The 115,343-nt window shown below is 25.3% G+C and carries 55 protein-coding genes, 4 tRNA genes, 1 rRNA gene and 1 pseudogene (1 of these 61 running past the window's edge); 27 read left to right on the top strand and 34 right to left on the bottom strand.

Going from position 1 to position 115,343, the window contains the following annotated elements; translation table 11 throughout:
* From rlmB to lolC, 16 genes are all read right to left on the bottom strand, one after another.
* Positions 1-174, bottom strand: partial view of a 23S rRNA (guanosine(2251)-2'-O)-methyltransferase RlmB gene (rlmB, locus tag K0T98_RS00805; protein WP_225639521.1) — the start only. It extends 567 nt beyond the left edge of the window; 174 of the gene's 741 nt are visible here — the first part of the coding sequence; the start codon lies at positions 172-174; its stop codon lies off the left edge, out of view.
* Positions 175-1,438: 1,264 nt separating this feature from the next.
* Positions 1,439-2,854: a pyruvate kinase PykF gene (gene pykF / locus K0T98_RS00800; RefSeq protein ID WP_225639520.1), complete on the bottom strand. Its 1,416-nt coding sequence runs from the start codon at positions 2,852-2,854 to the stop codon at positions 1,439-1,441.
* Positions 2,855-3,649: 795 nt separating this feature from the next.
* Positions 3,650-3,726: transfer RNA gene (locus tag K0T98_RS00795), tRNA-Val, on the bottom strand.
* 198 nt (positions 3,727-3,924) lie between these two features.
* On the bottom strand, positions 3,925-5,295 hold the full coding sequence (locus K0T98_RS00790) for an MATE family efflux transporter (protein ID WP_225639519.1): 1,371 nt from the start codon (positions 5,293-5,295) through the stop codon (positions 3,925-3,927).
* 2,505 nt (positions 5,296-7,800) lie between these two features.
* A complete protein-coding gene (tkt, locus tag K0T98_RS00785; RefSeq protein WP_225639518.1) occupies positions 7,801-9,795 on the bottom strand; it encodes a transketolase in 1,995 nt (664 codons plus the stop codon).
* Positions 9,796-11,775: 1,980 nt separating this feature from the next.
* On the bottom strand, positions 11,776-13,395 hold the full coding sequence (locus K0T98_RS00780) for a peptide ABC transporter substrate-binding protein (protein ID WP_225639517.1): 1,620 nt from the start codon (positions 13,393-13,395) through the stop codon (positions 11,776-11,778).
* Between the two features lie 389 nt (positions 13,396-13,784).
* A tRNA-Ala gene (locus K0T98_RS00775) sits at positions 13,785-13,857 on the bottom strand.
* Positions 13,858-13,898: 41 nt separating this feature from the next.
* Positions 13,899-13,972, bottom strand: a tRNA-Ile gene (locus tag K0T98_RS00770).
* Positions 13,973-14,043: 71 nt separating this feature from the next.
* Positions 14,044-15,589: ribosomal RNA gene (locus K0T98_RS00765) — 16S ribosomal RNA — on the bottom strand.
* A gap of 1,640 nt (positions 15,590-17,229) precedes the next feature.
* The gene (gene dolP, locus K0T98_RS00760) at positions 17,230-17,835 is read right to left on the bottom strand and encodes a division/outer membrane stress-associated lipid-binding lipoprotein (RefSeq protein ID WP_225639516.1); all 606 of its coding nucleotides are present in this window, start codon (positions 17,833-17,835) and stop codon (positions 17,230-17,232) included.
* A 2,560-nt stretch (positions 17,836-20,395) separates the two neighbouring features.
* Positions 20,396-22,465, bottom strand: coding sequence for a glycine--tRNA ligase subunit beta (glyS, locus tag K0T98_RS00755; protein WP_225639515.1), 2,070 nt, complete (start codon positions 22,463-22,465; stop codon positions 20,396-20,398).
* Between the two features lie 29 nt (positions 22,466-22,494).
* Positions 22,495-23,403: a glycine--tRNA ligase subunit alpha gene (gene glyQ / locus K0T98_RS00750; protein WP_225639514.1), complete on the bottom strand. Its 909-nt coding sequence runs from the start codon at positions 23,401-23,403 to the stop codon at positions 22,495-22,497.
* A 1,634-nt stretch (positions 23,404-25,037) separates the two neighbouring features.
* The gene (queF, locus tag K0T98_RS00745) at positions 25,038-25,883 is read right to left on the bottom strand and encodes an NADPH-dependent 7-cyano-7-deazaguanine reductase QueF (RefSeq protein WP_225639513.1); all 846 of its coding nucleotides are present in this window, start codon (positions 25,881-25,883) and stop codon (positions 25,038-25,040) included.
* 1,823 nt (positions 25,884-27,706) lie between these two features.
* Entirely contained in the window at positions 27,707-28,954 is a 1,248-nt protein-coding gene (gene lolE, locus K0T98_RS00740; protein WP_225639512.1) for a lipoprotein-releasing ABC transporter permease subunit LolE, read from the bottom strand.
* A gap of 26 nt (positions 28,955-28,980) precedes the next feature.
* Entirely contained in the window at positions 28,981-29,673 is a 693-nt protein-coding gene (gene lolD / locus K0T98_RS00735) for a lipoprotein-releasing ABC transporter ATP-binding protein LolD (RefSeq protein ID WP_225639511.1), read from the bottom strand.
* Positions 29,666-30,868 carry a lipoprotein-releasing ABC transporter permease subunit LolC gene (gene lolC, locus K0T98_RS00730; RefSeq protein ID WP_225639510.1) on the bottom strand — a complete coding sequence of 401 codons (1,203 nt, stop codon included), beginning with the start codon at positions 30,866-30,868 and terminating at the stop codon, positions 29,666-29,668. The genes lolD and lolC overlap by 8 nt, the downstream gene beginning before the upstream one ends.
* 2,652 nt (positions 30,869-33,520) lie before the next feature.
* On the opposite strand from lolC, the gene hfq reads away from it, so the two are divergent.
* The 15 genes from hfq (at position 33,521) to cyoE (ending at position 57,667) form a co-directional block, all read left to right on the top strand.
* Positions 33,521-33,799 carry an RNA chaperone Hfq gene (gene hfq / locus K0T98_RS00725; protein ID WP_225639509.1) on the top strand — a complete coding sequence of 93 codons (279 nt, stop codon included), beginning with the start codon at positions 33,521-33,523 and terminating at the stop codon, positions 33,797-33,799.
* Positions 33,800-34,660: 861 nt separating this feature from the next.
* Positions 34,661-35,905, top strand: coding sequence for an FtsH protease activity modulator HflK (hflK, locus tag K0T98_RS00720; RefSeq protein ID WP_225639508.1), 1,245 nt, complete (start codon positions 34,661-34,663; stop codon positions 35,903-35,905).
* Positions 35,905-36,900, top strand: a complete 996-nt coding sequence (gene hflC / locus K0T98_RS00715) for a protease modulator HflC (protein WP_225639507.1) — start codon at positions 35,905-35,907, stop codon at positions 36,898-36,900. Before hflK ends, hflC begins: the two co-directional genes overlap by 1 nt.
* Before the next feature lie 458 nt (positions 36,901-37,358).
* A complete protein-coding gene (gene gap, locus K0T98_RS00710) occupies positions 37,359-38,354 on the top strand; it encodes a type I glyceraldehyde-3-phosphate dehydrogenase (protein WP_225639506.1) in 996 nt (331 codons plus the stop codon).
* A gap of 417 nt (positions 38,355-38,771) precedes the next feature.
* Complete coding sequence (locus K0T98_RS00705; RefSeq protein WP_225639505.1) at positions 38,772-39,443, top strand: Bax inhibitor-1 family protein; 672 nt, start codon at positions 38,772-38,774, stop codon at positions 39,441-39,443.
* Between the two features lie 344 nt (positions 39,444-39,787).
* On the top strand, positions 39,788-41,179 hold the full coding sequence (locus K0T98_RS00700) for an MFS transporter (RefSeq protein WP_225639504.1): 1,392 nt from the start codon (positions 39,788-39,790) through the stop codon (positions 41,177-41,179).
* A gap of 1,383 nt (positions 41,180-42,562) precedes the next feature.
* Positions 42,563-43,468: a (2E,6E)-farnesyl diphosphate synthase gene (ispA, locus tag K0T98_RS00695; protein WP_225639503.1), complete on the top strand. Its 906-nt coding sequence runs from the start codon at positions 42,563-42,565 to the stop codon at positions 43,466-43,468.
* A 213-nt stretch (positions 43,469-43,681) separates the two neighbouring features.
* Positions 43,682-45,541, top strand: a complete 1,860-nt coding sequence (dxs, locus tag K0T98_RS00690; protein ID WP_225639502.1) for a 1-deoxy-D-xylulose-5-phosphate synthase — start codon at positions 43,682-43,684, stop codon at positions 45,539-45,541.
* Positions 45,542-46,595: 1,054 nt separating this feature from the next.
* Positions 46,596-47,066, top strand: coding sequence for a phosphohistidine phosphatase SixA (sixA, locus tag K0T98_RS00685; RefSeq protein ID WP_225639501.1), 471 nt, complete (start codon positions 46,596-46,598; stop codon positions 47,064-47,066).
* A gap of 2,216 nt (positions 47,067-49,282) precedes the next feature.
* The gene (gene clpB, locus K0T98_RS00680; protein WP_225639500.1) at positions 49,283-51,853 is read left to right on the top strand and encodes an ATP-dependent chaperone ClpB; all 2,571 of its coding nucleotides are present in this window, start codon (positions 49,283-49,285) and stop codon (positions 51,851-51,853) included.
* A 1,013-nt stretch (positions 51,854-52,866) separates the two neighbouring features.
* Positions 52,867-53,796 carry a ubiquinol oxidase subunit II gene (cyoA, locus tag K0T98_RS00675; RefSeq protein ID WP_225639499.1) on the top strand — a complete coding sequence of 310 codons (930 nt, stop codon included), beginning with the start codon at positions 52,867-52,869 and terminating at the stop codon, positions 53,794-53,796.
* 3 nt (positions 53,797-53,799) lie between these two features.
* On the top strand, positions 53,800-55,782 hold the full coding sequence (cyoB, locus tag K0T98_RS00670; protein ID WP_225639498.1) for a cytochrome o ubiquinol oxidase subunit I: 1,983 nt from the start codon (positions 53,800-53,802) through the stop codon (positions 55,780-55,782).
* Complete coding sequence (cyoC, locus tag K0T98_RS00665; protein ID WP_225639497.1) at positions 55,782-56,393, top strand: cytochrome o ubiquinol oxidase subunit III; 612 nt, start codon at positions 55,782-55,784, stop codon at positions 56,391-56,393. Before cyoB ends, cyoC begins: the two co-directional genes overlap by 1 nt.
* Positions 56,393-56,749: a cytochrome o ubiquinol oxidase subunit IV gene (gene cyoD, locus K0T98_RS00660; protein WP_225639496.1), complete on the top strand. Its 357-nt coding sequence runs from the start codon at positions 56,393-56,395 to the stop codon at positions 56,747-56,749. Before cyoC ends, cyoD begins: the two co-directional genes overlap by 1 nt.
* A gap of 12 nt (positions 56,750-56,761) precedes the next feature.
* Entirely contained in the window at positions 56,762-57,667 is a 906-nt protein-coding gene (cyoE, locus tag K0T98_RS00655) for a heme o synthase (RefSeq protein WP_225639495.1), read from the top strand.
* Between the two features lie 309 nt (positions 57,668-57,976).
* Here cyoE and proY read toward each other — a convergent pair whose 3' ends face one another.
* Positions 57,977-59,338, bottom strand: coding sequence for a proline-specific permease ProY (gene proY, locus K0T98_RS00650; RefSeq protein WP_225639494.1), 1,362 nt, complete (start codon positions 59,336-59,338; stop codon positions 57,977-57,979).
* A gap of 146 nt (positions 59,339-59,484) precedes the next feature.
* Positions 59,485-60,798: a branched-chain amino acid transport system II carrier protein gene (gene brnQ / locus K0T98_RS00645; protein WP_225639493.1), complete on the bottom strand. Its 1,314-nt coding sequence runs from the start codon at positions 60,796-60,798 to the stop codon at positions 59,485-59,487.
* 3,168 nt (positions 60,799-63,966) lie between these two features.
* Between brnQ and accD the strand changes: the two genes are divergently transcribed.
* From accD to nusB, 8 genes are all read left to right on the top strand, one after another.
* Positions 63,967-64,869, top strand: a complete 903-nt coding sequence (gene accD, locus K0T98_RS00640) for an acetyl-CoA carboxylase, carboxyltransferase subunit beta (protein WP_225639492.1) — start codon at positions 63,967-63,969, stop codon at positions 64,867-64,869.
* A gap of 177 nt (positions 64,870-65,046) precedes the next feature.
* The gene (gene folC, locus K0T98_RS00635) at positions 65,047-66,336 is read left to right on the top strand and encodes a bifunctional tetrahydrofolate synthase/dihydrofolate synthase (protein WP_225639491.1); all 1,290 of its coding nucleotides are present in this window, start codon (positions 65,047-65,049) and stop codon (positions 66,334-66,336) included.
* A complete protein-coding gene (dedD, locus tag K0T98_RS00630) occupies positions 66,326-67,000 on the top strand; it encodes a cell division protein DedD (protein ID WP_225639490.1) in 675 nt (224 codons plus the stop codon). The genes folC and dedD overlap by 11 nt, the downstream gene beginning before the upstream one ends.
* 914 nt (positions 67,001-67,914) lie before the next feature.
* On the top strand, positions 67,915-68,439 hold the full coding sequence (locus K0T98_RS00625) for a CvpA family protein (RefSeq protein WP_225639489.1): 525 nt from the start codon (positions 67,915-67,917) through the stop codon (positions 68,437-68,439).
* 3,008 nt (positions 68,440-71,447) lie between these two features.
* Entirely contained in the window at positions 71,448-73,478 is a 2,031-nt protein-coding gene (gene rep / locus K0T98_RS00620; protein ID WP_225639488.1) for a DNA helicase Rep, read from the top strand.
* A 3,851-nt stretch (positions 73,479-77,329) separates the two neighbouring features.
* Entirely contained in the window at positions 77,330-77,656 is a 327-nt protein-coding gene (gene trxA, locus K0T98_RS00615) for a thioredoxin TrxA (protein WP_225639487.1), read from the top strand.
* Positions 77,657-78,117: 461 nt separating this feature from the next.
* On the top strand, positions 78,118-79,377 hold the full coding sequence (gene rho / locus K0T98_RS00610; RefSeq protein WP_225639486.1) for a transcription termination factor Rho: 1,260 nt from the start codon (positions 78,118-78,120) through the stop codon (positions 79,375-79,377).
* Between the two features lie 691 nt (positions 79,378-80,068).
* Positions 80,069-80,479, top strand: a complete 411-nt coding sequence (nusB, locus tag K0T98_RS00605) for a transcription antitermination factor NusB (protein ID WP_225639485.1) — start codon at positions 80,069-80,071, stop codon at positions 80,477-80,479.
* 3,257 nt (positions 80,480-83,736) lie between these two features.
* On the opposite strand, the gene der is transcribed toward nusB, so the two are convergent.
* The 5 genes from der to ispG form a co-directional block, all read right to left on the bottom strand.
* Positions 83,737-85,221, bottom strand: a complete 1,485-nt coding sequence (gene der, locus K0T98_RS00600) for a ribosome biogenesis GTPase Der (protein WP_225639484.1) — start codon at positions 85,219-85,221, stop codon at positions 83,737-83,739.
* A 278-nt stretch (positions 85,222-85,499) separates the two neighbouring features.
* Positions 85,500-86,678, bottom strand: coding sequence for an outer membrane protein assembly factor BamB (bamB, locus tag K0T98_RS00595; RefSeq protein WP_225639655.1), 1,179 nt, complete (start codon positions 86,676-86,678; stop codon positions 85,500-85,502).
* Between the two features lie 10 nt (positions 86,679-86,688).
* Positions 86,689-87,261 carry a YfgM family protein gene (locus tag K0T98_RS00590; protein WP_225639483.1) on the bottom strand — a complete coding sequence of 191 codons (573 nt, stop codon included), beginning with the start codon at positions 87,259-87,261 and terminating at the stop codon, positions 86,689-86,691.
* Positions 87,262-87,309: 48 nt separating this feature from the next.
* Entirely contained in the window at positions 87,310-88,587 is a 1,278-nt protein-coding gene (gene hisS / locus K0T98_RS00585) for a histidine--tRNA ligase (RefSeq protein WP_225639482.1), read from the bottom strand.
* Positions 88,588-88,743: 156 nt separating this feature from the next.
* Positions 88,744-89,862, bottom strand: coding sequence for a flavodoxin-dependent (E)-4-hydroxy-3-methylbut-2-enyl-diphosphate synthase (ispG, locus tag K0T98_RS00580; RefSeq protein WP_225639481.1), 1,119 nt, complete (start codon positions 89,860-89,862; stop codon positions 88,744-88,746).
* 55 nt (positions 89,863-89,917) lie between these two features.
* Here ispG and K0T98_RS00575 point away from each other — a divergent pair, with 55 nt between their 5' ends.
* Positions 89,918-90,055, top strand: coding sequence for a hypothetical protein (locus K0T98_RS00575; protein ID WP_225639480.1), 138 nt, complete (start codon positions 89,918-89,920; stop codon positions 90,053-90,055).
* Positions 90,056-90,371: 316 nt separating this feature from the next.
* Here K0T98_RS00575 and rodZ read toward each other — a convergent pair whose 3' ends face one another.
* The 4 genes and pseudogenes from rodZ to rnr all read right to left on the bottom strand — a co-directional run.
* A complete protein-coding gene (gene rodZ, locus K0T98_RS00570; RefSeq protein ID WP_225639479.1) occupies positions 90,372-91,031 on the bottom strand; it encodes a cytoskeleton protein RodZ in 660 nt (219 codons plus the stop codon).
* Positions 91,032-91,782: 751 nt separating this feature from the next.
* Positions 91,783-92,931 (bottom strand): bifunctional tRNA (adenosine(37)-C2)-methyltransferase TrmG/ribosomal RNA large subunit methyltransferase RlmN, encoded by a 1,149-nt coding sequence (locus tag K0T98_RS00565; RefSeq protein ID WP_225639478.1) that lies wholly within the window; start codon positions 92,929-92,931, stop codon positions 91,783-91,785.
* 1,084 nt (positions 92,932-94,015) lie between these two features.
* Entirely contained in the window at positions 94,016-94,432 is a 417-nt protein-coding gene (gene ndk, locus K0T98_RS00560) for a nucleoside-diphosphate kinase (protein ID WP_225639477.1), read from the bottom strand.
* Positions 94,433-95,637: 1,205 nt separating this feature from the next.
* A pseudogene (rnr, locus tag K0T98_RS00555) lies at positions 95,638-97,884 on the bottom strand (ribonuclease R); the annotation flags it as partial.
* Between the two features lie 1,332 nt (positions 97,885-99,216).
* Here rnr and mnmA point away from each other — a divergent pair.
* Positions 99,217-100,347, top strand: a complete 1,131-nt coding sequence (gene mnmA / locus K0T98_RS00550) for a tRNA 2-thiouridine(34) synthase MnmA (protein WP_225639476.1) — start codon at positions 99,217-99,219, stop codon at positions 100,345-100,347.
* A gap of 780 nt (positions 100,348-101,127) precedes the next feature.
* Here the strand turns inward: mnmA and rpmA are convergent.
* From rpmA to K0T98_RS00530, 4 genes are all read right to left on the bottom strand, one after another.
* The gene (gene rpmA, locus K0T98_RS00545; RefSeq protein WP_225639475.1) at positions 101,128-101,385 is read right to left on the bottom strand and encodes a 50S ribosomal protein L27; all 258 of its coding nucleotides are present in this window, start codon (positions 101,383-101,385) and stop codon (positions 101,128-101,130) included.
* An 18-nt stretch (positions 101,386-101,403) separates the two neighbouring features.
* Positions 101,404-101,715, bottom strand: a complete 312-nt coding sequence (rplU, locus tag K0T98_RS00540) for a 50S ribosomal protein L21 (protein WP_225639474.1) — start codon at positions 101,713-101,715, stop codon at positions 101,404-101,406.
* 1,199 nt (positions 101,716-102,914) lie between these two features.
* Positions 102,915-103,496 (bottom strand): 16S rRNA (guanine(966)-N(2))-methyltransferase RsmD, encoded by a 582-nt coding sequence (gene rsmD, locus K0T98_RS00535; RefSeq protein ID WP_225639473.1) that lies wholly within the window; start codon positions 103,494-103,496, stop codon positions 102,915-102,917.
* A 1,155-nt stretch (positions 103,497-104,651) separates the two neighbouring features.
* Positions 104,652-104,727, bottom strand: a tRNA-Phe gene (locus tag K0T98_RS00530).
* 624 nt (positions 104,728-105,351) lie between these two features.
* Between K0T98_RS00530 and yihA the strand changes: the two genes are divergently transcribed.
* Together yihA and prfC are read left to right on the top strand one after the other, a co-directional pair.
* On the top strand, positions 105,352-105,990 hold the full coding sequence (yihA, locus tag K0T98_RS00525; RefSeq protein WP_225639472.1) for a ribosome biogenesis GTP-binding protein YihA/YsxC: 639 nt from the start codon (positions 105,352-105,354) through the stop codon (positions 105,988-105,990).
* A 1,447-nt stretch (positions 105,991-107,437) separates the two neighbouring features.
* Complete coding sequence (gene prfC / locus K0T98_RS00520) at positions 107,438-109,030, top strand: peptide chain release factor 3 (RefSeq protein ID WP_225639471.1); 1,593 nt, start codon at positions 107,438-107,440, stop codon at positions 109,028-109,030.
* A 1,554-nt stretch (positions 109,031-110,584) separates the two neighbouring features.
* Here prfC and ispH read toward each other — a convergent pair.
* From ispH to ileS, 3 genes are all read right to left on the bottom strand, one after another.
* Positions 110,585-111,538, bottom strand: coding sequence for a 4-hydroxy-3-methylbut-2-enyl diphosphate reductase (gene ispH / locus K0T98_RS00515; RefSeq protein ID WP_225639470.1), 954 nt, complete (start codon positions 111,536-111,538; stop codon positions 110,585-110,587).
* A gap of 417 nt (positions 111,539-111,955) precedes the next feature.
* Positions 111,956-112,438: a signal peptidase II gene (gene lspA, locus K0T98_RS00510; RefSeq protein WP_225639469.1), complete on the bottom strand. Its 483-nt coding sequence runs from the start codon at positions 112,436-112,438 to the stop codon at positions 111,956-111,958.
* Between the two features lie 11 nt (positions 112,439-112,449).
* Entirely contained in the window at positions 112,450-115,308 is a 2,859-nt protein-coding gene (gene ileS, locus K0T98_RS00505; RefSeq protein WP_225639468.1) for an isoleucine--tRNA ligase, read from the bottom strand.
* Positions 115,309-115,343: the final 35 nt, after the last annotated feature.

Raw genomic sequence — 115,343 nt, 5'->3', positions numbered from 1 at the left:
CAGCTCATACCTACGTACAAAATGAATTAGAATACCTATTCTCTCTATTTCTGCTATTATCAACATTAAGCTGCAATCTTTGTGACCACTAGTCACAAATACTTCAATAAAACTCTTTGGATCACGTTTAAGTAGTACCTTAATAGCGTGAATGCCATAGATTATTTCGCTCATAATTATAAACGCTATAAAGTTAATCTATTAAGCCCAAATAATAATTGATAAAAAGAAAAACCTAATTATTTATTTGAAATAAAATAACATATTAATTACCTAATTATTTTTAATAACTACTTATTTTTCTATTATACTAATAATATAATTAGGATTTTAATAATATAATAAAATAATTATTAAATTATTTTAAATAATATAATAATTTTACATATATTAATACATAAATATTTTTATTTAATAATTTAATGAGTTTAATATAGATTAAATATTACTTATGTAACACTTGAATTAGTTAATATATCGTTGATAATTTATTAGATATCAATATCTAGATTATTTAGTATCACATTTTTTATTTATAAGGACTATTTTTTATTTTATTTATAATAATTATAACAATAATTAACACAAAATATTTTCAATAATAGTGTTTTTATGGTAAAAAATAAGTTAATATGCTTTTGATATATTTATTTATATGATAAATATCAAATAGAGTAAATAAAAACTATAATTTAGAACATAACAATACTTTTATATAAAATTATAAAAATTAAATAATATATAAATTTAACAACACAATAATTCTATAATACTTTATATAATATTTATCAAAGATAATTAAATTAAAGTAAATTTTATAAGTTATGATATATTACTATAATAGTTACTATATCTATCTGTAATTTATAATCAACCGTTAATAACGATATATTCTTAATAAGATATATCTATTTAAAATATAATTATTAATATTTTTTAAATACTATTGGGTATGATATACTATATAGTCCATTCACTAAATTTTAACTTAGTTATTATCATTTTTAATGAGAAATATAATTATCTTAATTTATCTATGTTATAAATAATATTATTACCATTTAAGGTATTTTAATTGCAATTTTGATTCAAAAAGTTATTTGACTTAAGTATAGGTTGTTGTTAATGCTTATATATTCCAGTAGACTATACTATTAAAATAATATAAATGTAAAATACATATTACTACCGTATAAAATATATTGAAAATTCATACAGCTTAAATAAGCAATTTTATTATATTATATTATACAATATCAAGTATAAAAGACTTTTAGTGTATAGAAATTTTGATTACCTTATTCCATATATTTTATTTGGATAACGTATAAGTAATTATTTTAATATTAACATGTATTATTAAAAATTATTATAATAGAGAATAAATTTCTTCCTAAGATAGAATAGTGTAAACAAACTAACATTTAAATTTTTTATATTATAAAATATGTACAGAAGAGGTATTAGTAGTACCATTTGGCATTAGTGCACCAGAAACCATCACTACTACATCTCCTTGATGAGCTAAACCGCTTGTAATAGCTACTTCTTTTCCGATAAGATAAAAATTATCAATAGAAATAATATCCTTTATCAAGATGGGAACTACCCCTTTGCTTAAAATTAACTGGCGAGAAGTAACTGGATTATTAGTTAAAGCTAAGATCATAGCATCTGGAAAGTATTTACGTATAGCTTTAGCAGATTTACCTTTAGAAGTAGCAATAATAATTAAATGTGCATTTAATTTTTCTGCAATTTCTACTGCTCCACAACAAACAGCTTCGGTAATATGCAATTTAAAGCTGTTATGAATGGTTTTAATCCGTTTGTGCATAACACGATCTGTACGTTCACAGATAGATGCCATAATATTCACTGCTTCTATAGGATATTTACCATTAGCGCTTTCACCAGATAGCATAACAGCATCAGTACCATCTAAAATAGCATTTGCAACATCACCTGCTTCTGCGCGAGTTGGACGTGGCTTTTTGATCATAGAATCAAGCATCTGAGTAGCAGTAATCACTACTTTACTTGCCCAGTTACATTTTTCAATAATCATTTTTTGAGCAAAAATTACTTCTTCGACCGGAATTTCAACACCTAAATCACCACGAGCTACCATTATACCGTCAGAAGCATCTAAAATCTCTTCAAAATTATTTAGACCTTCTTGATTTTCTATTTTAGAAATAATCTGAATACTTTCGCCGTCATGTGCTTTAAGATGTTCGCGTATTTTTATTACATCAGAACCTTTACGTATAAATGAAGCTGCAACAAAATCAACTTTTTGCTCACATCCAAATATTAAATCACACCTATCTTTTTCATCTAAAGCTGGTAGTTGAATTGAAACGCCTGGAAGATTAATGCCTTTATTTTCTCCTAAATGACCTGCATTAAGCACCTTACACACCACCTCATTTTCTAAAACTGCTATTACTTCCATACCAATTAAGCCGTCATCAACTAATACAATGTTACCAATTTTTAAGTCAGTAGCAAAACCTGGATAAGTTACTGCTACACGACTTGTATTACCAACTATACTATTATGATCTGTAGTAAAAGTAAAAGTTTGACCAACAATTAATTCTGCTTCTTTACCACTTTCTAATTTCATAGTACGAATTTCTGGACCCTTAGTATCTAATAATATAGCTGCTTTCTTACCAGTTTTCTGCATGACAGCACGGATATTTTTAATGCGCCTTCCATGCTCTTTATAATCACCGTGAGAAAAATTTAGACGCATGACATCCATACCGGCGGTCAACATATTATTAAGCATTTCTTCAGATTCGGTCTTAGGACCTATGGTGCATACTATTTTAGTCTTTTTCATGAAGTTTATTTTTTCTGCAAGTCATGATGGATTTTAAAAGTAATAGTCGCGCTCAAATAAAGTATGAGATAATATATACTAAAAGTATATAACTTAAAAATTAAATACTCTTTAATTATAAATATAAGTAATTCAAATTACTTGATACAAATTAAAATAAATTATCATTAAATTATATAGGTTATTTTAAATAAAATAATCTTGTTGAAATAAGAACCTCTTAGCTAAGAGTATTGTATATTTTTAATATAAAATTTTCATATTAACAACATGTAATAAAATTACAATCGTTTAATAATTATTATTACATTAATATCATCCACAATTCATATAATATCAGATTTAAATAAATTATTTAGGAAAAATCAAACTCTATTCTTACTATAACAGATTATTAATACTAATTAATAAGAATTAATGTATTTTATATACTTCTTTGTTCTCTACTTAAAATATTTTTATCGTAAGATGTCTTATAATATTATTATTTTGTCTCATTAATATATTTAAATAATTTATATTACTAATATAATTTATCTAAGATCTTAATGGTATATTATTTTAATAATAAATATAGTCTATGACTATTAATCTGTTTTAAAATAAAAACTATATAGTAAGGGATAAATATAAATTATTCTTCATCTCATTTCATTTTAATATCTATAATACTATTATAGATAATTTTATAGGTTATAAACTTAAACATTGATCTAAATACAAAATACTTATACTTATCTTTAATAAAAAAATAATATTCTAACAATAGAAAAAATACCTTAAAATTAGTATTTATGGTGCGTCCGAGTGAATTCGAATCACTGACATCCACCATGTCGAGGTGGTGCTCTAACCTACTGAGCTACGGACGCATATTTATTATTGTTTATATATAGATTTTAATCAATATTAAAGATATATAATAATACTTACAATACTCATTATAAAAAATTTTATTTACTTTAATATTGTACTAAATAATAAATGTATCTTTAATTCAACAAGATAATTTTAATTATTTAAGATAATTTACTGAAATAAATATGTAATATTTATACAAATTTAAACTATTAACGAGTTGCTCTCTGTAATATCCATATAGAAGGATGATTTTGTAACCAACGTATACGCATAGCTATCATTACAGCAGCAGAAGTTAAACCAATAATAAATCCAGTCCAAAAACCACTTGGCCCCATTGCTGGGATCACGTAATTGGTTAGAGCAAGTATATATCCTACTGGCAATCCTAATAGCCAGTAAGCTGTAAAGGTAATAAAAAAAATAGAACGAGTATCTTTATAACCACGCAAGACACCACTACCAATAACTTGTACAGAATCAGAAATTTGATAAATTGCTGCTAATAGCATTAAATGAGATGCCATAGTAATTACTTCATCGTTATCATTATAGATCATAGCTATCGATTCACGAAATATAACCGTAAAAATTGCTGTACATGCTGCCATAGTTATTCCGACAGCGAGACTAGTATGTGCCGCAATTTTTGCATTATCAGCTGAACCTTCGCCAAGAAGATGTCCAACACGAATAGTAGCCGCTACACCTAATGACATAGGTAGTACAAACATCATTGAACTAAAATTCAAAGCAATTTGATGTCCAGCTACTGAAACAATACCAAGAGGTGAAACTAATAGAGCAACTACTGCAAATAATGTTACTTCAAAAAATAGTGCTAAAGCAACTGGCATGCCAATATTAATTAAACTATAAATTGTTATCCATTGTGGTGTTGCTATATGTTTCGGTTTTAAATCCTTCAAGCTAGGAGAGTGACGTACATACCAATGCATAATAAAGTACATAACCCAATATACTGTTCCTGTTGCTATACCGCAACCAACACCACCAAGAGCTGGTGCTCCAAGTTTACCATAAATAAAGATATAATTTACAGGTATATTAACAAGTAATCCAATAAAACCTATTACCATCCCTGGTTTAGTTTTTGATAAACCCTCACACTGGTTACGCAATACCTGAAATAATAGGTAGCCAGGAACTCCCCACATAATAGCATGTAAATAACCAATAGCTTTTTCAGTTAAATCCTGATCTACATTATGCATCATATATATGATATATTTTGCATTATAAAGTACAGTAATAATTATACTAGAAATACCTACAACTAACCAAAATCCTTGTTGCACTTGATGAATAATCTTATCGCGTCGACCAGCACCATTTAATTGTGCGATAATAGGTATTAGTGCGAGTAATAATCCATGTCCAAAAAGAATAACTGGTAACCAAATAGAAGTTCCAATTGCAACTGCTGCCATATCTGTAGCACTGACTCCACCCGCCATAATAGTATCAAGAAAACCCATGGCGGTTTGTGAAACTTGCGCAATAATCACAGGAATAGCTAGAGTTAATAAACTGCACGCCTCTATCCAATATTTCTGCACATATACACCTTTTATTTGTATAATAAAAAAATAAACAGATCTTTATAGAAACATTAAAAATATAACTAAATAATTTAAAACTTATTAAAATAATAAAATTTAGTCTTATAAAATACACTAAGAATGTAAATATATAATTTAATTAGATATATTATATATTCTTTATAATTAGTAAACAAACCCAAATTCTATAAATAGATATAATTATTGTACTATTTATCTAGATTACAATAATAATTTTTTAAATATAAAAATTAAACTTAATAAATTTTTTACTACTTTAGTATAAACAAATCATTATATTTATAAAAAGCAATAAAAATAAAAAAGTATATTTTAATTTTTAATATAACTTTAAGCAAATTACTATTTAATTTCATGTAGAATATTATTCTAAATTATTTATTTATATTCACCGGCATCGTGTAATATACAGCTATGGTAGTATCTATATATGATAAAAAATTTTCAGCTAAGTTATAAAATTTTCGTAGGAGTTATTATAAAATTTATAACTAGGTGTATCAGTAGTTAATAACGTATATCATTTTATATTACAAAAGTGAAAGATAAAAGCGTTAGGTTTTATTTAATAAAAATAAATAATTATACATCACTCTTTTAAGTTAAGTATAAATAAGTTCTATAGTAAATATAGATTAGGTATTTTAATATTTTAAATATTATAAGTTCAGACATAATTATTAATTTTAGTGTAAATTATTAAGTAATAACCTTATAAAATACTTGATATATAAATATTTTAGGTGATAAAAGTAAATATAGAAATAGACTAGAAAACACAAGAGGTCATTGATACTATGAATCGTATGCTTACTAACAATCATTTATTTATTACATAAAGTATCTGAGCTATATTCAAACTAAGATGGTATTATTTAATCTTACTAATTAAATTAATATTAATTATATTATATACTAAGAATATTTATTTATTTATTTATTTATTTAATAATACTTATTTTATCTTCTATCTATCTTGAATAGATATATGAGAATAAAAAATGTGTTATTAACACCCTTATATATCTTAGTTATTTTAATCAGTCTAGTTAGTATTATATTATTAATCTATAAATTACTATTTATATTAAGATCTAGTTTTAACTATCCTAAAAGATTATAGAAAAAATATTATTAATATTTTTATTCTACAATATTTCTTTGAAATAATAAGCGCTTTATTTTTAGATCGATACCTATATAGTGATCTAAATATTTTATAATATCTTCTGTATTTTTTATCTTACTATTGTTAGTAAGATTTTAAAATATTATTTAAGAATTTAATGATATATTAATATAAAGATATATATTTGGTTATGTAAATTAAAAAAATTTATTACAGTAATAATGCATTTAATAATTTTTATGAAAAATTAAATAATTTTATTTTATTTACAAGAAAAATATTAATAATTTTATTTTATTTACAAGAAAAATATTAATAATTTTATTTGAAATAACTTAAGTTATTAATAATAAAGAATAAATAAAAATTACTGGGATCTTAATTAACTAAAAATATTTTTATAATGTTATATTATAAACTTAAAGCATATTTTAAAAACTTGTAGTCTTTACTTTTATCAAAATATTATATTAAATAAAATTTAATTAATATCATTATATATCTAATAAAAATATATATTTAAACAAATAATATAAGTAATATATAATTATTATATTTAATAATATTAATTATATTATTATATTTCTTTTAAAGATATAGAGATATTCTGTTATTAAATAGATATTTAAATTATTTTCAGAAAATTATACAATATATCATTATATAAATAAAAGATATCATCAGCTAACATTAATCAAGGACAGTAATAAAAAGTAAGTATTTTTTATCTATTCAGTAATAATTAATTAAAATCAATAAGAGCATTAACTAATTTACTATCTGTCTTTATTTTTAATTTCTCAAATACTAATATATACCCCGAAAGTATATTATCTATAAATATATTAATGCAGTAATAGGTACTTATTAATACCTAGATTATATCTATTTATACACTAAAAATTTACTTTTAGAATTGATAGTCTACTTTTAAAAGATATTACATTATATATACTAGTATTATTTACTGAGTAATATATAGATTATATAAATAATGAAGTGCTTATCTTATTTTTATCTATAACAATAAAGATATAAAATTTACAGACACTATAAGTATTAATTGACTAGTACTATATTATAAAATAATTTTAAACTAGTATTTATAAGTTTTATTACAATTAATATAGTGTATTTATTTATATCGGCTTTAATATTTTATGTTGTTTATTTTATGCTGATAATTAAACAAGGTAAGTAAATTAACTACATACCATAAAGTATATAATAATATAGATTATCAACGCTAATCAATAAAGATTATCACATACTTTATAAGTATATATGGGGAATAATTATTCCATATAATTTAATATTATTATTTGTATTCTACAATACATATAAATAGTAGATTATTTTAGTAGTGCTTTTGCTTTTTCAATAATATTATCTACAGTAAAACCGAATTTTTTAAGCAGTATTTCAGCAGGAGCAGATGCACCAAAGGTAGTCATACCAATAATATCGCCTTTAAGGCCGATATATTTATACCAAAAGTCAGCAATACCAGCCTCTATTGCAACTCGAGCAGTAACTTCTAATGGTAATACCGACTCACGGTATGTATCTTCTTGTTTATCAAAAACTTCAGTTGAAGGCATAGAGACTACTCGTATTTTAAGTCCTTCATCAGTCATTTTATTTGCAGCATGCATTGCTAACTCGACTTCAGAACCAGTTGCAATTAATATTAGTTCTGGATGTCCTATACAATCTCTTAAAATATAACCACCACGAGAAATATTATCAACTTGATCAGAAGTACGAATCATTTGAGTAAGAGTCTGACGAGATAAGATAATAGCTGATGGACCATCATTGCGCTGAATAGCACACTTCCAAGCAACAGCTGATTCAACTTGATCACAGGGACGCCATGTGTAAATATTTGGTGTTAGGCGTAAACTAGATATTTGTTCAACTGGTTGGTGAGTTGGACCGTCTTCACCCAATCCAATAGAGTCGTGGGTATAAATAAAAATATTACGAATTTTCATTAATGATGCCATACGTATGGCATTGCGTGCATATTCCATAAATATCAAAAATGTTGCACCATATGGGATAAACCCACGATGCAAAGCAATACCATTCATTATCGCCGACATACCAAATTCACGTACACCGTAATGAATATAGTTACCAGATAATACTTTATGGATAGGATGAGAGCCAGACCACATAGTAAGATTACTTGGTGTTAAATCAGCAGATCCACCCAAAAATTCTGGTAGTATCTTACCAAAAGCTTCTAGTGTATTTTGAGAAGCTTTACGACTAGCTATATTAGAAGGATTTGCTTGTAAATAGTTTATAAATTTACTTGATTCTTTAGACCAGTTAAAAGGAAGGTGACCTCTTATACGACGTTTAAATTCAGTAGCAAGAAGAGGAAAAGCAACTGCATAAGCAGCAAATTTTTTATCCCAGTTTTTTTCTTTAGCTTCACCTATTTTTTTAGCATCCCACTGGGTATATATTTCTTGGGGAATTTCAAAAGGATTATAATGCCAGTTTAATGCTTTACGGGTAGCTTCTACTTCAGTGGTACCTAATGGGGCACCATGAGCTTCATGAGATCCAGCTTTATTGGGAGCACCAAAACCGATAGTAGTTTTGCATATAATTAAAGAGGGTTTATCTATAATTTTACGTGCTTTTTCAATAGATTTTTTGATATCGACAGAGTCGTGACCATCTACTCCATATATTACATTCCAACCATAGGATTCAAAACGTTTAGCAGTATTATCCGTAAACCATCCTTTAACGTTACCATCTATAGAAATACCGTTATCATCATAAAAAAGTATAAGTTTGTTTAATTTTAACGTACCAGCCAAAGAACAAACTTCATGAGAAATACCTTCCATCATACAACCGTCTCCCAAGAATACATAAGTATAATGATTGATTATTTGATGGTGGAGACGATTAAACTGTGCTGCTAACGTGCGTTCTGCAATAGCCATACCTACTGCGTTCGCTATACCCTGCCCTAATGGGCCAGTAGTAGTTTCTATACTAGGTGTATGACCATATTCTGGATGACCAGGAGTTTTAGAGTTTAACTGACGAAATTTTTTTAGCTCATCAATTGATAGGTTATAACCAGTAAGATGTAGTAAGCTGTAAATTAACATTGAACCATGACCATTGGATAATACAAAACGATCACGGTCGACCCAATTTGGATTCATTGGATTATGATTCATATAATCTCGCCACAATACTTCCGCAATATCAGCCATACCCATAGGAGCACCTGGATGACCGGAGTTAGCTTTTTGTACAGAGTCCATACTAAGTACACGTACTGCATTAGCGAGTTCTTTACGAGAGAACATATCATACTCCATTAGTTTTTAAAGAAACATGGTTATTAAGTATCACAAGTACCTATATCTAAAAATAGAAATTTGCTAATATTAAATGAGTTTTTTTATGTAATACACTTTAATACCCCTAATAATATATTTATATGAATTATATAATATAATATGTATTATCAAGCCAATATTCTATATGTTCTATAAATACACTAGGTTTCTTTCACTCAGATTATATGACTATAAATATATAATTTATTATGATGTTTTTTTTGATATCTTAATTCTTAATTAAGAATTTTAGTGATTAAACATTTATAAAAATATTTTTTATAACTTAAGGGATAATCTATAATAAAGAAAAAACAGAAAATATATAGTAATAATCAATGGTATATATTTACATTATAATAATCACTACATAAGATATACAAACGAAATATTCATAATACTAGTAAATATTATTAAATATTGAACAAATAATAATAAAAAATATCATAATAATTAAATATTTTTAATAAAAAGATGTTTTAATTATTATATTGTATATTTCATATAGTTAAATTTTTTTTCTTTTATAATATCTAGTTTGTATTATTAAATAATCAAATTACATTTCTCTAATAAAGCTTATACGTATATAAAAGAAATTATTATTAATATACTGTACTATTGATAAATATAAAATATTATATACTATAATTTAGATATTGTGAAGAGTATATACAAAAATACCTGACAATAAAAAGGGTTTTTATATTCAAATTAAAAAATACATATAATAAATGATTATATATGTATTTTTAAAAAACTAATTATAGATTCTTATTAAATAAATTAATCCAAAAAAAATATATGTAGTAAATATAAAATATAAAGTATAAGTAATAAAGCATAATAGTCAGTAATTTTTTATAACATTAAAATAGTATGTTATTCAACAATATTAAAAAGGTTAAAAAAAATATATTTGAATACTTTTAATGCATCTGTAAAATTTATACAATAAAAAAATTATCTTTAAATATTTTTTAAAATAAATACTAATTAACTTAATAAAAAAATCCTTCTAATAAGAAAATCTTATTATTTTGAGATATTTATTATAATATCCCAGTATATTTTTTCTATTAACTATCCTAATATTAAGTAATAATAAAAACTAGATAAAATCTAGCATATTATCATGTGATAAATCACAGCAAAGAAGTATTACTTACGCAATACAAAAAAGTAAAGAGATTGTTACAAATCACTGGGTATGAAATGATTATATCTTAGTTTTAGGATGAACAGTATAAACAAAAAAGATGATTTATATTTGTAGTATTTAGATATCTTTACAATAATAACTAATATTTTCTGACTAACCTAATGGATTTCCTTGTTTTTAAAATACCTTATAATTAGGGGATAAGATAATATAATTAAAAAAAGTTACAACCACTTACTGGAATAATATTCCAAATATATGAAAAAAATAAACTTCTTATAGTTGTCTTAGATAATATTTTAAATATAGATAGTTTTTTATCCTAATGAAAAACTTTAACAAATTCCTTTCAATATAAAAATATATATTAACTTGCTTTGCAAATGTATTCACTGCTCTGTTAAACTAGATTAAAAGTATATAAAGTCTCTCTGAATATTAGATACATTTAAAATATAATAAAATAATATAAATTGTTATTATAGTAATACAATTTTAAAAGTAAAATATAGAATATTATTGATAGACTAAGATAAAACTAAGTTATTGTAAACTTAAAAAAATTTTTTAGAGAAAGCAATTTTATAATAACCTAAATATATAATATGTTATAAAAAATCTAATTTACGTAATATGCTTACTAAATTATAAAAATATTTATTTATTTTAATGAAATGAAAATAACATTCTATGTATCATTGTACTAAAAGTAATAAATAAATAATATAACCTGTTATATTATTTATAATACTATACTGTATAATAAAAACTGTTAGATTATAAAATTAATGTTTTAATATATACATACTTTGGCTATATGCTATATCTTCTGGATTAGTTATAGGGTATCCTTTTACCCATGGCTTAATTAATCTACTATTAGTATACTGATATATTGGTGCAATAGGAGCCTGCTCAGCAATAACTATCTCTGCTTGTGCGTAATTAACATTGCGTTTAACCTCATTTGTTTCTTCATTAGCTATTTTTAATAACTTATCATAGCTTAAACTTTTAAATTTTGTAATATTATTACTATGATTAGAAGTGAGTAATGATAAGAATGTTGATGCTTCATTATAATCTCCTATCCAAGATGCACGTACTACATCAAATTTACCATTATTACGACTATCAATGTATGTTTTCCATTCTTGATTTGTTAAAACAACTCTAACACCAAGAGCTTTTTTCCACATAGATGCTATGGCAATAGCAATCTTTTGATTATTTTCTGATGTATTATACAATAGTGTTAATTTTAGTGGTTTTTTTGTTCCATATCCGGCTTCTGTTAACCATTGTCTCGCATATTTATCACGTTCCACTTGAGTTATTTTTTTTATTAATAATGGTAACTCATGAAAACCATTAGTAATATCAGGTGTTAAATAATAGGCAGGTTTTTCACCCGCACCTAACACTTTATTTACAATAATATTTCGATCTATAGCATAGGAAAGGGCACGACGTACACGAGCATCATGCAAAGGAGGTTTTTGTGTATTAAAAGCATAGTAATAGGTTCCTAACTGATGAGGTGTATATATTTGTTCTGGTATTTCTTGAATAAATTTACGATACATATTTTTTGGAAATGATTCAGTAATATCAATATCACCTGCTAAATAGCGTTTAGTAGCGATAGATTCCTGATTAATAGTAAGAAAAGTCACTTTAGTTAATACTGTATTAGCATGATCCCAGTAATAAGGATTTTGTTTTAAAACTATTTTTTCGTTTACAACTCGTTCTTTTATAGAAAAAGCACCATTACTTACTAAATTTCCTATTTTAGTCCAATCGTTACCATATTTTTCAATATTTTTTTGTGGAACTGGGAACATACTTACATGTGATAATAAATCCATAAAAAAAGGAACGGGTTTATCTAATTGTATAATAAGTGTATGTGAGTCTGGAGCAGTAATTCCTAATTTTTGTATCGGTACTCTGCCTTTTATTATACTTTCGGCATTTAAAATACCAGATATTTGCATAATCCAGGCACAGGGAGAAAGTGTTATTGGATTTATCAATCTATTCCAACTGTATATAAAATCGTAGGATGTTACAGGTTCTCCATTAGACCATCTAGCATCTTTTCGCAATTTAAAAACATAGTGTTTATTATTATTAGTTATTTGCCAACTTTGTGCTATACCAGGCTCAGGATATCCCTCTATACCCTGTTTAACTAAACCTTCAAATAAATCTCGTATAACCTGCGCCTCAGGTAATCCTACTACTTTAGCCGGGTCTAAAGATACCGGTTCATCTTTAATATGACGAATAATTTCTTGTTTATCTGCAAGTTGTGTTCCAAAAGGAACTTGAGCAGCTTGTGTTATTATTGAATTAAAAATAATAAGTATAGTTAGTAATATAATACGAAAAATATACATAAATATAAAAACCTATAATATATTAAAAGTTACTAAAATAATTTTTATTATTTTAATATATTAAATACTCTGCAATGAGTAGTAGTTTTACTAAAAAACTGTTGCATAAAACTTGTACAAAAATATTTTAATATTAATAAGGATTATTATCCTACTATAATAGTAATAAATAATAAATTTTAAGATAATAATTAAAATATTTTTGATAAATTTTTAATTAAAACTTACTAAGTAACAAGATTTTTTCAACCAATATTAAATATAATAATTGCTTAGTTTTAGTAAATAAGTAAAAACATTTATAAGCTAATGTTTACTAATTTTAGTACAGATATTTATTTATTAAGAGGATATGCATTTATTGAACTAATGATAATAAGAGTGCGTTGTGGAGCTATGCGGGTTCGAACCGCAGACCTCCTGCGTGCAAGGCAGGCGCTCTACCAGCTGAGCTATAACCCCCATAGCTATAAGATTCATAAATTAATATTATATAAAATTGATAGGCCTGAGTGGACTTGAACCACCGACCTCACCCTTATCAGGGGTGCGCTCTAACCGCCTGAGCTACAAGCCTATAAAGGAATTTTTTATTATTATTTATCAGAAAATTTGTGTGGACACTCACTTAACGCTATCTTAATTATGTAAGGAGGTGATCCAACCACAGGTTCCCCTACGGTTACCTTGTTACGACTTCACCCCAGTCATGAATCACAAAGTGGTAAGCGCTCTCCCTAAGGTTAAGCTACTTGCTTCTTTTGCAATCCACTCCCATGGTGTGACGGGCGGTGTGTACAAGGCCCGGGAACGTATTCACCGTAGCATTCTGATCTACGATTACTAGCGATTCCGACTTCATGGAGTCGAGTTGCAGACTCCAATCCGAACTACGACACACTTTATGAGGTTCGCTTGCTCTCGCGAGTTTGCTGCTCTTTGTATGTGCCATTGTAGCACGTGTGTAGCCCTACTCGTAAGGGCCATGATGACTTGACGTCATCCCCACCTTCCTCCAGCTTATCACCGGCAGTCTCCTTTGAGTTCCCATCTTTACATGCTGGCAACAAAGGACAAGGGTTGCGCTCGTTGCGGGACTTAACCCAACATTTCACAACACGAGCTGACGACAGCCATGCAGCACCTGTTTCAGAGCTCCCGAAGGCACTTCGCTATCTCTAGCAAATTCTCTGGATGTCAAGAGTAGGTAAGGTTTTTCGCGTTGCATCGAATTAAACCACATGCTCCACCGCTTGTGCGGGCCCCCGTCAATTCATTTGAGTTTTAGCCTTGCGGCCGTACTCCCCAGGCGGTCGACTTAACGCTTTAGCTCCGGAAGCCACGCCTCAAGGGCACAACCTCCAAGTCGACATCGTTTACGGCATGGACTACCAGGGTATCTAATCCTGTTTGCTCCCCATGCTTTCGTACCTGAGCGTCAGTCTTTGTCCAGGGGGCCGCCTTCGCCACTGGTATTCCTCTAGATATCTACGCATTTCACCGCTACACCTAGAATTCTACCCCCCTCTACAAGACTCTAGCTAACCAGTTTTAAATGCAATTCCCAAGTTAAGCTCGGGGATTTCACATCTAACTTAATTAGCCGCCTGCGTACGCTTTAAGCCCAGTAATTCCGATTAACGCTCGCACCCTCCGTATTACCGCGGCTGCTGGCACGGAGTTAGCCGGTGCTTCTTTTGCAAGTAACGTCAATTACTGTAGTTATTAACCACAATATTTTCTTTCTTGCTGAAAGTACTTTACAACCCGAAGGCTTTCTTCATACACGCGGCATGGCTGCATCAGGCTTGCGCCCATTGTGCAATATTCCCCACTGCTGCCTCCCGTAGGAGTCTAGACCGTGTCTCAGTTCCAGTGTGGCTGGTCATCCTCTCAGACCAGCTAGAGATTATAGCCTAGGTGAGCTATTACCCCACCTACTAGCTAATCTCATCTGGGTACATCTAATGGCGTGAGGCCCGAAGGTCCCCCACTTTGGTCTAAAGACTTCATGCGGTATTAGCTACCGTTTCCAGTAGTTATCCCCCTCCATTAGGCAGTTCCCCAGACATTACTCACCCGTCCGCCGCTCGTCACCCGAAGAACAAGAAGTTCTTTTGTGCTACCGCTCGACTTGCATGTGTTAGGCCTGCCGCCAGCGTTCAATCTGAGCCATGATCAAACTCTTCAATTAAAATCTTGATAGTTTAAAATAAATTTAAACCATACTTGAAAAATTAACTTTCATAGTACTTTTGTTGATATAAAATACTAATTGGTCATTTCTCAAGACTTTTACATTTTATCGTCCAAAAGACGTTAGATATTGTCTTGTAAGTGCCCACACAAATTTTCTGATAAATTATTAAAGAGCAGCGCTAATAAAAATAACTTTATATTAGCGGTAAATTACTTATACTACATGTTTAATTAGTAAAAGTCAAATTTTTTTTAAAAAAATTATATTACTAATTTATATCTATATATAAAAATTATATTTAGATTATTAATAGAGAGGCATTTATTATGATTGAATAATATGCTTTAAAATTTAAAATACAACTCAAATTTTATATTTAAATAGAATCTAAAACTATAAAATAAATCTTTAGAGAGCTAAAATTATTTTTTTATTTCTAGATTGCTTTATACTATATTTAGATCTAAAACGTAAGTAAATACTTATGAAACAAGAAATCAAGTTATATTCACTTAATGGTAAATAATTCTGATAGTAAATTTTTACCTCAAAATTTATATTAAATTAAGTATAGTAGCTGTATAGCCCTTCTTTCTAATGTAATATTAAAAATATTATTATTAATCTTGAGATTAATAATTTTACTATAGAATAAAATATTTTGCTATATAAATATTTAAATATAAAACATTTTCTATTACACATCAATTTAGAGAAAATATGATTTCTTTAATAATCTATAGATTAGATTATTAAAGAAATCAGTAAGTAACTAACTATATTATACATTACAACATAATGTATTATGTTATAATTTGTAATATACCAATTACTATAACCTAGTATCTTTTATACTATTTTTACTAAAACATTTCAATAAATATTTCTCCTTTTATGCTTATCTTATATTATATTATAAATGTACATATTTTATTTAAAATAATTTTTATCTGTAATATTGCTATATATCCTAAAATATACATAAGTGAATTTACTTATTTTAGTAAAAATATCTCATAAATATCTAATGCGTTATCTTATAAACAGGTTCACTATATATACATATAGTACACTATACTGGTATAGTAATGAGTAATTTATAAAAAAATTCCTACCAAAGGTAGATGTAAATATATTATAAATACCATAAAAACTATTATGATATTTACTATGTATTTTAGTAGTTATCTCTGCAAGAAAAATAACTTATCTTTATTTATACTATTACATAATTACACTGTGATAATAATAATTTGACAATTCATCTGAGTTATTAACAATAAATTAGTATATAGAAATTTTATTAATCCAGTTCTAAGAATTACTTAAATTATTCTTGTTACCAAATAGTTATAATTTAATATTTTATTGATAGTTAAAATAAAATACAATAAAATAAAATACATTATATCTATTTTCTATATATTATACTCTATATTAAGTTTTTATATGCAATAAATAACTAAAATATCACATCTAGTATTTTATCTTGAATTTAATTTTCTATTAATTTTATAATTACATTGATTGATTAGTTACTATAATTTTGATATAATACTAACAATACCATTATATCTTTATATTTATTGTGATAAAAATATATAAAATTTAATGCATTAAAAATGTACTTAATACTACATTTTTTTATTTAAAATATTAAATACTGTTGTAACGTGTTTTACTCCACTAACTTGACTGGCTATTTTTGCAGCCTCTTTACTTTCACTTAAGGTTACTAGACCAAGTAAGAAAACCTCTCCATCCTCAGTTACTACTTTTATATTGGGAGACTTAATAATAGTATTAATTAACATTTTAAACCGTATTTTAGTAGTGATCCAATAATCTTTAGAAATCGCAATAATATTAATAGGTGTACCTGTACGTATTTCGCTATAAATCTCGCTCCTAGAGGCTATATTCATTACTGTATTTTCAGCATAGGATATTAAATCTGACGATACTACCTGACCAGTAAGTAATACATCTCCCTGATAAACAGTAATAATGATACGCGCTTCTTGTTTTAATTGTTTATTTTTATCTATTGCATTATAAATACGAGATTCTAACGTATGATCATCGATCTGTGTCCCTAAACTACGGGGATCAATAGCTGTTTGTGTAGCTACTACTGCACCACCTATAACAGTAGCAGCCATACACCCTTGAAGAAATAGTACACCTATTATGACAAATAATAATAGGAAATATTTATTGATTAGGGAATACTTAATCATCTATAATGCTCCCATTATACTTTATATATATTATATATTAAAATATAGAGAAAATAAAATAATATGCATACCTTAAATATGTCAGTAACAAAAAATGTGAAGATTATAAATTTTACTAAAACAATTATTTTAACAGAAGTTAATATTTATCAAAATAATAATAATTTTAGAATTGTTATTCTAGATTAAAACTCTTAACAAAGAATATTACAACTATCAATCTATTGTACAAATGCATTGCATTATAAAAGTATATATTATTATTTTAATGTGCATTTTATTAAATATAGAGTGTACGTAGTAGTAAATATGCACTACCACTAATTAATTACATTCAAATCTAATATTAAAAATAGAAAAATATTATCAATAACACCTTTTGCATTAATACTTACCAAAAATATAAATGTAATATTTAATATTTTTTTAGAAAAAAATAACATAACCTTTAATTTTATTAAAAAATGTATATATATTAAAATGCAAGCAAGATAACAAAATAAATAAGTATAATTTTATTATCTTTATAAAATAAATAATTTTAAAGTACTATATAATAATTAAAATATAATATATTAGAATTTATAATATACTGTTTTAGGTATTAAAATATAAATAATCTGATAACAATATAATATATCTTAATTTAAATCAGTTATTTTATAAGTAAAATATTTGATGTTCTTATAAAAATATTTTATTAATACGTTATTCTAGGACTCAAAATATGCTTCTTTTATCAAAACAAGAGCATTGTTAAAAAAATAAGCAATAAAATTATTTTTTATAATTTTATTAAAAAATTTTATTTTATCTCTTAATTGTAAATATTATTTAATATTTAAAAGATATTAATTAGATATTATAATTAATTTTATTACTTACCCATCCTACTAGTGCGTAAAATTTATAATATCTATCATCTAAAAATAATATCTAAATGTATATTATTTTATATATTTTATTAAATAGTTTGCATACTTGAATATATACAAATATATATTATATATAAAAATATTTGTTATAAACAATTACTATATAAATAAATTTACATATACTTGATTAGATATAAATTATATTAAAATTATCACAAGGTTTAATTAATAACTTAAAAGGTTATAATAACAAAATATTTCAATATCAAAAAAATTCATTATATAAGATAATATAGTAGTATATATATACTATAGATAACTAATGATACATGATATAATTTTTTATTAAGATAATAGTATTAATCAATAAACATATAGTAAAGACTAACCCAAAATATACTACAATTAATCATGATGACCTTATATTTTATCTAGTACATATATATAAAACACATATTACTATAATACATTGTTTAACGTGATAGATGTATTATTTATGTAATAGAACTTAATAACACTGTACTATCTTACACTAATTGTTTTGATGGAATATCTCTAATAATGTTTACCTATAAAATAAATCCCCCCTTAAATACTTTAATTTACTGTGATATTCACTAAAATTATAAGTATACGAACAAATAAACTTTCCTAAAGTAAAAGGTATTTTATATTTATCAGTCTTAATAATTTTTTACTTGTATTGCCTACACTAATTTAGTTTAGTGAACTAATACCTTTTAGTCAAAAATTACTATAAATATTTTTTAAAATAGCTATACTAGAGAATATTATTATGTTTTATCCAATACATACCAAATGTATACACTACATAAAAGACATACTAATGAGAGTAAAAATAGTTAGACTAGATAATTTAAAATTAAATTAAAGAATGTTATGAATTATATAATGCAAGAATATATATTAGCTATACTAAATATCAGAAAAAATACCAGGAATTATTAAAGCGAAACCATGTTTTATTAGGAATAAAAATTATTTATACTAAAAATATATTTAATTAACAGTTTTTTATAACTATTAGCTACTTATTAAAGTAAAAGCAAAAAATTAAATTATAGTTAATTTTAATTTAATTAAACAAAGAATTATACAATGATAATATCAGAGTATATAAAATAACTACAAAATTTTATTAGCTGTATTTTTCTGATCATCTATAACTAGGCTATATTAGAAATAAAATTATAGCTGTGGGAATAATCAATATTCCTGAGGCATAATAAATATTATAGAATCTATAACAAATAAAAAATACTATTATTAGTATAAAATCTAAAAAATACTTTATATTTCCTATTTATTAATTAATTTATATAGTAGATAATACTACATTATTTGATAGAGATGATACATGAGGAATAATAAAATATATCTATGTCTATAATTCCTTATCTGAATCAATGTATAGCAAAATAAAATGTATAAGTATATTGAAGATATAAAAACATTATCTGAGATAATATCTAAATTATACTATACAAAATAGTAGGTAGATATGTATTGATTTTCACTAACGCTACTAAAATATAAATAAATTATATTTATAATTATTTAAATTATATATAAAATTGTTATAACTTGAACTATAAAATATAATATAGTTTATAGAATATGAATATTATAAATAATATAATATAGATTTGACGTGGTATTTTACATTACTGCAGAATAGAAATATCAGCAATCTCTAAAAATAAATCATGTATTTTTTTTAACAAAGTTAAGCGATTAATGCGTACTCGTTCATTATTATCCATAACCATTACCTGTTTGAAAAATAGATCTATAGGCTCACGTAGAGCTGCAAGCTCACACAAAGCTTCTTGGTATTTACCTTGAGCAAAAAGAGGATCTAATCTGTTTCGCATAATAATAAGATTCATTGCTAATTTTATCTCTGCTGTTTTTTTTAATAAACAAGTTTCGATATGATCCCCTAAAATTTCAGTAGATTTTGCTAGAATTTTAGAAACCCGCTTATTAGCGGTAGTTAATGCTTTAGAATCAGGTAAAGAACGAAAATAAGAAACCGCTTTTATGCGCGCATCAAATTCAATGGGCTTTGTTGGACTTAGCACTGAAATAGCCTGAATAGTATCTGATGTATAACCTTGTTCTTGATACCAAGCACGTAAACGATTTAGCATAAAATTTATTACATCATCTATAACATTTTTATTAGTAATTTTATGGCCATACAAATATACGGATTCTTTAGTAAGTGCAACTAAGTCTAATGGAAAATTTCCTTTAATAATAATACGCATTAAACCTAATGCTGCTCGACGAAGAGCAAATGGATCTTTATCTCCTTTTGGGTAATGTCTAATACCAAACATGCCAGTAATGGTATCTATTTTATCAGCTATAGCAAGCGAATTTGCTATCAAATTTTCTGGTAAAAAATCACCAGAAAATTTAGGCCAATACTGCTCTTTTAGAGCAACAGCAACTTCCTCTTCCTCGCCGTCTGCACGTGCATAATGCATACCAATAACACCCTGAACTCCAGGAAATTCAAAAACCATATTAGTAACTAAATCACATTTAGATAAAAATCCTGCACGAGCAGCTAATTTTACATTAGCACCTATTTGACCTGCAATCCAACTAGATAATGCTTCCAGACGATTAGTCTTATCATATAAAGTACCTAGTGCCTGTTGAAATAGTACATTTTTTAGATTAGGTAGATATTCTTCTAAACGTTTTTTGCGGTCAGTATTAAAAAAAAATTCAGCATCTACAAATCGAGAACGCAAAACTTTTTCATTACCATGAATAATACATTTAGGATCCTTAGAGGCAATATTACTTATAAAAATAAAATATGAAAGCAATCTACCTCTAGCATTGTAGATTGGAAAATATTTCTGGTCATATTTCATGGTATACACTAATACTTCATTAGGTACAGAAAGAAATTTCTCTTCAAAAGTAGCAGTAAGGACCACCGGCCATTCTACTAAAGCAGTCACTTCTTCTAAAAGTTCTTCAGTGATATGAACGATACCTCCTATTTTTTGCGCTTCTTTTTCAGAATCACGTTTTATTATCGCTTTACGCATTTCATAATCCGCGATTACTTTTCCACGCTCCATTAAGATTTGAGGATATTGATCAGCATGATTGATAATAAATCGCTCCTCACCCATAAAACGATGACCCCAAATTATGCGATCAGACTGTATACCAAAAATAGTTAAAGGGATTAATTCACTACCTAATAACATAGTAACTGTATTAACTGGACGTATAAACTGAGAATTATTACTACCCCAACGCATCATCTTTTGAAATGGTAACTTACTTAAAACATTTGATACCAAAGTAGGAATAAGTTGCTGAGCACTATACCTCTTTTGAATAGAACGAAATATTAACCATTCACCTTTATTAGATTTGAATCTTTCAACATGATCTAAGTTAGTACCACAGCTATGAGCCCAAAATTGAGCTGCTTTAGTGGGTTTGCCCTCAAAATTAAATGATTGATCAATAGATGGGCCGCGTTTTTCAATTTTACGAATAGGCTGTAATTTATCTAGTTTAGTAACTTTTAAGGCTAAACGACGAGGTGTCGCATACCAAAAAACTTTACCATGTGTAAGATTTACACTATCAAGTGCAACAGTAAAATTAGTTGCAAAAGATTCTGCTAGAAAACGTAGTGACTTTGGTGGTAGCTCTTCAGTACCTATTTCAACTAGAAAAGTTTGTTGAATCATAAATCCCTTTAATATTCTCTACTTTTAAATTATATATTTTTACACATAGGAAATCCAAGTGCTTCTCTAGACGCATAATAAGCTGTAGATACTGCTTTACTTAGAGTACGCATGCGTATAATATAACATTGACGTTCAGTAATAGAGAAAGCTTGGCGTGCTTCTAGCATATTAAAACTATGAGCAGCTTTCAAAATACATTCATAAGATGCTAAGGGTAAAGGTTTCTCTAAATTTAATAACATTTTAGCTTTTTTTTCATATTGCTCAAAACAAGAAAAAAGGAAGTTAATATCTGTATATTCAAAATTATAAGTAGATTGCTCTAATTCATTTTGATAGAATATATCACCATACGTTATCTTACCTAATGAATTAGAACTCCAAATCAAGTCATATACACTATCTAATCCTTGAATATACATAGCTAAACGTTCTAGACCATAAGTAATTTCACCAGTAATTGGTTTGCATTCTAACCCACCAATTTGCTGAAAATATGTAAATTGAGTTATTTCCATACCATTAAGCCATACTTCCCAACCCAATCCCCAAGCTCCTAAAGTTGGATGTTCCCAGTTATCCTCAACGAAACGAATATCATGAATTAGTAAATCCAAACCTAAATATTTTAAAGATCCCAAATAAAGTGCTTGAATGTTTTTTGGTGACGGTTTAATTACTACTTGAAACTGGTAATAATGTTGTAATCTATTAGGATTTTGACCATAGCGCCCATCAGTTGGACGGCGAGAAGGTTGAACGTAAGCATGAGCCATTGGTTCTGGACCAATAGCTCGTAGGAAAGTCATGGGATGTGATGTACCTGCACCAACTTCAATATCTAATGATTGAATAATTACACATCCTTGACGCGACCAATAATCTTGTAAATTAAAAATAAGCCCTTGAAAGGTCTTAATATGAAAATTTTGCATATTAGATAAAGTTAATAAAATATAAGTGAATGATCATATACTAATTTTAAGTAAAAATATTTTAAGTAAATTAAATACTTAATTGGATCCTACAACTAACATATAGTTAATATCATAATATTTAATGATTTAATTTTGTTACTGCTTATAATACATTTAAGATAATGTTTTGTAGTATATCGTAAAAATATTATATTTTATATTATAATATTAATAACTAGATATTTGCATGCTTTATTTATAAAGTATTACTAATATAGTCATAAAAAAATTTATTTAGGTTTTGTATACAACTAAGATTTAGATATACATCTATTATTATCCTTTAATTAAGGATTACTAAAAGATGAATCATCTATTATTAAATATATATTTATACAAGAGTAATGGAATTTCTTAAAAAGAAATTTTTGCTTTTGAATATGCTATATTAAATGTATATATAATAAAATATGTCAGAATAAAATGCAAAAATATAACTTAATATATTTTAAAAAATAATAAAAGTATGAATATATTATAGAAAATTTTTTATTAAATCTAATGATTGTCATATTATGGATATTCTATTACTGTATAAATTATTATAAATAAATAAGAAAAATAAAGATTTATATTGAATAATTTGTAGTGTACTAAATATTTTCTTTATAGTTTTAATGAAAAAAGCATTGAGATTATTTACTAATCTTTTATGTATATTTTGTTAAAGTATTTATGGTAGTATCATATGATACATATTTTTATGTATTCTATGATTTTAGAATATATAATTGTTTTATTTAACAAAAAAATTTTATATAGATATATTTTATAAATATTTTAAAGTACCTAAAGAAATTAATAATTTTAAACAGTTAATTTAAAGATACAATAAATTAATGGTATATTTATATTTTATGATAAAACTAAACTATAATGATATAAAATAGGTACTAATAAACTAGTAAAAATTGATAAGTTTTATGTTTACATAACTTATGACTTTAATTTTAATATTACTTAGGTATATTAAATAAACTAACTATATTACCAATAAGAGATACTACTAGTAATATTATAAGATTTCCATCTATTAACTTACTTTAAAAATCACTATAAAATTATTAATAATAAATACGCTAATTTTACTAATTTATAACAAATATAATAATAGAATGAGAATAATTATATACTTATGCAATATTTATTTTTTGATTAATTTTAAACTATCTTAGGATTAATTAAACCAATCTTTTTCTACCCATTATCTGAATTTTATAAACATTAAAGACGGTGGAAGTATAGATATAACTTATGTTTACCAGTTATCATGAATAATATATTTAATTGTTTATGAAGTAGTAATGAGTAAAAATCATCTTTTTAGATTACTAATATCTTTAAATATTAATTTAATAAAATTTTATATCATTTTTACTGCATTATATAAGTATCTAAATCCTGCTGGTTTGGATAATATATTTAGTTAGTATATTAAATTATACACTATTTTACTTAAATAATTTAAATGTAGAGTTACAGTAACATTAATCTATATACGTAATAATTACTCTAATTTTTAATACTCTAATATTGTATCTAGTCTATAAAACTTATATTATTTAAAATAAACATAAGTTTTTTGCAGAAAATTATTGACGAACTAAACGACCTTTTGGTACTACAAATATAGTATTAGTACGCCAAGGATTAATATCTATCCCTCCACGACGAGTATAACGTGCATAAACACTTAATACTTCTGGTTTACAAAAATGTTGTACATCACTAAATATTCGTTCAACACATTGTTCATGAAATGCCTTATGGTTACGAAAAGACACTAAATATCGAAGCATAGCTTTATTATTGATTTCTGGACCACGATATTGAATTATTATAGATGCCCAATCTGGCTGATTAGTAATTAAACAGTTGGATTTTAAAAGATGACTGATTAATGTTTTTTCAACAATATTATGCTTATTAACTGAATTATTAAGTATTCCTGGATTCAAGTCATATCCTGAAATATTAACACTCTGATCATCAATACATTCACAGTTTAATATCTCTATAGGTTTATGTATAGTACTATTTAATGTCATTAATTTTAAGTGAATATTACCTTTTGCACAATATGATAAATCTCGTTGCAAAATATCTTGTACTTCATTCCAATTATCAAAACGTGTCTGAGTAAAACTATTAAGATAAAGTTTTAAACTTTTTGATTCTACTAAGTTATCACTTAGAGCATCTAATTCTAGATGAGCAATAGCGACCTGGGGTACTCCAGTAGTATTTAGCCACGAAAGTTCATATAAAGTCCAAATATCACCACCATGAAAAGGAAGACTTTCTATATTCAAACCTAAAGATTTACGGTGTACATTTCTAGGAATTGATTGTAATAAACTTGCGTTATATTGATTACGATATTTAGTTGCTTTACCAAGGGTTAAACCCATTAAGATCTGATGATCTTGGAGTGACATACATAGCCTTTGTTTTAATACTAACTAGTAAATGAGAATATATTTTATATAAATAATTATTAATTCTATGAAGAATTAAATACAATTTAATTACTTGTAATATATTTATTTTATAAAAATATTATTAATATTTTTATAAAATAAATATATTACAATGACTAAATATAAAAAATTTTAATTTATTAATTATTAATTAAAATATATATTTTTTACCTATACAATATACTATTATTATTGTATATAATACTGTATTATACAGTAACATTAATAATGTTAAAATACAAGTAATTAAATAGACACAAGTAATATCTACAGTTTTATTAATAATCTAAACTAAAAACTACATTATTGTTGTATTATCATTACTCTAAAGATCTGGATAATTTTTTTTATAAATATTTAACTAGCTTATGTATACAAAAAATCATATATAATTATAAATTATCTAAAACATTTTTCTATAAAGAACAGAAAATATAAATAAGTAATATACTATACATTTATAAAAACTTAATTTTGAAAATTAAATTTTATAGTTATTTTAACTATAATACAATATATATAAAAGTATATACTCAATGAATAAATTTGATATAGAGATATCAATCTATTTGATATATAAAGATATTTTAATCATTTAATGTGTATTATAATTTATATAATAAATACTATTTATTAAGTAATACAATTGATTAAGATTTTATCTTAAATTAATAAAGTAAACCTTTAAATTCGATCTTCAAAATAAATATTACTTAAACTACATGAGAAGTCACTATGTCGTATTAAAACATACTTTTAAAGATTTTTAATATAAATTTTAGATATGAATAATATCCTAGCTAAATTTTATAACAATTATTAATAAACAAAATAACATCACAATATATTCATTATTATTAACATAATATTTATATTACATCACTATTACGAATAAATCTATTACTTCTAGTATCAGAAATAAATTAATGAAGATATTATGCTATTATTAGTATATATAATAAATGTTTTTCTTAACAGGAAGACATAATTTCTAATTAGAAATAGAGACTAGACTACAAATTGAAGGTATAATTAGTAATTTATTAAGATTATTAATAATATAAATTATAACTTTTATATAAATTGATTTTTAGTATTAGTATAAATTTTTTGTAAAAAATACAATTAGATCCTAGTATCTATTATTATATTTTTATAATTAAAAATATATTTTAATAAATATACAAATCTTATTTTACTACAAATAGTATAAACCAATAATAGTTATTAAGAACCTAAAATTATTCTATTTTAGCTTAAAATAGTTATTAACTCCTTATAAAGGTAAATTATTCTTAAACAAAATTATTATAATATTAACAAAAAAATATATACATAAACCTATAAATTAATAAAACGATAAACATAAATAATAACATATTTACTTTATATATTTATGAAATAATATATCAAATTATTTAGCTATTTAAAAATATTGTAATTAATGAATACTTATTTCATTTTATATTAAATATATAACAATGTATTGTCTGTTTACACAATGTAAACAGTCTTATTATTAATAAATTAAATTTATTACTAGCTATTAGTTACTAACTATAGTACTTATAAAGTATACATTGAAAAAATAAAAAAATAAATGATTATATCATATATATAGTTCCAAACTTATACAAGCATAAGTTGGTTACACATATATAAAATTTTAGAATACCTTTAATGCTATAGTATTAAATGTTATAATAACAGGATAGCATATATTTAATATTATATAAAATATATTATTCTCATAAATAAGTCTTAACAGACTAGATTCTTTATTAATTACCATGCAGTACACATACTGGATCGATCCGGCTAGCACTTCTTGCTGGATACCAACTAGCTAATAAACTAAGAGTAATAGTTATACAAAGCACTTCAACTATATTGATCCAATGAAGTTCAGTAGGTAAAAAATTGATAGGGTATATATCACTAGATAATAAATTGTAACCAATTATCTTTTCAATAATAAGATAAATACTGGTCAGTTGTAATGAAATTACTACTCCAATAATTATTCCACATATACTGCCAACTATTCCGGACAACAACCCATACCAAATAAAAATAGTACTTATCAGTTTATCTGTTGCTCCTAAAGTACGTAGCACAGCTATACTACTTCTCTTATCTTTTATTGCCATTACCAAAGTAGAAATGATACTAAAGCATGCTACACTAATAACCATAGCCATTGATAAATATATAATAGCCCGTATCATCTGTATATCACGGAACATATAACCATAACTATCCTTCCAACTACGAAGGTAAACAGTAGAGTCAGTTAATGTACTGACATCACGTAACAATTGATTAATATTAAAAATATCCTTTACTTTAATTGCTATTCCAGTAATACTATGATTTAAATGAAAATAATTTTGCGCATCTATTAAAGGTACCATAGCTAAATGATGATCTATAATACCGCTAAAATTTAAAATACCACTAACATATAGACTAATTCTTTGGGATCGTAATAACCTCATCTTAGGATCTTGATTTGATACAATCATAGTCACCCAGTCTCCTTGCTGCACATTTAGTATTTTAGCTATCCCCCTACCTAAAATAATCTGTTGTTTATTTTCTATAAATTTAGACCAAGAATTACCTATTACATATTGCGATAAAGAACTAACTAAGCGTTCTTGTTTAGGATTGACTCCGCGTATTTTTACAGCAACTAGCTTGGTACCATTTTCTAGTAGACCAGGAAATTCAACATAGGGTGAAGCTGCAACTATTCCTTGAAGTTTCTCAATAGATTTTAATACTTGCACCCAATTAGTTAATGGTTGTTCTGTTAGGTATATTTCCCCATGCGGTACCACAGAAATAATGCGATGATCTAGCTCGCGCTCAAAACCATTCATTGCACTTAAGCCTATAATAAAAACTGCTACACTTAGTGCAATACTTATAATGGATATTATTAAAATAAAAGAAACCATGCAGCCACGATTACGTCCACTGCTAAATTTCAGGCCTATAATCAAAGATAATGGTAAAAATGACACTATAAAATACTCGCTAAAAAGAAATTTTATTGCAATTGGCCATCGAACATTTCAAGCTGTCTATTTAAGCATTTAGCCAAGGCCATATCATGTGTAACTATCAAGAAAGCAGTACCTTTACGAACATTAAGTTCACCTAATAAATTTAAAATTTTACTAGAAGTACGCATATCAAGATTACCAGTAGGTTCATCGGCTAAAACCAATGACGGGTTATTAATTAAAGCACGAGCAATAGCCACACGCTGACGCTCACCTCCAGAAAGCTCAGAAGGACGATGATTAATACGATGTAATAATCCTACAGATGTTAACATATCAATTGCTTTTTCTTTGGCGTTATATCCACGTACTCCACCGATAAATAGTGGCATCATAACGTTTTCTAATGCGCTAAAATCAAGTAAAAGATGATGAAATTGATAAATAAATCCAAGTTCACGATTACGTAGTTTAGCTTTATCAGTTGAAGACATATCATTGAGAGACCTACCTTTAAAAATTACTCGACCAGAAGTTGGAGAATCAAGTCCGCCAATCAAATGAAGTAATGTGCTTTTACCTGAACCAGAATGTCCTACAATTGCAAGCATTTCACTATATTGAATATCAAAGGTTATATGACGGCATACTTCTATATGTGATTTACCTTCATGATAAGTTTTACATAGATCCCTACATTGCAGTAATACCTTGTATAAAGAACTGGAATTAATCATAACGTAAAGCCTTGACAGGATTAATTTTAGCAGCTCTCCATGATGGGTATAATGTAGAGAGTAGAGCTAGAAAAATTGTCATAATAGTAATCAAGATAATTTGTGTAATATTAATGTTAACTGGTAAATTACTACCGGATAGCATCTTACCTAAACTAGGAACAATAATATTAATTTTACTAGCACAAAGTACACCAAATAAGACACCTAATAAAGATCCTATAGTGCTCGCACTAATACCCTGCAATATGAATACTAACATAATTTTTCCGTACGTTAATCCTTGAGTTTGTAAAATCGCAATTTCACTCTGTTTTTCCATTACCAACAAACTTAATGAAGTGATCAGATTAAATATTGCAATACCTATAATTAAGCTAAGCAATAGTCCCATCATATTTTTCTCCATCTCAACTGCTTTAAATAGCTCACCTTTACTCTCACGCCAATCTTTCCATTTTAGACCTCGCTTCAATGGTTGGCTAACCAAGTCATCAATCAATAACGGATGATCCATATAAACCCTCCATCCAGTGATATTACCCAAGGGGTACATCATAAGATGTGAAGCGTCTTGCTGGTTTATTAATATCTGATATTGATCAACTTCACTATTAGCAAAAAAAGTTCCTATTACGTTAAATAAACGTTGGCTCATAATGTGTCCTATAGGAGTGAAATGGCTAGCACTAGGTATTATAATACGTAGTTTTTCACCACTCTTAACACCTAGCTGTTCTGATAATCGATATCCTAAAATAACATTATATTGATTAGGCTTAAGATCTTGTATGTTAGAGTTATTAATATACGAAGACAGAGGATCTTTGTCATTTGGATTAATTCCTAGCATAACTCCAAAAGATATACTGTGAGGACTTTGTAAAACAACATTACACTCTATAATAGGATCTATTCGATTAACTCCAGTAAGTTTTTCAATATCTATTGATAAAACCTGTTTAGGATTTATAGAACCTTGTATTGATGTAACTAATGCTTGTGGCATAAACCCAAGAATATTTTTTTCTAGGTTTTTTTCAAAACCGTTCATTACTGAGAGTACTATTACTAAAGCCATAACACCTAGCATAATACCTATAATAGAAAGTAAAGAAATACAGTGACCAAAGCTATTTACAGTATGTCCACGTATATAACGAAGACCGATAAATAATGCTACAGGTTGATACATAAAGTTCCATGATATTGTTTTATACTAGAGTAAGATATACTGTATAATAATATTTATAATCTAGTTGGGTAATTAAGCATCCAAATATTAGTATCTTGGGGTTGAATATATTAAAATAATGAAATACCTTACGATAATTACATTAACTTAGTTTTGCTAATTATCTTTACATAAAGATCTTATTAAAAATAAAAGATTTGTTTAAAAACTATTCTATTTATCTTATCAGAGAAATATTTATTTTTTGTACGTAGCATACTCCTAATGTCTTAGGTTATTTAAATTAAAAAAAAATTCTTTTAAAATAAAATTAAAAGTAATTTTAATTAATTTAAATAACCCTAGCTAATATTTATTAAGATTAGCTATACCTTGCAGGACTTTTATAATTAACATGTAATATAATATAAATAATGAGACTAAATAATACAGTAATTATATCAATAAGCTTAATAATATTGTGGTCATATAATATAACTCAAAGACAGTGGAAATTTACTTTTATACTCCATACTTAATTAATATAACTTAAGTATTCATTTAATAATTATAAGTGAATATTTATACTCAGCTGAGTATGAAACTATTATTTTGTTCGTTTACTACTTAATAATAAATAACTAAATTGTATTTATAGAATGTTATTCTAATAATCTAGAGTAATATCCCCTATCTTTATCAAGATATAAAAATTAAAAATAAAGACAAGTAATTCTTATAGTAAGATAATATATAAATTAAAATAATATCTGTTTTATGAGTTAGTATTAATATTTACTTACTAATCAATACATTACAGTAAATATTTTTTTATTGATAGGTAAGAGTTACTACTAGCAAAATATAAATACAAATAATATTATTTGCTCTATATACTAAAGAATCATACAATCATATACTATAAAGTAGTAAATATATAATTTGCTATATATTAAAAATTTTACTTTTATATTACATGCTTTTATATCTTAATATGTAATCCCTGATTATGAATAAGTAATATATGTGGATTTAACATATAGCAAAGTAAACTTTATCGTATTCTATAAAATTTTGTAGTACTATTAATAATAAGGTATAAAATTTTTATCAAAGTAAATTATAATCTTAATAATTATACAACAATATGTAATTACGTTATAACTAAAGAAATAATATTTAACTTATAAAGTATATCCAATTAATTGAAACTTCTTGATAATATATTTTAAGAAGATATTAAATAATTTAAAATCTTTACTATGAAATAAGATATATCTCTGTTTTACAGTACTTATCGCTAGAAGATTTATTTTTCTTAATTAAAAGTAAGAATAATATAGATAATATTTTTAAAGGCTAAGATCCTAATAATTATTATTCATTACCCCTTATGCTTTTAATAAATATTTTAATATTTATTCATATTTTGTAAATTCTTAAATATTTAAAGGATAGTTTTAAGTTTTAAACATAAAAACTAACAGAATGATAACGAGTACTAATTTTATTAGTATTTATATCTCTTAATTAAGAGAGTATTTTAATCAAAAATACTTTATTTTTACTGATAAACTAAAAGAGTACTATATAAAATATAATGTCATTTACTAAGTATGTAAGTGAACTAAATATACATAATTAGCTAAGTTAAATACTAAAATACTACAACAAAATTATTGATAGATACCTTAAGAGGAGATTTTAAAAGATATTATGTGTATAATAAATGTATTCATACATAATTAGCAATTACTTATATTGCATGATACATTACTTGAATAACATTAGTATGTTAATATACTATTATCAAGTAATGAATATGTATAACCTCAATAATTAACGAATAACAATCTTTGTGATGTATTATATATGCAATTAATAATAAACCTATTACATAAAAATTTTAAGAGGTAAAAATATAACTATTTTAACTATAAAATATATTAGAAAAACATATATTAAATATTAAATTTCATATATTTAGTATTTATAAAACATTTTCTATTTAGAATATATATTCTAAATAGAAAATTTAAAAAAACATTATTACTATAATTATTTTGATTATCTTAAATTAAAATAATGTTTTAATAAATAGAATTAACTGTCTTTAAAACATCACCTATATGTAGATATTAAATTTTTATATTAATTAAGTTGTCATTTGATTAAAATAATTCTCTATTAGAGATAATTATTTTATAGTATTAAATATATATAATTATTATATATTAAGATACTATCAAATTTATAAACAAATAATATTGGTATGTGAGTTTAATAAGTGCTTTAGGTTAATTTATTTTTAATATTAATTATTTACTTAATATTGATTCTTAAACTAATAAGCACAATAGATTTACATTATTATAATGTACTACATTGATTCAATCTTTGTTAATTAATCATAAGATTGATACTAGTTATTGTTGATATTAATGATTAAATAATTAATCTCTTAGAGCCATAGTGATGAGACCTGTGATATAAACATATCAATAAAATATTTTTTTATATACTATAGACATTTTTTATATCTTATGTATAAATTTATAATTAATATTTTTATATTAAAATATATTAAGTAAAAAATTTTTATATAGTTTATTATTACTTAATATCATTATAAATTATTAATTAGATAAAATTAGCACATAAGGAAAAGATAGCATGGCTAAGGGGCAATCCTTACAAGACCCGTTTCTAAACGCACTACGTCGTGAACGCATACCTGTTTCAATTTACTTAGTTAATGGTATAAAATTACAAGGCCAAATTGAATCTTTCGACCAATTTGTTATTTTGCTAAAAAATATCGTTAATCAGTTAGTTTATAAACACGCAATTTCTACCGTTGTACCATCTCGTCCTATTTCTTATCACAGTAATATTCTGAGTGACAGCAGTAACTGCAATGATAGCAATTACACTTCCTGTACTAAGTCTTAAACTAAAATTTGATATTCTTGATAGAAGTTTGTATGTTCTTTTATTCTCAATTCAGTCTATTTATGAGGTAAGCTCTACTAGAGCATTATCTAATTAACCATTAAAGTGTATTTATCTAAAACTATTTAACTAAGTTAGATATATTAAATACCTTAATATAATTAATTACTTAATACTCCTAACAAAACAGTAAAAACACTCTGAGTTATTATTATATAAAATTATTCAAGAGAAATATTATAATTTATATATATTCAATAATTCAGATAGATCATATTAATGATGAAGTTTATAAAAATGAATTTTTATTCTTCTTATAATACATCATAACCAATAAAAAACAGTTTCAATATAAATATTGAATATATATGATTGGTAGATAATAAAATTATCATGCAAGAAATAATTTATTAGAATTAAGAAAATAAATAGAATAACACTTAATAACTGTTAAAATATTAAAAATATCTGTATGTTTAGGGAATAGAAAATAGATATTTGTCATTACAATAATAATCTTATACAAAACTTATTATTATTTAAGACCAGGCTAGTAATCTACTTCATTTAACTGTTATACACATAAAAGGAAAGGTATAACAAAATAATAACTATTATATTCTCACATACTAAATAGTATATAGTTGATTATATATTTTAATCTCTTAAAGAGATAGTAATGATTGTTTTTACAAAATAATTAAAAATTTAGATAAGAACACTCTACTACTTACATAAGTAATTGCATTTTTATACATAAACTTAAAAATACTTAAAAGTATATTATTAATTAACTATCAGTTAGTATAACATACTCTTATAAATCTAAATCATATAAATCATTGAAGAATGGAGCAAGATATGGCGTGGAATCAGCCCGGTAATAACGGACAGAACCGCGACCCATGGGGGGGCGGAAGTAATAATAACAGCAACCCGGGTAAGAATAACAATAAAAGTAATCGCGATAAGGGTCCACCAGATCTAGATGATATTTTTCGTAAAATAATAAAAAAACTAAGTCAATTAGGTGACAAGAATCATAATTCTAATCGTTCATTAAATCCACTAACTATTTTTAGTGGTACAGCTCTTAGTATTGCGATTACAACTCTTATTATTATATGGGCCTTAAGTGGTTTGTATACGATTAAAGAAGCGGAACGGGGTGTTGTTATAAGTTTTGGAAAATTTAGTCATCTAGTGCAACCAGGTTTAAATTGGAAACCTAATTTTATTGATGAAGTCACTCCGGTAAATATCGAAGCAGTACGTGAATTATCGGCATCTGGAGTAATGCTTACTTCTGATGAAAACGTAGTACGAGTTGAAATGAACGTACAGTACCGTATTACTAATCCAAAAGATTATCTATTTAATGTTACTAATGCTGATGATAGCCTACGTCAGGCCACTGATAGCGCACTGCGTGCGGTAATTGGTAAATACTCAATGGATAAGATACTCACTGAAGGACGTACTATTATCCGCACTGACACCCATAAAGTTTTAGAAGAAACCATTAAACCCTATAAAATGGGCCTCACCCTGCTGGATGTAAATTTTCAGACAGCAAGGCCACCAGAAGAAGTGAAAGCTGCATTTGATGATGCAATTGCAGCGCGTGAAAATGAACAGCAATATATACGAGAGGCAGAGGCTTATATAAATGAAGTACAACCTCGTGCTAATGGGAAAGCCCAACGTATTCTAGAAGATGCTAGAGCTTATAAAGACCGCACTATTTTGGAAGCACAAGGTGAAGTAGGTCGTTTCACACGACTACTACCTGAATACAAAGCTTCTCCGCAAATTACACGTGAACGTATGTACTTAGAAACTATGGAACATATATTAAGCAATACCCGTAAATTACTGATTGATAGTAATGATGCTCATCTAATGGTATTACCTTTAGATCAACTAATGCACGGTATTAAAACTAATACAACATATCACCATAATGATACTGGTTTGATTCATTTAAATCCAATCTCTAATATATCCACTAAGACATTAAGTACTTCACATTTAAGTAATAATATTATAGACCAGCGACGAGCCAACTCAAAACGTAATAATCATCGTCATGGAGGAGATAACTAATGCGTAAGTCTATATTACTTGTTTTTATTGTTATCCTGATTGTATCGTATACATCAATCTTTATAGTAACTGAAGGTCAGCGTGGTATTGTCTTACGTTTTGGTAAAGTACTGCGTAATAAGGAGTATAAACCTATAGTATTTACTCCCGGTCTTCATCTGACGATACCATTTATTGAATCTGTTAAAATACTTAATGCACGTATCCAAACTATGGATAATCAAGCAGACCGGTTTGTAACCAAAGAAAAAAAAGACTTAATAGTTGATTCTTACATAAAGTGGCGTATAAGTGATTTTAGCCATTACTATTTGGCGACCGACGGAGGTGATATTGCTCAAGCCGAAGTATTATTAAAACGTAAATTCAGTGATCGTCTACGTTCTGAAATTGGTCGATTAGATATTAAGGATATCGTTACAGACTCACGTGGTAAGCTAATGGAGAATGTGCGTGATGCATTAAATCATGGAACAACACATGATGAGATTATAGTAAATAATACTGATGATGCTATTGCGAATGTTATAGCACGCATCGAGCATGAAAACCAAAATACAAAATCCACTGCAATCAACTCTAATAGCATGGCTGCTTTGGGTATCGAGGTAATAGACGTTCGTATTAAACAGATAAATCTACCCACAGAAGTTTCCGATGCAATATATAAACGTATGCGTGCAGAACGTGAAGCTGTAGCACGTCGTCATCGTTCACAGGGTCAAGAAGAAGCAGAAAAACTACGTGCAACTGCTGATTATCAAGTAACACTTACTTTAGCTGAAGCAGAACGTTATGGACGTATTACTCGTGGTGAGGGTGATGCAATAACTGCAAAATTATTTGCTAATGCGTTTCAGCAAGATTCAGATTTTTTTATATTTATTCGAAGTCTCAAAGCTTATGAGAATAGTTTTAAATATGGACAAGATGTTATGATTCTACATCCAGATAGTCATTTTTTTAAATACATGAGATCATCAACTGGCAATTAATTTACTGCATAGTATCTGACTAGGATACTTTAAATAAAATTATTTTTTGGTAAGAATTTCTAAAATTAGACGTACAAGATCATAGTAATCCAATGTCTCTACCCATACATAGCTTCTGTAGGTTATTATTATATATAATGCCTAATTATAAATTCTATTAGTTATTGTTTATTAATTAGTAAACTTTAATAAAATATTTGTTACACATAATATAGATATATATTATAATATAATTTTAGCAAAATATTTTATGTACATCAATCTTTTGTAAAGACCATTAATTTAAATATACTTACACTTAAGACATATATTATTAAGTAATAGGTAGAAAATTCCATTTTCTAACACAATAAAATTTGATAAATTATTTTATAAGTATAAAATTGTAACAACGAATGTATAAGTTTTTGTAATTTTTAAGTGATATTTATTTACTAATTAAATATGGTGGACTATATATGAGCATTAAAGTAGGTATAAATGGTTTTGGACGTATAGGCCGTATTATTTTCCGTGCCGCCCAAACGAAATCTGATCTAGAAATAGTAGCAATCAATGATCTTTTAGATCATGAATATATGTCTTATATGCTAAAATACGACTCTACTCATGGTCGTTTCAGAGGCAATATTGTCTCTAAAAATGGATATTTAGTTGTTAACGGAAAAAATATTAGAGTCACAGCAGAACGTGATCCTTTAAATCTTAAGTGGAATGAGGTAAAAGTTGATGTAGTTATTGAATCCACAGGATTATTCTTAACTGATCAAACTGCACGTAAGCATATTATGGCTGGAGCAAAAAAAGTTGTTATAACTGGTCCTTCAAAGGATAATACGCCAATGTTTGTTATGGGTGTCAATGATCATACTTATGCCGGTCAAGATATTGTATCCAACGCTTCTTGTACTACTAATTGTTTGGCTCCATTAGCTAAGGTATTACACAATAATTTTGGTATTATTGAAGCTTTAATGACTACTGTGCACGCTACTACATCCACTCAAAAAACTGTTGATGGTGTATCTTACAAAGATTGGCGCGGTGGCCGAGGAGCATCCCAGAATATAATTCCTTCTTCTACTGGTGCTGCTAAAGCAGTTGCCAAAGTTATTCCAGAATTAAATGGTAAACTAACCGGTATGGCATTTCGTGTTCCTACGCCTAATGTTTCAGTAGTAGATCTTACTGCAAGATTAGAAAAATCAACATCTTATAAAGATATTTGTTTAGCTATAAAATATGCCTCAGAAAACGAATTAAAAAATATTATGGGATACACTGAAGATGATGTAGTTTCTAATGACTTTAACGGTGAGGTTTGTACTTCAATATTTGACGCAAAAGCTGGTCTTTCCCTTAATGATCATTTTGTGAAATTAGTTTCTTGGTACGATAATGAAACCGGTTATTCAAATAAAGTATTAGACTTAATCTCCCTAATGTATAAATAATTTAGTTATAAGATACTAAAAGGAGATATTTATCGCCTTTTAGTATCTAACGTACAAAAGATGTAATAACTAAGAGTAAAATATTACATAAAAAATTGTCAATTTCAGTTTATTACAGTAATATTACAAATATAATTTCTATTATTTTATAATCTAATTTGGTGAATATAATTATTTATTTTAATAATACTACTATCTTTATTAAATCTTCATAATATAGTATATCAAGATATACTAAAGTATATAAGTTATTAATACTAAATATTCTCATGGTAGAATATTTTACCGATATATATTATTATATTAATATATATTAAAAGTAAAGAAGAGTAAAAGACATCGTCTATATCAATTCATTTAGGTTATCCTTATAAAATACATACTTTCCTTTTATTCCTTATACGAGAGAAAAATTCAATGGACCGTATTATTGTTTCTAATTCATCCCAATCTTCTCATAATACTTATCTGTTAAATACTAATAAAGTTTTGCGGAATACTTATTTATTACTAGCATTAACACTTACTTGTTCCGCATTAACTGCTACTGCAAGTACTATTTTAAAACTACCAGCTCCAAACTTCTTAGTAATGTTATTTGGATTTTATGGCTTAATGTTTTTGACTCATTACTTAGCAAATCGTCCAGCAGGAATTATCGCAGTTTTCGCTCTAACTGGTTTTATGGGTTATACCTTAGGGCCTATACTTAGTTCATTTATTGCCGATGGTGCTGGAAATTTAATTATGTTAGCATTAAGCGGCACAGCAGCTGTATTTTTTTGTTGCTCATTTTATGTATTAACTACACGAAAAGATATGTCATTCTTAGGTGGAATGATGATAGCTGGTTTTGTAGTTATATTAGTAGCTATTATAGCTAATATTTTTCTAAAAATTCCGGCCCTATCTTTAGTTATTAGTTCTTTATTTGTCTTATTTTCTACAGGAGCGATCCTCTTGGAAACTAGTAATATCATTCATGGTGGTGAGATTAACTATATCCGAGCTACTGTTAGTTTATATGCATCTTTATATAATATTTTTATTAGCTTGTTAAGTATTCTTGGTTTAAATCGTGATAATTAAATTAAAATAGTATTCATAGAATTATTTTTATATCTAGTTTAGATTAAAGTAATAAAAATAAAAACATAATATTTTATTACTTAAAATATAAATTATAAGTAATAGTCCAAAGACTAATGATAAATTTTTTGCGAGGATCAATAAGGAGTAGTTCTATAAAATAATAATAAAATTTAATACTTAACTTTTTGTTATTAAGTAATATTGATATTTTTATGTATACCTAAAAAGATAAAATAACAATTTTATTATATTTAGTGATATATTTTATAATCTTAAATAGTTAAGAAGAATTTTATTCTAATGTAAATATTAAATGATCATTATTATATACTGAGGTTATAATGGATGATATCCACATCACACCAAAGGAATGGAAAGCTATATTAGGTCTAAGCACTATCTTCTCATTACGTATGCTTGGAATGTTTATGGTTTTACCTGTACTAAATACTTATGGGATATTATTGACTGACGCTTCAGAAACTTTGATAGGTATTGCAATTGGTATTTATGGGTTGACCCAAGCACTTTTCCAAATTCCATGTGGTTTATTATCAGATCTTATTGGACGTAAAACTGTAATAGTGATAGGATTACTTTTATTTGCTTTAGGTAGTGCTATAGCAGGTATAGCAAATTCAATTTGGGGTGTTATCTTGGGTCGATCATTACAGGGATCTGGTGCTATTTCTGCAGCTATCATGGCATTACTATCAGACTTAACACAAGAGCAAAATCGTACCTTAGCAATGGCTTATATCGGTATAAGTTTCGGTATTACGTTTACTATAGCTATGATTACAGGTCCTATTATTACTCAAGCTATTGGTCTATCTGGCTTGTTTTGGATTATTGCTCTAATGGCACTCAGTGGTATAATGGTTACATTATTCTTTATTCCTAATCCTAACCATCAGGTATTAAATCGCGATTCAAATGTAATTCAAAGTAATTTTGGCGTAGTTTTAACTAATAGTTATTTAATGAAGCTAAATTTTAGTATTATGTGCTTACATACATTATTAATATCTAGTTTTATAGCTATCCCCCCTTTAATGGAAAAAGCTGGATTGTCACGCCATAACCAGTGGCAAGTATATATAGTAACAATGCTAATAGCATTAGTGTGTGTAGTACCTCTTATTTTTTATGCAGAAAAATATCGTTATATTAAACAGATTTTTCGTATATGTATTCTTTTAATGCTTTTTGCTGAAGTAATATTTTGGTACGTAGATACAAATCTATATGGAATTTTTTTAGGTATACAACTGTTTTTTATTTCTTTCAATATTATAGAAGCGTTACTTCCTTCGATTCTTAGTAAAGTATCCCCTACTGGATATAAAGGTACAGCAATGGGTATTTATTCTACTAGCCAGTTTATTGGTGTAGCTATCGGTGGAAGTATAGGTGGTTTGTTATATGAACATAATGGAGCTAACATGGTATTTACCAGCTGCGCTGTTTTAACAGCGATCTGGTTATTAATAAGCCTAACAATGAAACAACCTATATACCTCAGTAATTTACGTATTGTAATACCAAAAGAAATTCGAGCAACATACCAGTTAGAAAAATTAATAAAAAATTTACATGGTGTAGTCGATGTGGTTTTGATTCCAGAAGAACAAACTATATACATGAAAATTGACTCTAAACTCATATCCCGCAGTCAAATAGAATTATTTATATCAAGCTCTGAACACTCAGAGATTAAATTTAAAGAATAATTACAATATTTAAAATAAAATATATTTCTAGATAGTAAGAAAATTCACAAAATATCCTAATATCTCCTGATATATAAAATAAATATACTATTTCTACAGTTAAAGGATTGGCATTATTGAACTTTTTTTAAAATATTGTTTATTACTCCTTTAAACTATAAATTTAAATATATTATTTCTTTTTAAATATTAAAGATTAATATCTAAGACTTATGAGTGACCACTAAATACTTCTAGTAATCTTATTTATATTCAAAATACTCACTCATTTACTTAATATATTTTACTTATTTTATTTAAAATAAGTAAACATAAAATAAATATATCAATACAATAATTAATAAAAAAATTTATTATTGAATGAATATCGTTATATTCAGCTAATCTTAAAACTATATTTGATATATCATAATCTTATAAATAATATTCATATAAACGTAATTAACCTTATAAGTATCTAATAACTCAAGGATCTATGGTAATAGTAATAAAAAATAAATATATAGAGCTAAAGATACTAGAATAATTGAATAACCTATATTTTCTTAATTTTTTTAATAAATAAAAAAATATTTTTAATTTTTATAGATATATAATAACTACTAATATGAATACTTATTCAATTACTAGATATATAGTACTCACTATATATCTATAAAAGATAACTTACAATTACCGTAATGCTTTACATATAAAAAGGTTTTCTATGTTTATAATGTTTCTCAAACTATATCATAGTTTTATTGAATATATTGAGAATATATGTATATAATTAATCATTAACTTCTAAATATCATTACGTATACCTAGATTATAGTTAAAATATAAATTGATTATTATATTTAATTTAATTTATTTTTAAAGCATACTTATAGATAATCTAAATATTTTTAAAGTATTTATTTGACTAATTTATAATATTTTAAACTTTTTCTAAGCAGAAATATTAATCAACGCAAAAATATCGATAAAATTTTACGATTATTTTAATAATAAACTATAAATAATACGATTAATATCTATGCTAAAACAATTTATAATATATATTATATATTCAGAAATAAATTATAAAAGTATATAATATAAAAGTATTAAATAATAATGTAATAAATAAAAAATTTATTTTTACTATTAAAATATAAAGTATATCTAAAATTTTGTAATGTAAATACGATAATATCATTAATAATATAATAGAATTTTAATTCATAAAATTACTAGGACACAGTATAAGTATATATAGGGTTATATTAGTATATAAATTAAAGGTATATTTTATAATAAATTATGATTATAAAAAGTATAACGTATAACTAAATTCTTCATATTTAATATTATAAGTAAAATTTATATGTTACCATTATCATTTAAATGAAAGATAAAATGTTTTTTTTTGAAAAGTTATTTCAATATTATCATAAACGCGTTGATACTGCGCTTATTAATTATATAAATAATTTACCTATATATGATAGCGAACTAGTTACAGCTATGCGCTATAGTATACTACTAGGCGGCAAACGCATACGACCCTATCTAGTTTATGCCACTGGAAAAATGTTTGGCACATCATTAAATGACTTAGATGCACCTGCAGCAGCCGTAGAATGTATACATGCTTATTCATTAATACACGACGACTTACCATCGATAGATAATGATATAATGCGTCGTGGCAAATTAACCACTCATGTTAAATTTAGCGAAGCGCAAGCAATTTTAGCTGGTGATGCCTTTCAAAGCCTAGCATTTTCTATTTTAACTGATAGTACCATGCCAACAGTTAGTAATTCTAACAGACTAGCTATGCTAAGTGAACTAGCACGAGCTAGTGGAGTTGCGGGAATGTGCGGTGGTCAGGCATTGGATTTAGCATTTGAAGGAAAAATTATAGATTTACTAGTTCTTGAACAAATTTATAACTGTAAAACTGGTGCTTTAATACGCTGCGCAATCCGCCTAGGAGCACTAGCCTCGGGTTATTATGGACGTAAGGTTATACCATTACTAGACCTGTATGCACAAGCTATTGGTCTAGCTTTTCAGATACAAGATGATATCATAGATGTTGTTGATGATAACAAAAAAATAGGAAAATTACAAGGTTCAAATCAAGTATTTAAAAAAAATACATATCCATATCTTCTTGGGTTAAAACAAGCCAAAAATAAAGCCCAACATCTATATCAAACTGCAATTACAGTACTAAACCAAATTGAACAGGATAATAGAATTGATACTAAAGCATTAAAGGACTTAGCTATTTTTATTATTGAACGTAATTATTAATATTTAATAAAAAATATTTATTCATTTTATAGGGATAAAAAATATTATTAGAACCTATATTAACTTTATTTTATTTGTATTAGGTAATCGCAACATACATCCTAATTATTTACTAAAATAAATAATTAGGATGTATAAACTATATAGTATTAATGCCCTTTTAAATATGCATCTTATAAAATAACAGAATACATTTTAAGATATGAGTCCATAATGATTTTAGATATCAATAAATACCCAATACTATCTCTGGTTGAATATCCAAAAGATCTTCGTCTATTATCTCAAGATAAACTACCTAAACTTTGTAAAGAATTACGTCAATATCTTCTTAATAGCGTCAGTAGATCCAGTGGACACTTTGCTTCTGGTTTAGGTGTTATAGAATTAACTGTAGCGCTACACTATATTTATAATACACCATTTGACTCATTAATTTGGGATGTAGGTCACCAAGCTTATCCTCATAAAATTTTAACTGGACGACGAGATCGTATTACAACCATACGTCAGAAAGGAGGTTTACATTCTTTTCCATGGAGAGAGGAAAGCGAATATGACATACTAAGCGTAGGTCATTCTTCAACTTCTATTAGTGCAGGACTTGGAATAGCTGTTGCCGCTAAACGTGAAGGGAAAAATAGAAGAACTGTTTGCGTAATAGGGGATGGAGCTTTAACTGCGGGAATGGCTTTAGAAGCAATTAACCATGCTGGAGCTATTAAAGTTGATATACTTATTGTATTAAATGATAATGAAATGTCAATCTCTAAAAATGTAGGTGCATTAAGAAATCATTTAGTGCATTTATTTTCTAACAAAATATATTACAGTTTACATAAAAGTAGTCAAAAATGTTTCTCTAGTTTAACACAGATTAAAAAGATAGTTAAACGCACAGAAAAGTATAAAAAAGAAATAGTCACTCCTAGCTCTTTATTTGAAGAGTTAGGATTTAACTATATTGGACCAGTTGATGGACATGATGTAAAATGCTTGATAAATATATTAAAAAAGATACGTAATTTTAAAAACCCTCAGCTATTACATATTATAACAAAAAAAGGTAAGGGATATACACCTGCAGAAAAAGATCCCATTAAATGGCATGCTGTACCAAAATTTGATCTAACAAGCGGCATATTACCAAAAAAAATCGATGAATTACCTACCTATTCAAAAATTTTTGGTGACTGGCTTTGTGAAAACGCCCTCTATAATCATAAAATGATAGCCATAACACCAGCAATGTGTGAAGGATCTGGTATGGTTCGTTTTTCTAAAGAATATACACAACAGTATTTTGATGTTGCAATTGCAGAACAACATGCAGTAACCTTTGCTTCTGGCTTGGCTATTAGCGGTTATAAACCAGTAGTGGCAATTTATTCAACGTTCCTACAGCGTGCTTATGATCAGGTTATTCATGATATTGCTTTACAAAAACTACCCGTCATGTTTGCAATAGATCGTGCAGGTATTGTAGGAGGTGATGGACAAACACATCAGGGTGCCTTTGATATATCATTCCTACGATGTATCCCAAATATGATCATTATGACACCAAGTGATGAGAACGAATTCCGGCAAATGTTACATACTGGTTATCATTATCAATATGGACCTACGGCAGTGCGTTATCCAAAAGGCACAGGCACTGGGGTAATATTACTACCTCTTAAAATCTTACCTATTGGTAAAGGGGTAGTACGTCGTAGAGGTAAAAAAATTGCAATACTTAATTTTGGTACTCTAATGCATAATGCTTTAATAACCGCAGAACTATTAAACGCTACTTTAGTTGATATGCGCTTTGTAAAACCACTAGACGAAGACTTGGTAATAAGGTTAGTAGCTACTCATGATTCTTTGGTAACACTCGAAGAAAATGTTATTATCGGTGGTGCGGGAAGCGGGGTAAACGAGCTCCTCATGCTAAAACGCAAAATAGTGCCAGTACTTAACCTTGGCTTACCAGATACATTCATTCCACAAGGTACTCAAATTGAATCTCTACATGATGTTCAATTAGATGCTGAAGGAATTATGAACCAAATTAAAAATTGGTTATAAAATATAAAATACTCATAATTAAAGATTATTTTAATATTTTATTTTTGTATATCTTTTTATTATTTTATATATTCACTGAAAGTTTTAAGTAAACGATGTTTTATCAAAAAAATATTTTACTAGTTATTTTATTAAAATAAATTATTTTTAATTATATAGGTATTATTCTTAATTTAAGGGTAATAGATTGAATAATAATCTCTCTGTGTAAATTACATAATATTTCTATAGTAATAGTATAAATTATATATAAAATTTATCAAAAGGCTCTATTATATATTTGAAGCAATGGTATTTTATAAAAAAATTATTATTTTATATATTTATCTATTCATTATGTATACCTAATGAATAATCTAAGTTTTTAAGAGCTATATTGGTTCTATTAAACTAGTAGTGATACTCCAAAAACAAGTAGATTTTTTTGTTAAAATATATAAGTACTTTTTATTAGTATATAGTTATTTATATTTGATATTTATTTTTATATTATTTTGTTAGAATATTAAAATATAAATCAATAAAGTTAAATTTTATCTAATATCTAAATATAATAACAATTATTATTACTAATATAATCTATCTATATTTTTATACATCAAAAAATAATTACCTGCATAAATAATTTTATAAGGAATAATATATGGAAATATAATATAATATACTGTATATAGTTATACTATCTTGTTAAGATAAATAATATTATAAAATATATAGGTTATTATATTTATATAATCTATTAAATTTAACTAATTAAAATACAATTAGATTTTATTACCACTATAATTATAAAATCTAAAGATACATAAAAATTTTATTGGCAGTGATTAATATATAGTGTATTAAGTAATAATAATTATTTTTTTATAGAATTATTATATAATAATAGTTTGAACGATTTAATTAAAGAACAGTGATTATACATATTATTATACAATCTTTAACACACTTAATAATATGTTAAAATTATACTCATAAAATAGGTAAATATTTAGACTCTAATACTATAAAGTTAAAAGAGATCATATCTAAACTAGATGAAGATTATAATAATATGCAAGTTTTTATTATGCGTCATGGTGCAGCCTCTTTAGAAGCATCTAGCGATTTAGCTAGACCACTTGTTAAGTATGGTTATAATACATCAATGTATATGGCTTCTTTTCTAAAAGAAAAATCATTCAAAATTGAAAGAGTTTTAGTTAGTCCATATTTACGTGCTCAACAAACACTATCAGCAGTACGTGAAGTATTAACTTTATCAGAAGAAAACATAGATATAATACATGATCTAAAACCATATGGTAATGTTGATGTAATTATGTATTTTCTAAGAAAACTAGCTAAAACAGGAATATCTAGTATAATCTTAATCTCTCACCTACCATTAATTTGTTATTTAATTTCAGAATTATGTCCTGAATACAATCTCCCTGTTTTATCTACATCTGCAATTACTTGTATATCTTGCTTTAATAATAAAAAAAATGTTTTAGAATGGCATATAAATCCTATATATAAATAAAACATTGCACTCTACAAATAAATTATTAAACGCATACTTATTTATAGTAATTTACTAAAATCAGTAGTGATAAAGCTTTTAAAAATATTTTTGTATTCTACTTAATAAGTAGAAATATGTTTTATAATCTTTTTATGATTTGCAATACTATATTTGTAAATATATCTTATATCTATAACTAATTATAAAATATATGCAATATTGCTTTGTTGATTATTTTATATCAATATATAAAGATGCTTATTAGGTAATATTATGATAAAAATAAGATTTATATTTTTTAACTTATATAGTAATGATTTTAATAATTAAGATATTAATAAGGTATTACCATAAGGACATATAAAATGTCTTCTAGAATAGCAATCAACTACTCAGTTCGTCTTAAAAAGATAAAAATTATATACCCAAGTATTTTTTTTATATATATTAAAATACTTATAGGTACAATTAGTAAACCAAAAATAATATTATTATATATTTTATAAATAAATAAAAATATACAAAATTTATACTAATTAATAATACTAAACATATTATTTAGATCACGATCAAAATATAAAATAACACAGGGTGTGATAACTAATATTATCTTTTATTATCAAGATTATTTTAAAACTTATCCTAATACCTTATATATAAAATTTAATTTAATATAATTTGATCTAATAAATTACTATATTTCGTTAAATACTAAGATTAGAATAATACTAGAAAGATATATTATATGACTTAAGAATTAAATTTCTTATATAAGAATAAGATAATAAAGATATTACATAGAACTTATACTACAAGATATGTTATCAAGTAATTTTATCAAAAGCATTAAAATTTGTATTACTTGTTTAAAATACTTGTTTATTTGTAATGTTATATCAAAATAATATAATAAAGTATTAAAGGTACACAATAAAAACAGCTCTTAAATAACTTCTATAAATAATAAAATATAAATATGTAAGATAATATTACAGCAATACAATTATCTCGAGAGAGGTATAATAACCATAAAAATAATTTTTAGTATGTTATTAATAAAGTAATCTATATAATCTTATATAAGATCTATAATGAATTAGCAAGATATAATAAAAATGTTATAATATTCATAACTTACTATAAAATGTTCAGTATTAATAAAAGAGATGTACTAGATTTAATAAATTAGCATAACATTTAGTATAAGATATTAAGAAATATCTATTATAAAAACAAAAAATTATCCATCATATATAAAATATTTTTTATTATTATGTTTAGAACTATTTTAGTAAGTTAAAAATATTTAACTTATTTAAATTAAAATAATAAACAAAGAATATTTAAATATATAATAAGTTTATACAATATAAGTACTGAATTTATAACTATTATATAATAATAGTATTTATAATATTTTGCATTATACAGAATAATACTTCTGAATAATATTTTATATTATCTGATTTTTAAAAATAAGAATATATTGTCTATTGATATTTTATATGCAATTATAAATTAAATAAACAATAAAAGTTATACCATTTAATTAACATAAAAAGTTTATTATCCATATAAAATAATCATTTTAGTTATATAAATTTTTTTCTAAATTTCTTTATATAAAAAATTGAAATAAAAATATATATTATAATATAATCTATGCATATTTAATAAATAAAATATATATTTTATTTAAAAAAACAATATCCATTTCTATAATATAAAATATTTTTATAAAAAACATCAATACTCCAAATTACTTTAATATAAATTATTAACAAATATAAAAATATTAAAAACTATTAACAAAAATTATTTTTTGATTAAAGTAATACTTTATATAATATTTTCAAAAATGATGACTATTATACTAATTAAAGAGTCTATACTAATAAATGAGATAGGCGCAATAAAAAATAAAATAATATCTTTCTATAAATTTATCCTAAAATAATGAGGCATACTTTAATCATTGTTGAAATAATATACAGACGCTTTTATTTAAACATTAAAAAATTTACAATAGATTATTAATCGTCATGTTAAGTTACTTTCATTATATATCTAATAATAAACTCAATACAAAATATAAATTGTAATATTAAATATAGGTAAAAATAAAAAAATTAACAAAGTACAAAGACTTGTTTTAAAATCTTACTAGTATTACCTAAAATATAATCTATTAAGTTTATTTTAAAGTAAAAATTTAATAAGTCTTGGAGATAATTATGCATATAGACCGTTTCACTAATCAGTTCCAGTATGCACTAGTTGATGCTCACGAACTAGCAATGGAATATAACAACCAATTTATAGAGCCATTACATATGATGAGTGCCTTTCTTAAACAGGATGGGGGGACAGTTCAAAACGTATTCAATGTTGCTGAAATTAATACTACTAACCTTTATAAAAAGATTCAAGAATATCTTCCTAGTATTAAAAAAACCAAAGACACTAAAAATATTCAACCATCAAATGAATTAGTGCGGTTATTGAATCTGTGTGATAAGCAAGCTAAAAAATTTAATGACAGTTTCATTTCTTCAGAGTTATTCGTATTAGTAGCATTAGAAGAACAAGGTACTCTAGGAGAGATATTAAAAGCTTCTGGTGCTACAAGAGAAAAAATAAGTAGCGCTATAAAAAAAATTCGTGGAGGAGAAATAGTGGACAATGCAAATGCAGAAAATTATCGTCAGACATTAAAAAAATATACTATAGATCTAACTGAGCTTGCTGAGAGGGGAAGTTTAGATCCCGTTATCGGTCGTGATGAAGAAATTCGTAGAACTATTCAGGTATTACAGCGTCGTACTAAAAATAACCCCGTATTAATTGGTGAACCTGGAGTAGGTAAAACTGCAATTGTAGAAGGTTTAGCACAGCGTGTTATTAATGGTGAAGTTCCCGAAGGGTTGAAAAACAAACGCGTTCTTTCTATGGAGATGAGCTCCATTGTTGCAGGAGCTAAATTTCGCGGTGAATTCGAAGAACGCTTAAAAGCAATATTAAATGAAGTATCTAAACAAAAAGGAAACATTATTTTATTTATTGATGAATTACACACAATGGTCAGTGCAGGTCAGGGTGATGGTGCTATCAATGCTGGAAATATGCTAAAACCTGCTCTAGCTCGTGGTGAATTGCACTGCGTAGGAGCAACTACACTGGATGAATATCGTCAATATCTTGAAAAAGATGCTGCACTTGAACGTCGATTTCAGAAAGTTTTTATTAATGAACCAACCGTAGAAAATACAATTGCTATTCTACGTGGTCTTAAAGAGCGATATGAGCTGCATCACCATGTTCAAATTACTGATCCTGCAATTGTTGCTGCAGCAAATTTATCGTATCGTTATATTGCAGACCGTCAATTACCTGATAAAGCAATTGATTTAATTGATGAAGCTGCATCTAGTATTCGTATTCAAATAGATTCTAAACCTGAATTACTAGATCGCTTAGAGCGGCGTATTATTCAATTAAAACTAGAAAAGCAGGCGCTCAATAAAGAATCTGATGAAGCAAGCAAAAAACGCCTAGAAATAATTAATACTAAATTAGAACATAAAGAACATGAATACTCTATTTTAGAAAAAGAATGGAAAACAGAAAAATCCTCTCTCCGAGGTACTCAAAAAATAAAAGCAGAAATAGAACAAGCAAAAATTGCACTTGAACAGGCTAGCCGCATAAGTGATTTAGCTAAAATGTCTGAAATTCAGTACGGTAAAATGCCTAGTTTAGAAAAACAATTAGAAGCAGCGACACTGTCTGAAAACAACACTATTAAGTTGTTACGCAATAAAGTAACTGATGTAGAAATTGCTGAGGTATTAGCAAAGTGGACTGGAATACCTATATCAAACATATTAGAAAGTGAACGCGCAAAATTATTAAGGATGGAAGAGGATCTACACAAACGTGTTATTAGTCAAGAAAAAGCTGTTACAGCTGTTTCTAATGCTATACGTCGTAATCGTGCTGGTTTATCAGACCCTAACCGTCCAATAGGTTCCTTCCTTTTTTTAGGACCCACTGGTGTTGGTAAAACTGAACTATGTAAGGCTCTAGCAAACTTCCTTTTTGATAGCGACAATGCTATGGTGCGCATAGATATGTCTGAATTTATGGAAAAACATGCAGTATCACGTTTTGTGGGTGCACCTCCAGGGTATATTGGTTATGAAGAAGGTGGTTACTTAACAGAAGCTATTCGCCGTAGACCTTATTCTGTTATTTTATTAGATGAAATAGAAAAAGCGCATAAAGATATTTTTAATATATTGTTACAAATATTAGACGATGGAAGACTTACCGATGGACAGGGGAGAACTGTGAATTTTCGTAATACAGTAATAATTATGACCTCTAATATAGGCTCTAATTTAATTAAAGAACGCTTTGAACATCTTTATTATGAAGATATGAAAGAATTAGTAATGAGTATGGTATCAAAGTATTTTTACCCTGAATTCATTAATCGTATAGATGAAAATGTTGTGTTTCATCCATTAAATCAAAAAAATATTAAAGAAATTGCACATATACAATTAAAGCGCTTATACCAACGTTTAGAAGATAAAGGTTACAAGATCACTATAACTTATAGTGCATTAGAACAACTTTTAAAAGTTGGTTTTGATCCGGTTTATGGTGCACGCCCATTAAAACGTGCAATACAGCAAGAAATAGAAAATCCACTTGCACTACAAATTTTAGCAGGAAAATTAATACCCGGACAAGATATTACGCTTGATATACAGGATAACAAGTTAATTATTAAACAGTGAGTGTGTAGAAAATTTTAAAAACTATAGGGGGTAAAGAATATAATACCTCCTATACTATTTAAAAATTTTTATTGAAATATTCAACTATATTTAATACTTATTCTTCTCTATAAATTAATTTTTAATATACTAATGAAGTAATATATTTTCTAAATAAGTTACAATTAAAAATTTTAAAAAATACATGCCGTTATATTTAAAATAAAATCTATTTATATTATTATTCCTTTTATATAAACTTGTTGTTTATTAAATATAAAAATATAATTATATACTAAATTTAATACATATCGAAATTTTAATTGAGATTACGATGATCATCTCTATAGAGAGAAATACTTATTATAGATAATTTCCCCTAATAAAGATTATTATGATAGGCAAAATAATTTATTTATCATTAGATAATTACCTATCTATTATTTAATTTTTAAATTTATATTATCTGTATAATAAAAAAGAATATATAATTAAAATAGCATGTTATAATGCTTTTTTAAAGAAAAACTATACTGAAAAATTTTTTGATCTCTTGAATAAACTTTTAGTAAAGTGCTATTAAATTAATTACATACAATGATTCCTCCGTTTTATTCTTATAAATATACTTCCGTATTAAACTGCTATATAATAATACCAAGTTATCTCTACTATTTTATTTATAAAATTATAAATTCATGAATCATATAAAATATCTTATTGGCGTATCCAATCATATCCATAAGCATTTATTAGTTATGAGTTATCTAAATTACTAAGTGATCAATAAATTACTTTGGATATATTAAATATTATTATTTGCTTTTACTTGTAGTATTTAGATGATAAATTAAAAATTATAAAATAACTAAAATAACTAAAATAACTAAAATAACTAAAAGATCCCATTAAAAATAGATATTATTATTCTATAATATCAATAAGTACTATAAGAAGGTTTACAGATTTATATTCTTAAAGTAAAATCCTTCTAAATTTAAAACGACAAATAACTTTTTAATTGAGGTCGTTAAATGATACTCAGTAAATGTAATAAATATTTTGTAATATTATTATTAATAGCGGTAATAACTTTACTCAGTGGCTGTAATATAGCTATTTTAGATCCTAAAGGGCAAATAGGTCTAGAACAGAAATCCTTAATACTAACAGCACTTAGTCTAATGTTAATTGTTGTGATTCCAGTAATTGTAATGACAATTATATTTACAAGTAAATTTCGTGCATCAAATAAAAGTGCTAAATATACCCCCAACTGGTCTCAATCTCATACAATTGAAGTTATTATTTGGAATATACCAATTATTATTATTATTATTCTAGCAATATTAACGTGGAAAACAACTCACGAATTAGATCCTTATAAACCATTAATATCAAGAGTTAAACCAATTAATATAGATGTTATTTCCTTGGATTGGAAATGGTTATTTATATATCCAGATCTAGGAATAGCAACTGTAAACGAAATAGCTTTTCCAATTAATTATCCAATTAATTTTCGTATAACTTCAAACTCAGTTATGAATTCTTTTTTTATTCCTAGTTTAGGTGGACAAATTTATGCCATGGCTGGTATGCAAACCAAACTACATTTAATTGCAAATGAGCAGGGTAAGTATAATGGTATTTCTAGTAGTTATAGTGGTAAAGGATTTTCTGGTATGAAATTTACTGCTATTGCAACATCTGATAATGCAACTTTTAATCAGTGGGTTGCTAAAATAAAAAAAACATCTACCCACGCACTAACTACAATGGATGAATTTGAAGTATTAGCAAAACCAAGCGAATATAATTCAGTAGAATATTTTTCTAATAATAACCCTAAGTTATTTATAGATATTATTCATAAATTTATGGGTAATAAAAAAATAGATATAACACACAATAATAATAATATAAGTATAAGTAAAAAATCTAACATAGGGGTAGGGGTATAATAAATGTTTGGAAAATTAACACTCAATGATATACCTTATAATGAACCAATTATTATGGTTACAGTGAGTAGTATTATTGTAAGTAGTCTAATCATTCTAGCTTTAATTACCTATTTTAAAAAATGGCATTATTTATGGACAGAGTGGTTTACTTCCGTTGATCATAAACGTCTAGGTATTATGTATATAATTTTAGCATTTATTATGCTATTGCGTGGTTTTACCGATGCTATTATGATGCGTAGTCAACAAGCACTCTCTTCAGCAGGAAAAGATATCTTCCTGCCTCCATATCACTATGATCAGATTTTTACTGCTCATGGTGTTATCATGATTTTCTTTGTTGCAATGCCTTTTGTCATTGGCTTAATGAATATAATTATACCATTGCAAATCGGTACTCGTGATGTTGCTTTTCCTTTTCTAAATAACTTAAGTTTTTGGTTTACTGTTGCAGGTATGTTACTCATAAATTTATCCCTTGGAGTAGGTGAATTTGCTAAAACCGGTTGGTTAGCATATCCACCACTATCAGAAAAAGAATATAGTCCAGGTGTTGGAGTGGATTACTGGATATGGAGCCTACAAATCGCTGGATTAGGTACTTTAATGACAGGTATCAACTTAGTTACAACTATCGTAAAAATGCGTGCTCCTGGTATGTTATTTATGAAAATACCAGTCTTTACTTGGACTTCTCTATGCGCGAATATTTTAATTGTTGCTGCCTTCCCTATTTTAACGGTTACTATTACATTACTAACAGCTGACCGTTATTTACATACACATTTTTTTACTAATGATATGGGCGGTAATATGATGATGTATATTAACCTTATTTGGGCGTGGGGTCACCCAGAAGTGTATATATTAGTACTACCTGTTTTCGGGGTATTTTCTGAGGTTGTAGCTACTTTTTGCAAAAAAAGATTATTTGGTTATACTTCTTTGGTATGGGCTACTGTGTGTATTACGATACTATCATTTATTGTCTGGCTACACCACTTTTTTACAATGGGAAGTGGTGCAGACGTCAATGCTTTCTTTGGTATCGCTACTATGATTATCTCAATTCCAACTGGTGTAAAAATCTTTAATTGGCTATTTACTATGTATCAAGGACGTATTATATTCAATTCTGCTATGCTATGGACTATCGGATTTATAATTACTTTTACTATTGGTGGTATGACCGGGGTTTTACTAGCAGTTCCAGGTGCAAATTTTGTACTTCATAATAGTCTATTTTTAATTGCACACTTCCATAACGTCATTATAGGTGGTGTAGTATTTGGCTGTTTCGCAGCAATGACATATTGGTTTCCAAAAGCATTTGGTTTTACATTAAATGAAAAATGGGGTAAACGTGCATTCTGGTTTTGGATTATTGGTTTCTTTATTGCATTTATGCCTCTATATTTTTTAGGATTAATGGGTATGACTCGTCGTCTTAGTCAACATATTGATACTTCATTTCATACACTACTAACTATTGCTGCTGGAGGTTCTATATTAATTGCATGCGGTATTACATGTCAAATCATTCAGATCATAGTATCGATTCGTGATCGTAATCAAAATAGAGATATAACCGGCGATCCCTGGGATGGTCGTACTTTAGAGTGGTCTACCTCTTCTCCCCCACCAATCTATAATTTTGCAATTATACCACAGGTTAATTCTCGTGATGCATTTTGGGTAATGAAAGAACAGGGTATCTCTTATAAAAAAATAGAAAAATATATACCCCTTCAAATGCCACGTAATACTGGAGTTGGTATTATTATTGCAGGTTTAAGTCTTTTATTTGGTTTTGCTATGATCTGGGAAATATGGTGGTTAGCCACTATAAGTCTATTAGGTATAATTATAACTTGGATAATGCACAGTTTTAAACAAGATTATAATTACCATATTCTAAGTGATGAAATAAAACGTATAGAAAACAAACACCTTGTACAAATTATTAAATCTGGTATTAAATAATGATAAATAATACTTTAAATAATCAAGAATATAATAATTATTATGTAGAATATAGTTATGATAAAACTAATATTTTTGGTTTTATGCTATATTTAATGAGCGATTGCATTTTGTTTGCAATTTTATGTGCAACCTATGCTGTTTTAGTACATGGTACCGCTGATGGTCCATCAGGTAAAGAAATATTTAAACCATTATTTGTATTAGGTGAAACGTTAATTCTACTGTTTAGTAGTCTTACCTACGGTTTTGCTATGTTAGCAAGTAAAAAAAATAAAATTTATGTCTTAAATAGTTGGTTAGTTCTTACATTCCTGTTAGGAGTCATTTTTATCGCGATGGAAAACTATGAATTGCATCATCTAATTTCTAAAGGTTTTGGTCCTGATAAAAGCGCATTTCTATCTGCATTTTTTGCCTTAATAAGCACACACGGCATTCATGTAACTAGTGGACTGATCTGGATAATAATTATGATAATTCAATTAATTAAAAATGGTCTTAATATTCATAATCGCACTCGCCTAATGTGCTTAAGTTTATTCTGGCACTTATTAGACGTTATATGGATATGCTTATTTACCTTAATATATTTAATAGGGGTTGTATAATGAGTCAATCCTTTAAAAAAAGAAAAAAATACTTAACAAATTACAGCTATACTGCTATTTTAGGTAGTACTAAATCTTATCTTACTGGATTTATTCTATCCCTTATTCTTACCATTATTCCATTCTGGATTGTGATTTCAAATACTGTTTCACGTCAAATTACTATAATAGTTGTGAGTTTTATGGCTATAATTCAGATATTTGTTCATCTAGTATATTTTCTACATATAAATAATTCAGCTAAAGAATATTTGAATCTCATAGCTTTAGTATTTACTGCCTTAATTATCACAATTATTATTATTGGTTCACTCTGGATTATGTATCACTTAAATATAAACATGGTCGCTTGCTAAGAATGTTTTATGATGATAAAACAGTATATACAAATTATCAAACCCGGAATTATATTAGGTAATTTAATTTCAGCTATTGGTGGATTTTTTTTGGCATCAAGAGGAAAATTAGATTTTTTTCTATTAATCATGACTATAATGGGATTATCGTTAATTATAGCCTCAGCTTGTATATGTAATAATTACATAGACCGAGATATTGATGCAATTATGGAGAGAACTAAAAAACGCATCTTAGTACAAAAATTTATTAATCCTAAAGTAATTTTATTCTATGTAAATATATTAGGATTAACTGGTATAGCTATATTATATTTAACAACTAATATATTGACTACTTTATTAGCAATAATTGGCTTTATAATTTATGTTGGTATTTATAGTTTATATATGAAACGCAATTCTATATATAGTACATTAATTGGAAGTTTATCTGGTGCAGTACCTCCTATCATTGGCTATTGTGCAATAAATAAATCTTTCGATACTGGTGCATTTATCTTACTAGCTATATTTAGCCTGTGGCAAATACCACATTCTTATGCAATTGCTATTTTTAGATTAGAAGATTATCAATCAGCTCATATTCCAGTTTTACCAGTAGTAAAAGGTGTTACAGTAACTAAAAAACATATTAATATGTATATATTAGCATTTATAGTTGCAACTATGCTCTTAACTTTTAATGGTTATGTAGGTTATACATATCTAATAGTTACTACAACAGCAGGTCTATGGTGGTTAAGTATAGCTTTCTCTGGGTACAATAATAAAACAGTAGATAATCAAATATGGGCGCGTAAACTATTTTTATTTTCTATTATTATGATAATTTGTGTGAGTATTATGATATCGATTGATTTCCAATCTTATGTACCTATAGAAAAGGATAAAGAAAAATATATTGTAGATTTATAGTAAAAAACTATAACTTTTATCTTAATTATTTCTAAAGATAAAAGTTTTTTCTTAAAATATTAAAATATTATTAATAATATTAAGTAAATAAATATAAGAAATTAGTTTTTATATCATAAGATTATAGTTACTACTGCTTAAAAACTTATTTGCTATAATACAGCAACACATATTAAGATATTTGGGAGGTAATCTATGTAATTAATTTAAAAATTTTGCTTAATACTATAAAATATTAAAATTATAGATAATTTTTTTCATTTTTTAGCTCTTAATGAATATAACTATATACTTAAAATGTAATCTGTATTATTTCGATAATTTATTTATAAAAATATACCCTATTAAAAGAATTACTAACCAAATAATACCTACATACAATGTAATACGGGTATCAGGAAAATAACCAATTAAACATAGAATAAACACCAAGAAAAAAATACTTATTATCGAAGTTAGGATACCGCCAGGTAGTGAAAAATTTAGTGCCTTAACCTGCTCATAACTCAAACTACGACGAAAGGCTATTTGGGATACTAATATCATAATCCATACCCATACTGTGGCAAAAGTAGCAAGCGAAGAAATTAATAAAAATACCCGTTCTGGCATGATATAATTTAGATAAACTGCAATCAATAACGATAAAACCATAACTAATACAGTGACCCATGGAACATTGTTATAACTAGAAACCTTTAAAAATATTTTAGGTGCATTTCCCTGTTGTGCCATACCATACAACATACGTCCTACACCAAATATATCACTATTTATCGCTGATAAGGATGCAATAATCATTACTAAATTAAGTATACTCACAGCAATATTAATACCCATATGCTGAAAAGTTAATACAAATGGACTACCCTGAATGCCTACCTTATTCCATGGATATATAGACATAATTACAAATAATGTACTAACATAAAATAACAAGATACGTAGAGGTACTGAATTAATAGCCTTAGGGATTGATACTCTTGGGTTTTCGGATTCACTTGCAGTAATTCCTATAATTTCAATACCTCCATAAGCAAACATAACTATCTGTAGTGAAGCAATCATACCTATAAAACCATTACTAAAAAACCCTCCTTGTGTCCATAAATTATGTATACCAGTAGGATGACCACCATTACCCATCCCTAAAAACATTGTACCAAAACCTGCTATCAGCATGATAATAATAGTAATGACCTTTAAAAAAGTGAACCAAAATTCAAGTTCACCAAATATTTTTACGCTCATTAAGTTAATAACACCAACACTCAATATAATAATTAACGTCCAGAACCAGCGCGGCAAATCTGGACACCAGACACTCATATAAATACCGCATGCCGTTACATCAGCTATAGCAACAATCAATATTTCAAAGCAATATGTCCAACCAGTTATATAACCAGCTATTGGTCCTAAATATTCCTGAGCATAAAAAGAAAAAGAACCTACTTGTGGATTATTAACTGACATCTCACCTAGTGCACGCATAATAAAAAAAGCAAATATACCACTAATAAGATAAGATAGTAGAACGCTAGGACCAGCAATTCTAATAGCTTCAGCAGAACCATAAAAAAGGCCTGTACCGATAGCCGAACCAAAAGCTATAAAACTAATATGCCGTGTATTTAATTTACGTTTGAGTTGATTTACCTGCTGATACATAAAAAACTTACCATAAACCACTATCAAAATATATAAAAATATTAAGTTTATACTTATAATTACAATTATATTTATATGCTACATACATATAACTATTAAATATAATATATAGAAGATATTATTCTAGATAATCTAGAATAATGTTATTAACGAACCGTGACTTTTTTTGGACCTAGAATACGATCATAAATTACCATGGTAAACCATACTAATAATGAAGGTAGTAGCCATTCTAGACTTTGATCTGCTAATGGTAGAAATTTCATCCAAGCGAGATAACTAAACAACGTAGAGTTTCTTAATGGTTCTAGTGCACCAAACAAAAAACTTATCAGCATAACTGGAGAAAATATACGCGGAGAATAATTCCACCAATCTTTAGTAAAACTTAAAACTACTAAAAATATACATGGTGGATAAATAGCTGTAAGTATCGGAATAGAAATTTGAATTAAATGATTCATACCTAGATTTGATAATATCATAGAAAATAAGCTTAAAATAAATACAAGTGTATGATAACTAAAAGGTAAGTACTGAGAAAAAAAATCAGCACAGGCACAGGTTAAACCAATCGTTGTTACTATACAGGAAATAAAAATAAGTCCAGCTAGGAAAATACTACCTATACTGCCAAAAGTATGTTGTACATAAGCATTTAATATTACTGCACCATTTTTAGCTGCTGGGACTAATTCTCCACTACAAGAACCTAACTGAAATAAACTTAAGTATACCAAAGTTAAACCTACACCGGCAATCAAGCCAGCCCAAATTGTATAGCGAGTTAATAAACGACTATCTATGATTCCGCGAGAACGGGCTGCATTAACTATAACCATACCTAATACCATAGCACCGAAGGTATCCATAGTTAAATATCCATTCATAAATCCACAGGAAAAAGGAATGTTCTGATATATTTTAATTGCTGGAATATGTGAACCAGCTGGCCATAAATAAGCGGCAATACCTAATACAGTTAATGCAGCTATTTTAGCAGGAGCTAGAATATGTCCAATAGTATCTAGTAACTTACTAGGATACATTGAAATTACTATCGATAATGAAAAATAAATTAAGCTATAAAAAAATAGTAGAGTGTCATTATACCCAACTAAAGGTGCTATTCCGAGTTCAAAAGAAACTGTTGCAGTACGAGGCATTGCTAACAATGGCCCTACAGATAAATAGCATAAAGTTGCTAATAACATTCCAGCTTGACGACCAATTGGTTTGCTAAGCTCATCAATCCCCCCTCCTACTTTAGCTAATGCAACTAACGTCATAACAGGAAGACCTGCAGCAGTAAGAAGAAACCCGGCAGCAGCAATCCAGACATGCTCTCCAGATTGCAAACCCACTATTAGTGGAAAAATAATATTTCCTGCACCTACAAATAAAGCGAAGGTCATAAATCCTAGTGCTAAGATATCTTTGAACGTTAAGCGATCATTCATAATAATTAAGTACTATCCTAATAATTAAGTTAAAATGTAGTAAATATACTGAACTATAAAATATAACCAAATAGTTAAATATTTACTAATATTTAAGACTGAGAAAGATTTTATTTATCTCGCACTTTAATATAAATTATATTACCAATTGAGATATAAATAATTTTTAAGCCAGTAATACCTTTGTAGGTACTATAAACTTTATCTATAAGTATAAATTTACTGGGTAAAATTATTTTTTATAATATTCCTAATAGATCTATATATCTTATTTGAAGCTAAAAATTAATTTCATATTTAGCTTTTTAAGGTCTAAACACTGTGCTATAGATAATTTATAAAAATTACTTTATAAGTATGTATTAACAATTTTATTGTATATTACTTTTAGTAATATATATTTGATATTTACTGGGATATAAATAATTGTGGATATATAATTTTTTATTTATTAATCTTTTATTTCTTGAAAAGCAATACTAGATTATATCTTGATAAGATTTTTAATATCTTACTTTTTAAATAAAAATATAATACAATTCTTATATATTTTTTTTGCTATAGATAATTTATATACTTCACTTTAATCATCATAATTGCTGATCTAATGAATTTAAAGTATAGTGGGATTACTTAGCTATTTATTTAAAACTAAAATTTAAACTAGTTATAGATATAACTTTTTACTAAGGATAAATAAAATAATTTTTGCAATAAAATATATTAATTGAATTAGTAACTCTTAATTATATTTCAGTATAATTAAGTCTTGATATAAATCAAATATGCATAATAGAAGGTATAAAAAATAATACAATAAATTTACCTAAAAATAATTCTTTAAAATATTAATTTAATTTTATATGGATAATGTCTTTTTAAGGCAGATAATACATTATCTATATACAAACTACAAGAATTAATTAACTATTTAATTATTTTTTAGATAATGTAAGCAAAATTTACTCTTTATGAGTATAACAATCATATATATTTATTAATAGATTACATAATGTAAAATTTTTTTTAGTATAATATCATTTATACAAAATATATTATATAAGATATATTCATTGACTGATATAGATTATTTTATGCGCTATATACTAATGAGTGATTAGCTAACTTTAAACACAATTGAAATTATTTAAGCACAATTAATATAATTCACGAGATATCTATAGATAATATAGTACTAAATCTTTCTATAATAAATAAAATTTTAAATTAATAACTAATGGATATATAATAAATATATGAGATAGAAGTTATAACTTAACTATTAGTATTATGTATAATACATGTAATATAAAAACTTTATTTAAACATAAAATTTACTATGATAATGAAAAGATTATTATATAATAGTATATATAGCTATTGCTATCTCGTAGTATAAGGTATCTCCATAATACATATATTAAATTTAATATAATAAAAATCTTATAATTAAAAAAATTCTTCCATTGAAACTGATATATAGACAAATATACAATTATATTAATACATGAAATATTCTTATATTATATTAAATATCTATAAATTTTTAAAGATTGTATTAATATTTAATAAATATTATTTTATAGTCTTTGACTTGTATTAAATAATTGTATTATTTTCTTATTCCTGTTTATCTTTACATAAACTTTTATAGTTCTAAAATCTACCACAACCAGTCCATAATACTTCTTGTATTTATAAAGTAAAATAATATAATTAATACTTATAAAATATCTAAAGAATAATATTATTATTGATAATATAAACTATAAAATATAAATATACTTAATAATGAATAATCGTGTATTATTAAATTTAATATCACTGTTAGACTAAGATGATAGTTATATGCTAATTACTTTTACAATCTAATAGTAACCTATAGTATTAAATACTACATATAAAATATAATATTTAACATATCTCACCTAAAGTGGCGAAAAACTAAAAAATAAAAACTATTTAATAGTATGTATTATATAATTATGTACTACATACATAAGATTCTTTATTGCTTTATAAATACTTAAACTTATATAATTCTAAAAGATATCTGGAGAATTATGTAACTTAAAATATTAATATTTTTATATATATCATAATGTCTTGTTGATAAATAACTAAAAAGAAAATATATAAAAAAGATAATTAAAACTTAGTTTATGATTACACAGGAATAAAACTAAAAAATTTTCTAAAAATAAGGAAACATACAAAATATAATTTTGTTTAAAATGTAATGCTACAAGAATAGATTATTCTTTATTTTAAAATATTATAATAGAACTATCTAGAAATATAAAATTCTAGAAATATATTTCTAGCTTAAAGAATAAAATATTAAAATAATTGTATTCTATCTTATATTAAACTAATTTTTCTTATATTAATTATAAATATAATTAATATAGAATATTAACATGAATTTAATGTAAAATATTTTATTTTAAATAAAAAGCGCAATAGTTAAGATAAATATAATGTATTTAAATTATAAAAATAATCAACCAAAGAGAAGTATCACTAGACTAGTGAATAATATAAGCAATATTACTTGGCATGTTTAACTTACTATCATGCTCATTTTAGATGTTTAAATGATATTTATTACATGATATTTGCCAAATATCTATAAATATATCAAGATTTGTTATTATAAATAACAATTATAATTATTAATAAGATAAGATTTATATTAAAATAGCACAATTAATATTCATAATAATATTATCTTAATAATAAGAATACAATTGTAAATAAAAATAATGTATTGGATATAAAAATATCCTATATAACATGAGTATATAACATTAAATTAATTTTATTTTTTGTGATAATCTAATCAATTTATTTATCAATACCAAACATTTTAATATAATACAATACCTTTAAAATAATATAGTTTAAATTAAAGTAATACTCAATAATATTAAATACTTAACTTTGTTACCCTGTGTAACTTTACACAAATTTATAAATATTATTAGTGACTTAAATAAAGATCGTTGAATACTTATATAATAAAATATATATACTATAAACTTAGTTTTTTTTTAATTTTAGTATTTTAATTTGTTTTAAAATATAATAAGAGTTATATCTATAGAATTATATAATGGTATTTATAAGAATATTAATTATTTAGTTAAATTAATTAGAAGGTTATCAATGAGTTGGATTGAACATATTCTTAAAAAGAGTAATATCAAGCAAACGCGTAAAATGAATATCCCTGAAGGTGTTTGGACTAAATGTGATAACTGCAGTCAAGTTCTTTACAGAGCTGAACTAAAACGCAACCTAGATGTTTGCCCTAAGTGTGATCATCATATGCGTATATCTGCACGTATGCGTTTACATACTTTATTGGATGTAGGAAGTGAAGTTGAGCTTGGTAGCGAGCTAGAACCGAAAGATATACTTAAGTTTAAAGACTCTAAAAAATATAAAGATCGCATATTAACAGCACAAAAAAATACAGGTGAAAAAGATGCATTAGTTGTAATGAACGGTTTACTAAAGGGTATGCCTGTTGTAGCTGCATCTTTCGAATTCGCTTTCATGGGGGGATCAATGGCTTCTGTAGTTGGTGCAAGATTTATTCGTGCTGTTGAACAAGCACTAATAGATCACTGTGCATTAATTTGTTTCTCTGCTAGTGGTGGAGCTCGTATGCAAGAAGCATTAATATCTCTAATGCAAATGGCGAAAACTAGTGCTGCACTAGCTAAACTACAAGAACAAAAATTGCCTTATTTATCTGTATTAACTAATCCTACAATGGGCGGTGTATCTGCAAGTATAGCTATGCTAGGAGATATTAATTTAGCAGAACCTAAGGCGCTGATTGGCTTTGCTGGTCCCCGTGTTATTGAACAAACTGTTCGTGAAAAACTTCCACCTGGTTTTCAGCGTAGCGAATTTCTAATTGAAAAAGGGGTGATAGATATGATTGTGCGTCGTCCAGAAATGAGAAATAAATTAGCAAGTCTTGTAGCTAAAATGACAGGAAAACCAGAACCTATCGTTAGTGAGAATTTGAATTCAATGCATACTAAGGATAAGACATAAGATTATATGTGATAGATATTTTATTTAAAATTACTTTATACTACTCAAAAATTTAAACGCATATTACATGTTCTATTATTTTAATAATATAAATTTATAATTATTACATCTGGTACTGAGACTATTATACATATTTTACTAAACCAATATCAATTATTCGAACAAAAATCGATAACTATGAATAGCTTTATTACCCCTCAGGATACATCATCATTAAATGATTGGTTATATTACATTGAAAATAATAATAATAAAATTATTGATTTAGAACTTGAACGAGTTAGACGGGTAGCTAAAAAGATTAATATTCTTAAATTAGCTCCAACCATATTTACTGTTGCAGGTACAAATGGTAAAGGGACTACTTGTCGAATATTAGAAACTATTTTACTAGCTGCAAATTACCGCGTAGGAGTTTATAGTTCACCACATATCTTATGTTATACTGAACGTATACGTATTCAAGGACAAGAACTTACTGAATTAGTTCATTGTCGTTCATTTGCAGCGTTAGAGACAATACGATGTGGTATACCTCTGACATATTTTGAATATAGTACCTTATCAGCATTGCAAATTTTTCAATATTATACACTCGATGTAATTATCCTAGAGGTAGGTCTAGGTGGACGTTTAGATGCTACTAATATTCTTGACCCTACTATTGCTATAATTACTAATGTTGCACTTGATCACACTGAACAATTAGGATTAGATAGAGATAGTATAGGTCGAGAAAAAGCAGGTATTTTTCGCGCTGGAACTCCAGCTATAGTAGGTGAATCTGATATGCCTATGGCTTTATCTGAAGTAGCTTTAGAAAAAGATGCAATACTTTATAATTGTAATATTGACTGGAATTTTAGGATTACAGATAATAATTGGTTATGGTATGATCCACGTAAAACATGGTCAAATTTACCGTTACCACACATACCATTACAGAATGCTGCTACTGCATTAGCGGCATTACGTCACTGTAAACTAAATATTCATAAAAAAGCCATTATTCAAGGTTTAAAGAATTGTAGATTGCCAGGACGTTTCCAGATTTTTAATAAAAAACCTTTATTAATTCTAGATGTAGCTCACAATCCGCATGCAGCAATATATTTAGCTGAGCGATTACAGAAATTGATTTTAAAACTATTAAATACAAGAAAAGTAGGACTACTGCGTGCAGTTGTAGGTATGATGAAGAATAAAGATATAGCAGGTACGATATCATGTCTAAAACCCATAATCAATCAATGGTACTGTGCTCCATTAGAAGGTGTACGTGGGGCTCCTATTGAATATTTAATTAAATATTTAGATAAGCCTAATATATTTGTCAGTATAGATAGTGCCTGGAGAAAAGCAATGCACGAATCTTCTCCAGAAGATATAGTAATAGTTTTTGGTTCATTCTGTACTATATCACATGTTATGACAGCATTAAAAATGGAAAAGATTAGTGACAAATAAACTTCAAAACCAATGTATTAGTATAGTTATTATTGTATTAGTTATCATTTTATTACCTAGTTTAGTAACAGGGCAAAAAAGATCTCATAAATATTATTTTTCTATCATCCCCTTGGTTCCTCAACCTCCAAGTAAATCTGTTTTAATGAATAACATGCCTCCTGTTACTCAAATACTCAGTGAAATACCACAAAAATATAAAACACCCAATGATATCCGAAAAAAATACAACCATGTTGCTATACTAAATAATAAAAGTAGTCATTGTATAGGTAAATTAAATACTAAAAATATCCAACAATATTGTAATCACATTGCTAAACTACAACTTAAAGTTAAACAAGTAAAACAACATAATATTACTACACAAAAAAAAATAATCACAAAAATACCTAAAGTTAAAGAGATAGCACCAGCAGGAATAGCATATATAGTACAACTAGGTGTATTACATAATTTTGATCAAGCTAATAAAATAGTAAGAAAACTACGTTTATACGATTATCACGTTTACACAAATCCTAACTGTCCAGTTCAAGGAGACATTATTTATGTATTTGTAGGTCCTGAGACGTCAAAGAAAAAACTACAGTATATTTTACCTGAATTACATCGCATAAGTGGTTTAAATGGTCAGGTACGTATTTATAATTGTAATTTATAATATACTTATTTTAAGGTCTTTTTCATTTTTAATATCAAAATTATTTTTATTACTTAATAACTGGAAAATATTTTTTAGTAATGATCTTATTGTAAGTATATAAAGGTTATAAGTAAGAATACCACTCAAAATATATTCTGGGTATTCATGCTAGAAACATTACTAAAGAATATAACTTATATTGTAGTGGTATAAGTAAACAATAGAATATATAATATATATTATTAAATGCACAAGTACTTTATATACAATTAGTAATCATATACTAATTATACTTGGCATATATAAATACAGAATTATAATATTAAAATATTTTCTAATAACCGCAAATAATTATATATACTAGTAATTATTTTTATCAAAAATAAAAAACTTCATACCAACATCTTCTAAGAAGAAGCTCATTTTTAATTGAAATAACTAAAGTGTATTATTAATAATATTATATATTAATATTTATCCATAAATATTAATATATAATAAAAGAGATCATTCTTTCATTTATATTAATTCTCTAAAAGTTAATATTATAAATAAAAAATATCTTATATTTAGATGGCAATACCTATAATATTATTATATTTTAAATGCATAACATTACTAAGACTATTAATAGTATTTATTTATTTTATTTATTACTAAATTAATCTAATTAAAGATTGAATTTACTTATTTTAATAAAGTAGTCATACCTATATTAATATAGTAATATTAAAGATATTTAATGGTCTTGTTTTAAAGGAAATTACTATATTATTTATATAATATATATAAAATAGCAGTATATTAATAATAATATTATAATAATTGATTTTTATAATATTTTCTAAAAATAACAACTATTGTCAAATAGTTTTCACTTTATAGTTATTAACTAATACATAGATATTGAGATCATTTTAATTGGAATAGTTATGTTTTGGATAGACTGGGTTATTATTAGTGTTATATTATTTTCAGCGTACATTGGCTTAATAAGGGGTTTTATAAATGAAATATTATCACTTATTACTTGGGGAGCGGCATGCTTTATCGCAAGTCATTTTTATACTAATTTATCTATTTACTGTACTAGTTTTAGCGAAGAATTAGCAAGAAAAAGCGTTGCAATAGTTATTTTATTTGTTATAACACTTTTTATTGGAGCTATTATTAATTATATCATAAGTACCTTAATAAATCATACTGATCTCAAAAAAACTGACTGTATACTAGGTTTATGTTTTGGTTTAATGCGTGGTTTGCTAATCGTATTAGTAAGCTTATTTTTTCTAGATACTTTTACTGCTGTAATACAAAACCTAGATTGGGAAGAATCCAAGATTGTTCCTGAATTAATAAATATAATGAAATGGCTATTTGAATATATACAGAGTAAATCTAGTTTTTTACAAGAAAATTTACCATCTATTACTATACTCCCGATGCGTATAAGTTAATAATAGAATCAAACAATAAAGTATTTTTATGTGCTTCTAATATTTTGCAGTCAATAAATTTAACACTATGATTTCATATATTAACTAATCATTCATTATTTTATGAATACTACTAAAATTATTTTTTATATAAATATATTATATCCTTTAATTTGCTTACTTAGTTAGTATAACTTAATATATTCGATAGTTTATCTTATAAAAACTAATGTTTTAAATATACAATCTATTATATAATAATAAATATTCGAAATAATATACTTTTATTATAAATAATATCATCTTACTAATGCTATATAAAAAAATATTGCATCACATTATTATTTCTTAAATTTTTATTCTTTAAAAATTATTAATATCTAATAGATACTTACTACTCAATCTAACTAGTATGTTGTATTCTTTATTGATATTAATACTAGCCTTATATTCACTTAACTTACAGTAGTTTTATAATATTATTAATAATAAATTATATAAATTACTAATTTATATATAAATAATTTTATTTATTTTAAATAATGATATATTAGGGATGAATCATAAATTATTGATTCTAAATGAGAAAAAGCAAAATAATCCTATTTTATATATTTTATTGAATAAGAATAATAAGATAATTAAAATTAATATATCATAAACTCTTAAAGTAATATACAAATTATATAAGCAATAAAGTATTGTACACGTATCTTACTTAAATCAGGTTTTTAATGAATATTATCTATTCATTAACTGATAATAATATTAGTATTATTATAAGAATAATCTCCTTATATAGTATTTATACTGAAAATAATACAGTATTAAAGTTTTTACTCTATTTTTAGGTGTACCCATTTTTATAGTGATCTATTTAATGCTAATGATAATTTTTTTTACTTCAACTTCTATTTTAGAAGTATTACCTATTCTAGATATATAAATATCTATAAAATAATTATAATTCCTTAATTATTTTAATAAATATTATGAAAACTACTAAACTATTTTAAGATAAACTGCATCCATACCTTAAATATATTACAACAAGATATTATCTTTAATTTGTATTTATTAGTTAATAAAGGGGTATTTTTTAATAAAAACATATAACACTTTTGTATCTTTAGAATTAGCAGTGTACTCTACAATAGTTATGGTTTAGATTACAAAATTTTTCTAATAAAGTATTTGTAGAATATTTTTTTTAAGTAGATGAGATAGTTAATCTAATATGCTTGATTAAAAAGTACTTTAGATTATATATCAAGTTATATCTATAATACCTTAACAAATCCAGTATTAGTTATGTTTAAAAAGTAGTTTATGAAAAATATCGTATACAAAATCCCTATTATATTTAGATTTAGGATATTTTAAAATATAGTAATTGTGCTAACATTCAGTTTTATTATATATGCGTTATCTAATAATTTTGAATGATTTAAAGAAAACTTAAGTACAATATATCTAATAATACTATTAATTATAGTATTAATAATGTATTTTAAAATTAAATAACATCTTTTATGTTAGACAAAAAAATAACAAATTACTATTAATATGATTGATATACACTTGATAAGTATATGATATTTATCAATGTTAATAACACTTTAATTTTTTTTAAAATATATATAGTAGTACTACTACATTTAATAACACTAGGTACTGTGTCTATTACTTATTCAGCAATAACTATTATTTCATAATAATCATTTATACCCTGTATATAAGGTGATCATATAATTATATATTACCAAGAAAATTAATTTTAAAATAAAATATTATATATAAATATATATATTATAAAAGTATAATACTTAAATTAAGTAGTAATGATTTTATTTATGCTCAATATTATTATTTGAATAATTATATATATTTATTAAAAAAAATTATATAATATAACTTTAATCAAATAATTTACTTTTAAAACATAAAACATAAAACATAAAACATAAAAAATCAGTATAAAGTATATTATAAATTAAAATTTAAAGATATGAATTCTAAAATCATAGTTTTTACTAAAATAGTATAATACTAATATTATAGTTATTTTTATAAATGTATATTAGTAATATTACAATAGAATCTTAGTACTATGATTTATAATGGTAATTATTAATTTATTAAGATTAATTACTTTTTTGAATAAAATTAGATAATGATTATCTAGATAATTATTTAATCTAATATATAACATCAAAAATATTATTAGTTATATTAAAAATAAGATTACACTGTATTGTTACACTGTCCATATTAATGTATTTAATATATATAAATATATATATATTAAGAATAATTTAAATACAAACAAAAATATCTTATTATGTTAATACTTTACTGCAATATAAATATTGCATACAATTATTAAGAAAAAATATGTGATCAAAAATAAAACAATATCTTATGCTAAAGTGATAATCATTGAATTAATATAAATTAAACAATAATTATATTACAATAAATATACTTTTATTCCCAATAATAGATACATTTATTTTATAAAATATTAAAAATACTTATTTTAAGTAGTATTTAATATAACAAGATACGAATAAATTAATCAAAAAAACTTTTATTAATTTAATAATGCATGGAATATACTATACTGACATTTTTAAAATAAAAACAGTAATCTATAAAAGCAAAAATAGATTATTCTATAATAGAATTTTATTTCTTACAGATTACAAGTTATTTTATTAACAATTACTAAAATATTATAAATTTATATAATTTGAGATAAAAAATTAGGTTATAAAACTTATCATTTTACCTTTTTATAGAATTAAAACTTTACTATAATGTAACGATATCTGTTATTTTTTAAATAAAATCATTTTAACAGAAATTACATTTAATTAATTAAATGGTATGAGTCTTATAATACTATAATAGTATATCAAGATTGAAGTAGAAAAACTCATTTAAATTTATAGTTTTATTTTTAACTGTTATTGATCTCTTTTTATTAATTTTATTATCTACATAATATATTACAGGTTAATTTATCTATGCTTTTAAATTCTGGACAACAAAAAGCTGTTGAATTTGTTACTGGTCCCTGTTTAGTTTTAGCGGGTGCCGGTTCAGGAAAAACTCGTGTTATCACCAATAAGATTGCATATCTTATTCATCAATGTAACTACAAACCTAGTCATATTGCAGCTGTAACTTTTACCAATAAAGCTGCTCAAGAAATGAAAGAACGTACTTTACAGAGTATAGACCATAAAGAAGCGTTTGGACTAATAATTTCTACATTACATAGCTTAGGTTTAGAAATAATTAAAAATGAGTATCAAAGCCTAGGTATAAAATCTAATTTTTCATTATTTGATAATCAAGATCAACTAGCTCTACTAAAAGACTTAAGTGAGAAATGGTTATCAAAAGATAAAGATTTAATTAAACAACTGTCATCTTCTATCTCAAATTGGAAGAATAATTTTATTAACCCCATTAAAGCATCAACTATCGCATTATCTGAACGCGACAAAATATTTACACACTGTTATCAATTGTATGAAACTTATTTAAAATCCTGTAACGTGCTAGATTTTTATGATTTAATTTTATTACCAACCATGTTACTACGCAATAACAAAAAAGTACGAGAACGCTGGCATCAACGAATTCAATACCTACTTGTAGATGAATATCAAGATACCAATACTAGCCAGTATGAATTGATTAAATTATTAGTAAAAAGTCGTAAATTATTCACTGTAGTAGGGGATGATGATCAATCTATTTACTCATGGCGTGGTGCTCGTCCTCAAAATTTAATTCTTCTTAAAGAAGATTTTCCAAATCTAAAAGTAATTAAGCTAGAACAAAATTATCGTTCTTCACAGCGAATTTTAAAATCTGCTAGCAAACTTATTTCTAATAACCCACATTTTTTTAAAAAACACTTATTTTCTAAGTTAAGTTACGGCAAAGAACTTAAAATAATTACTGCAAACCATGAAGAACACGAAGCAGAACGAGTTATTGGAGATCTTATTACACATCACTTGATTTATAAAACATCCTATAGAGATTATGCTATATTATATAGAGGAAACTATCAGTCTCGTGTATTCGAAAAGATACTAATGCAAAACCGCATTCCGTATCATATCTCCGGTAATATTTCTTTTTTTTTACGTCCAGAGATTAAAGATCTATTAGCATATTTACGCATAATGACAAACCCAAACGATGATAGCGCATTTTTACGTATTGTGAATACACCAAGACGTGATATTGGTTTAGTTACACTTAATAAATTAGGGTTATGGGCTAACTATCGAAAGATTAGTTTATTTTATGCTAGCTTTGACATTGGTCTTAGTCAAAAATTAACTAGACGTGGATTAGAAGCTCTCAAGCGATTTACATCCTGGATTAAAGAGCTATCTATTCTATCTAAGAATAAACCAGTAGCTGCATTGTACGACCTTATGAATGGTATTAATTATAATAACTGGCTTCTTGAGGTATCTTCTAGTACTAAAGAGGCTGAAATACGCATTAAAAATATAAATCAGTTGTTTAATTGGATGACTGACATGCTTAAAGGCAATAATATTGATACACCACCCATGACACTTACTCAAGTTATAGCGCATTTTACACTGCATGATATTATTAAAAATTGCGAAAATCAAGATGATACTAAACAACAAGTACAATTAATGACACTACATGCATCTAAGGGATTAGAGTTTCCATATGTTTATATGGTAGGGATGGAAGAAGGTTTACTCCCACATCAAACTAGTATACATGAAAATAATATTGATGAAGAACGTCGTCTAGCTTACGTAGGGATAACCCGTGCACAAAAGGAATTAGTGTTTACTTTATGTCGTGAACGCCGCCAATACGGCACATTAATATATCCTGAACCTAGCCGTTTTTTATTAGAACTATCTCAAGATGATCTAAGATGGGAGAAAACACATAAAGTAGTAAGTCTACAGGAACGTATGCAGATAGGACAAAGAAACGTAGCTAATATTCGTATTATGTTAGAACAGACTGTAAAAAAAAACTAAATGAATATTTTTAGCTTTTTAAATACATACTTTAAAAGATCTCAATTTTTAAGTACTTTACGTATAAGGCATATGTTTTCTAGAAGAATATAAAAAACTTTCTCTTTATAATAATATATAAATTATTATAATATTCTTTTACTACAAAGTGACTTATATATAGTTGTTAACTAGTATCGTATAAAATTAATATATAAGTAATAAATTATTATATTTTTTTGTTACTTATATGGTATACCTTATTAAATAATATATGTTATTAACATTAACAATAAAAATAGTTAAAAACTATATTTTAAATTATAAGATTCTATCTTAGTAAAAATTTACTCATATTAAAACTTATATATTATCTTACTAATTTTTTAATAGCATAGACAAAATAAGGGTTATTGAACCATGTTTATTGAGTAGCTGTACATATTAATGTTTAAGCATTTATTATTATTTAGCAATATTTACTAAAAGTTTATTTATCAAATAATAATTATTCTATTAATTTATTATAAAATAATCATTTTTAATGCTATAAATATATAAAGATAATTCATAAAAATTATTTAAAATATTTTTTATAATTATCTAATAATTATAGAAAATATTAATTAATATAAAATTACGATCAATAGGTTATTATAATAACTTATTAATATAAATCACTTCTATTTTACAATATACTTAATATAATAATTTATTAAAATTCATATTATAAATAATATCCTCCTTATTTTAAATAAATTATATATTTTAATACCATTAAGTGTACATTAATAACTTATTACCTTATAAATAGTGATTAAATAGCCTATTAAGGCTTAATATCCTTAAGGGGGATATAATTTAAATTTATTTTTAATGTTATCACTTTATAATAATAAATATTTAAAATACTATAACTATATATTATTATAATTGTATTTCTGAGGTACATTATTTTTTAGAATATTATAATGTTACATGTTATTTTAACATGTATCTTAAAATTTATAAATAAATTATTATTAATGTTAACTAATTGTAGTATAATATTTTAAAAATAAACAATAAATACTATGTAAAATACATTAGATATATTATACATCAAATGTAATGATATTACATCATATTAAATTACTTACTAGTAATTAAAAATATTACAATTAAAAATAAATCGTAAGATTTACTATAATTACTAGAATATATTTAAAAATAAAATACTAGAAGTTATATTCTGGCTTATATTGTTGTTTTAATATATAAAAAATTATGTATAATCAATTGAAATATTAACGACATAACTATTATAATAGTTAAGGTAAAAGATAAACCAATAAAAATATATTGTTATAGTTTTATTATATTTTAATATATATACTTATATAAAACCTAATACTACCAATTTAATATCTATCTTATTTTATAATAAACATATAAATACTAGTTATTTTAATAATTGCTTTAAGTAGCAGGTAGTATTAAATACTATAGTATCAATATTTCTATTATCTTATAAAATAAATATTAATAATAGCTAAATACTCATATTATTATTCTTCATGTTGTTCATTTGTATAACTTATAAAAATATTCTTTATTATTTACTACCGCTATTAATCATACAAAAGATATTTAGTATAATAAGTGATATTTTATATATTTTGCTAAAACATTGAATTATTCTTTGTACTAATCATAGATATAAAATATGATTTTAAATCTATGATTAGTAGTTGATTACAAAATTAGTCATTGTTTAAAAAAATATACTGTTTTATAGTTCAATCCTACTTTAAACTTATATAATTATGATAATATATGTTAAAATTTATTTTAATAAAATTAAAAATACATTATAGAATAATTAACATAGAAATATATACTATAAGTACATAATATAATTTATAATTCATTATTAAGAAATTATAATTTCTTTACTACTTTGATATTTAACGCAACTACCAAGAATATCAACTAAAAATAAAATGATTCATTAACTATTATCTTATATAGGTTAACTAACCTTCAACAAACTAAGTACTTAAAGAATATTAATATTATTAATTTAATAACCTTTACTAATATAATGGTACTTAAATAAGTTTAGTAATAAATACAACAAGTAAAACAATGAAAACAATAAGTATTACCTATGTATACTAAGGGTCACAAAGAGAATTGATTATAGAGTGATATTGTGAATAATAAAATTAAATTAAGACATCTAAAGATATCTTGTAAAACATCAAAAACATAAACAAACTTATAAATAATATAATCTATTAAAATAACTAAACTTAATTACGCGTAAAAATATGCATAAAATAAAAAGTTATTAAATACAAGATATCCATAAAATCATTACAATTAATCTTAAGATTATTACAGATATTTTCTCAAATTTTCCACTATAATAAATTGTTTTCAGATTGTTTTGTGTTTAATAACTCTAATTAACGTAATTAATCATTAAGTAATTTTATTGGAGGGAAGGGCTAATTTTAGTTATCTACATTAATAAAATATCAATGATATTTAATAAAATATAACACAAACTAAGCATACTCTTAAACTATCACATTATTTCCACAAAGATACTATTATAAAAAGTTGTTAATATCCATATCTATAAATATAGATATCTTAATCTAGTTACACTATTTACCAATCTTAATACTAAATTCATTTACATAATTAAATACTCAATACATTATATTATAATATCTAATTTTAGAATAATATTCTTATAATTTACTATATATCATATAATATAATCTCTTGTTATTATATTAATTAGTATGTATATTATTTTACCATATTATATGTAATTAGTATAAAAGAAAAATTATGTTAAATATATTAAATATAATTACTGATATAAATCCATAATATTTTATTATCTAATAAAAGATTAAATATCATAGATTAGTGATTGATATCATGTATTATCTTAATTTAATAATATTAAAAATTAGAGATTACTACATATATTTAACATTACTATTATTTCATTGTAATATCTATAATTTATTGTTTATAAAAAATATTGATACTAATAAGATGCTAAATCTTAATTGAGAATAATTTTCTTTAAGAAAATTTCTTAATAAAGTTTTTACTTAAAATAATAACAACATTTACAAAGATAATAATTTATTGTTGTATATAAAATTAAATATACTTAAGCTTTTGCATTATATGTGGTCATATTAGATTATAGTTATTTATTAATCATATAGACTCCATATAGAGTTATATAAAATTATACAATATAAGGATGATTTCTTTTTAAGAAATACTTGTATAAATACCTCTTATTTATAAATATAAATTAATATAAAGATATTTCAGTAAATTTATTTTATGTTGTTACTTGTATCTATTGATTATTTTAGTAATAATCACCATAATTACTGAATTAAACTTTAAATACATAACGTACAATATAAAAGTTAATCTTTCGATTTATTTAAATATGTTATACATTATACTTTCAATATAAAAGTAATTATTTATTTATGAATAAAATATTTTTTATATAATATCTTTATACAAGATCAGATTAAAATAATGATAAATATTAAATTATTATTAATACCTATTGATACTTACTTATCTGTAAAATTTTTAATTTAATTTAAAATGATTTTATTAAAAAATAAAAAATTACTAAATATAAATATATCAAAAAATATATTTAGTATAATCTTACATATAAAATAATAGTGATTATAATTTACAATATTGTCATAAAAATATTGTTTTAAAAGTAGGTACCTATTAAAAATAAAGTAGATTCATCATTAAATAATGTTACACTTAGATAAATTGAATCAATCAATACCTATAGTAAACTTAATTATATGGAGTGAAATATGAATGATAAAGTTATTCATATAAGTGAAAAAATCTTTAATATCAGTGTATTACAAGCTAAAAAACCGATACTAGTTGATTTCTGGGCAGAGTGGTGTGGTCCATGTAAAATTATAGCTCCTATTTTAGATGAAATTGCGCACCAATACGGAGATAGATTGAGTATTGTAAAACTAAATATTGATGAAAATCCAGCAATTGCGCCGAGATTTAGTGTTCGTAGTATTCCAACTCTGCTTCTTTTTAAGAAAGGTATTGTAACTGCGACTAAAATTGGAGCATTATCTAAAACACAATTAGAAGAATTCTTAAATTCTAATTTATAATTCTTATATATAAGATATTATATGATAGTTATTTATTTTCTTACTATTAACGTCTAGAATATTATTTATAAGCATGTTATTTTTTAAAATTAACGCAGTATCATAATTATCTATAATTTAAATCATAAAGTTATTATCTAAGTTTTATTCTATTTTAAGATCCCTTTATTTTTAGGATACTATTGAGTATAGTTTTAGCAGATTAATATAATTATCATTGTTTACTTAGCAAGACCCTATAAAGCATTAAATTTAAAACTATTAAGTCCTTATATACCATGATTTAATACGCGTAAATTAAATTTTAAATATTATTTTGAAAGTGTATTAATTTATACATACTATAATTAGCATCCAAACACTATAGAAGAATTCCATAAACAGATATAAATAACTTCTGTTATAATATTTATAATACGTTAGAAATATATTATACCCCTACGTTTAAAGAACCCATCATTATGAATCTTACCGAACTAAAGAATACACCGGTTTCTGAGTTAATTACTCTCGGAGAACATATGGGTTTAGAGAATTTAGCCCGTATGCGTAAACAGGATATAATTTTTTCAATCCTAAAACAACATTCAAAAAGCGGTGAAGATATATTTGGTTATGGGGTGTTAGAAATATTACAAGACGGCTTTGGATTCCTTCGTTCTGGCGATAGTTCCTACCTTGCAGGTCCTGATGATATATATGTTTCCCCTAGTCAAATACGTCGCTTTAATCTTCGCACAGGAGATACAATTTCCGGTAAAATACGCCCCCCAAAAGAAGGAGAAAGATATTTCGCTTTATTAAAAGTTAATGAAGTTAACTACGATAAACCAGAAAACGCCCGTAGTAAAATTTTATTCGAAAATCTTACCCCTTTACATGCAAACTCTCGTCTTTATATGCAAAGAGGTAATGGTTCTACAGAAGATCTAACAGCTCGTGTCTTAGATTTAGCTTCTCCAATTGGTCGCGGTCAACGTGGTCTTATTGTTGCTCCACCAAAAGCTGGCAAAACAATGCTACTACAAAATATTGCACAAAGTATAGCTTATAATCATTATGATTGCACTTTGATGGTTCTATTGATAGATGAACGACCAGAGGAAGTAACAGAGATGCAGCGTTTAGTTAATGGTGAAGTAATAGCTTCTACTTTTGATGAACCAGCTTCTCGTCATGTACAAGTAGCCGAAATGGTTATTGAAAAAGCTAAACGTCTTGTTGAGCATAAAAAAGACGTTATTATTTTACTAGATTCCATCACTCGTTTAGCTCGTGCTTATAATACAGTAGTACCAGCATCAGGTAAAATACTTACTGGTGGTGTAGATTCTAATGCATTACATCGTCCAAAAAGATTTTTTGGGGCTGCACGTAACGTAGAAGAGGGTGGTAGCTTAACGATTATCGCTACAGCTCTAGTTGATACTGGTTCTAAAATGGATGAAGTAATCTATGAAGAATTTAAAGGTACAGGTAATATGGAGTTACACCTATCCCGTAAAATTGCAGAAAAACGTGTATTTCCCGCAATAGATTACAATCGATCTGGTACTCGTAAAGAAGAACTTCTTACCACATCTGAAGAATTACATAAAATGTGGATTTTACGTAAAATTATTCATCCTATGGGTGAAATAGATGCAATGGAGTTCCTTATTAATAAACTAGCCATGACGAAAACAAATGATAATTTTTTTGATATGATGAAACGTTCATAATACTTTACATAAAGTGCGGTAAAATTACTATATAATATAGCTATCTTTTGTTTTAAAAAGTATTAAAAATCAAATATTAATATTTAAATTAAACTAATAGTTATTATTTTATTATTTTATTATTTTCATACAGATTTTAATTAAATAAAAAAAATATGTATTAAGAGAGATATGATATAATCAATCATATGCATGAGAACTATTAAAGATATTACAGTAGTTCCGCAATCGCATATAGTTATTATTTTTGTAACACGTTTAAATCATTTTATTAACAGTCATCTATTATATAGTGTTTTAGATATCTTGAACTTATAAATCAAGTTCTTAACAAAATGTTACTATAGTTTAAAATTCTAGATGTTTATAAGTTACGATTAATTGTTACTATATTGTTGGTTAATTATAAAATTTATGATATTATTATTACTTTAGGTACTTTAATTAGTAGCAGTGTGTACACTTTAATTTATTACTGATAAATCAATCTGCTATCTATCACGTATTGCTCTTAAAAGAAATTACCAATATAATTTGGCATGCTAACTATTAAAAATATAGAACAAGATATTTAAAGTATATGTACTAAAGATTGTAAATAAAAGAACAGAACCTTCTATAGCATATCTTAAAATAATGAATGTTCTTAAAGTAATTAAGTCCTGATCTTTTTATTAAGGATAATATTTTTTTGAAACCTACTTCTCGTCGCCTCGCCCGTGAATGTGCTGTGCAAGCAATATATTCTTGGCAGATATCCCAAAATAATATTTCTGATATTGAATTTCAATTCTTGTCAGAACACGCAGTTAATAACTGTGATATTAACTACTTTCGTGAGTTGTTGCATGGAGTAGCTACTAATTCAGAGTATTTAGATAAACTCATGATACCTGTGTTATCTCGTGAGATAAGAGGATTAGGCCAAATTGAAAAAGCAGTACTGCGTATTTCTCTATTTGAATTAAGTAAGCGAAAGGATATTCCTTACAAGGTCGTAATTAATGAAGGTATTGAGTTAGCTAAGTATTTTGGTTCAGTAGATAGTTATAAGTTTATAAATGGTGTATTAAATACCATTGCTTCAATTATTCGTAAATAGTAAAACAAAATACCACCAAAATTAATAAGGTCATAATAAAAGTTATTAAATACTAAGATACTTATTAAAGTATTTTTTATTAATTAATAATTATAGATGTTTCAATAAAAAATATATTTAATATTATAATTATTAAAATACATTACTACTTAATTGTAATTAGTATACATAAAATATTTTAAGTATTACTTTAACTATATATTATATTTGTATATACAATTGTATTATAACTGATATAAGTTATATTTATAATACTTATTATAATTTATCTATATATAATAAAAATATAATATATTAATATCACAATATAAAATTTTTTATATGAATTATGTAAAATATTACTTTCTATAGCTAAAGAGACTTTGAACATTTATACTATATAAAAGATATTACTGTATAATATATATTATAAAATCTAAGCATTATAGTGTTACTCTATAGTGAGAGTAGTAATTAATGTTTACTTAACTTAATTTGTTAACTAAAATAAATAATAGATATTATCTATATAATTTTACTCTAATTTATCTATTAATATTTTAATTAAATCTTTTTATAATATATTATTAAATATAATACCTTTAAATTATTAAATAATTTAATATTACTTTAATAAACTGAAATTAAGTTTAACGCTCTCTAAAAGAGAGTTATACATATATAATCATTGTAGTATCATTAATATGAATTAATTGTAACTTGTATTACACAATAGCACTAACGATAAATAATTAACAATAAGTATTATGCTATTTTATAATTCTCCATATATTATATAGACACTATGACTCATTAGTTAGTTTGATCGTTATATATGGAAATATATAATGTTATACTAGATAATATTATAGCAAATTTTTTTATATAAAAATTATCTATGTAATTAAATTATTAACTGCTATATTAACGCTTATCTTTATTAATATATAGATAGATATATACTACAATTTAATAATTTTATCAAACTTTTTAAAAGATTTTTTAATAATTATAGAGGTAACACTAATATCGTGATAAAAATTACAGTTTATGTAGCTAAAATTACACTTACTCTATAAACATTTAAAGTATTTTACCTAACATATCTATAATAAAGAAAAAGTAAATCTGTTGTAGTATTGTATACTACCATAATTTACTAGATTGCTGTAAAATAGTAATTACTCCGTATTATAATCGTAATAATTATTAAAAATAAAATATTTAATAATTACATTATTATTAAATATAAGATTTATTATAAGAAGTTTATATTTCTTTATTAAATTTAAAGATATATATCTTTAATATATTTATTTGTATTTTAATAATACCAAGTATTTATTTAATCTTAATAATTGTATTTATAAATAATATTAATGATATAAATAATTTTATTTCAGATATTATAGTGGTGAAACTTATATAATTATTATTAGTAATAAACAGTATATTTTATTTGTTTAATATTTATAAAAATACAGTAATATTTATTATTATAGTATATACGTTAAAATAACGTTCATTAGTTATTAAATATATAAAATAAATAATTATTTATATTATAATATTCAATTATATGCTAAATATATTTTGAGATATATGTTATGTTTATTATAACAACATAGAAATATACTTTATATTTATATTTATATTTATATAATTTAATTAATTATCAAAACATTTTTATTTCTTTTAAATATTTAAATTATATTTAGTTATCTAGATATAAAAAACAATTATTATAGAATTAAAATGTGTCAAATATATTTATATTTAATACACTTTTAATATACAGTTAAATCCTATAAAAATAACAGTTTTTATAATAAAAAGTTCTTGTTATTAACAATATATTTTTGTTGTAATATAAAATATAATTTTATAGTTGTTGTTCTAATTTAGAAGTTATTCTTAGTAAATAATGCCTATCAATATATTATTTATTTTAAATAATATATTGATAATTTAAAGTTATTTATTGAATATAAAAACATTGATAAATTAAATAAAAAAACTAGAAAGACACATATTTGTGTTCAAAGACATAATACAATAAATATATTGATATCTAAAATAGTCCTTTAAATATATAACGATGTAACTATTTTACTATAAAAATTTCAGTTGTAAGCTAAATAAAAATAACAATTAATAATATGTTTTTATAATTGTTTTAGATAAAAATATAAAAACTATAGATTTATTAAATAACTAAAAATAATATAGGTTTTAAAAATATTTTATCAATAGAATATTTTATATTACAAGTAAATTAAGAATACTACGAAAAAATATCTAGAATATTATAAATAGTTTAGCTACTTTTAAGTTATAAAATATCTCAAGTAACACTTTATTATATCTATAATAAAATGTACTATTTGTTTTTAATGTAAAATCACAACAAAAAATTTATTTTAAACTATACTTTAAAGCTAACAACTTGTATTAATATATAATATTAATAATTATTGATCATATGATCAACCTAAATAAATATATATAACACCTACGCTAAAATATGATTCTAGTTCAGATACGACATTAATATTAATATTAATAATTAAGTGAATAAAAATTAAATATATATATTATATAAAAATAAAAAGATATTTACATACTTACTCAAAAATACATTTATAAATTATTTTATTAATTGTATATATAATACTTTTTATAAAAAAGTACTATATATACAAAGTTCTCAATACTAAAATTGAATTTTTTAGTATTAAATACTAGTATATTTATACTAATGTATAAAAATAAGATTACCTAAGTCATATATATAAAAAATGAATATATTAAATATATAGTAGAATTATAGTAATTCAAAATACATATAATGATTCTCATATAATCTTAGATATTACATACAGAAATTTCACTAAAATTATACAATTAATATTAATATATTACATTTTTTAAATACAATTTTATTATTATATTGAGATAATTATTGAGATATATAATCTATATATTCATTGTAATGATAGCTGTATTATATTTATTAAAACAAGAATACTAAAAATTCTAATATACCTTTAAAATGTATATTAGATATTAGCTATGCTTTTAGTTATATTTTGTTTTCTATTTAATTAAAGTATTAGTAAAATTAAAGATAATATTAAGAAAATTTTTAATAAATAGAATTTAATTTAAAAGATTACTATCTTATACATTCATAATGTAAGGTATTAATTTACCTTAACTCTTATTTTACTAATAATATTTTTACTATTATTTAAATTAGATAGTTTAGTTGATATTTATTATTGCTTAATATAAGCTAGCATACGTTTACGCTTACGTATCTGATTTTGATTTAATATATTTTGTTTGTCTAGATATGGATTATCACTTTCTTTAAACTGAATACGGATTGGCGTACCCATAACGTTCATTGAACGACGGAAATAATTTATTAGATAACGCTTATAAGAAGATGTTAAATCTTCTACTTGATTACCATGTATAACGATAATTGGAGGATTATAACCACCAGAATGTGCATATTTTAATTTAACGCGACGACCACGTATTAATATTGGTTGATGATTTTCCTGTGCCATATGCATTATACGAGTCAGTAAAGACGTACTTATGCGATTAGTTGCGCAGTCATAGGCTTCTTTAATAGAATTAAATAAATTACTTATACCTTGTTTATATCGTGCAGAAATAAAATGGATACGAGCAAAATCTACAAAACCTAGCTTTAAATTTAATATTTTTTTAACTTGAATTTTTGTATTTTTAGATACACTATCCCATTTATTAACTACAATAACCAGTGAACGACCATTATTAAGGATAAAACTCAATAGAGATAAATCTTGATCTATAATACCTTCATAAGCATCAAGAATTAGTAATACTACATTAGAATCCTCAATTGCTTGTAAAGTTTTAATTACAGAAAATTTTTCAACAGTATTTATTACTTTATTACGTTGACGTACTCCAGCAGTATCAATTAAAATATATGCTCTATTACCACGTCTTATTGGTATATAAATACTATCACGTGTAGTACCGCCAATATCATAAACTACAACTCGTTCTTCACCTAAAATACAATTAATTAATGTTGATTTACCTACATTAGGACGACCTACAAGAACCAATTTAATTGGTTGTTCGTTTAAAAAGTCATTACATCTTTTTTTTTGTACTATTTTTTCTACTATATTAGATACCTTATGAACACAATAAGCAGCATGTACTTCTTCTTTTATTGGCTGGTACTTATCTTTTAGTGTACCAGCAAAGGGAATAAATATTTTTTTAATCAGATATGTAATACCACGACCATGAGATGCAGTAATTGGATATAATTCTTTAAAACCCAGCTCATAAAAACTACTTACCGCAATTTCACAAGCCATGCCATCAATTTTATTTACTACTACAAAAGTTACTTTATTAAAATTACGAATATTTTTTGCAATAGATTTATCAATTGGCAATAAACCTACACGTGCATCAACTATAAATAATATTATATCAGCTTCCTGAATCGCCGTAAAAGATTGATTTGCTATACATAATTCAATACCACTATGTATGATACTATCAACACCACCAGTATCAATGATAATAAATTGATAACCATTAAACATAGCACGACCATATCTACGATCCCGTGTCAACCCTGGAAAATCAGCGATCAGAGCATCATGGGTGCGCGTTAAACAATTAAATAAGGTAGATTTACCCACATTGGTATGTCCAACTAAAGCTACTACAGGTATCATAATAAAAACCTATTATAAATATTAACTCATTTTTAATATAGTACAAAGAGGAACCTAACACTCTAATATTGATGTTTTTATAAAAAAGTACATTCTTTACTAAGTAAATTCTCTATAAGTTGATTATAAATAAATAAAAAACTATGCTATTTAATATTTATTAATATATATATAATTAATTTAATTATTAAACAATCCTATTATTGTATTATTGATGTGATCAATATCCGATATAATATAGATAGTATTTTCATATATAAAATAAATTATTGTAAATATCAGCATACAAATGCATAAAATTTACCACTGCGAGCTTGAATAATAAGTTCATCACTATTGACTACTGATATACTAAGGAGACCGGAACTATCTACTTTTTGTTGAGATACAAAAAGACCATTTTTTATATCTATCCAATGCACATAACCTGCGCAATCTCCTACAATTAAATAATCATGATATAACACAGGAGCTGTAAGATTACGATGTAATAAATTACTCTGTTGCCATAGAGATAAACCACCATTTATGCTTAGTGCGAAAATTTGATCATTTTGGTCCACAATATAAATATGTTTTTTTTCAACGATAAAATCGTTTACCGAGCTAATTAAATATTTCCACTTAACCTGACCAGAACGCAAATCTAAGGCAGCTAAATTGCCATTATAACCTAAAGAATACACAACATTATCGACTACTACAGGGGTTGTATCAACATCTTTAATACGTTCAATCTCTGTTGCTCCCTTGAGTTGTGTAACACTCTGACGCCAAATAATTTGTCCATTCTGTAATAATACCGCATTAATAAAACCATTATCAGTACCTACAATTGCAGCTCCATAAGAAATTACAGGGGGTGATTCACCGCGCAATGTAAGAAGAGGCATATTTTCTAGATGCACACTCCATTCAATTACTCCATCCTTCTTTCTTAAAGCCTGTAACATACCATTAGTAGTATGAATGAGAATAAGATGATCACTAATAACTGGGCGTGAGATTACCTCACTAAAAACCATAGTTTTCCAAATTTCTGTACCATCTTTTAAGTTTAATCCATAAATAAAGCCATGTTCAGAACCTACGAAGATCATATTTTCAGAAACTGCTAAAATACCGGACAATTTAGCAGGTTTGTAAGAAAAAAAATTATATTTTTCTGCTAAATTAACAGACCAGATGATATTACCACTCTTTATATCAATTGCCTTGACTATACCTATATAATTAGCAGCATAAATACAGTTATCTTTCCAGGTGGGTGCTGGATGAAAATAAAAGCTACTACTGATACTCCTAAAAATAGACTTACTCCATACCTGAGTTGGTGTAAATTTTGTTTTAATTTTAGGTAAAGGTAACATAGTGTTAATATTACTATAACCGTAAAAAGAAGAGCATCCACTTAAAAATATTATAATACCTATTAAGAGAATTTTACGCAAATGTATTATTATCCCCTTAACTAGATAAATTATTGATTTTAATATGAAGTAAATATTGTGAAAATTTAGAAACACTGGAAGATAATGCTTTATGATATACCTTACGAGCGCTTTTTATATCGCCCTGTTTAACTAAAATATCACCACGTAGATCCTCAGCTATACTAACCCAACCAGTAGATGTAATTAAATCTAATGTTTTAAGTGCATTGTTTAATTTATTACTCTGTATTTGAACACGCGCCAAACGCAAATTAATTAGAGATTTTAAATTTTTATCTTTAGTATGCATTTTAGCCCAATATAGCTGTTGTTCAGCTTTATAAAAATTCTGCTGATTAATCTCATGTTGTATTGATTTTAGTAAAGCTAATAATATATAACAATTATAATTTTTATTTAAATACTGTATACTATTGAGACATTCCTGTTCTTTCAAACCATGTTGATTAAATTGCTCATCCCAGTATATTTGAGTCTTTCGATAATTCTTCGAGTAATACCAACTGAATAATATAATTATAATTATTAACAAACTAATAAATAGTAATCTACTGTGTTTTTTAAATAATTCAATAACATTATGCATTTTTTCATATGTTATATTATAAAATTTTACTATTATCTTAGATACCCCCTATCCTATAATTAGTTGTATTATTGCAGTTATATCTTCTTGTAAAATCATTTGTTGTTTACCACTTTGCATATTTTTAATATTAACATAACCACTATTTATTTCATTTTCACCTATTACTAAAGCAAATTTAGCTCCTATTTTATCCGCACGAGCAAACTGTTTTTTAAAATTACCACCGCCATAATTAGTTATTAATCTTACCTGTGGATAAGCATCACGAATTTTTTCAGCTAGAACTATAGCCTTGCTTTGTGTATTTTTTCCTGAATAAATTAGATAAATATCAACTATACTATGTAATTGAAAACTATCGGGGTTAACTTTTTGAATCAATAAGATTAATCGTTCTAATCCAATAGCTAAACCAATGGCTGGAGTATCATGACCTCCCAACCTAGCAACTAGATTATCATAACGCCCACCGGCACAAATAGTACCTTGTGCACCTAATTTATCAGTAATCCATTCAAACACCGTACAATTGTAATAATCTAAACCACGCACTAATCTTTTATTGATGATATACTTGATACCGGCATGGTCAAGTAATTTACATAGTCCAGCAAAATGTTCACGATCTTTTTTATTTATATATATTGATATATTAGGTGCATTATTAAGTATTTTTTGTAATACCGGACTCTTATGTTCTAATATTCTTAATGGATTACTGTATATTCGGCGTTTACAATCTTCATCTAACTGATCCCTAAATTTTTCTAAATAAGCAATTAATGCATTACGATAATTCATTCTAGATTCAAATGAACCAATTGAATTAAGTTCTAAAGAAACATATTTGGATATACCTAAGGATCGCCAACATCGAGCGGTAAGCAAGATAATTTCAGTATCTATATCTGGACCATTAAAACCAAATACTTCAACTCCTAATTGATGAAACTGGCGATAACGACCTTTTTGTGGGCGCTCGTGGCGGAACATTGGACCAATATACCACAAACGTTGTTCTTGATTATATATTAGGTTATGCTCTATAATTGCACGTACACAACCTGCAGTTCCTTCAGGACGTAAAGTTATATGATCTCCATTAAGATCATTAAAGCTATACATCTCTTTTTCTACTACGTCAGTGATTTCACCAAGCGCTCTTCTAAATAACGGGGTATGCTCTACAATAGGCAAGCGTATTTCACTATAACCATAACTGGTTAATACTTGTTTAAGTACAGTTTCAATATGTTGCCAAAGAACTGCATCTTCCGGTAGTAAGTCGTGCATGCCACGAATAGCTTTTATATTCTTAGCCACATCAACTCTCTATACTATTTTATTTTAAAATAAACCCATAAATCTAATAATGATATATGGAAGTAATTTTATATATACTTATAGTAATAAGGCATTTTTTATCAAATAAATAGAATTTTAGATCCTAAGTAATAGAGTATAAAAATTAAATTACTATTAGTCAATTTGACTTACTTTAATGCGTTTACTCATGTCAATCATTAATGCTTTAGCTCTAATGATAGATTCAAGCTGATTAATTATTTGTTCATTATCTAAACGATTTTTTTTACGCACTCCATCTTCATATAATCCACTTTTATTATGTCCACCTGTTACACCTATAGTAGTAAATAAAGCTTCACCAGGACCATTAACTATGCAACCAATAATCGATACATCCATTGATGTAATAATATCTTCCAAACGCTGTTCTAGTGCATTTACCGTACTTATAACATCAAATTCTTGTCGTGCACAAGTTGGACAAGCAATAAAATTAATTCCACGAGAGCGAATATGTAATGACTTAAGAAGATCAAAACCAACTTTAACTTCTTCAATAGGATCTGCAGCTAATGAAATACGTAATGTATCACCAATACCTTCCGCAAGAAGAATACCCAAACCAACTGATGACTTTACTGAACCACTACGAATACCTCCTGCTTCAGTAATTCCAATATGCAATGGTTGTTCTATGCGCGATGCTAATAGACGATAAGATTGTACAGCAAGAAAAACATCTGATGATTTTACACTAACTTTAAATTTATTGAAATTAAGACGATCCATAACATCAGTATAACGCATAGCAGATTCTACTAATGCTTCTGGTGTTGGTTCCCTAAATTTCTCCTGAATATCTTTTTCTAATGATCCACCATTAATACCAATACGAATTGCAATATTATTATCACGAGCAGAAGCAACAACCGAACGTATTCTAGATTCATTGCCAATATTTCCCGGGTTAATACGCAAACAATCAATACCATATTCTGCAACTTTAAGTGCGATACGGTAGTCAAAATGAATATCGGCTACTAAAGGTACAGAAACCTGTTTTTTAATAATTTTTAATGCTTTAGCTGCATCTATAGTTGGAACAGAAACACGTACAATATCTGCTCCTACACGCTCTAAGGCATGGATTTGTTTTACTGTTGCATCAATATCTGTTGTCTTAGTATTAGTCATTGACTGTACTGTAATGGGAGCACCACAACCAATGGGTACATTACCAACATAAATTCTAGTAGATTTTCTTCTATTAATAAAGCACTTATTATACATATTTAATCTCCATGAATGCCGCCTATCAATTATATTTATTACGTTTTACAGTATTATGTTTAAACGGCAATCAGGCAAAGAGCAACTAATACTTTGTATTATGCCAAAATACATTAGTCAAGGAAAATTTTTCGTAAAAGATAATTTTAGTGATGATTACTCATTTGATCTATCAATTTGTTACGTGAATTAATAAATATTATTTTTTAAGGTAGTAAATTTAATCTTAAATTAAATACTTTTATAAAATTATTAGTATGATTAATTTTAAATTTATAGTAAGAAAATATAAAAACTATATTTATATAATTTTTCTAGCTTATATCAATAATCAAAATCATTGTATCTATAAAGTATTTAATACCACTAAAAATAAAATTACTCATAATGTTAATTAATTTCATCAATTATCTATAAGATAGATACCCTCTATTAATTAAGAGATAAAACATCATTTTTTTATTATTTGTGTTAATTCAATAATAGTAAATAAATTATAATAACATTATTTATTTACTATTATTGAAAAAAATATTATTTGCAGTATGCATTATTGAAGATATATAGACGTATGCGGTGTTATTATTACTAGGGGTTATAGAAACCTCAGGGAGAATACTAACAGATTTATGATGATCCGAAGAGAATTGAGAATAATCAGTACTATGAGTTGACTTTGATCTTTTTAATTGATTATTTTCTGTCAACTCTACTGAAGATGATTTATGAGCCACTATGCCCACATCTTTTTTTTGCTCTTGCTGACTATCCCATAACCAAGAACCAGTTATACCGATAATAACAAATATCACCAACCAAGTAAAAGTCATTAACCAACTTTCACGGTTTTTATACTGTTTACCTAATAAAAAACGTTGCTTTGTTAAAATACTTGCTGTTTTTAAAGGCACCTGTTTTTCTAAATAAGGCATTATTTCATCTTCAGAAATATGGACTATTTTTGCATAAGAACGAATATATCCACGCAAAAAAGTTGAAGCTAAATCAACCGGATTTGTATTTTCTTCAATATTGCGTACAATAGAAATTTTTAAACATAAACGTTCTGAGATATTTTCTTGTGTCAGTCCTAATTTTTCACGACCCTGACGCAAGAGCTCTCCTATAGTAAATTTATCTATTTGTTTTTGGTAATCTTCAGTATTCATTCTCTAGGTATTTGTTAATAATTACTTAAAATTATTGAAATTATGCGTGAATTATTTGCCAGGATACTGATATTCTTTTTTGGCTTTAATATAATGCGCAATGAAGGGGATTTATAATCCATAAATTAATAATGCTCACTATATAGTGTTATTCTAAATATAAGATTATTTTGTCATATCAGTAATTTATTTGCTTATAATTTAAGCAGATTTTCTATTACTCATAAAACTACTGTATCTACATAATAATATAACAATCCAAAACTAATAACATACTATTTTTATCAAAAAGTATTATACTTAATAGCTAAAAATGAAATGATATATTCTAATATATAGAATATCTGTGATTAATAATATTTATTATTACACTATGATAGAAATATTATAAACTATTATATTTAATATATCTATATTTTTAATAATGATACTATGTATCTTATTGTAATACACATTCTAGTACAAGCATTAAAATATAACGATTAAATATATCAATTATATATTATAATAATGCATTGATTTAGTACATATGTAAATATATAACTAAATATTTATCAAGTTTTTTGATATAAGAAATTTATGAATTTGTAATTATAGTATTAAGAATAAAACTTTAAAAGTCTTGTTAAGAAACTAGATTTTTCTGATAAAATATCTATATAAAGCATATAAAGTTTACTTAATAAAAGTAAAAAATAATCGTTATAATTTCACCTATTAATGAAAAATTTTATTTTAAACTATGTAAATTTTAATAAACTTTAATAATTTTTTTCTTAATATTACGTTTAGTAAGGTCAATAATATCACCAGTTAACTGTCCGCAAGCAGCATCAATATCATCACCGCGTGTTTTGCGAATAATAACAGTAAAACCGTATTCTATTAAAATTTTATAAAAACGTTGAAAACGACTTTGAATACTTCGTTTATATAAAGATCCAGGAAATGAATTCCATGGTATTAAATTTATCTTACATGGAGTATCTTGCAAGCATTGCGCTAACTGATGAGCATGTTCTATATCATCATTAATATGGTCTAACATAACATACTCAATTGTCACGCGATTTTGACTAGCGTGTGATTTTGCTAAATAAAGACGAACGGCACTTAATAAACTTTTAATATTATATTTACGGTTGATAGGTACAATTGTATTACGAATTTCATCTGTAGGAGCATGTAAGGATACTGCTAAAGCTACATCAATCATATCGCCTAATTTTTCTAGCGCAGGTACAACTCCTGATGTAGATATAGTAACACGACGCTTAGACAAACAAAAACCAAAATCATCTAGCATAATATTCATAGCTGGTACTATATTTTTAAGGTTTAATAATGGCTCACCCATTCCCATCATTACCACGTTAGTAATCCGGCGCTTACCAGTATTTTTATATGCGCCAATAATTTTTGCTACACGCCAAACTTGACCTATGATTTCTGATACAAGTAAGTTACGATTAAAACCTTGCTGCGAGGTAGCACAGAATGTGCATTTTAGTGCACAACCAACCTGTGAAGATACACAAAGCGTATTACGTTCTTTTTCAGGAATCAAAACAGTTTCTATACATTGATTACCAACTTGCATAGACCACTTAATAGTACCATCTTTTGAACGTTGTTCTGTATATACTTCGGGTGCACAAATTTCAGCAATTTTTTTTAGTTTTTTGCGTAATATTTTATTGATATCAGTCATATCATCAAAATTATCACAGCAATAATGATAGATCCATTTCATAATCTGATCAGCGCGAAAAGGCTTTTCACGTAACTCAATAAAAAAATTCCGTAATTGTTCTCGATCAAAATTTAGAAAATTAATTTTTTTTAGAATATTAACTGATACAGGCTGGATGATATCTACTTGTGATTTAAAAGGTATCATAATTTTATACAAGGTTAGATTATCTATAGTAATAAGAGATTAGGTTAAATAAATTCTTCAAGCTGAATATTGTGTAATATTTAAACTGATACAGCATGATACTATCATTCAATATTAAAATAAATTTTTAAATAATATTTACTACGAGTAAATCATAAGGTTATAATGTTATTATTAATATTAAATATAATAATATTAAAAATTTAATAGATTGTATAAATAATAAAGACATTCACGAGTATTACTTAAAAAAACCGTTTTTTAACGTACTTACTTATTCGAATTATATTAATATAATTTTAATTATTTGTTAAATGATATAGATAATTATATTCCAGATAATAATTAATACTTCTAGTAAATCATAAATATACTATATTTGTTCGTTTGTAGTGTTAACTACATAAGATCGTACTATTTATGTTAATGAATATTATTATAGTCCAAAATTAACCAAATTATTGAGAATAATTACTATTTATTTATTTTTTATTGTATAAATTACACTAATAATACCTCAGTTCATTAATTAATGTTTATATTACTCTATTATTTTAATATAATAGTATTATATAAATAGTATTATATAATTAATAATATTAAGTTTTTTTCTTTAAAAGACTAAAAATATTTCAAATATAATGTTGTTCTTTCAAAGAAATATTTATATATACTAATACTATATCTGAGTTATTAATTTAATAATTTAATGTAATTTTTTCCACAAAGACTTTAACATTATAGTTAAAGACTTAATAAATTATAGGTTAGATCCTAATAACACCTTAGAGTATCTATTTTATTATAAAATAAAAAGGTTATGATGTTATAAATGTATCTAAAAAATTTAATTTATTCTAAAATAGTTCGAACTACATTAGATCTTAATCTAATTACTCTCAATATCATATTACTTTTATCTTACAGTATGTAAGATAAATAGCAATAAAAGATAAAACTTTATTAAAAAGTTAGGGTTGGTTATCTATATTAACACTCTTATAATTATTTAAGAAATATTATGGATTAGAGATTATAAAGTGTTTTTATACTACTTTATATAGTAAATTAAAGATTTATATAGTTAAATTTTATTATTTGTAAAAAAATATGCTATTTCACGCTTAGCTGAATGTAAAGAATCAGAACCATGCACTACATTTTCAATTAAACTATCTGCATAATCAGAACGAATAGTACCAGCCAAAGCATCTGAAGGATTAGTTGCCCCCATAATTTCACGATTACGACGAATTGCATCTTTACCTTGTAAGATTTGTATTATACTAGGTCCAGAAGTTATACTTTTTATTAGATTTTCAAAAAATAAGCGATCTTTGTGTTCAATATAAAAACCTTTAGCTTCTTCACACTTTAAATGTATCATTTTTACTGCAATTATTTTTAACCCTGCTGCTTCAAATCGGGAATAAATAACCCCAATAATGTTTTTAGCTACGGCACTTGGTTTTATTATGGATAAGGTACACTCGTTTATCATGTCAACCTCTATCTAATTTATCAAAGAGTTATTACTTTAATAATTTAATTAGTGTTTTATTAAACTTATGAAATAATATTTAATTTTTAATAAATCATTTATTCATTCAAAAATTTTTGAAATTTATAGCTATACTTATATTTTAGATATTTTATTCATATAAAAACCAAAATAAATGATTTTATAATAAATACTTTTGCTATAAAAATATAAAATATAAAAATATTTTATAATAAACACTAAATATATTAAAAATCAATTTATTCATTTAATAAAATTAAAAAATATTAAGAAATAATCTAGTAATAATATAATAATATTTTTTCAGGTAAAAATATCAAAATAAAATTTTAAACATTATATACTATATATGTTTACTATACAATAAAAAATTTTAATTTAATTTAAAAAAGATTATATAGCCTTATATATAAATTATAATATCATGATTCTAAAAGAATAGTAAACTCTTACTAAGTACTCTAACTTAAAATATCTATAACATTATCTTTAATGTTTACTTTATAATATATAATAGATTAAAACTTTTATTTAAAGCATTCAGTATAGTACCAGTATTATAAAAATATTTTTATTATTTTATCTGTAATATACATATTAATATTAGTTGATGAGAATAAAATAAATGATAATATAAAACAAGATAATCAATACTACCAATGATTAACACAGTTATTGATAATAATAAAAACTAAAATTTTAAATAATAAAAATAAAAAGTTCTATTATGATTTTAAAGTGTAAGATACTTACTATCTTAGTTTAATAAATAAAGTATAAATTTTATTTCCAGAATAAAAGATATAATAGATAGCAATTATATTGCCATTGATATCATTTAAATATTTTCAAAATTAATTTCTATATTTTCTAAAAATATTATTTAATATATACACAATAGTGTATTACTATACGTACTAACTTAACTTGCTATTTTATTAAAAATAATAAATAATTTCTTAAAATATAATAAGATTATTTATCTTATATGTTTAACTATCTAACAAAACCTTAGTTATTAATATTAACTAACTAAATTTTCTTTAATTAAAGTTTAATTTTTCGTATATATTTTTATTGAAATTTTTTATTTTTTTACATAAATAAATTTAATTTACAATCACTTATTATTTTAATAATATATACGAGAAATTAGAGAAAACGTATTATCTTTTGGTAGATATATTATTTATTAATCTGTTTTTCTTAGTTTTAGATGTATTATCAGGATTGTGTATGCTTGAAATTAGAACAAAACTAATCTTACGTTCATTCATATGTACTGCATCTACGCAAATTTTTACTTTATCTCCTAAACGATAAACTGTACCAGAAGATTGACCTATCAGACATTGTTTTATATCATCAAAATAATAATAATCGTTTTCTAGTATTGATATATGCACTAGACCATCTATTAATAAATTATCCAAACGTACAAAAAAACCAAACCCCGTTATACTAGAAATTATACCAGTGAAAATTTCTCCAACTTGATCTTGCATAAAGTCACATTTTAGCCAATCTATTACGTTACGAACTGCTTCATCTGCGCGACGCTCTGTCATAGAACAGTGTTTACCTAATTGCAATATTTGTTCTTCCTTATAGCTACATCCTCCTGTTTTTATCCAGCTATCTTTATCTATATAACGGTTTTTAGCTAATAAGTATTTAATGGAACGATGAAGGCTAAGATCGGGGTAACGACGAATAGGCGAAGTAAAGTGAACATATGCAGATAGAGCTAAACCAAAATGACCACAATTTTTAGGATCATAAACAGCCTGCCTCATAGAGCGCAATAATATTGCTTGTAACATTTCATAGTCAGGACGAGAGATTATTTCATCTATTAAAGTAGCATAATATTTCGGTTCAGGTTTGATTCCACCACCTAAAAATAGACCCAATTCACCTAACATTCTTCGTAAAGATAATAAATGTTCATCTTTGGGACGATCATGTATACGGTACAGCACAGGTTCTTTATTATCCCCTACAAAACGTGCTGCAGCAATATTTGCTAAAATCATGCACTCTTCAATCATCTTATGAGTATCATCCCTTATAGTTGACTCAATACGTTTAATACGGTGATCGGAATTAAAGATAAACCTAGCTTCTGCAGTATCAAATGTAATACCACCACGCATTAAACGAGATTTATCTAACGCGTGGTAAAGATTATGTAGTTCCTCTAGTGGTTTTATTAATCTATGATATTTATTCCGTGCTCCTGTTTCACCAGTTAAAATATGAGATACTGTAGTGTATGTCAAACGAGCATAAGATCGTATAACTGCCTCATAAAATTTAAAAGAAGTTAAGCGTCCTGTTATAGAGACAGTCATTTCACAGACTACACATAAACGATCAACTTGTGGTTTTAACGAACAAATATTATTAGATAGAATCTCTGGTAACATAGGAATAACTTGAGATGGGAAGTAAATTGAATTACCACGACTACGTGCTTCATTATCTATAGCGGTATTAGGGCGAACATAATAACTCACATCAGCAATAGCTACCCATAAACACCAACCACCCTTGAATTTTTTCTCACAATAAACTGCGTCATCAAAATCATATGTATCCTCACTATCAATAGTAACTAATAGTAAATCACGTAAATCAATACGTTCTTTTGTTATTTCTTTGTAAGTATTTTTTTGATTCAAAGTCATTAACTGTTTCTGTACTTTTTCAGGCCAATAATATGGAATTTCATGGGTACGCAGTGCAATATCTACTGCCATAATAGCCCCCATATTATCGCCCAGTACTTCCACTACTTTACCCATAGCCTTATTAAATCGTGTTGGACGTTGAGTTAGTTCTACTACAACTATATACCCCGTACGAGCATTAGCAATGAATTCTTGAGGTATTAAAATATCAAAACTCAACCTAGTATCATTTGGAATAACAAAACTTATACCTGCATTAGTGAAGTAACGACCAACAATTTGACTTTGTTTGGGTTCAAGTATACGCACAATACGAGCTTCACGACGTCCTCTACGGTCTATACCTATACATTGTACTAGTACTACATCACCATGAATACAAAGCTTCATCTGTTCTGATGAAAGAAATAAATCGTTATTATCTTTGTTACCTTCAATACGAATAAAACCATAACCATCACGATGACCAATAACAATACCTTTTTTTAATTCAAGACGTTCTGGTAGCGCGTAACATTGGCGCCGTGTAAATACTAACTGTCCATCCCTCTCCATAGCTCTAAGACGACGTCTCAAAGATTCTAAATCATGTTCTTTTGTAAGATCTAGTGTGCAAGCTATTTCTTCACGACTAATTGGTGTAGTATACTTTGATATATGCATTAAAATATACTCACGGCTTGGAATAGGTGATATATATTTTTCTGCTTCGCGCACTTGATAGGGATCTTTGGACATTACATCTACTCCTTAGTCCATAAGTAATTTCCACTGGATTTTATTTATTAAAGAAACAATAATTTACAAGTTATATTATTCCCTATAATTTTATTTCAATTAAGTAAATATTTATTCATTTAATATAATGCATAATTTATGGCTTTCTAGTATTGATTTCAAATCAATATATAATTTAATACAACAAAATAGTTAAAACGAAATAAATATTGATTAAAGTATTTAATAGGATATTACTACTTGCAATTATATTTATATATAAATCTCTTACACTTTCTGTTTTAGATAACTTTTGTAACCACTCATTAAACTAACAAATTAAGGTCAACGTAACTAATAATAATTAATTATTTTCAAATTATTATTAGTTACGAAATACCTATTAACATATATAATTTAAGATGTTCCAATGTTAATATATAATTAAACTGAAAACAGTTATATAAATTAACTACTACACTACAAAAATATTTATTTAAAATACATAAATAAGAGGATTATACATGACTTGATCTAGATATTATCTGCCATTAATACTCATTAAATTTTGCATTTTAATTAAAATCATTCATTATAAATCTATAATCATTACATTATAAACAACAAAAATAAAACACTATTTTAATAAAAAATTACAAATATACTAAACAAAGTGGATTTATATCCTAAATTATATCTTTTAGTAGATATTTAAAGAATTTATTTAAAATATAACGTATAATTTTAGATTATTTAATGATATTTATACTGTTTTCTATTGATTATAGAACTTTTGCTTAAGTTAATCCTTTAGTTAAGAATCAAAAAAAATCATTATGATTATAAAATATAACGATTAATTAATATTATTATATTTAATAATATTAATATTAAGATAATTTACGTTTTTATCTTACTGTTTATATTTAAATATTTCTCTATAAATAATAGTAATTATTATTAAATATTAATATCTTGTAATTTTTGAGTATTACTATATCCTGATCATAAAATAAGTAGATATATAAAAATATAGTTAGCAATATAATGTATTATTACCACAATAATATTGTTAAATAAATTAGTAGCTATTAAAATAAAATATTTTTTATAATATATTAGAAATATATCTATCATTTAATAAATAATATTCTATTATCATTAATAACAATATCTTAACTATATTAAATATAAAAATATATAATGCCCAAACACACACGTTGTATTAGTTATACTATAAGTAAATATTAAAATAATATTTTTATAAAAAATGTTAAAGCTCTTGTGTGTTTTTGGTTTTGTATATACTATATATTTCCTTAAATATTAGTAATATTTATACTGTGTTAGTTTATGATCTATAATAATAAAAAAGAAAACAATAGAAAGATCAAGGTGATTGTGGGAATGTCAGGAGGAGTTGATTCTTCCGTATCCTCCTATCTCTTAAAACAACAAGGATACCAAGTTTCTGGTCTTTTTATGAAGAACTGGGAAGAAGATGATCAAGAAGAATACTGCCCAGCAGCATTAGATTTAGCAGATGCTCAATCCGTATGTGATAAATTAGATATCAATCTTTATACTGTTAATTTTGCAGCTGAATATTGGGATAAAGTATTCAAACAATTTCTAATTGACTATCAAGCTGGACTTACACCAAATCCGGATATTGTATGTAATAAAGAAATTAAGTTCAAAATATTCCTAGAATTTGCAACTAAAAACTTAAGTGCACAATATATAGCTACTGGCCATTATGTACGTATACGCCATAAAAGCATACATAATAATACCATACAGATGCTACGAGGAATTGATACTAATAAAGATCAGAGCTACTTCCTTTATACTCTCAGTCATAAACAGATAGAAAAAAGTATATTCCCATTGGGTTATCTACAGAAACAAGAAGTACGTAGAATTGCTAAAAAATTAAATATTGCAACTGCTAATAAAAAAGATTCAACAGGTATTTGTTTTATTGGTAAGCGTAAGTTTCGTAATTTTCTAGCTAAATATCTACCAGCTAAACCTGGTAAAATAATGACTATAGAAGGTGATGAAATAGGTCATCATCAAGGATTGATGTATTATACATTAGGTCAAAGAAAAGGGTTGGGAATAGGTGGGATTAAAAATAGTAATACAAATCCATGGTATGTTGTAGAAAAAGATCTAAAAAATAATATTTTATTTGTTGTACAAGGACATAATCACTCGAGACTTTTTTCTAAAGGTTTAATTGCTAAACAAATACATTGGGTAAATCGCCAACCTGTAGTTAAGCCTTTCCGATGTATGGTAAAAACTCGTTATCGTCAGCCAGATATTTGTTGTACTGTAATACCAATTAATAATGAACGAGTACAAGTAAATTTTGAAAAACCAGTAATTGCAGTTACCCCAGGACAATCCTCTGTTTTTTATATTAACGAAGTTTGTCTTGGAGGTGGTATTATTGAACAACGAATCGTTGATTAAAATAAGCTAAAAACTTACAATAAGGTCATTTTTTGTCTTACTAATTAATAAAATATTAAAATAAGACTCTGTCTGTATATCTCAATATGAGATTATCATAATATAATACTACTCCAGTATTTTTTATTAAAAAAATATTTTATAGTATTTATATACTATAGTGAAAAATATCCTAATTTTACAAGGCCTAATAACTAACTATATTATAGTAAAAATTTACTATAGTATTAAAATGTAAATTAAAGTATTTTCTAATGTTTACTGTAATTAAGGTATAATGCTTTATTATATTTTGATTATGCATTGTAAAATATATATAAAATATAGTCAAAAAATTTAATATCTAATTATATTTTATAATATATATTAGATATTAAAACTAATCTGGATTATATATCCATAGTATTCGACTAGAAAAGATACAATTTTATTAGGAGTTGTTTCACATAGTAACTTTATATCTAGTATAATACTGAACTATATCTAACTGGTATCTTTGATAATTTACGCATTCAAAATTATTAAATTTTACTTATTTCTTACTTTCTATAATTAAATAACATTAAAAATTATACTTAAATATGTAATATATTTAATATAAAATATATAAGGTATGCTCATAATTGATCTGTATAGCATGTACTAATAGTTATGATTAGTTTATAAGAGAACTTACAAATAATATATAAAACTTTAATTAATGAACAAAATAATTATAGTTTTTAACTATACTAAAAATACAAAATTACTACTTAATTTTATTAAAATAGATAAAAAAGATTACTCGGCATCAATACTGATAAATTTACGATGTTTAAGTCCTTGAACTTTAAAGACTACTTTACCATTAGATAACGCAAATAAAGTATGATCACGTCCGCATCCTACATTATTACCAGCATGAAATTTAGTACCACGTTGACGAACTATAATACTACCTGCTAATACTACTTCGCCACCAAAACATTTAACACCCAAGCGTTGAGATGCTGAATCTCGACCATTTCTAGTAGATCCACCGGCTTTTTTATGTGCCATAAATTGATTCTCCTAAAATTAAGTACTAATAGAAATTATTTTAACATCAGTAAACCACTGTCTATGACCCTGCTGCTTTCGGTAATGCTTACGACGACGAAATTTTACAATCATGATTTTATTACTACGACCATGAGCAATAATTTTCGCTGTAACTTTGCAACTAGGAATAATTGGTACACCAATCTTGACGTTTTTGCTATTAACTACCATAAGAATATCGTTAAATTCAATATTCTCACCAACCGCAAGATTTAGCTTTTCCACGCGAATAATCTGACTTTCATTTACTCGGTGTTGTTTACCACCACTTCGGAAAACCGCGTACATATAAACCTCTTTTTTGCTCACATATTATATATTGATTCAATATGTACTATAAATACTTAAAAGGGCACTAACATTTCATATTACATAAAAATATTTATAAGACAAGAATATTTTTAGATAAAAAATGAAATATTCATATTCAAACTATTTTATAGCGCAGTTACTAATCTCTATTTATATAATTGTAAAAATTAGTTGTTTAATAAATTTTTATAAGTAAGTTTAATTTCAAATAAAATATTTAAATTGGTGTGTTAGATATAGTAATAGGTTATGTAAGTTTAATTATAAGTTACAGAACAATATAAGGTAATATAAGAATATTATTTATTTTTAAATATACTTTAATTACTTTATGATTTAAATAATTTTGTCTTTCGAACTTATTAATTTTTAAGTAATATATCTCTTAAAATATTGAATTGTAATACCGTATATTTTAGTGTAAATATATACATAATTTAATAATTAGTTTTCCCAGTATATTTTACTAACCTCTCCTCAATAAAATAACTAGATAAAACATTATTATAATGAAAATATTTATTTGACTATAAGGTATGAACTTTTTTTTAAGTACATTTATATACCTTATTTTTTCTTTTATAAGCATATGTAGTAACACACACTTACAATATAGTCTACTTATACCATGAAGTAAAACTAATAATATTTTATATATTTTACTATCTTAAATATTTCATTACCTAAGTATATCTTACTTGTATAGAAAGATAATCATCTAATATAAAATAATTTCTTATCAATAAATTATATAAAAATCATAATATTATTCAAATATAAATTAATAATAGCTAGAAAATTATATTAAATAGTTTCGAACACAATTTTTGTTAAAAACTATAGAGATAAATTTAAAAAAAATATTTTATTTTACAAAAATATTTTAGTTCTGATAGTCTTTGACTAAAGAATATTTAATTTTTATTATTTAATAATGAGGTCTGTATTTTAGAGATATTTATGGTGATAATTTTCAATATCATTTAATAAAAATCCCCAAAAAAATAAATATAAATATATACATTTATTATTATTTTCTTATTTAGATTATTCTTTAATCATAGTACATTTCATCTTTTAATCTATCAGAAATATATATAATAATAATTAATTATTAATAATAAGATACTAACATAAACAAAATATTAATATTAATAAATATACTTTATGTCTTATTATACTATAAAACGTTTATATAAACTATAAGAAACCTGCCCAGCAACCTTCTTTCGATGTACAGACCAGTTAATAGGAAATTCTACGGTGGTATTATCTACTTCTGTTTCAACATATATATAAGAATTATCCGATAACCAACCATTATTTTCTAGTAAATTAATAGTTTTATCTAATAAATTTTTTCTAAATGGCGGGTCTAAAAAAACTATTTTATATGGATGACTAGGATATAATAGCCATTGCAGTGTATCAATATTTTGTACTATCACTTTATCAGTATTGATTAACGCTACATTTTTTTTTAATTGTGCTGCAACTATAGAATTATATTCTAGTAACGTTGCATGTGAGGCTTGGCGTGATATAGCCTCTAAACCTAAGACACCGCTGCCAGAAAAACAATCAAGACAACGGGCATTATAAATAACCGGAGTTAACCAGTTAAATAATGTTTCACGAATTCTATCTGTAGTAGGTCGTAGCCCGGGGATAGAAGGAATTGAAATTTTTCGACCATGCCACAAACCACTAATTATACGAATTTTTTTTCTGGGCCGTGGTGTAAAGTTCTTTATCATAATTGCTATATTTTTTTTAAAAAACTAAATCATGAAATAAAAGAAGATGAAATGTGATTATACATATTAATAATATGTACTTGAATTGAATAGATATTGCTATGATTTTAAGATTATTACTGATATTATCATATAATAAGTATATTGAAAATTCAATAACAATACATATTGATATGTGATACATTATAAAACATCTGTTTGATAGATATCAATAATTATAATTTATTAAAATAAGATTATTAGTTTTTAATTTAGTATTAATCTGTATTAATGTTTTTGTATAAAGATTATGATTATTAAAATAACTAAAATATATGTACTTTTTTTTAAAAAATTAACGAAAGATATTATGTATAATCTCATTAAAATATTTGTTTATATTAATAATATATAAAGATCAAAAAGATAAAAACATCAAAATCTAAGTAATAATCTACAATTATCAATACTCTTACTAATTTAAAATTATTTTTTATACTTTGCTGAGGTAGAAATATTACTATATAAAACCTAAAAGATCAATGATAACCTAAAATTAAATTAGAAAGATACGTACAACATATCAATTATTTTTATGATCATTTCTTTTTTAGCATATAAAAGTTATTAGCAAATGTATTCATATTAATAAAAAATAAGAAGATAATAACTATCTTGAATAAAATGATTTTTTGGTCATAAAATTACTACATTTGCAAACAAAAATAGTTTTCATAATAAGATTAACCGTACAGAAAGCAATATAAATATATTATTTACTTTTATATAGGTAAATATTTGTGATTGCAAAATATTCTAATAAAAATTAACAGTTCATTAAAATAATACCTTAACGGAATAAACTATGTAAATGACTAATAGATACTGAATTTAATAACATTATTACTATTTATTAAAATAAAGTAGCATTTATTTATTTCAAAACATTTAAGTAAGTTTTGTAGTACATTAATTTAATTTTCAAAATAGTTAGATGATCTTTAATTTAATAAGAAAATATCAATTAAATTATTTTAATCATGAAAATACGTGACCCGTAAATTCAATAATTTAATATAAATAATATTATTTAATGATTCTTATAATTAAGACATGGTTTTATATAAAATAAAAAAAATTAAAAAATAGATTTATTTAAAATAATATATGTTTAAGTGGTGCCCGGACTCGGAATTGAACCAAGGACACGGGGATCTTCAATCCCCTGCTCTACCAACTGAGCTATCCGGGCGAACAGTTTTTATTATATTTAATTATATTATTACTGTCAACAAAACAGATGTTATCCTACATTAGATGTAGTATTATATATTTATCATAATACAGATATTAAAAAAAATCCTTATAAAGAATTTCTGAACTAACATTAAGAGATGTATTATATAGTTTTTTATCTCTATTAAAGTTTTTAAAGTTAAAATAGTGAATATATTAATATTAACTTAAGTGTTTTACTTATTCAAAACTTTAGTGTTATTAAAATAATTAAAATATTCTACTTGATTTACTAAAAGTAGCTAGCATGTATAATATTTATTATATTAAATAAAAAAATAGTACATAATAAAGTTATATTTTATAATTTCAGTGTTTATTATATAGGTAATAATAGTAAATTCAAGAAAAGTAGTTACAGTTAATTTTTATTATAAAATATCTAGTATTATAAATTATTAATATCTATTAATTAATATAAAATATTTAATTTTATTATTTTACTATATCAAATATTTATCAAATATTGATAATATTCAAAACAACTTAGTCTCTTAATATTTATACATTTTATAACATATAATTCTAATAATTTTTAATAAAAATAGTGTATACTACCATCTTTAATGGAGTAAAAATTTTGTACTATACAAACTATAATTATCATACAACCCATTTTATTAATAGTGCAACAAATATTAGCGCATTACTTAGTGATGTTGGAAGGGAGGTAGCATTCACAGGGAGATCCAACTCAGGTAAATCTAGTGCTATAAATACTTTAACCAACCAAAAAAAATTAGCACGTATTAGTAAGATTCCTGGTTGTACTCAATTAATCAATCAGTTTGAAGTGACTAATGGAGCACGACTTATTGACCTACCTGGTTATGGCTACGCTACAACACAAAAAAAGACAAAGTATAAATGGATGAAAGAAATAGATAAATATATACAAAAACGTCACTCCTTAAAAGGAGTGGTGATATTAATGGATATACGCAACCCATTACAATTACTAGATCAGCAAATGATAAAATATGCAATTGCAGTTAATTTACCTATAATGTTGCTATTGACTAAGGCAGATAAATTATCTTTTAGTAAATGTGCAGCACAACTAGATATTGTACGCAAGTCTATATTACCTTTAATGGGTAATATTCAAGTAGCTAAATTTTCTTCCTTAAAGATATTAGGTGTAGATAAACTAAAAAATATATTAAATATATGGCTTGCACAACGAAATAAGAACCTTAATAAATTAAAAGAAGCATGAATAGTTATTGAAGTTTTCAGAGTAAGTTTTTTAAATTATTAAACTATAATTAATTATATTTATCTATAATAGATAGTTCATATTACAATATATCTTTATCAAGATATAATGAGTTACGGTTAGATTAAAATATTTGTATAAATTAGTAAACTAGGTTTTATGTATACAATAAATTTAATATTTTTAAAATAAAGTAAAATAAAATTATTCATTACATCTTTCTTTGAAATCATTACATAGTAATTTGATAACCACAAAATATAAAAATATAAAATAAAGATATCGGTAGCATTAGTATTCTTGTAGTAGGTTTTATGAATTATCAGTATATAAATTATAACTAATTATTACTATTATTTTATGCTTTAATATATTCAAACAAAAATAGCATAATCTATTTAGGAATAATAACTTTCTAAATTACTAAATAATTATAATCTATTTAAGATACACCGAAAAAATAATATTTACTTTTATTTTTCTTAACAAGAGTACTAACATTCCTATGTTAATATAAATTTATTAATAGAAGATTTCTATTACTTCAGGGTATTTATACTTTAATAAAGTGTAGTAATAATTTATGAATCCCAACAAAATATATTATAATTACTGAATTATAATATTACCTAATTCTAAATAAATAACAAAATAAATAAAATATCTAAAATATATATGTTAAAAAATACTACTATAGTAGTGAGTATATAAAATATATTACATATATAAAAATAATATAAGCTATATATTTGAACTATTACTAGTATAGTTTTTAAAACTATTATTACTGTACTTATTTAAATAATGATTTATACTTCTTTATGGTTAAAAATGAATTGCAATACGCAAAAAAATAATTATATTATTAGTAATAATCATTTAATAAATTTATTACCTTATTTGAGTATAAAAATAACAATATATTAATGATAAATATCATATATTAGAAGTATTTTTATTACAAATAATATTAGCATGAAAATATTAGGTAGTATATCTATTACTAATTTTATTAAAAGATAAACCCGCAATGATTATTTTATATTTTATATTATTTTTTAATATTAACCTTTAGATTATTGTTACTTATAAGTAATATTATAAATTCTTACTTAAATATAGATGATATTATAATTTTATAACCTGTAATCACTTACTAAAATGAATAGTACTACATAAACAATATATTTTATTAACTTTAAAAAAATTTTGAAAATTCTTTTAATCATAAAACATAATAACGTGTTCATTAACATATTCTAAATGTACATAATTTATCTTAATTATTATATTATAATGATATAATTTATTCATCTTTTAATAAGTTAAAAAATTATTATTCGATCATTAATCAATAAAGATTAGATCTCTATCTCCAATTTATATATCAATCAATTATTTTAATTATAGTTATTATCGTAAGATATAAAAATTTAAATGGAAAAATATGTCTCCTAGTCAATATACTGATGAAATCATTAAACGTCGAAATTTTGCAATAATTTCCCATCCTGATGCTGGAAAAACAACAATTACTGAAAAAATGCTATTATTTGGAAATGTTATTCAAATAGCAGGTACAGTTAAAGGTCGTAGTTTTAACAATAATACTAAGTCTGATTGGATGGAAATAGAAAAACAGCGTGGTATTTCTATTACAACATCCGTAATGCAATTTTCTTATAAAAACCGTTTAATTAACTTATTAGATACCCCTGGTCATGGAGATTTCTCAGAAGATACTTATCGTACATTAACAGCTGTTGATTGCTGTTTAATGATAATAGACGCTGCAAAAGGAGTCGAAGAGCGTACAAGAAGACTAATTGAAGTTACCCGTATGCGTAATATACCCATTATGACCTTTATAAATAAATTAGATCGTGAAATTATGGATTCTATGAAGTTACTTGATGAAGTAGAAAATGAGTTACATATCATATGTGCTCCTATTACATGGCCCATAGGTTGCGGTAAAATATTTAAAGGTATTTATCACCTTTATAAAGATACAATTTATCTATATAAAACAGGTCAAGGACATACTATTCAAAAAAATGTCATTATTAAAGGATTAAATAATATAGATCTAGATATAGCTATAGGTGAAGATTTGGCTAAACAACTTCGTGACGAATTGGAATTAATAAGAGCTGCTAGTACTAAATTTAATTTAGATAAGTTTCTGAGTGGTCAATTAACTCCAGTATTATTTGGTACTGCTCTCGGAAATTTTGGTATAGACCATATGTTAGATGCTCTAGTAAAGTGGGCACCAGCTCCAATGCCGCGTAAAACAAATACTCGCAAAGTTACTGCTTATGAAAATAAATTTACTGGCTTTGTATTTAAAATCCAAGCTAATATGGACCCTAAACATCGAGATAGAATAGCATTTATACGTATTGTATCAGGTAAGTATGAAAAGAATATAAAGATATATCATGTCCGTACCGGCAAATATTTAATAATTTCTGATGCACTGACTTTTATGGCCGGTGACCGTAAACAACTTAAAATAGCAGCATATTCAGGTGATATAATAGGTTTACATAACCATGGAACCATTCAAATAGGTGATACTTTCACTCAAGGTGAAAATATGAATTTTATTGGTATTCCTAACTTTGCTCCAGAACTATTTCGTCGTATTAGACTACACGATCCTATGAAGCAAAAACAGCTTTTAAAGGGTTTGGTACAACTTTCAGAAGAAGGTGCAGTACAAGTATTTCGTCCCATTTATAATAACGATATAATTGTTGGTGCAGTGGGTATACTACAGTTTGAAATAGTAGTAGCACGTCTGTTTAGTGAGTATAAAATTGAAGCTATATATGAATCTATCAATATTTCAACTGCCCGTTGGGTTGAATGTGATAACATAAAAAAATTTGAAATATTTAAATATAAAAATAAATCACATCTAGCATTAGATAATGGTAATAATTTAGCGTATATTGCTCCAACGATAGTTAATCTTAATATAGTAATAGCACGTTATCCTGAAGTGAGATTTTTACAAATACGTGAGCATTAATTATTTTACTTAAAATTTTTTTGCTATTACATTAATGATTCTTTTAAAATAAAGATAAAATCTTTATATTTAGAAATAGATATATATACTCCAATATTTTATATTATTTCTTGACTATATAATATAGTGGATCTACTTACTAAATACTAAAAGATATTTTTTATAAGATAATTATTTTTATAAAAATAAGCAAAATTAAGTTATACTCTTTATTATAAGAGTGTTACGGATTTAAGTAAAAATAATATTTTAATGTCATTAGATGTATCAGTATCTATTGGATTATTAAATGATAATCTATCAATATCTAAAATTATCATAATTTTAAATGATCTCAAATAATATTATAACTTTTATAATACTAATTATGAATTTTATTATTTTTTATAGATATTTATATTATAACATTGATATATCAGAAAAATAACATTTATAATTTTCTTGCACAACAAAATTTAATTATAAATTTTATTTTTAATCACTAAAATAAAATAACTACTAAAATTCTATTAATTTTTTCATACTTATTACTTCTTAACAAAAAATAATATAAAATATATTAGCAATTCTAAGAATATTAAATATTCACAAAAATAATGAATCATTAAATTAAAAATTAATATAAATAGTGAATAATATTTTTAATAAATTTCTTACATAATATAAGATATCTAGGGTATAAATACCTTAATAATATAGAAAACAAATAACTAATATACTTTTAAGGTATATTAGTTATTTGTTTTCTCAATGTTAGTATATCTATAATCATTAATATTACTATACAATTTTTTAATATAGCTAATCAGTGTGTGATATTTATATATCCATGCTATTTTATTATTAACTTTAAAATATTTTTTATATAAAATCATTACATGATAGATCAATAGATAAAATCTGTAGGTACAAATAATATAAAAACTTAATATATTATTAAACAATAGATTAGCATAGATCACTTTTAAACATAAATAATATGTCTCAAACTTCATTTTTTAATAAAATATTTAAGTTTTAAAATATTTAGAAGTGTAAAAATATTACGCAAAATTAATTATTCAATATTAAAGGAAGAATAATATAGAGTATGGAATTGATTTATTATATTATTAACTATTACTATAAAAGATTAATAATGCAGATATTAATAAATTCTTAATTATATTTTATGTATAAAATATAATTAAATTAAAAATTTTGCATGCTTATTTATTTTAATATGAAATTAATACTAAAGTAGTAATATTAACTTTTAATGTACTATAAATAAATTATAAAATATTATTGATTTTGTTTGATACATTTAAATTAGAATGTATATTATCTCTATTTTAAGAATACGCTAAAAGCATTTTAAATATGAAATAAAGTATTATGCATTAATATGCAACTTCTAGTTGACGTAAACTTAATATCTAGATATTTATTACTAATAAAATATAAGGTTTAAATTAAATAAATATTAAAATTTATGCAGTAATTAATTGTTACTAAATAAAAAAACAAAATTGTATGATACATAGTTTCATTTGGTATCATAAACATGAAATACTAATCTAATTGTTGTAAATTCACACGTAGTTCTTTTGGTATTTTAAAATAAACCTTCTCTTTAATACCTTTTATTTCAATCGAATTACCCCCTTTTAAAATCTTTAGATATTTTATAACATTTTGGACTAAAATTTCTGGAGCAGAGGCCCCTGCTGTCACACCTATACAGTCTACATTTTTTAGCCAATCTTCTTGAATATCTTTAGCAGAGTCAATTAAAAATGCTTTTACTCCAGCGCGATGTACTAATTCAACTAAGCGGGTTGAGTTAGATGAATTTTGCGACCCCACTACCAAGATAACTTCAGACTGTGTAATTAAATTGCGAATAGCCTCCTGACGATTTATAGTTGCATAACAGATATTATCTTGACGTGGACTACTAATATTTACAAAACGTTTTTTCAAGGCAGAAACAATATCTGACGTGTAATCTACAGAAAGAGTGGTTTGCATCATAAAACATAGATTGTTTTCATTTCTAACCTGTAAATTCCAAACATCCTCTAGAGACTCAACTAAATATATTCCTCCTTTTTGATTATTATACTGACTCATAGTTCCTTCAACTTCTGGATGCCCAGCATGCCCAATTAAAATAGCTTCCATACCTTTACGACTAGCACGGGAAACCTCCATATGCACTGTAGTCACGAGAGGGCAAGTAGCATCAAATATCATAGTAAGATTTCTAGATTTAGCTTCTTTACATACGATCTTAGATACACCATGAGCAGAAAAAATAAGAATTGAATTATCTGGAACTTCACTAATTTTTTCAATAAAAATCACCCCTATCTCACGCATTGTATTGCTTATATACCGGTTATGTACTATCTCATGAAAAACATAAATAGGAGAACCATAAATTTTTAAGGCACGCTTTACAATACTAAGAGCACGATTTACACCAGCACAAAAACCACGTGGATTAGCTAATAAAATCTGCATACACATCTCCATATTTTATAGGTAAAACTTGAGAAGTTCTTCCCATATAATAATCGTTATATACTGTAATATAATATAAATACTAGGTATTTTTTAAATTTCTATTTCAAAACATACTTAAATTGTAGAAGTATGGTGGTATAACAACTAGAAAAGATATAATAACTCCTTATACCAATAATTAATAAGATATGATTAAATCATATTTACCTTTATTATTTTTTATATCTTAATTTATATTGCTTATAAAATATTTTTAAGAAAATTATTACTATTTTAAATTAAAAACTTTATTTTAAACTAAATCATATATATGACACTTTATATTTTTCCTAAATAAAATAGGTTTTATTATACTAATAATATGTAGAACAATACGTTCTAAATTTATATAATTATATTAAATTTTCTCTCTCTTTATTGAACTATTTTGTTTTTTTCAAATAGCATTAATATTACACCTATACAAATTGCACAATCAGCTACATTAAAGGTAGCAAAATGCCAAATGCCAATATATAAATCAATCATATCTATAACAAACCCATGTAAAATACGATCCAGTAAGTTACCCCACGCACCACCTATAATTAATGCATAAGAGATGCTTTTTAGTGTCTGTGTCGCGTAAGAGCGATACATTAATACCAAAAATAATACACATATTACAATAGCGATATTAATAAAAAACCCGTGTTGCCAGCCGCTGCTTGTAGCTAAGAAGCTAAAAGCGGCACCATAGTTACGAACATAGTGTATATTTAATAATGGCAATAAAGCTCTAGTGCTGCCTAAAGATAAGTATTTAAGAACAAGGTGCTTACTATATAAATCTATTATTAATACGATGAGTGATAACCAGAGCCATCGCAATCCTGTATGCATAATTAATTGTTTCATTTAAGATGATATTATACAAATTTACGTTTTTCACCATAACCTATGAGGTTAGATTCACACCTTATACATAAGTCCGGATATCTAGTATTACGGTAAATTTCTGTATAGAAGTGCCAACAACGAGGACATTTATGACCTTCTGCCTTACTCAAAGAAATCTTTAAACCTTTTACAATATCAGATTGTAAAGCTCTCTCTGGGGCGCATGCTAATGGCATAACCTGTGCCCCAGAGGTAATAAACACAAAACGTAATTCATCTTGCAGACTATTTAATTGAGTCATTAAATTATCGGTAGTATATAATATTACTTTACCTTCAAGAGAACTACCAATAAACTTATCTTTACGCGCTTGCTCAATTACTTTATTAACTTCACTGCGAACTTTTAACAATGTAGCCCAAAATTTATTATTCATTAATCCTGTATCACTCAAACTAAATAATCCTTTATACCATTCTTCAGTAAAAACAAAAATGGAGCGCTCACCAGGAATATAGTTCCATAACTCATCGGCAGTAAAAGATAAAATTGGAGCTATCCAACGTACTAATGCCTCAATAATATGAAATAGTGCAGTCTGGCAACTACGGCGCGATAAACTATTTGCTTTAGAAGTATACTGACGGTCTTTAATAATATCCAAATAAAAAGAACCCATCTCTACTGAACAAAAATATAAAAGGCATTTAATAAGTCCATGAAAATTATAGCTATCATAAAATTCTATGATTTTTTTTTGTATTTTCATTGCACGTTCAACTGCCCAACGGTCTAGTAATACCATATCTTCTGGCTTAATCATATGCTTTATAGGGTTAAAACCATTTAAATTAGCCAGCAAAAAACGCGCAGTATTACGAATACGACGATAAGAGTCTACAAAGTTTTTTAGAATCTCATGTGATACTACAATTTCACTGGTATAATCGGTAGACGCAACCCATAAACGAAGAATATCACCACCTAATTTTGTTATTACATCCTGAGGATTAAATGTGTTACCTATTGATTTAGACATCTTACGCCTTTCATGATCCACTGTAAAACCATGTGTAAGTACCTGACGATAAGGAGCCTTACCTTTTATAGCGGTAGAAATTATTAGAGATGACATAAACCAACCGCGATGCTGATCAGAACCTTCTAGATATATATCTGCAATATCGCCATGAAATTCAGGACGCACATCAACTACGGAAAAATGAGTTGAGCCAGAGTCAAACCATACATCTAAAATATCAGATACTTTTTCATACTGTTCTGACTCTGCACCTAGAAAATTTTTGATATCTAAATCCCACCATGCCTGAATACCTGATTTTTCAACAAGCTGAGCAACTGATTCCATAAGTTCTATAGTACGCGGATGTAGTTTATGCGTTTTTTTATGAACAAATATAGACATTGGAACACCCCAAGTACGTTGACGCGAGATACACCAGTCAGGGCGGTTAGCTACCATTGTTTCTATACACAATTTACCCCACGATGGTATCCATCCGCTAAATTTATTTTCTTTCAAACCTACTTGTTCTATTTTATTAATATTATCTAGAGCTTGCTTACGCAAATCTTTATGATCCATACTAATAAACCATTGTGGAGTAGCACGAAAAAAAATAGGTTTTTTATGACGCCAACAGTATGGATAACTATGGTGTATTTTTTCAACATAAAGTAGTGTTTCATACTTTTTAAGTAGATCTACTATAACATCATTAGCTTTTAATACAAAAAGACCATCTAAAATATGCATTCCAGAGTCAATATTATAAATGTAACAACCGTCTGGACCAACAGGATTAAGAGTTTCTAACCCATATTTCTGACCTACTATATAGTCATCAGGACCATGAGCTGGTGCAATATGGACAGCACCTGTTCCCTCCTCACGCATGACGTGTTTACTTAAAACTATCGGTACATTAAAAGACATAAAAGGATGTCGTACATACTGCTTCTCTAAGTTAATACCTTTACAACTACCTAAAATAACCCAAAAGGTATTACCTATACTTTTCATAACTTTATTAACAAGATTAGTAGCGATAATTAAACATTCTGTTTTTATTTGAACTAATTGGTATTCATACTCAGGATGTAGAGCAACTGCTCGATTAGCTGGTATTGTCCAAGGAGTAGTAGTCCAGATTAGTAAATAACATTTACCTTTAGCATTTTTAACACCAAATTTATTTAAAATTTCTTTTTTATCAACAGCAAAAAAACGAACATAAATAGATAATGATATTTGATCTTGATACTCAACTTCGGCTTCAGCTAAAGAAGAACGACATTCTGGACACCAATGCACAGGTTTAGAACCTTTAATTAGATGACCATTAGCAATAATTTTAGCTAACGCACGAATAATATTAGCTTCTGTCTCAAAAGCCATTGTTAAATACGGATGATCCCAATCACCTAAAACACCTAGACGCTGGAAATCAGCCTTCTGGCTTTTAATCTGCTCATAAGCATATTCACGACATTTAATACGAAACTCGGCGGCACTAAACTTCTTTCCTGGCTGACCAATTAGTTGCTCAACTTTTAGTTCAATTGGTTGTCCATGACAGTCCCACCCAGGAATATAAGGAGAATCAAAACCACTAAAACCTTTAGATTTTATAATAATATCTTTAAGAATTTTATTTACTGCATGACCAATATGAATACTACCGTTTGCATAAGGAGGACCATCGTGTAAAATAAAAGTTTTTTTACCTTTTTTTGCTTGACGTATTAAACCATATAGATCTTTCTCATACCAATGTTGCAGAATCAAAGGCTCACGTTTAGAAAGCTCTCCGCGCATCGGGAACCCTGTTTGTGGTAGGTTCAGACTACTCTTGTAATTACTCATTATATTTTAGTTCCGTTTTTAGCGATATATATAAT

This window comes from Candidatus Profftia sp. (ex Adelges kitamiensis) (assembly GCF_020342455.1).
In the GTDB taxonomy this organism is placed as follows: Bacteria; Pseudomonadota; Gammaproteobacteria; order Enterobacterales; family Enterobacteriaceae; genus Profftia.
Note: the sequence above shows the minus strand (reverse complement) of the source record. Positions and strands in the feature narration are given on the sequence as shown.

Coding starts and splice junctions, on each gene's coding strand:
- ispH (WP_225639470.1), bottom strand. CDS start 111,538: ATGCAGATTTTATTAGCTAATCCACGTGGTTTTTGTGCTGGTGTAAAT.
- ndk (WP_225639477.1), bottom strand. CDS start 94,432: ATGATAAACGAGTGTACCTTATCCATAATAAAACCAAGTGCCGTAGCT.
- rho (WP_225639486.1), top strand. CDS start 78,118: ATGAATCTTACCGAACTAAAGAATACACCGGTTTCTGAGTTAATTACT.
- hflC (WP_225639507.1), top strand. CDS start 35,905: ATGCGTAAGTCTATATTACTTGTTTTTATTGTTATCCTGATTGTATCG.
- K0T98_RS00590 (WP_225639483.1), bottom strand. CDS start 87,261: ATGCATAATGTTATTGAATTATTTAAAAAACACAGTAGATTACTATTT.
- cyoC (WP_225639497.1), top strand. CDS start 55,782: ATGATAAATAATACTTTAAATAATCAAGAATATAATAATTATTATGTA.
- pykF (WP_225639520.1), bottom strand. CDS start 2,854: ATGAAAAAGACTAAAATAGTATGCACCATAGGTCCTAAGACCGAATCT.
- sixA (WP_225639501.1), top strand. CDS start 46,596: ATGCAAGTTTTTATTATGCGTCATGGTGCAGCCTCTTTAGAAGCATCT.
- ileS (WP_225639468.1), bottom strand. CDS start 115,308: ATGAGTAATTACAAGAGTAGTCTGAACCTACCACAAACAGGGTTCCCG.
- ispG (WP_225639481.1), bottom strand. CDS start 89,862: ATGTATAATAAGTGCTTTATTAATAGAAGAAAATCTACTAGAATTTAT.
- accD (WP_225639492.1), top strand. CDS start 63,967: ATGAGTTGGATTGAACATATTCTTAAAAAGAGTAATATCAAGCAAACG.
- lolD (WP_225639511.1), bottom strand. CDS start 29,673: ATGATTAATTCCAGTTCTTTATACAAGGTATTACTGCAATGTAGGGAT.
- cyoE (WP_225639495.1), top strand. CDS start 56,762: ATGATAAAACAGTATATACAAATTATCAAACCCGGAATTATATTAGGT.
- proY (WP_225639494.1), bottom strand. CDS start 59,338: ATGTATCAGCAGGTAAATCAACTCAAACGTAAATTAAATACACGGCAT.
- tkt (WP_225639518.1), bottom strand. CDS start 9,795: ATGTTCTCTCGTAAAGAACTCGCTAATGCAGTACGTGTACTTAGTATG.
- brnQ (WP_225639493.1), bottom strand. CDS start 60,798: ATGAATGATCGCTTAACGTTCAAAGATATCTTAGCACTAGGATTTATG.
- rplU (WP_225639474.1), bottom strand. CDS start 101,715: ATGTACGCGGTTTTCCGAAGTGGTGGTAAACAACACCGAGTAAATGAA.
- K0T98_RS00700 (WP_225639504.1), top strand. CDS start 39,788: ATGGATGATATCCACATCACACCAAAGGAATGGAAAGCTATATTAGGT.
- hflK (WP_225639508.1), top strand. CDS start 34,661: ATGGCGTGGAATCAGCCCGGTAATAACGGACAGAACCGCGACCCATGG.
- cyoA (WP_225639499.1), top strand. CDS start 52,867: ATGATACTCAGTAAATGTAATAAATATTTTGTAATATTATTATTAATA.
- K0T98_RS00575 (WP_225639480.1), top strand. CDS start 89,918: ATGTTTAAACGGCAATCAGGCAAAGAGCAACTAATACTTTGTATTATG.
- clpB (WP_225639500.1), top strand. CDS start 49,283: ATGCATATAGACCGTTTCACTAATCAGTTCCAGTATGCACTAGTTGAT.
- K0T98_RS00705 (WP_225639505.1), top strand. CDS start 38,772: ATGGACCGTATTATTGTTTCTAATTCATCCCAATCTTCTCATAATACT.
- rsmD (WP_225639473.1), bottom strand. CDS start 103,496: ATGATAAAGAACTTTACACCACGGCCCAGAAAAAAAATTCGTATAATT.
- rodZ (WP_225639479.1), bottom strand. CDS start 91,031: ATGAATACTGAAGATTACCAAAAACAAATAGATAAATTTACTATAGGA.
- folC (WP_225639491.1), top strand. CDS start 65,047: ATGAATAGCTTTATTACCCCTCAGGATACATCATCATTAAATGATTGG.
- glyQ (WP_225639514.1), bottom strand. CDS start 23,403: ATGCAAAATTTTCATATTAAGACCTTTCAAGGGCTTATTTTTAATTTA.
- K0T98_RS00565 (WP_225639478.1), bottom strand. CDS start 92,931: ATGATACCTTTTAAATCACAAGTAGATATCATCCAGCCTGTATCAGTT.
- prfC (WP_225639471.1), top strand. CDS start 107,438: ATGTCTCCTAGTCAATATACTGATGAAATCATTAAACGTCGAAATTTT.
- rep (WP_225639488.1), top strand. CDS start 71,448: ATGCTTTTAAATTCTGGACAACAAAAAGCTGTTGAATTTGTTACTGGT.
- cyoD (WP_225639496.1), top strand. CDS start 56,393: ATGAGTCAATCCTTTAAAAAAAGAAAAAAATACTTAACAAATTACAGC.
- cyoB (WP_225639498.1), top strand. CDS start 53,800: ATGTTTGGAAAATTAACACTCAATGATATACCTTATAATGAACCAATT.
- mnmA (WP_225639476.1), top strand. CDS start 99,217: ATGATCTATAATAATAAAAAAGAAAACAATAGAAAGATCAAGGTGATT.
- K0T98_RS00625 (WP_225639489.1), top strand. CDS start 67,915: ATGTTTTGGATAGACTGGGTTATTATTAGTGTTATATTATTTTCAGCG.
- dxs (WP_225639502.1), top strand. CDS start 43,682: ATGATTTTAGATATCAATAAATACCCAATACTATCTCTGGTTGAATAT.
- ispA (WP_225639503.1), top strand. CDS start 42,563: ATGTTTTTTTTTGAAAAGTTATTTCAATATTATCATAAACGCGTTGAT.
- glyS (WP_225639515.1), bottom strand. CDS start 22,465: ATGATTCAACAAACTTTTCTAGTTGAAATAGGTACTGAAGAGCTACCA.
- lolC (WP_225639510.1), bottom strand. CDS start 30,868: ATGTATCAACCTGTAGCATTATTTATCGGTCTTCGTTATATACGTGGA.
- gap (WP_225639506.1), top strand. CDS start 37,359: ATGAGCATTAAAGTAGGTATAAATGGTTTTGGACGTATAGGCCGTATT.
- der (WP_225639484.1), bottom strand. CDS start 85,221: ATGATACCTGTAGTAGCTTTAGTTGGACATACCAATGTGGGTAAATCT.
- trxA (WP_225639487.1), top strand. CDS start 77,330: ATGAATGATAAAGTTATTCATATAAGTGAAAAAATCTTTAATATCAGT.
- rpmA (WP_225639475.1), bottom strand. CDS start 101,385: ATGGCACATAAAAAAGCCGGTGGATCTACTAGAAATGGTCGAGATTCA.
- lspA (WP_225639469.1), bottom strand. CDS start 112,438: ATGAAACAATTAATTATGCATACAGGATTGCGATGGCTCTGGTTATCA.
- K0T98_RS00780 (WP_225639517.1), bottom strand. CDS start 13,395: ATGTATATTTTTCGTATTATATTACTAACTATACTTATTATTTTTAAT.
- hfq (WP_225639509.1), top strand. CDS start 33,521: ATGGCTAAGGGGCAATCCTTACAAGACCCGTTTCTAAACGCACTACGT.
- dolP (WP_225639516.1), bottom strand. CDS start 17,835: ATGATTAAGTATTCCCTAATCAATAAATATTTCCTATTATTATTTGTC.
- queF (WP_225639513.1), bottom strand. CDS start 25,883: ATGTCACTCCAAGATCATCAGATCTTAATGGGTTTAACCCTTGGTAAA.